109 protein-coding genes and 2 tRNA genes (2 of these 111 only partly in view) are annotated in these 111,789 nt (G+C 69.0%); 70 read left to right on the plus strand and 41 right to left on the minus strand.

The annotated features are described in order from the left end of the window. Positions 1-1,921, minus strand: the 5' portion of a protein-coding gene (gene mfd / locus QTI33_RS02975) for a transcription-repair coupling factor (protein WP_286504261.1). It extends 1,565 nt beyond the left edge of the window; 1,921 of the gene's 3,486 nt are visible here — the first part of the coding sequence; its start codon is at positions 1,919-1,921; the stop codon falls past the left edge of the window. A 106-nt stretch (positions 1,922-2,027) separates the two neighbouring features. Here mfd and ispD point away from each other — a divergent pair, with 106 nt between their 5' ends. The 3 genes from ispD to QTI33_RS02990 all read left to right on the plus strand — a co-directional run bounded on the left by ispD (position 2,028) and on the right by QTI33_RS02990 (position 4,044). Beyond that, positions 2,028-2,738, plus strand: a complete 711-nt coding sequence (gene ispD / locus QTI33_RS02980) for a 2-C-methyl-D-erythritol 4-phosphate cytidylyltransferase (RefSeq protein WP_286504262.1) — start codon at positions 2,028-2,030, stop codon at positions 2,736-2,738. Next, positions 2,735-3,241, plus strand: coding sequence for a 2-C-methyl-D-erythritol 2,4-cyclodiphosphate synthase (ispF, locus tag QTI33_RS02985; RefSeq protein ID WP_286504263.1), 507 nt, complete (start codon positions 2,735-2,737; stop codon positions 3,239-3,241). The genes ispD and ispF overlap by 4 nt, the downstream gene beginning before the upstream one ends. Positions 3,242-3,384: 143 nt before the next feature. Next, positions 3,385-4,044 carry a hemerythrin domain-containing protein gene (locus tag QTI33_RS02990; protein ID WP_286504264.1) on the plus strand — a complete coding sequence of 220 codons (660 nt, stop codon included), beginning with the start codon at positions 3,385-3,387 and terminating at the stop codon, positions 4,042-4,044. On the opposite strand, the gene QTI33_RS02995 is transcribed toward QTI33_RS02990, so the two are convergent. Next, entirely contained in the window at positions 4,041-5,540 is a 1,500-nt protein-coding gene (locus tag QTI33_RS02995; protein ID WP_444814796.1) for a sensor histidine kinase family protein, read from the minus strand. The two genes, QTI33_RS02990 and QTI33_RS02995, sit on opposite strands and share 4 nt — an antisense overlap. Positions 5,541-5,553: 13 nt before the next feature. Next, the gene (gene ompR, locus QTI33_RS03000) at positions 5,554-6,285 is read right to left on the minus strand and encodes an osmolarity response regulator transcription factor OmpR (RefSeq protein ID WP_028250078.1); all 732 of its coding nucleotides are present in this window, start codon (positions 6,283-6,285) and stop codon (positions 5,554-5,556) included. Between the two features lie 172 nt (positions 6,286-6,457). Here ompR and QTI33_RS03005 point away from each other — a divergent pair, with 172 nt between their 5' ends. Both QTI33_RS03005 and QTI33_RS03010 read left to right on the plus strand, forming a co-directional pair. Further along, on the plus strand, positions 6,458-6,754 hold the full coding sequence (locus QTI33_RS03005) for a hypothetical protein (protein ID WP_286504265.1): 297 nt from the start codon (positions 6,458-6,460) through the stop codon (positions 6,752-6,754). A 66-nt stretch (positions 6,755-6,820) separates the two neighbouring features. Continuing rightward, positions 6,821-7,510, plus strand: a complete 690-nt coding sequence (locus QTI33_RS03010) for an SIMPL domain-containing protein (protein WP_444814806.1) — start codon at positions 6,821-6,823, stop codon at positions 7,508-7,510. Positions 7,511-7,513: 3 nt separating this feature from the next. Here the strand turns inward: QTI33_RS03010 and QTI33_RS03015 are convergent, their stop codons facing one another. Next, complete coding sequence (locus QTI33_RS03015; RefSeq protein ID WP_286504266.1) at positions 7,514-8,284, minus strand: 3-hydroxybutyrate dehydrogenase; 771 nt, start codon at positions 8,282-8,284, stop codon at positions 7,514-7,516. 252 nt (positions 8,285-8,536) lie between these two features. Between QTI33_RS03015 and QTI33_RS03020 the strand changes: the two genes are divergently transcribed. The 4 genes from QTI33_RS03020 (at position 8,537) to QTI33_RS03035 (ending at position 11,884) form a co-directional block, all read left to right on the plus strand. Next, the gene (locus QTI33_RS03020) at positions 8,537-10,678 is read left to right on the plus strand and encodes a RelA/SpoT family protein (RefSeq protein WP_286504540.1); all 2,142 of its coding nucleotides are present in this window, start codon (positions 8,537-8,539) and stop codon (positions 10,676-10,678) included. A 49-nt stretch (positions 10,679-10,727) separates the two neighbouring features. Then, a tRNA-Val gene (locus QTI33_RS03025) sits at positions 10,728-10,804 on the plus strand. A gap of 156 nt (positions 10,805-10,960) precedes the next feature. Beyond that, positions 10,961-11,407: a hypothetical protein gene (locus tag QTI33_RS03030; protein WP_286504267.1), complete on the plus strand. Its 447-nt coding sequence runs from the start codon at positions 10,961-10,963 to the stop codon at positions 11,405-11,407. Positions 11,408-11,653: 246 nt separating this feature from the next. After that, the gene (locus QTI33_RS03035) at positions 11,654-11,884 is read left to right on the plus strand and encodes a hypothetical protein (RefSeq protein WP_286504268.1); all 231 of its coding nucleotides are present in this window, start codon (positions 11,654-11,656) and stop codon (positions 11,882-11,884) included. 50 nt (positions 11,885-11,934) lie between these two features. Here the strand turns inward: QTI33_RS03035 and gdhA are convergent, their stop codons facing one another. After that, positions 11,935-13,278, minus strand: a complete 1,344-nt coding sequence (gdhA, locus tag QTI33_RS03040; protein WP_286504269.1) for an NADP-specific glutamate dehydrogenase — start codon at positions 13,276-13,278, stop codon at positions 11,935-11,937. Between the two features lie 231 nt (positions 13,279-13,509). On the opposite strand from gdhA, the gene QTI33_RS03045 reads away from it, so the two are divergent. From QTI33_RS03045 to QTI33_RS03060, 4 genes are all read left to right on the plus strand, one after another. Further along, positions 13,510-13,878, plus strand: a complete 369-nt coding sequence (locus tag QTI33_RS03045) for a hypothetical protein (RefSeq protein WP_286504270.1) — start codon at positions 13,510-13,512, stop codon at positions 13,876-13,878. Positions 13,879-14,005: 127 nt separating this feature from the next. Continuing rightward, entirely contained in the window at positions 14,006-14,539 is a 534-nt protein-coding gene (gene phaR, locus QTI33_RS03050) for a polyhydroxyalkanoate synthesis repressor PhaR (protein WP_444814797.1), read from the plus strand. Positions 14,540-14,578: 39 nt separating this feature from the next. After that, complete coding sequence (gene rimO / locus QTI33_RS03055; RefSeq protein WP_286504272.1) at positions 14,579-15,985, plus strand: 30S ribosomal protein S12 methylthiotransferase RimO; 1,407 nt, start codon at positions 14,579-14,581, stop codon at positions 15,983-15,985. An 11-nt stretch (positions 15,986-15,996) separates the two neighbouring features. Next, complete coding sequence (locus tag QTI33_RS03060) at positions 15,997-17,208, plus strand: GAF domain-containing sensor histidine kinase (protein ID WP_286504273.1); 1,212 nt, start codon at positions 15,997-15,999, stop codon at positions 17,206-17,208. A gap of 6 nt (positions 17,209-17,214) precedes the next feature. On the opposite strand, the gene QTI33_RS03065 is transcribed toward QTI33_RS03060, so the two are convergent. Continuing rightward, positions 17,215-17,553 (minus strand): DUF1090 family protein, encoded by a 339-nt coding sequence (locus QTI33_RS03065; protein ID WP_286504274.1) that lies wholly within the window; start codon positions 17,551-17,553, stop codon positions 17,215-17,217. Between the two features lie 69 nt (positions 17,554-17,622). Next, a complete protein-coding gene (locus tag QTI33_RS03070) occupies positions 17,623-17,874 on the minus strand; it encodes a hypothetical protein (protein WP_286504275.1) in 252 nt (83 codons plus the stop codon). 73 nt (positions 17,875-17,947) lie between these two features. Between QTI33_RS03070 and QTI33_RS03075 the strand changes: the two genes are divergently transcribed. The 3 genes from QTI33_RS03075 to QTI33_RS03085 are packed head-to-tail and all read left to right on the plus strand — an operon-like array spanning position 17,948 to position 19,188. Beyond that, positions 17,948-18,166 carry a hypothetical protein gene (locus QTI33_RS03075; RefSeq protein WP_286504277.1) on the plus strand — a complete coding sequence of 73 codons (219 nt, stop codon included), beginning with the start codon at positions 17,948-17,950 and terminating at the stop codon, positions 18,164-18,166. Between the two features lie 20 nt (positions 18,167-18,186). Further along, entirely contained in the window at positions 18,187-18,390 is a 204-nt protein-coding gene (locus tag QTI33_RS03080; RefSeq protein WP_286504278.1) for a hypothetical protein, read from the plus strand. A gap of 36 nt (positions 18,391-18,426) precedes the next feature. Beyond that, complete coding sequence (locus tag QTI33_RS03085) at positions 18,427-19,188, plus strand: SOS response-associated peptidase (protein WP_286504279.1); 762 nt, start codon at positions 18,427-18,429, stop codon at positions 19,186-19,188. Positions 19,189-19,745: 557 nt separating this feature from the next. On the opposite strand, the gene QTI33_RS03090 is transcribed toward QTI33_RS03085, so the two are convergent. Then, positions 19,746-19,830, minus strand: a tRNA-Leu gene (locus QTI33_RS03090). Between the two features lie 90 nt (positions 19,831-19,920). On the opposite strand from QTI33_RS03090, the gene rnr reads away from it, so the two are divergent. Both rnr and QTI33_RS03100 read left to right on the plus strand, forming a co-directional pair. Beyond that, positions 19,921-22,206 carry a ribonuclease R gene (rnr, locus tag QTI33_RS03095; protein WP_286504280.1) on the plus strand — a complete coding sequence of 762 codons (2,286 nt, stop codon included), beginning with the start codon at positions 19,921-19,923 and terminating at the stop codon, positions 22,204-22,206. Positions 22,207-22,223: 17 nt separating this feature from the next. Continuing rightward, positions 22,224-22,985 (plus strand): SDR family oxidoreductase, encoded by a 762-nt coding sequence (locus QTI33_RS03100; RefSeq protein WP_286504281.1) that lies wholly within the window; start codon positions 22,224-22,226, stop codon positions 22,983-22,985. Here QTI33_RS03100 and QTI33_RS03105 read toward each other — a convergent pair. From QTI33_RS03105 to QTI33_RS03115, 3 genes are all read right to left on the minus strand, one after another. Continuing rightward, the gene (locus QTI33_RS03105; RefSeq protein WP_286504282.1) at positions 22,982-24,442 is read right to left on the minus strand and encodes an NAD(P)H-hydrate dehydratase; all 1,461 of its coding nucleotides are present in this window, start codon (positions 24,440-24,442) and stop codon (positions 22,982-22,984) included. The genes QTI33_RS03100 and QTI33_RS03105 overlap by 4 nt on opposite strands. Before the next feature lie 7 nt (positions 24,443-24,449). After that, positions 24,450-25,706, minus strand: a complete 1,257-nt coding sequence (locus QTI33_RS03110) for a D-amino acid dehydrogenase (RefSeq protein ID WP_286504283.1) — start codon at positions 25,704-25,706, stop codon at positions 24,450-24,452. A 67-nt stretch (positions 25,707-25,773) separates the two neighbouring features. Beyond that, on the minus strand, positions 25,774-27,093 hold the full coding sequence (locus tag QTI33_RS03115) for an amidase (RefSeq protein ID WP_286504284.1): 1,320 nt from the start codon (positions 27,091-27,093) through the stop codon (positions 25,774-25,776). A 196-nt stretch (positions 27,094-27,289) separates the two neighbouring features. On the opposite strand from QTI33_RS03115, the gene rpsB reads away from it, so the two are divergent. The 21 genes from rpsB to QTI33_RS03220 all read left to right on the plus strand — a co-directional run bounded on the left by rpsB (position 27,290) and on the right by QTI33_RS03220 (position 48,919). Next, positions 27,290-28,045 (plus strand): 30S ribosomal protein S2, encoded by a 756-nt coding sequence (rpsB, locus tag QTI33_RS03120; protein WP_286367603.1) that lies wholly within the window; start codon positions 27,290-27,292, stop codon positions 28,043-28,045. A 110-nt stretch (positions 28,046-28,155) separates the two neighbouring features. Next, a complete protein-coding gene (gene tsf / locus QTI33_RS03125; RefSeq protein ID WP_286504285.1) occupies positions 28,156-29,079 on the plus strand; it encodes a translation elongation factor Ts in 924 nt (307 codons plus the stop codon). A 93-nt stretch (positions 29,080-29,172) separates the two neighbouring features. After that, the gene (gene pyrH / locus QTI33_RS03130) at positions 29,173-29,895 is read left to right on the plus strand and encodes a UMP kinase (protein WP_286504286.1); all 723 of its coding nucleotides are present in this window, start codon (positions 29,173-29,175) and stop codon (positions 29,893-29,895) included. 13 nt (positions 29,896-29,908) lie between these two features. Continuing rightward, positions 29,909-30,472 carry a ribosome recycling factor gene (gene frr / locus QTI33_RS03135; protein WP_286504288.1) on the plus strand — a complete coding sequence of 188 codons (564 nt, stop codon included), beginning with the start codon at positions 29,909-29,911 and terminating at the stop codon, positions 30,470-30,472. Between the two features lies 1 nt (position 30,473). Then, the gene (uppS, locus tag QTI33_RS03140; RefSeq protein ID WP_286504289.1) at positions 30,474-31,211 is read left to right on the plus strand and encodes a polyprenyl diphosphate synthase; all 738 of its coding nucleotides are present in this window, start codon (positions 30,474-30,476) and stop codon (positions 31,209-31,211) included. Between the two features lie 4 nt (positions 31,212-31,215). Beyond that, positions 31,216-32,061: a phosphatidate cytidylyltransferase gene (locus tag QTI33_RS03145; RefSeq protein ID WP_286504290.1), complete on the plus strand. Its 846-nt coding sequence runs from the start codon at positions 31,216-31,218 to the stop codon at positions 32,059-32,061. Next, positions 32,058-33,245 (plus strand): 1-deoxy-D-xylulose-5-phosphate reductoisomerase, encoded by a 1,188-nt coding sequence (gene ispC / locus QTI33_RS03150; RefSeq protein WP_286504291.1) that lies wholly within the window; start codon positions 32,058-32,060, stop codon positions 33,243-33,245. Before QTI33_RS03145 ends, ispC begins: the two co-directional genes overlap by 4 nt. Before the next feature lie 21 nt (positions 33,246-33,266). Further along, positions 33,267-34,637: an RIP metalloprotease RseP gene (gene rseP / locus QTI33_RS03155; protein ID WP_286504292.1), complete on the plus strand. Its 1,371-nt coding sequence runs from the start codon at positions 33,267-33,269 to the stop codon at positions 34,635-34,637. Between the two features lie 40 nt (positions 34,638-34,677). Continuing rightward, complete coding sequence (gene bamA / locus QTI33_RS03160; RefSeq protein ID WP_286504293.1) at positions 34,678-37,089, plus strand: outer membrane protein assembly factor BamA; 2,412 nt, start codon at positions 34,678-34,680, stop codon at positions 37,087-37,089. Continuing rightward, positions 37,089-37,661, plus strand: coding sequence for an OmpH/Skp family outer membrane protein (locus tag QTI33_RS03165; protein ID WP_286504294.1), 573 nt, complete (start codon positions 37,089-37,091; stop codon positions 37,659-37,661). Before bamA ends, QTI33_RS03165 begins: the two co-directional genes overlap by 1 nt. 15 nt (positions 37,662-37,676) lie before the next feature. Continuing rightward, on the plus strand, positions 37,677-38,663 hold the full coding sequence (lpxD, locus tag QTI33_RS03170; RefSeq protein WP_286504295.1) for a UDP-3-O-(3-hydroxymyristoyl)glucosamine N-acyltransferase: 987 nt from the start codon (positions 37,677-37,679) through the stop codon (positions 38,661-38,663). Continuing rightward, entirely contained in the window at positions 38,660-39,106 is a 447-nt protein-coding gene (gene fabZ, locus QTI33_RS03175; protein ID WP_286504297.1) for a 3-hydroxyacyl-ACP dehydratase FabZ, read from the plus strand. Before lpxD ends, fabZ begins: the two co-directional genes overlap by 4 nt. Before the next feature lie 10 nt (positions 39,107-39,116). Then, complete coding sequence (gene lpxA, locus QTI33_RS03180; RefSeq protein WP_286504298.1) at positions 39,117-39,905, plus strand: acyl-ACP--UDP-N-acetylglucosamine O-acyltransferase; 789 nt, start codon at positions 39,117-39,119, stop codon at positions 39,903-39,905. A gap of 8 nt (positions 39,906-39,913) precedes the next feature. Beyond that, a complete protein-coding gene (lpxB, locus tag QTI33_RS03185) occupies positions 39,914-41,062 on the plus strand; it encodes a lipid-A-disaccharide synthase (RefSeq protein ID WP_286504300.1) in 1,149 nt (382 codons plus the stop codon). Further along, positions 41,034-41,702 carry a ribonuclease HII gene (gene rnhB, locus QTI33_RS03190; RefSeq protein WP_286504301.1) on the plus strand — a complete coding sequence of 223 codons (669 nt, stop codon included), beginning with the start codon at positions 41,034-41,036 and terminating at the stop codon, positions 41,700-41,702. The genes lpxB and rnhB overlap by 29 nt, the downstream gene beginning before the upstream one ends. Continuing rightward, on the plus strand, positions 41,699-42,496 hold the full coding sequence (locus QTI33_RS03195) for a TrmH family RNA methyltransferase (protein WP_286504302.1): 798 nt from the start codon (positions 41,699-41,701) through the stop codon (positions 42,494-42,496). Before rnhB ends, QTI33_RS03195 begins: the two co-directional genes overlap by 4 nt. A gap of 118 nt (positions 42,497-42,614) precedes the next feature. Next, a complete protein-coding gene (carA, locus tag QTI33_RS03200; RefSeq protein ID WP_286504303.1) occupies positions 42,615-43,799 on the plus strand; it encodes a glutamine-hydrolyzing carbamoyl-phosphate synthase small subunit in 1,185 nt (394 codons plus the stop codon). Beyond that, positions 43,792-47,013 (plus strand): carbamoyl-phosphate synthase large subunit, encoded by a 3,222-nt coding sequence (carB, locus tag QTI33_RS03205; protein ID WP_286504304.1) that lies wholly within the window; start codon positions 43,792-43,794, stop codon positions 47,011-47,013. Before carA ends, carB begins: the two co-directional genes overlap by 8 nt. A gap of 59 nt (positions 47,014-47,072) precedes the next feature. Next, the gene (gene kdoO / locus QTI33_RS03210; protein ID WP_286504305.1) at positions 47,073-47,942 is read left to right on the plus strand and encodes a Kdo hydroxylase KdoO; all 870 of its coding nucleotides are present in this window, start codon (positions 47,073-47,075) and stop codon (positions 47,940-47,942) included. 64 nt (positions 47,943-48,006) lie between these two features. Then, entirely contained in the window at positions 48,007-48,483 is a 477-nt protein-coding gene (gene greA, locus QTI33_RS03215; protein WP_286504306.1) for a transcription elongation factor GreA, read from the plus strand. Positions 48,484-48,505: 22 nt separating this feature from the next. Beyond that, on the plus strand, positions 48,506-48,919 hold the full coding sequence (locus QTI33_RS03220) for a DUF4149 domain-containing protein (RefSeq protein ID WP_286504307.1): 414 nt from the start codon (positions 48,506-48,508) through the stop codon (positions 48,917-48,919). Here the strand turns inward: QTI33_RS03220 and QTI33_RS03225 are convergent, their stop codons facing one another. Together QTI33_RS03225 and QTI33_RS03230 are read right to left on the minus strand one after the other, a co-directional pair. After that, positions 48,920-49,690, minus strand: coding sequence for a glycosyltransferase (locus QTI33_RS03225; protein ID WP_286504308.1), 771 nt, complete (start codon positions 49,688-49,690; stop codon positions 48,920-48,922). It abuts the gene before it with no gap. Positions 49,691-49,692: 2 nt separating this feature from the next. Beyond that, positions 49,693-50,172, minus strand: a complete 480-nt coding sequence (locus QTI33_RS03230) for a YhbY family RNA-binding protein (protein ID WP_286504309.1) — start codon at positions 50,170-50,172, stop codon at positions 49,693-49,695. Between the two features lie 20 nt (positions 50,173-50,192). Here QTI33_RS03230 and QTI33_RS03235 point away from each other — a divergent pair, with 20 nt between their 5' ends. The 5 genes from QTI33_RS03235 to QTI33_RS03255 all read left to right on the plus strand — a co-directional run bounded on the left by QTI33_RS03235 (position 50,193) and on the right by QTI33_RS03255 (position 55,689). Further along, entirely contained in the window at positions 50,193-50,861 is a 669-nt protein-coding gene (locus QTI33_RS03235) for an RlmE family RNA methyltransferase (RefSeq protein ID WP_286504310.1), read from the plus strand. 151 nt (positions 50,862-51,012) lie between these two features. Continuing rightward, positions 51,013-52,932 carry an ATP-dependent zinc metalloprotease FtsH gene (gene ftsH, locus QTI33_RS03240; protein ID WP_286504311.1) on the plus strand — a complete coding sequence of 640 codons (1,920 nt, stop codon included), beginning with the start codon at positions 51,013-51,015 and terminating at the stop codon, positions 52,930-52,932. A gap of 61 nt (positions 52,933-52,993) precedes the next feature. Next, the gene (gene folP, locus QTI33_RS03245; RefSeq protein ID WP_286504312.1) at positions 52,994-53,854 is read left to right on the plus strand and encodes a dihydropteroate synthase; all 861 of its coding nucleotides are present in this window, start codon (positions 52,994-52,996) and stop codon (positions 53,852-53,854) included. After that, positions 53,851-55,185 carry a phosphoglucosamine mutase gene (glmM, locus tag QTI33_RS03250; RefSeq protein WP_286504313.1) on the plus strand — a complete coding sequence of 445 codons (1,335 nt, stop codon included), beginning with the start codon at positions 53,851-53,853 and terminating at the stop codon, positions 55,183-55,185. Before folP ends, glmM begins: the two co-directional genes overlap by 4 nt. Positions 55,186-55,194: 9 nt before the next feature. Then, positions 55,195-55,689, plus strand: coding sequence for a GNAT family N-acetyltransferase (locus tag QTI33_RS03255; protein WP_286504314.1), 495 nt, complete (start codon positions 55,195-55,197; stop codon positions 55,687-55,689). Between the two features lie 56 nt (positions 55,690-55,745). Here QTI33_RS03255 and QTI33_RS03260 read toward each other — a convergent pair whose 3' ends face one another. The 5 genes from QTI33_RS03260 to QTI33_RS03280 are packed head-to-tail and all read right to left on the minus strand — an operon-like array spanning position 55,746 to position 61,311. Beyond that, positions 55,746-57,020: an acyl-CoA dehydrogenase family protein gene (locus QTI33_RS03260; RefSeq protein ID WP_286504315.1), complete on the minus strand. Its 1,275-nt coding sequence runs from the start codon at positions 57,018-57,020 to the stop codon at positions 55,746-55,748. A 46-nt stretch (positions 57,021-57,066) separates the two neighbouring features. Then, positions 57,067-58,155 carry a phosphotransferase gene (locus QTI33_RS03265; protein ID WP_286504316.1) on the minus strand — a complete coding sequence of 363 codons (1,089 nt, stop codon included), beginning with the start codon at positions 58,153-58,155 and terminating at the stop codon, positions 57,067-57,069. A 9-nt stretch (positions 58,156-58,164) separates the two neighbouring features. Continuing rightward, positions 58,165-58,887 (minus strand): Crp/Fnr family transcriptional regulator, encoded by a 723-nt coding sequence (locus QTI33_RS03270; protein WP_286504318.1) that lies wholly within the window; start codon positions 58,885-58,887, stop codon positions 58,165-58,167. 55 nt (positions 58,888-58,942) lie between these two features. Continuing rightward, positions 58,943-59,722, minus strand: coding sequence for an oxepin-CoA hydrolase, alternative type (locus QTI33_RS03275; RefSeq protein ID WP_286504319.1), 780 nt, complete (start codon positions 59,720-59,722; stop codon positions 58,943-58,945). Positions 59,723-59,733: 11 nt separating this feature from the next. Next, positions 59,734-61,311, minus strand: coding sequence for a 3-hydroxyacyl-CoA dehydrogenase (locus tag QTI33_RS03280; RefSeq protein WP_353506307.1), 1,578 nt, complete (start codon positions 61,309-61,311; stop codon positions 59,734-59,736). 89 nt (positions 61,312-61,400) lie between these two features. Between QTI33_RS03280 and QTI33_RS03285 the strand changes: the two genes are divergently transcribed. Continuing rightward, complete coding sequence (locus QTI33_RS03285; protein ID WP_286504321.1) at positions 61,401-63,551, plus strand: hypothetical protein; 2,151 nt, start codon at positions 61,401-61,403, stop codon at positions 63,549-63,551. On the opposite strand, the gene QTI33_RS03290 is transcribed toward QTI33_RS03285, so the two are convergent. The 4 genes from QTI33_RS03290 to lexA all read right to left on the minus strand — a co-directional run bounded on the left by QTI33_RS03290 (position 63,541) and on the right by lexA (position 66,948). After that, positions 63,541-64,713, minus strand: coding sequence for an MFS transporter (locus tag QTI33_RS03290; RefSeq protein ID WP_286504323.1), 1,173 nt, complete (start codon positions 64,711-64,713; stop codon positions 63,541-63,543). The two genes, QTI33_RS03285 and QTI33_RS03290, sit on opposite strands and share 11 nt — an antisense overlap. Then, complete coding sequence (locus QTI33_RS03295) at positions 64,710-65,717, minus strand: D-2-hydroxyacid dehydrogenase family protein (protein WP_286504324.1); 1,008 nt, start codon at positions 65,715-65,717, stop codon at positions 64,710-64,712. The genes QTI33_RS03290 and QTI33_RS03295 overlap by 4 nt, the downstream gene beginning before the upstream one ends. A 60-nt stretch (positions 65,718-65,777) precedes the next feature. Further along, complete coding sequence (locus tag QTI33_RS03300; protein WP_286504325.1) at positions 65,778-66,125, minus strand: hypothetical protein; 348 nt, start codon at positions 66,123-66,125, stop codon at positions 65,778-65,780. 148 nt (positions 66,126-66,273) lie between these two features. After that, positions 66,274-66,948, minus strand: a complete 675-nt coding sequence (gene lexA, locus QTI33_RS03305) for a transcriptional repressor LexA (RefSeq protein ID WP_286504326.1) — start codon at positions 66,946-66,948, stop codon at positions 66,274-66,276. Positions 66,949-67,022: 74 nt separating this feature from the next. Here lexA and QTI33_RS03310 point away from each other — a divergent pair, with 74 nt between their 5' ends. From QTI33_RS03310 to QTI33_RS03320, 3 genes are read left to right on the plus strand one after another with little or no spacing between them, the layout of a single operon-like run. Beyond that, positions 67,023-68,012 carry an asparaginase gene (locus tag QTI33_RS03310; RefSeq protein WP_286504328.1) on the plus strand — a complete coding sequence of 330 codons (990 nt, stop codon included), beginning with the start codon at positions 67,023-67,025 and terminating at the stop codon, positions 68,010-68,012. 4 nt (positions 68,013-68,016) lie between these two features. Next, on the plus strand, positions 68,017-68,433 hold the full coding sequence (locus QTI33_RS03315; protein WP_286504329.1) for a hypothetical protein: 417 nt from the start codon (positions 68,017-68,019) through the stop codon (positions 68,431-68,433). Positions 68,434-68,463: 30 nt separating this feature from the next. Further along, positions 68,464-68,937, plus strand: a complete 474-nt coding sequence (locus QTI33_RS03320; protein ID WP_286504330.1) for a DUF6152 family protein — start codon at positions 68,464-68,466, stop codon at positions 68,935-68,937. Here QTI33_RS03320 and adk read toward each other — a convergent pair whose 3' ends face one another. The 6 genes from adk to QTI33_RS03350 all read right to left on the minus strand — a co-directional run bounded on the left by adk (position 68,938) and on the right by QTI33_RS03350 (position 72,624). Continuing rightward, positions 68,938-69,594 carry an adenylate kinase gene (gene adk, locus QTI33_RS03325; protein WP_286504331.1) on the minus strand — a complete coding sequence of 219 codons (657 nt, stop codon included), beginning with the start codon at positions 69,592-69,594 and terminating at the stop codon, positions 68,938-68,940. It abuts the gene before it with no gap. Positions 69,595-69,721: 127 nt separating this feature from the next. Beyond that, positions 69,722-70,495, minus strand: a complete 774-nt coding sequence (kdsB, locus tag QTI33_RS03330; protein ID WP_286504332.1) for a 3-deoxy-manno-octulosonate cytidylyltransferase — start codon at positions 70,493-70,495, stop codon at positions 69,722-69,724. Beyond that, entirely contained in the window at positions 70,492-70,674 is a 183-nt protein-coding gene (locus QTI33_RS03335; RefSeq protein ID WP_286504333.1) for a Trm112 family protein, read from the minus strand. Before QTI33_RS03335 ends, kdsB begins: the two co-directional genes overlap by 4 nt. Continuing rightward, entirely contained in the window at positions 70,655-71,629 is a 975-nt protein-coding gene (gene lpxK, locus QTI33_RS03340) for a tetraacyldisaccharide 4'-kinase (protein WP_286504334.1), read from the minus strand. The genes QTI33_RS03335 and lpxK overlap by 20 nt, the downstream gene beginning before the upstream one ends. After that, positions 71,630-72,055: an ExbD/TolR family protein gene (locus QTI33_RS03345; protein ID WP_286504541.1), complete on the minus strand. Its 426-nt coding sequence runs from the start codon at positions 72,053-72,055 to the stop codon at positions 71,630-71,632. It lies immediately after the preceding gene. A 2-nt stretch (positions 72,056-72,057) separates the two neighbouring features. Beyond that, the gene (locus QTI33_RS03350; protein ID WP_286504335.1) at positions 72,058-72,624 is read right to left on the minus strand and encodes a MotA/TolQ/ExbB proton channel family protein; all 567 of its coding nucleotides are present in this window, start codon (positions 72,622-72,624) and stop codon (positions 72,058-72,060) included. On the opposite strand from QTI33_RS03350, the gene QTI33_RS03355 reads away from it, so the two are divergent. The 3 genes from QTI33_RS03355 to QTI33_RS03365 all read left to right on the plus strand — a co-directional run bounded on the left by QTI33_RS03355 (position 72,611) and on the right by QTI33_RS03365 (position 74,957). After that, positions 72,611-72,772 carry a hypothetical protein gene (locus QTI33_RS03355; protein WP_286504336.1) on the plus strand — a complete coding sequence of 54 codons (162 nt, stop codon included), beginning with the start codon at positions 72,611-72,613 and terminating at the stop codon, positions 72,770-72,772. The two genes, QTI33_RS03350 and QTI33_RS03355, sit on opposite strands and share 14 nt — an antisense overlap. A gap of 229 nt (positions 72,773-73,001) precedes the next feature. Then, positions 73,002-74,279, plus strand: coding sequence for an exodeoxyribonuclease VII large subunit (xseA, locus tag QTI33_RS03360; RefSeq protein WP_286504337.1), 1,278 nt, complete (start codon positions 73,002-73,004; stop codon positions 74,277-74,279). A 96-nt stretch (positions 74,280-74,375) separates the two neighbouring features. Continuing rightward, a complete protein-coding gene (locus tag QTI33_RS03365) occupies positions 74,376-74,957 on the plus strand; it encodes a superoxide dismutase (RefSeq protein WP_286504338.1) in 582 nt (193 codons plus the stop codon). A gap of 69 nt (positions 74,958-75,026) precedes the next feature. Here the strand turns inward: QTI33_RS03365 and QTI33_RS03370 are convergent, their stop codons facing one another. Together QTI33_RS03370 and QTI33_RS03375 are read right to left on the minus strand one after the other, a co-directional pair. Beyond that, on the minus strand, positions 75,027-75,479 hold the full coding sequence (locus QTI33_RS03370) for a DUF192 domain-containing protein (protein ID WP_286504339.1): 453 nt from the start codon (positions 75,477-75,479) through the stop codon (positions 75,027-75,029). Positions 75,480-75,661: 182 nt separating this feature from the next. Beyond that, a complete protein-coding gene (locus QTI33_RS03375; RefSeq protein WP_286504340.1) occupies positions 75,662-76,078 on the minus strand; it encodes a cell envelope biogenesis protein TolA in 417 nt (138 codons plus the stop codon). Between the two features lie 101 nt (positions 76,079-76,179). Here QTI33_RS03375 and icd point away from each other — a divergent pair, with 101 nt between their 5' ends. The 11 genes from icd to QTI33_RS03430 all read left to right on the plus strand — a co-directional run bounded on the left by icd (position 76,180) and on the right by QTI33_RS03430 (position 91,860). Beyond that, positions 76,180-77,439 (plus strand): NADP-dependent isocitrate dehydrogenase, encoded by a 1,260-nt coding sequence (icd, locus tag QTI33_RS03380; RefSeq protein ID WP_286504341.1) that lies wholly within the window; start codon positions 76,180-76,182, stop codon positions 77,437-77,439. 239 nt (positions 77,440-77,678) lie between these two features. Continuing rightward, complete coding sequence (clpS, locus tag QTI33_RS03385; RefSeq protein ID WP_286504342.1) at positions 77,679-78,038, plus strand: ATP-dependent Clp protease adapter ClpS; 360 nt, start codon at positions 77,679-77,681, stop codon at positions 78,036-78,038. A gap of 67 nt (positions 78,039-78,105) precedes the next feature. Then, on the plus strand, positions 78,106-80,427 hold the full coding sequence (gene clpA / locus QTI33_RS03390; RefSeq protein ID WP_286504343.1) for an ATP-dependent Clp protease ATP-binding subunit ClpA: 2,322 nt from the start codon (positions 78,106-78,108) through the stop codon (positions 80,425-80,427). A 91-nt stretch (positions 80,428-80,518) separates the two neighbouring features. Continuing rightward, positions 80,519-81,976: a cardiolipin synthase gene (cls, locus tag QTI33_RS03395; protein ID WP_286504344.1), complete on the plus strand. Its 1,458-nt coding sequence runs from the start codon at positions 80,519-80,521 to the stop codon at positions 81,974-81,976. Positions 81,977-81,978: 2 nt separating this feature from the next. After that, entirely contained in the window at positions 81,979-83,421 is a 1,443-nt protein-coding gene (gene sbcB / locus QTI33_RS03400; protein ID WP_286504345.1) for an exodeoxyribonuclease I, read from the plus strand. A 6-nt stretch (positions 83,422-83,427) separates the two neighbouring features. After that, entirely contained in the window at positions 83,428-83,949 is a 522-nt protein-coding gene (locus QTI33_RS03405; protein WP_286504346.1) for a GNAT family N-acetyltransferase, read from the plus strand. A gap of 58 nt (positions 83,950-84,007) precedes the next feature. After that, positions 84,008-85,459: an efflux transporter outer membrane subunit gene (locus QTI33_RS03410; RefSeq protein WP_286504347.1), complete on the plus strand. Its 1,452-nt coding sequence runs from the start codon at positions 84,008-84,010 to the stop codon at positions 85,457-85,459. A 5-nt stretch (positions 85,460-85,464) separates the two neighbouring features. Then, the gene (locus QTI33_RS03415; protein ID WP_286504348.1) at positions 85,465-86,649 is read left to right on the plus strand and encodes an efflux RND transporter periplasmic adaptor subunit; all 1,185 of its coding nucleotides are present in this window, start codon (positions 85,465-85,467) and stop codon (positions 86,647-86,649) included. Continuing rightward, positions 86,646-89,807: an efflux RND transporter permease subunit gene (locus QTI33_RS03420; RefSeq protein WP_286504349.1), complete on the plus strand. Its 3,162-nt coding sequence runs from the start codon at positions 86,646-86,648 to the stop codon at positions 89,805-89,807. The genes QTI33_RS03415 and QTI33_RS03420 overlap by 4 nt, the downstream gene beginning before the upstream one ends. Then, complete coding sequence (locus QTI33_RS03425; protein WP_286504350.1) at positions 89,804-90,490, plus strand: heavy metal response regulator transcription factor; 687 nt, start codon at positions 89,804-89,806, stop codon at positions 90,488-90,490. Before QTI33_RS03420 ends, QTI33_RS03425 begins: the two co-directional genes overlap by 4 nt. Continuing rightward, positions 90,487-91,860 carry a heavy metal sensor histidine kinase gene (locus tag QTI33_RS03430; RefSeq protein WP_286504351.1) on the plus strand — a complete coding sequence of 458 codons (1,374 nt, stop codon included), beginning with the start codon at positions 90,487-90,489 and terminating at the stop codon, positions 91,858-91,860. The genes QTI33_RS03425 and QTI33_RS03430 overlap by 4 nt, the downstream gene beginning before the upstream one ends. Positions 91,861-91,866: 6 nt before the next feature. Here the strand turns inward: QTI33_RS03430 and QTI33_RS03435 are convergent, their stop codons facing one another. Genes QTI33_RS03435 through QTI33_RS03475 form a run of 9 tightly spaced genes read right to left on the minus strand, consistent with a single transcriptional unit; the run spans position 91,867 to position 101,664 of the window. Beyond that, entirely contained in the window at positions 91,867-93,147 is a 1,281-nt protein-coding gene (locus tag QTI33_RS03435; protein WP_286504352.1) for an amidohydrolase family protein, read from the minus strand. Positions 93,148-93,153: 6 nt separating this feature from the next. Next, entirely contained in the window at positions 93,154-93,624 is a 471-nt protein-coding gene (locus tag QTI33_RS03440) for a DUF411 domain-containing protein (protein WP_286504353.1), read from the minus strand. 45 nt (positions 93,625-93,669) lie between these two features. Further along, a complete protein-coding gene (locus QTI33_RS03445; protein ID WP_286504354.1) occupies positions 93,670-94,593 on the minus strand; it encodes an ABC transporter permease in 924 nt (307 codons plus the stop codon). Further along, positions 94,590-95,651: an ABC transporter permease gene (locus tag QTI33_RS03450; RefSeq protein WP_286504355.1), complete on the minus strand. Its 1,062-nt coding sequence runs from the start codon at positions 95,649-95,651 to the stop codon at positions 94,590-94,592. Before QTI33_RS03450 ends, QTI33_RS03445 begins: the two co-directional genes overlap by 4 nt. Then, the gene (locus QTI33_RS03455) at positions 95,648-97,189 is read right to left on the minus strand and encodes an ABC transporter ATP-binding protein (protein WP_286504356.1); all 1,542 of its coding nucleotides are present in this window, start codon (positions 97,187-97,189) and stop codon (positions 95,648-95,650) included. Before QTI33_RS03455 ends, QTI33_RS03450 begins: the two co-directional genes overlap by 4 nt. Continuing rightward, entirely contained in the window at positions 97,186-98,187 is a 1,002-nt protein-coding gene (locus tag QTI33_RS03460) for a BMP family protein (RefSeq protein WP_286504357.1), read from the minus strand. Before QTI33_RS03460 ends, QTI33_RS03455 begins: the two co-directional genes overlap by 4 nt. A 26-nt stretch (positions 98,188-98,213) precedes the next feature. After that, on the minus strand, positions 98,214-98,843 hold the full coding sequence (gene upp, locus QTI33_RS03465; protein WP_286367663.1) for a uracil phosphoribosyltransferase: 630 nt from the start codon (positions 98,841-98,843) through the stop codon (positions 98,214-98,216). Between the two features lie 56 nt (positions 98,844-98,899). Further along, entirely contained in the window at positions 98,900-100,309 is a 1,410-nt protein-coding gene (locus tag QTI33_RS03470) for a DUF1688 family protein (RefSeq protein ID WP_286504358.1), read from the minus strand. Further along, positions 100,306-101,664: a GTP cyclohydrolase II gene (locus QTI33_RS03475; protein ID WP_286504359.1), complete on the minus strand. Its 1,359-nt coding sequence runs from the start codon at positions 101,662-101,664 to the stop codon at positions 100,306-100,308. Before QTI33_RS03475 ends, QTI33_RS03470 begins: the two co-directional genes overlap by 4 nt. A gap of 188 nt (positions 101,665-101,852) precedes the next feature. On the opposite strand from QTI33_RS03475, the gene QTI33_RS03480 reads away from it, so the two are divergent. Both QTI33_RS03480 and QTI33_RS03485 read left to right on the plus strand, forming a co-directional pair. Then, positions 101,853-102,404 carry a sigma-70 family RNA polymerase sigma factor gene (locus QTI33_RS03480; protein ID WP_286504360.1) on the plus strand — a complete coding sequence of 184 codons (552 nt, stop codon included), beginning with the start codon at positions 101,853-101,855 and terminating at the stop codon, positions 102,402-102,404. After that, positions 102,401-103,042 carry an NrsF family protein gene (locus tag QTI33_RS03485; protein WP_286504361.1) on the plus strand — a complete coding sequence of 214 codons (642 nt, stop codon included), beginning with the start codon at positions 102,401-102,403 and terminating at the stop codon, positions 103,040-103,042. The genes QTI33_RS03480 and QTI33_RS03485 overlap by 4 nt, the downstream gene beginning before the upstream one ends. Positions 103,043-103,077: 35 nt before the next feature. Here the strand turns inward: QTI33_RS03485 and QTI33_RS03490 are convergent, their stop codons facing one another. Together QTI33_RS03490 and QTI33_RS03495 are read right to left on the minus strand one after the other, a co-directional pair. Further along, a complete protein-coding gene (locus QTI33_RS03490; protein ID WP_286504362.1) occupies positions 103,078-104,727 on the minus strand; it encodes a DUF2135 domain-containing protein in 1,650 nt (549 codons plus the stop codon). 250 nt (positions 104,728-104,977) lie between these two features. Further along, positions 104,978-106,492 (minus strand): helicase HerA-like domain-containing protein, encoded by a 1,515-nt coding sequence (locus QTI33_RS03495; RefSeq protein WP_286504363.1) that lies wholly within the window; start codon positions 106,490-106,492, stop codon positions 104,978-104,980. A 144-nt stretch (positions 106,493-106,636) separates the two neighbouring features. Here QTI33_RS03495 and QTI33_RS03500 point away from each other — a divergent pair, with 144 nt between their 5' ends. From QTI33_RS03500 to QTI33_RS03525, 6 genes are all read left to right on the plus strand, one after another. Continuing rightward, entirely contained in the window at positions 106,637-106,948 is a 312-nt protein-coding gene (locus QTI33_RS03500) for a phosphopantetheine-binding protein (RefSeq protein ID WP_286504364.1), read from the plus strand. Positions 106,949-106,951: 3 nt separating this feature from the next. Continuing rightward, positions 106,952-107,590 carry a COG4648 family protein gene (locus QTI33_RS03505; RefSeq protein WP_286504365.1) on the plus strand — a complete coding sequence of 213 codons (639 nt, stop codon included), beginning with the start codon at positions 106,952-106,954 and terminating at the stop codon, positions 107,588-107,590. Positions 107,591-107,604: 14 nt separating this feature from the next. After that, on the plus strand, positions 107,605-109,302 hold the full coding sequence (locus QTI33_RS03510) for an AMP-binding protein (RefSeq protein ID WP_286504366.1): 1,698 nt from the start codon (positions 107,605-107,607) through the stop codon (positions 109,300-109,302). Positions 109,303-109,363: 61 nt separating this feature from the next. Beyond that, positions 109,364-110,341 (plus strand): lysophospholipid acyltransferase family protein, encoded by a 978-nt coding sequence (locus tag QTI33_RS03515; protein WP_444814798.1) that lies wholly within the window; start codon positions 109,364-109,366, stop codon positions 110,339-110,341. Next, complete coding sequence (locus tag QTI33_RS03520) at positions 110,313-110,966, plus strand: LolA-related protein (RefSeq protein ID WP_286504367.1); 654 nt, start codon at positions 110,313-110,315, stop codon at positions 110,964-110,966. The genes QTI33_RS03515 and QTI33_RS03520 overlap by 29 nt, the downstream gene beginning before the upstream one ends. 32 nt (positions 110,967-110,998) lie before the next feature. Beyond that, a protein-coding gene (locus QTI33_RS03525) for an MMPL family transporter (protein WP_286504368.1) crosses the window boundary here: on the plus strand, positions 110,999-111,789 show its beginning. Its footprint extends 1,564 nt past the window's final position; only the first 791 of its 2,355 coding nucleotides appear in the window; its start codon is at positions 110,999-111,001; the stop codon falls past the right edge of the window.

Here is a 111,789-nt window from a genome sequence, read left to right on the forward strand (position 1 = left end):
AGCCGACATCGCCGCAGACCAGCCGGTCCATCGGCTGGGGCGAGATCATGTCCTGGATCACGGCATGGATCGCGGCCTTCTGGTCGGCCGTCTCGTCGAAGCCGAAGTCGTTGGCGAAGACCTCGTAGTCGGCGGCCGAGAAGCGGAAGGCGTAGCCCTCGCGCGCCGCGCGCCGGGCATAGATGTTGAGCAGCTCGGCGGCGGAGTCGCGCACCTGCTCGGCGGCGCGGCGCTTGGCCTTGTCCCACTGGCCCGAGCCCAGCTTGTGCAGCGGCGCCTCGTCGGCGCTGACGCCGGTGTAGCGGCTCACCAGGTGCAGCTGCGAGACCGGCACGTAGAGCGTGGCCTTGTCGGCGTACTCCAGGTGCAGCATCTCCTGCAGCAGCGGCTTGCCCTCGGCGTCCTTGCCCTGGCCGAGGTCCATGTTGACCAGTCCGCGGTAGCGGCCGATGCCGTGGGCCGAATGCACCACCGGGTCGCCGATCGCCAGTTCGCTCAGGTCCTTGATCAGCGCCTCGACGTCGCTGACCTGTTCCTGCTTCTTGTTGCGCCGGCGGGTGGCCGGCGCGGTCGCGAAGAGCTCGGTCTCGGTGACGAAATCGATGCCCTGTTCGCGCCACGCGAAGCCGGCCACCAGGGCCGCGGTCGCGATGCCGATCTTCTCGTCGGGCTGGGCCTCGAACTCGGCCAGCGAGTCGAAGGCCGGCGGCCCGACGCCGCTGGCGCGCAGGAAGTCGAGCAGGCTCTCGCGCCGGCCGTCGCTCTCGGCGATCACGAGCACGCGGTGCGGCGTGCCCGCGATGTGCGCCTTGAGCTTGACCAGCGGATCGTCGGCGCCGCGCACCACGGCGAAGGGCGGCAGGGTGTCGAACTCGGCGTAGGGCGGCGCCTCGGCGTCGGCCTCGCCACGGATCGCCAGCTGCGCATGCGGCTTGGCCCGCTGGTAGAACTGTTCGGCGTTCAGGAACAGCGCCTCGGGCGGCAGGGCGGGCCGCTCGGGGTCGCCGCGCACCAGCCGGTAGCGCTCCGCCGTGTCCTGCCAGAAATGCTGGAAGGCCGGCTCCAGCTCGCCGTGCAGCACCACCGTGGCGTCGGGCCCCAGGTAGTCGAAGACGGTCGCGGTCTCTTCGAAGAACAGCGGCAGGTAGTACTCGATGCCGGCGGTGGCGACGCCGTTTCCCATGTCCTTGTAGATCCGGCTGCGGGTCGGATCGCCCTCGAGCAGCTCGCGCCAGCGGCTGCGAAAGCGCGCCCGGGCGTCGTCGTCCATCGGGAATTCGCGGCCCGGCAGCAGCCGCACTTCGGGCACCGGGTACAGGCTGCGCTGGGTGTCGGGGTCGAAGGTGCGGATGGAATCGATCTCGTCGTCGAACAGGTCGACCCGGAACGGCACCGGCGAGCCCATCGGGAACAGGTCGATCAGGCCGCCGCGCACCGCGTACTCGCCCGGGCTCACGACCTGCGTCACATGGGTGTAGCCGGCCAGCGTGAGCTGGGCCTTGAGCTTCGAATCCTGCAGCTTCTGCCCGCTCTTGAACTGGAAGGTATAGCCGGCGAGAAAGGCCGGCGGCGCCAGCCGGTAGAGCGCGGTGGTGGCGGGCACCAGCACCACGTCGGCCTCCTTCTGGCTGATGCGCCAGAGCGTCGCCAGCCGTTCGCTGATCAGGTCCTGGTGCGGCGAGAAGCTGTCGTAGGGCAGGGTCTCCCAGTCGGGGAACAGGGCGCAGCGCAGTTCGGGCGCGAAGAAGGCGATCTCGTCGATCAGGCGCTGGGCGTCGTTGGCGTCGGCGGTGAAGACGGCGGTGGCCCGGCCGCTCGCTTTTTCGCGTTCGGCCAGTTGCGCCAGCATCAGCGCATCGGCCGACAGCGGGGGGCGCGGCAGCGTGAATCGCTTGCCCGCGGTGAGGTGGGGTAGGTCCATGAAGTGCCCGGGAAATGCACAACACCCCGCGCCGGCCGGCGAGGGGTGTGCATGGGGTCGATTCTAGAATGGCTGTCCTTTTGCCGCTGGTCGCCCTCGCTCCCCCATGTCCGCCTCCCGCCTTTTCGTCCTGATTCCCTGCGCCGGTTCCGGCAGCCGTGCCGGCAGCGCCGGCCCCAAGCAGTACCGGCGGATCGCCGGCCGGCCGATGGTCGAGCACACGCTGGAGGCGTTTCGCGCGCTGGCCGGGACCTTTGCCGCCCTGGCGCTGGTGGTGGCGCCCGACGATGCCGACGTCGGCAGCGCGCTGCCGCGCTTTCCGGCCGCCGGCGAGCACCTGCTGCGGGTCGGCGGCGCCAGCCGCGCCGCCACCGTGCGCAACGGCCTGCGCGCGCTGCGCCAGCTCGGCGCCGGCCCGCACGACTGGGTGCTGGTGCACGATGCCGCGCGCTGCCTGGTCACGCCCAGCCAGATCGAGGCCCTGATCGCGGCCTGCGAGCATGACGCCGTCGGCGGCCTGCTGGCCCACCGGCTGGCCGACACGCTCAAGGTCGCCACGCCCGAGGGCCGGGTGGCGAGCACGCCGACCCGGGCCGACAAGTGGCTGGCCCAGACCCCGCAGATGTTCCGCATCGGGATGCTGCTCGATGCGCTGGAGCGCAGCGGCGACGCCGTGACCGACGAGGCCAGCGCGATCGAGGGCGTGGGCCTGGCGCCGCTGCTGGTGCCGGGCAGCGCGCAGAACTTCAAGCTCACCTATGCCGAGGACTTCGCGCTCGCCGAGGCGGTCCTGCAGAGCCGCCGGAGCCGCCCATGAGCGGGTTGGACATCCGCGTCGGCGAAGGCTGGGACGTCCACCAGCTGGTGGCCGGCCGCAAGCTGATCCTCGGCGGGGTCGAGGTGCCCCACGCAACGGGTCTGCTGGGCCACTCGGACGCCGACGTGCTGCTGCATGCGATCACCGACGCGCTGCTCGGTGGCGCCGGCCTCGGCGACATCGGCCGCCATTTCCCCGACACCGATCCGCAGTTCCGCGGCGCCGACTCGTCGGTGCTGCTGGCCGAGGCGGCGCGCCGCGTGCGGGCCGCCGGCTGGCAGATCGGCAATGTCGACAGCACCGTGATCGCCCAGGCGCCGAAGCTGGCGCCGCACATCCCGGCGATGTGCCAGCGCATCGCGGCGACGCTTGGCCTGGCGGTCGAGCAGGTCAACGTCAAGGCCAAGACGGCCGAGAAGCTCGGTCCGGTGGGCGAGGGCCGGGCGATGGAAGCGCGCGCCGTGGCGCTGCTGCACCGCGGGGGCGGCCCGGCGTCGACGTAGCGCCTCTGCCGCGCCGCGGCACGAAAGTCGCCGCGCCTTGACGTGGCGCAAGGCAGGCATTCGGATTTGCAGCCAGCATGGCGTGGCAACGCAGGTCCTGGCGCCATGCAGCGTGCCGCGCGCTGCATGGCAAGGAGTCCCTCATGACGCATGCCACCGTCGACATCATCCTGCGCGAACACCGGGCGCTCTCGGCCATGCTGCGGGCGATCCTCCTGCTGCTCGGCGAGCATCGGCGCCGGAACACGGTGCCCGATCTCTCCGCCTTGCAGGCCATGCTCTTCTACATCGGCGAATTTCCGGAGAAGCTGCACCACCCCAAGGAAAGCCAGCTGCTGTTCCCCCGGTTGCGCGGGCGCGACGGCCAGCTGGATGAGGTACTCGATCGCCTCGACCGCGACCATGCGAATGGCGAACGGGCGTTGCGCGAACTCGAGCACGCGCTGCTCGGCATCCAGGTCCTGAGGGAAACGACGGGGCGCAACGCCGGCTGGGAGGCGTTCGAAGCCGCCATGCGCCAGTACGTCGGCAGCTACCTCGAGCACATGCATGTCGAGGAAGCGGAGATCCTGCCGCGGGCGGAGGCCGCGCTCGGCGAGGCCGACTGGGCCGAGCTCGATGCCGCTTTCAGCGCCAACCGCGACCCGCTGACCGGCTGCGAGGCCGACGAGGCCTACCGGCCGCTCTTCAGGAAGATCGTCAGCGCGCTGGAGAAGTCGGGCGGCGTCGGCTCGGCGCTCGAGGCCTTCGCCGGCGCCTCGCAGCCGAAGTTCGCCGACCATCGCCCGGACGGGCGACACTAGGCCTTGCTGGCCGGTCCCGCCGCGGGCACCGGCTTGTCCTTGGCCGCCAGGGGATCGATCTTGATCGACGCCGCGCGCGGCATCCGGATGTGGGCCGCCAGCCCGCGCCCCGGCGTGCTGGTGAGCGCGAAGGTGCCGCCCATGCGCTCGATGTTCTTGGTCACGATCGACAGCCCCAGCCCGGCCCCGGCGGCCGAGGTGCGGGCCACGTCGCCGCGGAAGAAGGGCTTGCTGAGCTGCGACAGCATCGAGGCCGCCACCCCGGCCCCGTGGTCGCGCACCTTGATCAGCACCGCGTCGTTGTGGGCCTGGGCCTGGATCGTGATGTCGGCCACCCCGGTGGAGGGTGTCTTGCCGTAGCGGCGCGCGTTCTCCACCAGGTTGGAGATCACCCGCTGCAGCTCGACCTCGTCGGCCATCACCCGCAGGTCGGCCGGCACGTCGACCGTGATCTTGATGTCCTCGTGGTCCTGGACCGCGTAGGTGCAGGCGTCGATCACGTCGCGCAGCAGCACCGGGCGGAAGTCGACGTGGTCGGGCCGCGCGTAGTCGAGGAACTTGTCGATGATGGCGTCGAGCTGGGCGATGTCCGCCGCCATGTGGTCGCGCGCATCCTCGTCGGCCACGCTCATCTCGGTTTCCAGGCGCAGCCGCGCCAGCGGCGTGCGCAGGTCGTGCGAGATGCCGGCCAGCATCACGGCGCGGTCCTGCTCGATCTTGGCCAGCTGGTCGGCCATCCGGTTGAAGCCCACGTTGACTGCCCGGATCTCGTTGGTGCGGGCCCGCTCGTCCAGCCGGTGGGCCTCGTACTCGCCCTCGCGCACCTGCAGCGTGGCCTGCGACAGCTGCTTCAAGGGCCGGTTGATCAGCCGCGTGATCAGCGCCGCGCCGGCCAGCGACAGCGCCATCGTGGTGGCCAGCCAGATCATCCAGGTGCGCCGGTCGAGGCGGCTGAAGCGGGTCGGGTCGACCAGCAGCCAGTAGGTGTCGCTCTCGATCGTGAAGCCGACCCACAGGCCCGGCTCGTCGTTGACCCGGCTAGCGACCGTCGTGCCTTCGCCCAGTCGCGCGATCAGTTCCTCGGTCACGCGCTGGTCGAGCGCGCCGCTGGTGTAGGGCAGGAAGCGGTCGCCCGGCTCGCGCGGGAGGATGCGCACGCCCTCCTGGTCGGCCAGCGTCTTGATCAAGGAGACCCGGGTGATGGCATCGGAATAGACCAGCGCCGCCCGCGTCAGGTTGACCAGCGAGGCGATCTGGTGGGCGGTCTGGATGGCGCGCGGCTCGTATTCGAGCGCCCGGAAGGTCTGCAGCCAGGCCACCGTGCAGCCGACCAGCAGCAGCACCAGCAGGAAGAAGGTGCGCCAGAAGAGGCTGAGGCCCAGGTGCAGCCGCTTCCGGCGGCGGCGCGCGCCGATGCTTCCCAGCGGGCTCGGCAGCGTGCCCTGGGTGCTGTCCTCGAGCGGGCTGGGCTGGGTGGTCTGGGGCCCGATAGCCACGTCCGTCAGCGCTTCAGGTCGTGCCGTCCGGCACGAACACGTAGCCGACGCCCCAGACGGTCTGGATGTAGCGCGGCGCCGCGGCGTCGGACTCGACCAGCTTGCGCAGGCGCGAGATCTGCACGTCCAGGCTGCGGTCGAAGGGCTCGAACTCGCGCCCGCGTGCCAGTTGGGCCAGCTTCTCGCGCGACAGCGGCTGCCGCGGATGGCGCACCAGCGCCTTCAGCATCGCGAACTCGCCGGTGGTCAGCGACAGCTCCTCGCCGTCCTTCTTGAGCGTGCGCGAGCCGAGGTCGAAGCTGAAGGGGCCGAAATTGACGGTCTCGTTGTCGGTCGACGGCGCGCCGGGCGCCTCCAGCGGCGGCCGGCGGCGCAGCACCGCGTGGACCCGGGCCAGCAGTTCGCGCGGGTTGAAGGGCTTGCCGAGGTAGTCGTCGGCGCCGACCTCGAGGCCGACGATGCGGTCGACGTCCTCGCCCTTGGCCGTCAGCATGATGATCGGAGTGCGGTCGTTGGCCGCCCGCAGGCGGCGGCACACCGAGAGGCCGTCTTCGCCCGGCATCATCAGGTCGAGCACGATCAGGTCGACCGTGTCGCGCAGCAGGATGCGGTTGAGCGCCTTGCCGTCTTCGGCCACGATGACCTCGAAACCTTCCTGGGTCAGGTAGCGGCGGAGCAGGTCGCGGATGCGCGCGTCGTCGTCGACGATCACGATCTTGTCTGTGCGAGCGGGGGCTTGATTCATTTTCACAACGCCGAATTTGTAACAACGCCAATTCTGAAGCCGTTGTGGGCTCATTGGCCCGCTTTGGGGTAGGTGTTGACACTAAGTTACAAAACTTGCGGCCGCTAGCGGGTGGGACGTCTGCACCTTGCAAGGCGATGGCACAGTGACCTTGTCGTCACAATTTGCCGCCATGAAATCCAAGCTTGTCATGTTGTCGTTGATGGTTGCCACTTCGGGCTTGCCGGCTTGGGCCGGGCCGCCCGGCTGGCTGGCAGTGGGCGGTGCGACCGGCGGGGAAGGGCGCGGCGCCGGCGCCGGCCGACGCCTGACGCCCGCCGAGCTGGCCCAGTTGAGGCAGCAGGTGCGCCAGCAATGGGCGCCGTCCCAAAGCATGGCGCAGTCGGCCGGAGCGCCGGCGGGCGGGCGCATGATGCCGGACGCGCCGGCCCCGGGCGCGTTGACCGCTCCGCGCAACCAGCGGCCTTGAGCCGCGGCCCGCGTGGGGCCTCTTTTGTTTTTCCAAGGAATTGCCGACTTGAACAATCTCAAATGGATGGCGGCCTGTGCCGTCTGGATGGCTGCCGGCGTTGCCGCGGCCCAGACCGTGTCGATCGCACCGCCGCAGAACGTGCTCCAGCTGTCCGCCAACTCGACGGTGGAGGTCCAGCAGGACTTGCTCACGATGACGCTCAGCACCACCCGCGAAGCCGCCGATGCAGCGACCGTCCAGACGCAGTTGCGCACCGCGCTCGATGCCGCGCTGGTCGAGGCACGCAAGGGCGCCCAGCCGGGCCAGCTTGACGTCCGCACGGGCAACTTCAACCTGGCGCCGCGCTTCAACCGCGAAGGCAAGATGACCGGCTGGCGCGGCGCTGCGTCGCTGGTGCTCGAAGGGCGCGACTTCCCGCGCATCACCCAGACGGCCGGGCGCATCAGCACCCTGTCGATCGCCAACATCGGCTTCGGCCTGAGCCGCGAACAGCAGGCCAAGACCGAGACCGAGGCCCAGTCGGTGGCGATCGACAACTTCAAGCAGCGCGCCGACGAACTCGCCAAGGGCTTCGGCTTCAGCGGCTACACGCTGCGCGAAGTCTCGGTCAACGCCCATCTGGGCGGGCCGGTGCAGCCGCGCATGATGGCGATGGAGGCGATGGCCAAGGCCGCCTCCGATGCCCCGGTCCCGATCGAGGCGGGCAAGGCCAACGTGGTGGTCAACGTCTCGGGCTCGGTGCAGCTGAAGTAGGCCTTACTGCGCGGTCCAGCCGCCGTCCACCTGCCAGGCGACGCCGCGCACCTGGTCGGCGGCCGGCGAGCACATGAACACCGCCAGCCCGGCCAGTTGTTCGACCGTCGTGAACTGCAGCGAGGGCTGCTTCTCGCCCAGCAGCTCGTTCTGCGCCTGGGCCAGCGAAATCCCTTCGCGGGCCGAGCGGTCGTCGATCTGCTTCTGGACCAGCGCGGTCAGCACCCAGCCGGGGCAGATCGCGTTGCAGGTGACGCCGGTGGTGGCCGTCTCCAGCGCCACCGACTTGGTGAAGCCGACGATGCCGTGCTTGGCGGCCACGTAGGCCGACTTCTGCGCCGACGCCACCAGGCCGTGCGCCGAGGCGATGTTGATGATGCGGCCCCAGTTGGCCTCGCGCATCGCCGGCAGCGCGAGCCGGGTGGTGTGGAAGGCGCTGCTGAGGTTGATCGCGATCACCGCGTCCCAGCGTTCCACCGGGAAGTCCTCGACCTTCGCCACATGCTGGATGCCGGCGTTGTTGACGAGCACGTCGACACGGCCGAAGCGGCTGGCGGCGAACTTCATCATGTCCTCGATGTCGCCTGCGCGGCTCATGTCGGCGCCGTGATGTTCGACCTTCACGCCGAGCGCGGCGATCTCGGCCTTGGGGCCTTCCGCGTCGCCGAATCCGTTGAGGACGATGTTCGCGCCCTGGCCGGCCAGGGCTTTCGCGATGCCGAGCCCGATGCCACTGGTGGACCCCGTGACAAGCGCGGTTTTGCCTTTGAGCATGATGACAATCTCCGAATGAATTAGGATGCAACGAGCCCATTATCTTCATCGCGATTTCGCCTTTCCCTCCATGACCGTGCCCGCCCTTTCTCACGTGCCTCGTGAAGCTCGCGGGCCCGTCGGGCGGCGCTTGCTATCCGTGCGGGGCGCCCGGTGAAGCGCGAGCAATCCAACCTGCACGTGCCGGCGCCGTCGGAATCGCTGGTGGTCGACTACCCGCTGTCGGCCGCCACCGCCGATCGCACGCCGGTGATGGCCAACATGCTGGCGCGCGCGCGCGCCTTCGCCGAGCCGCTGATCGCCGACGAGACCCTGGACACCGGCGAGAACACGCTGGCGCACGCCGACGCGGTGGCCGCGATCGTGCGTGCCATGGGCGGCTCCGAGGCCATGCAGGCGGCCAGCTACCTGGTCTATTCGTGCCAGCACCTGAACCGGCCGCAAGAGGTGATCGCCAAGGTGTTCGGCGAGAACTTCGCGGCGCTGGCGGTCGAGACCACCAAGCTCGTGCACGTGCAGAAGCAGGCCCGCTCGGCCACGGCGAACGCCCAGCCGGAGGCCGCCGGCACCCAGACCGAGAACGTGCGCAAGATGCTGCTGGCGTTCTCGCGCGACCTGCGCGTCGTGATGCTGCGGCTGGCCTCGCGCCTGCAGACCTTGCGACATGCGGCGGCCAGCAAGCGGCCATTGCCCGAGAACGTGGCGCGCGAATCGCTGCAGGTGTTCGCGCCACTGGCCAACCGGCTCGGCATCTGGCAGGTCAAGTGGGAGATCGAGGACCTGTCGTTCCGCTTCCTCGAACCCGAGACCTACAAGCTGATCGCGCGCCTGCTCGACGAGAAGCGCATCGAGCGCGAAGGCTATGTCGAGCAGCTGCGTGCGCGCCTCGAGCGCGACCTGGCGGCCGAGGGCGTCAAGGCCACGGTGCAGGGCCGGCCCAAGAACATCTACAGCATCGTCAAGAAGATGCGCGGCAAGTCGCTCGACTTCGCGCAGGTGTTCGACATCATGGCGCTGCGCGTGGTGGTGGCCGACGTCAAGGACTGCTATGCGGCGCTGGCCTGGGTGCACTCCCACTTCCAGCCGATCGACGAGGAGTTCGACGACTACATCGCGCGGCCCAAGCCCAACGGCTACCAGTCGCTGCACACGGTGGTGCGCGAGGTCGTCGGCGGCCATGCCGGCAAGCCGATCGAGATCCAGATCCGCACCGAGCAGATGCACGACCATGCCGAGCATGGGGTGGCCGCGCACTGGGCCTACAAGGAAGCCGGCCACAAGGGCTACGCGGGCGTCTGGGCCAGCGGCGAGTACGACGCCAAGATCGCGGTGCTGCGGCAGCTGCTGGCCTGGGAGCGCGATCTCTCGGGCGGCCAGCGCGGCCAGGGCCTGTTCGACGATCGCATCTACGTGCTCACGCCCGACGCCGCCATCGTCGAGCTGCCGCAGGGCGCGACCGCGGTCGACTTCGCCTACACCGTGCACACCAGCCTCGGCCATCGCTGCCGCGGCGCGCGCGTCGACGGCGCGATGGTGCCGCTCAACACGCCGCTGCAGAACGGCCAGACGGTCGAGATCATTGCCGCCAAGGAAGGCGGGCCGTCGCGCGACTGGCTCAATGCCGACCTCGGCTACCTCGCCAGCCATCGGGCGCGCGCCAAGGTGCGCGCCTGGTTCAACGCCCAGATCACCCACGAGACCGTCGCGCGCGGCCGCGAGGCGGTCGAGAAGCTGCTGCAGCGCGAAGGCAAGACTGCACTGAGGCTCGACGACCTGGCGTCGCAGCTGGGCTTCAAGTCGGCCGACAACCTGTTCGAGGTGGTCGGCAAGGACGAGTTCTCGCTGCGCAACATCGAGATGCTGCTGCGCCCGCCCGAGCCGCCACCCGGGCCGGACGACGGCGTCATCATCAAGAAGGCGCGCGGCAGCGAGCAGTCGGGGCGCGGCGGCGTGCTGGTGGTGGGCGTCTCGTCGCTGATGACGCAGCTGGCCAAGTGCTGCAAGCCGGCGCCACCGGATGCGATCCGCGGCTTCGTCACCAAGGGCCACGGCGTCAGCGTGCACCGCGCCGATTGCAGCAACTTCCGCACGATGGCGGCGCAGAACGGCGAGCGCGTGATCGACGTCGAGTGGGGCGCGCAGAAGGGCGGCGACGCGGGCTCGGTCTACGCGGTCGACGTGGCGGTCGAGGCGGCCGACCGGCAGGGCCTGCTGCGCGACATCTCGGACGTGCTGGCGCGCGAGAAGATGAACGTGATCGGCGTGCAGACGCAGTCGGTGAAGGGCACGGCGTGGATGACCTTCACGGTCGAGATCGCCGATGTCACGCGGCTCAAGCAGGTGCTCGCGGTGGTCGCTGCGGTGCCTGGTGTGCGATCTGCGCGACGGCGCTGAAAAGTGGCTTCAGAAGCCTGCTATACTTCGGCCTCTCGAATACAACCTCAGGCGCGTAGCTCAGCTGGTTAGAGCACCACCTTGACATGGTGGGGGTCGTTGGTTCGAGTCCAATCGCGCCTACCAAATTTCCCCTCTGAGAGTGACCAGCTCTCAGGCCTACGGGGAAATTTTTCTCCGACTCCGGTCGGTTCCCATCGATTCTGCATCGGCCGTGAAGAAAATTTTCGCGTGCCCGATCGCATCGTGGAGGCTGCGCCGGGCCATCGATAATCCGGCCGCATGAAATCACTCAAGCCCGTGACCCTGGCGGCCATTGTTCTCGCTGGCTGCGCGACCAGCGCCCCGAAGCCGGCGCTGAACGCGCAGGGGAGCCCGGCCACCCTCGCGGACGCTGGGCCGCGACCGGCGTCGACCGCGATCCACGTCGATGCCTTCAAGCGCCAGCTCAAGGACCCGGAGGGCGTGCGCATTCGCGGCGTGCAGGCGCCGGGCTTCCTGAGCGCGGAGTCCTCGATCTTCAGCCGGGCCTTCTACGGCTGGGCGATCTGCTTCGACATGAACACCCGCAACGGCATGGGCGGCTATGGCGGCTTTCGCAAGCAATTGATCGTGGTGCGCAACGGCGAACTGGTGGCCGCCGCGTCGGAAGATCCGGGGCGCAAGACCCAGGCGGCCTGGCTGCTGGACCTCTGCGAGCAAGCCAAGCTCGCCGCCGCGAAAAGCTAGGGGATCCCAAGCCGGGCGGCGATCGGTCCGGCGGGCGGGTTGTTGGCGAATCTTCGTAAGAGATTGCAGAAGGCTCCGAATGCAGATGCAGATCCTCAAGCCTCTGCGTCCCCTTGCTTGCGAGGCTATTCGACGGTTCAAGAATGATTTCGTCGAAGTCGGCGCTTTCGATGCCTGCAGTGCCATGGCTTCGAGCGGCCGGACGCCCGCGGGCCCGGTCCCGGCGACGGCAGTGAGACAGCGTCAATGAAGATCGAACAACTTCCGGATGAAGAACTGGCCAGGCAGGCCAAGGATTGGCGACGGCGCGCCCTGCATGGCGAGGCGGACGCCAAGGGCCTGGCGCACCGCTGCGAGGTCGAGCTGCGCCGCCGCTTCGGGATGCCCGAGCAGGCCATGCTCGAATTGCAGCCGCCGTCGTTGGACGTGCCGATTCCTGCGCCCAGGGCGCCGCGCTGGCGCCGGCGCCTGATCTGAAGCCGACATCCCGATCCGTGTGGTCCGCAAGCGCCCTCGGCGATCCGGCTTCAGATCACGCCTTGCGCCAGCATGGCATCGGCCACCTTGACGAAGCCCGCCACATTGGCGCCATCGACGTAGCTCACCGTGCCGTCTTCGCGGCGGCCGTGGCGCAAGCAGTCTTCGTGGATGCTGCGCATGATCGAGCGCAGGCGCGTATCGACTTCCTCGCGCGGCCACGAAATGCGCATGGCGTTCTGGCTCATCTCCAGGCCCGAGGTCGCCACGCCGCCGGCGTTGCTCGCCTTGCCGGGCGCGAACAGCACGCCATGGTGCTCGAACAGCGCGATCGCCTCCATCGTCGAGGGCATGTTCGCACCCTCGGCGACGCAGGCCACGCCATTCTTCACCAGCGTGGCGGCGTCGTCGGCATTGAGCTCGTTCTGCGTCGCGCAGGGCAGGGCGACGTCGACCGGCACGTGCCAGGGGCTGCGCCCGGGCAGGAACTGCGCGCCGACCTGCCCGGCATAGTCGCCGACGCGTCCGTAGTGCCGGTTCTTCACCTCCATCAGCTGGGCCAGCTTGGCCGGCGTGAAGCCGGCCTGGTCGAACACGGTGCCGCTCGAATCGGACACGGTGACCACCTTGGCGCCCAGCGCCATTGCCTTCTCGATCGCGAACTGCGCCACGTTGCCCGAGCCGGACACGCCCACGCGCAGGCCCTCCAGCCCGAGGCCCTTCTGGCGCAGCATTTCCTCGGCGAAGTAGACCGTGCCGTAGCCCGTGGCTTCGGGACGCATGAGCGAGCCGCCGAAGCTCAGGCCCTTGCCGGTGAAGACGCAGTCGGCGGCGTTGCTGAGCTTCTTCATCATCCCGGCCATGAAGCCGATCTCGCGTGCGCCGACCCCGATGTCGCCGGCCGGAACGTCCCGGTCGGCCCCGATGTGGCGGAACAGCTCGGCCACGAAGGCCTGGCAGAAACGCATGATCTCGCCGGGGCTCTTGCCCTTGGGGTCGAAGTCGGAGCCGCCCTTGCCGCCGCCCATCGGCAGCGTCGTGAGGGCGTTCTTCAGGGTCTGCTCGAAGGCCAGGAACTTCAGGATCGAGAGATTGACCGAGGGATGGAAGCGCAGCCCGCCCTTGTAGGGGCCGATCGCCGAGCTGTGCTGCACGCGGTAGCCGCGCTGCACCTGGACCTCGCCGCGGTCGTCGACCCAGGACACCCGGAAGATGATGATCCGCTCCGGCTCGACCAGCCGATCGAGCAGGCCGTGCTCGGCGTAGCCGGGATGCTTCTCGATGTAGGGCCACAGGCTCTTCATCACTTCGGCGATGGCCTGCTGGTATTCGGGCTGGGCGGGATTGCGCGCCTGCGCGCAGTTCAGGAATTCTTCCAGCGTCTTGTATTTCATTCTCGTGCGCCATTCGGGCTTGGACAGGGAGCGGCGATTCTGGAGATGAAGCGCCCGGGCGTCTGTGCGATATGCCCTCAAGGACGAAGGGAATTGTCCGGAGCGGGAAATGTCCTGAGCAGGGCACCGGCTGGAAGAAGGGCCTATGGCATTCGGCAACTGGCAGCGCCGACTTCAGTTGTGGTACCTTGGACTCCCGTCACCTCCTTCAGCATCTGATTCAGGGCACCGATGAACTCCCCCGCGGCCGAGATTGACTCCACGCTCGAAGAACTCCGCATCGCGGCCTTGGTGCGCCAGGCACCGCTCGAATTTGCGCGGGTGGTATATGGGCTCAACGACCGGGCCAACGGCCGGGCGGGCACCATGGCCGCCGAAGACGTGGCGCGCACGGTCCGCCAGGGCGTGCCCGTCACGCGCGAGCGGGCCGAGCAGCGTGCGCGGGCCTTCCTGCCGCTGGCAGGGCAGGAACACTGCCCGCGCTGCTGGGTCTTCCACGGCATCAAGAGCCCGCTGCACTATCGCGAAGGCACCGACGAGCGCCCCGAGTGCGGCGGCTGCAAGGTCTGCGGCGCGGAATACGCCACCACCCTCGACTAGCAGAATCGGCGGCGCGCCCCGAGCGGCCCCCGGGATTTTCCGGTCAGGGTAAACCTAGGCGCGGCGCGGCGAAGCCCCTCCCTAGAATGGCTCGCGCGCCGTGGCGCCCAACCAGAAGGAGTTCCTAGTGCAGAGCAAGAAGTCCGGCACCAAGCCGGCCCAGCGGGTGATCAAGAAGTATCCGAACCGAAGGCTCTACGACACTGAAACCTCCAGCTACATCACGCTCGCAGAGGTCAAGCAGCTGGTCATGAACAAGGCCTCGTTCGTGGTCCGCGACGCCAAGAGCGGCGACGACCTCACGCGCAGCATCCTCTTGCAGGTGATCCTCGAGGAGGAGGCCGGCGGGGCGCCGATGTTCACCGAGCAGGTGCTGGCCAGCATCATCCGCTTCTACGGCCAGGCGATGCAGAGCTACATGGGGCCCTACCTCGAGAAGAACATCCAGGCGATGTCCGAGGTCCAGGCGCAGCTGAGCGAGAAGGCGGAAAGCCTGAGCCCCGAGATGTGGACCCAGTTCATGGCGGTGCAGTCCCCGATGCTCCAGGGCCTGATGGGGAATTACGTCGAGCAGTCGAAGAGCGTCTTCCTGCAGATGCAGGAGCAGATGCAGAAGAACACCGAGCAGGTGCTGGGCGCTTTCGGCCTGAAACGCCCCTGATCGCGCTGCGGCGCCCGATAGCTGGGACAATAGGGGGATATGAGCGAAGTTGCCTCCCCTGAACGAACAGCCGCGCCGACGGTCCCCAAAGTCGGCTTCGTGAGCCTGGGCTGCCCCAAGGCCCTGACCGATTCCGAACTGATCCTGACCCAATTGAGCGCCGAGGGCTACCAGACCTCCAAGACCTTCGAGGGCGCCGATCTCGTCATCGTCAACACCTGCGGCTTCATCGACGACGCGGTCAAGGAAAGCCTCGACACCATCGGCGAGGCGCTGGCGGAGAACGGCCGCGTGATCGTCACCGGGTGCCTGGGCGCCAAGACCGGGGAGCAGGGCGGCAACCTGGTGCGCCAGATGCACCCCAGCGTGCTGGCCGTGACCGGCCCCCATGCCACCCAGGAGGTGATGGACGCGGTGCACGCCAACCTGCCCAAGCCGCACGATCCCTTCATCGACCTGGTGCCGCAGGCCTTCGGCATCGCCGGCCTCAAGCTCACGCCGCGCCACTACGCCTACCTGAAGATCAGCGAAGGCTGCAACCACCGCTGCACCTTCTGCATCATCCCGTCGATGCGCGGCGACCTGGTGTCGCGGCCCGTCGGCGACGTCCTGTCCGAGGCCAAGGCCCTGTTCGAGGGCGGGGTGCGCGAACTGCTGGTGATCAGCCAGGACACCTCGGCCTACGGGGTCGACGTCAAGTACCGCACCGGCTTCTGGGACGGCAAGCCGGTCAAGACCCGGATGCTCGAACTGGTGCGCACGCTGGGCGAAATCGCCGAGCCCTATGGTGCCTGGGTACGGCTGCACTACGTCTACCCCTATCCCAGCGTCGACGAGGTCATCCCGTTGATGGCCAGCGGCCAGGTGCTGCCCTATCTCGACGTGCCGCTGCAGCACAGCCATCCGGATGTGCTCAAGCGCATGAAGCGGCCGGCCAGCGGCGAGAAGAACCTCGAGCGCATCGCGCGCTGGCGCGAGGTCTGCCCCGAACTGGTCATCCGCAGCACCTTCATCGCCGGCTTCCCGGGCGAGACCGAGGCCGAATTCGACCACCTGCTCGACTTCATCCGCGAGGCCGGGATCGACCGCGCCGGCTGCTTTGCCTACAGCCCGGTGCAGGGCGCGGCCGCCAACGACATCCCGGGCATGCTGCCCGAAGCCGAGCGCGAGGCGCGCCGGGCGCGCTTCATGGAGGTCGCCGAAGCGGTCTCGATCGCCAAGCTGCGCCAGCGCATCGGCGCCACCATGCAGGTGCTGGTCGACTCGGCGCCGGCCCTGGGGCGCAAGGGCGGCGTCGGCCGCAGCTACGCCGATGCCCCCGAGATCGATGGCATCGTCCGGCTGCTGCCGCCCGAGAAGATCAGCAAGACGCTCAAGGTGGGCGAATTCACCCGGGCCCGCATCGTCGGCGCCGAGGGTCACGACCTGATCGCGCTGCCCATCTGATCGAATCCGACGTGGACCGGCTCGGCAACAGCGACGACCCGCAGGACATCGCCCGCGACGTCGCGGCCGTGGGCCGGATCAGCGCGGTGCCCTCGCTGCTCAGGCTGATCTGCCAGAACAGCGGCATGGGCTTCGCCGCCGTCGCCCGGGTCACCGACGGCACCTGGACGGCCTGCGCGGTGCAGGACGACATCCAGTTCGGCCTGGCGCCGGGCGGCCAGCTCGACGTCCAGACCACCCTGTGCCGCGAGTCGCGCGCCGCCCGGCAGCCGGTGGTGATCGACCACGCCAGCCAGGACCCGGTGTACGCCGAGCACCACACGCCGAAGCTCTACAAGATCGAGAGCTACATCTCGGTGCCGATCGTGCGGCCGGGCGGCGACTACTTCGGCAACCTGTGCGCGATCGATCCGCGGCCGCGCATCGTCTCGGACCCTCGCACCGTGACCATGTTCACGGTGTTCGCGGAGCTGATCGCGCTGCAGCTCGAGAGCGAGGACCACCAGGTCGAGGTCGAACAGGCGCTCGCGCTCGAGCGCGCCACGGCCGAACTGCGCGAGCAGTTCATCGCGGTGCTCGGGCACGACCTGCGCAATCCGCTGGCGGCGGTCGGCGCCACGGCCGAACTCATGATCCGCAGCAGCGCCGAGCCGCCGATGATCGCGCTCGGCACGCGGCTGCGTTCCACCGCGAGGCGCATGTCGCAGCTGATCGACGACGTGCTCGACTTCGCCCGCGGCCGGCTCGGCGCCGGCATCGGCATCGAGGCCCAGGAAGTGCCGGACCTCGCGAGCTACCTGCGGGACGTGGTGGCCGAGCTGCGGGAGGCCCATCCGGAGCGCACCGTGATCGAGCGCATCACCATCGACCGCGCAGTGCGCTGCGACCGCGGGCGGCTGCAGCAGCTGCTGTCGAACCTGCTGGGCAATGCGCTGACCTATGGTGCTGCCGATCGCCCGGTGGTGGTCTCGGCCGCCATCGATGATCGGACCTTGGTGCTCATGGTGGCCAACGAGGGCGAGCCGATCGAGCCCGAGAACCTTGCCCAGGTGTTCGAACCGTACTGGCGCCCGCGCAGCAGCAAGCCCGGCGGTGGGCTGGGCCTTGGCCTTTACATCGGTGCCCAGATCGTCAAGGCCCACGGCGGCGAGCTCCAGGTGCGCTCGTCGGCGGAAGCCGGCACCGTCTTCGAGGCCTGCCTGCCGATCGTGCTGCCTCGCTGAGGGCGCTCAGGACTTCCGGGCCGCCTTGAGCTTGCGCAACTGCGCTTCGGCGCGTTCGAGCTCGAGGCGCAGCTGCTGCACTTCCTGCTCCTGGCGCTTGATCTGCGTCGCCGGATCCTTGGCCGCCATGATCGCGTCGCAGTGAACCTGCAAGGCGGCCAGGGCGTCGGTGAGCTGGCGGCGCCGAAGCATCTGTCCGCGGGCGCGCGCCTGCGCGATGTCCTGGTCGAGGGTGGCTTCCTCGGCCTTGCAACTGGCGGCATCCGTCGGTTCCGCCGCCTGGGCGAACGAAGCATGGGCCGCAAGGAGGAGCGTGATGGCCAGGAGGCCGGATTTCAAGCGCATGGCGAGACTGCCTGACAGAAGAGGGGGTTGAACGAAACGCTTTCCGATTCTGCACCCGGTCCAGGCCGCTCAGCGGATTTCGACGCCGGCGCCGTCCGCCACGTCGATGCCGCTGCGCACGATGCCGCTGCGGCTGCGATAGGCCAGGATGCCGCGTCCGCGCGCGTCCGCGTTGACGCCGAAGACCGTCGAACGCTCGCCGTTCGCGAGTTCGAACGGGTTTCCTTCGACCGGGCGGGTACCGCCGTTGAGCGTGTCGAAGACATGCACCAGCTGGGCTTGGCCCGTGAGGTTGACGACGGTGATCTTGAGTTGGGGCATCCGGAGAATTCTGCCCGAGGCGGTGCGAAGGCAAAGACTGGATAAAAAAACAGTACTTTGTTATTCTGGGCACATGGAACGAGATGACTGGATTGCAGTCTGTGCCCACCAGCTGCAGCGCCAATGGCGCACCGTGGACCCCGATCAGCTCGACGAGGTGGCGGCCGATCTGTGGCGCGATCCGCGCTTGCGCGCCATGCCACCGGCGCAGGCCGCCGTGGCGTGGCTGGCGCCGGTGGCCCATCTGCCGCGCCGGCCCGAGGGCGCCGAACGGCGTATGGGCGAGTGCTGAGCCCGATGGGAGAATTTCTCATGGACAAGCTCAGTGACGATCAACTGGCTGCGTTGGCTTTCGCGTGGCGGCGCCGGTCGCTGCAGGGCGAGCCGCGCGCCGGCGCGGTCGCGCACCGGATGGAAAAGGAGCTCCAGCGGCGCTTCGGCGCGCCGTCGACCGTGGCGGCCGGGCTGGAGGCCAGGCCGTGCGCGCGAGCGAGGCCCTGGTGGCGGGTCTGGTAGCGCCGCTGCGCAGGCGCCGGGCAGTACATTTCCGTCATGTGCAGCCACTACCAGGCGGAAAAGCGCCGCAAGCAGATCGAGAAGCACTTCGGCATCCGGCTGCCGCCGGGCTGGGAGCCGCCGCCCGGTGGCCTGCACATCTACCCGACCCAGCTGGCGCCCTTCATTCGCCGGCCGCGCGAGCGCGATTCGGGCGACGACGCGGTCCCGGCCATGGAGATCGTCGAAGGCCATTTCGGCTTGCTCCCAGGCTTCGCCAAAGACGCGAAATACGGCATGCGCACCTACAACGCCCGTGTCGAGACGGTCGACCAGCTCGCCAGCTTCAAGCACGCCTGGGCCCAGGCCAGGCATTGCATCGTGCCCTGCGAGGCGATCTACGAGCCCGACTGGCGCAGTGGGACCCATGTCCCGACCCGCTTCACGGCGGCCAACGACGAGACGCTGGGCGTCGCCGGCCTCTGGGCGCCCTGGAAGGACCCGGTGACCGGGAAGTGGGCGGACAGCTTCACGATGCTGACGATCAATGCCGACACGCACCCGATGTTCAAGGAGATGCACCGGCCCGATCCGGCGCGGCCGCTGCACGCCCAGGACAAGCGCATGGTCGTGATCCTGCCGGAGGCCCAGTACGAGGCCTGGCTGGACGCACCGGCGCAGCGCTCGATGGATTTCATGAACCAGTTCCCGGCCGAGCGGCTCGCGATGGTGGCCGAAGCACTGCCGCCGGCGCAGCCCAAGCCCAGGCCGGCGCGCGCGGCGCCGCCGCCGCCGCCGCCGCAGTCGTCGCTGTTCTGACGCACCGAGACCAAGTCGCGCGCCCGCCCGGGCAGACGACGTGTTAAGGTGCAGGTCGGCGTCACGGCCGGCGGAGTTGCGCAAGACGCGCGTCTCCTGTGTCGTACGCGGCGGCCTCTTGCGAGCCCGCCCCGCGCTCCGGGCCTCATGGCAGGGGCCCACTTCCATCCACTTCCGATCCTTGACCGCATGGTTGAACGCCGCGCGCATCAGGCCGAGCGCCAGGTTCACCGTTGCGCGAACCCGGATGTTCAGGCTGCGCGCGAGCCATTCGTTGAAATCGTGCGTCAGAATGTCGGAATGCCTCCTGCTCGCGGGAGGCGCCTTGCATCACTTCATGAGACGAAGCCCGTTCCACTTGCCTGATTCCGTGTCCTTGGCCACCGCCACCCCGTGCGGCGCGCGCACCATGGCGTGGGGCGAGGGGCTGCGGCTTTCGGAGGGCGGCGTCGGAGGTCGTGGTGCGAGCGAAGTGGGCCGTTTGTCGGCCGTGCGCGCGCTGGAAACAAAAAACCCCGGCAAGTCGATGACTGGCCGGGGTTCTTGTGCTATCGCTATGGTGCCCAGAAGAGGACTCGAACCTCCACGATGTTACTCGCTAGTACCTGAAACTAGTGCGTCTACCAATTCCGCCATCTGGGCCCACATGCTGCTTGGAATGAATCCTTGCAGCAGGTTTTGAATTTCAGGAACGAAGGAGATCATATCAAAAATATTGGCCATTCCGGCGCCTTGCTGGATGAAATTGAAGGAACCGTCCAAGGACATCGCGACGGGCACGGTTTCGTACAACGCGATGACGGCGATGCCGACATCTATCTGCCCCCCAACGAAATGCGCGCGGTGCTGCACAAGGACCGCGTCAAGGCGCGGGTCGTGCGCCAGGATCGACGCGGTCGTCCCGAGGGGCGCGTGGTCGAGATCATCGAGCGGCCCGAGCAGCCGATCATCGGGCGCCTGCTGCATGAAGGCGGCGTCTGGCTGGTCGCGCCCGAGGACAAGCGCTACGGCCAGGACGTCCTGATTCCCAAGGGCGCGACCGGCACCGCCAAGGTCGGACAGGTGGTCGTGGTGCAGCTCACCGAGCCGCCCGCGCTGTTCGGCCAGCCGGTCGGCCGCGTCAAGGAAGTGCTCGGCGAGATCGACGACCCGGGCATGGAGATCGAGATCGCGGTGCGCAAGTACGGCGTCCCGCACGAGTTCTCCGAGGCCTGCCTGGCCGAGGCAAAGGCGATTCCCGACAAGGTGCGCCCGGCCGACAAGCACGGCCGCATCGACCTTACCGACGTGCCGCTGGTCACCATCGACGGCGAGGACGCGCGCGACTTCGACGATGCCGTGTACTGCGAGCCGGCCAAGGTCGGCCGCGGCAAGGGCTGGCGCCTGCTGGTCGCGATCGCCGACGTCAGCGCCTATGTGCAGACCGGATCGGCGATCGACATCGATGCCTACGACCGCGCCACCAGCGTCTACTTCCCGCGTCGCGTGATTCCGATGCTGCCCGAGAAGCTGTCCAACGGCCTGTGCTCGCTCAACCCCGAAGTCGAGCGCCTGTGCATGGTGTGCGACATGCTGGTGGCGGCCGACGGCGAGATCTACGCCTACCAGTTCTACCCGGCCGTGATGTGGAGCCATGCCCGCTTCACCTACACCGAGGTGGCGGCGATCCTCGGCAACACGCGCGGGCCGGAGGCGCTGAAGCGCAAGGAGCGCGTCAAGGACCTGCTGAACCTGCACGACGTGTATCGCGCGCTGCTGAAGCAGCGCGGCAAGCGCGGCGCGGTCGACTTCGAAACCACCGAGACGCAGATCATCTGCGACGATGCCGGGCGCATCGAGAAGATCGTGCCGCGCACGCGCAACGAGGCGCACCGGCTGATCGAGGAAGCGATGCTGGCGGCCAACGTCTGCAGCGCCGACTTCATCGCCGAGGGCAAGCATCCCGGCCTCTTCCGGGTACACGAGGGCCCCACGCCCGAAAAGAAGGAAATCCTGCGCGGCTACCTCAAGGCCATGGGGGTGGGCCTGTCGATCACCGACGATCCGAAGCCGGGCGAGTTCCAGGCGATCGCCGAGGCGACAAAGGACCGGCCCGACTCGCAGCAGATCCACACGATGCTGCTGCGCTCGATGCAGCAGGCCATCTACACGCCGATCAACAGCGGCCACTTCGGTCTCGCCTACGAGGCCTACACGCACTTCACGAGCCCGATCCGCCGCTATCCCGACTTGCTGGTGCATCGGGTGATCAAGGCGATCCTCGGCAAGACCAAGTACCAGCTGCCGATGCTGCCGACCCCGGGCGAGGCGCATGCCAAGCTAGCCAAGCGGCTCGCTTCGCGCGTGAAGGCGCCGACCAGCAAGCCGCAGAAGGCCACGGTCGCGCCGACCAAGGAGACGCTGGCCTGGGAGGCCGCGGGCCTGCATTGCAGCGCCAACGAGCGGCGCGCCGACGAGGCCAGCCGCGACGTCGAGGCCTGGCTCAAGTGCAAGTACATGCGCGAGCACCTCGGCGAGGAATATGGCGGCGTGGTCACGGCCGCGACCACCTTCGGCATCTTCGTCACGCTCGACGCCATGTACGTCGAGGGCCTGGTGCACATCACCGAGCTCGGCGGCGAATACTTCAAGTTCGACGAGCACCGCCAGGAACTGCGCGGCGAGCGCACCGGCATCCGCTATGCGATCGGCACCCGGGTCCGGGTGCAGGTGAGCCGGGTCGACCTCGATGGCCGCAAGATCGATTTCCGCCTGATGCGCGAAGGCGAGGAACTGACGGCGCGGGCGATGAAGGACAAGGGCGCGTCCAGCGGCGGCGTGCCGGCCAAGGCCTCGACCAAGCGCTCGCGCAGCAAGGCCGAGGCGCCGCCCGAGCGCACCGAACGCCCGGAGCGCGGCGACCGGGTCGAGCGGGCGGACCGCGTCGCCGCGGCGGCGCCACAATCCGCGATGCAGGCATTCAGAACCGCCGTCAAGAAGGCGGCCAACAAGATGAAGGGGCGCAAGCCGCGCCGCTGAAAACCAGGAGCACAGGAATGAGTGGAGAGAAACCAGGCCGGATCGCGGTCGTCACGGGCGCCGGCAGCGGCATCGGCCGCGCGGCTGCGCTGGCCCTGCTGGGCGATGGCTGGAGCGTGGTGCTGGCCGGTCGCCGGCCGGAGCCGCTCGAACAGGTCGCCAAGGAGTCGGGCGCCGGCGCCAGGGCGCTGGCAGTGCCCACCGACGTGGCCGATGCGGCATCGGTCAAGGCGCTGTTCGATGCGGCGGTCGAACGCTTCGGGCGGGTCGACCTGCTGTTCAACAACGCCGGCGTCGGCAACCCGCCGGGACCGTTCGAGGACTGGACGCCCGAGCAGTGGCAGGGCGTGGTCGACATCAACCTGACCGGCATGTTCTTCTGCATCCAGCAGGCCTTCCGCACCATGAAGACGCAGACGCCGCGCGGCGGCCGCATCATCAACAACGGCTCGATCTCGGCCACCACGCCGCGGCCCAACTCGATCGCCTACACCGCGACCAAGCACGCCGTGAAGGGGCTGACCAAGACCGCTTCGCTGGACGGCCGCAAGTACGACATCGCCGTCGGCCAGGTCGACGTCGGCAACGCAATGACCGAACTGGCGGCCCGGATGACCAAGGGCGTGCCGCAGGCCAGCGGCGAGATCGCCATCGAGCCCGTGATCGATGTCGCCATCGTCGGGCAGTCGGTGCTCTACATGGCCAACCTGCCGCTGGAAGCCAACGTGTTGTTCCACACGATCATGGCGACCAAGATGCCCTTCGTCGGGCGAGGCTAGCGCAAGGGCAGGCCGCCACCGGCCAGTGCGCCGGCGGTGAGCGGGACGCCGGCGGGCCAGCGGTCGGCCAGGTCGCCGTGCGTCCAGACGGCTTCGCTGGCCGCGGCCAGTGCCGGCCGGCCCGCGGCCAGCCGGGCCCCGACCATGCCCGCCAGCACGTCGCCGGTGCCGGCCGTGGCGAGCCGCGCGTTGCCGCTCGGATTGATCACCGGCAGCTCGCCGGCTGCGGCGACGACCGTGCCGGAGCCTTTCAGCACCACCACCGCCCCGAAGCGCGCCGCCAGCCGCGCGGCCGCGCCGAGACGGTCGGCCTGGACTTGGGCGGTGCGCGTGCCCAGCAGCCGCGCCGCCTCGAGCGGATGGGGGGTCAGCACTGTCGACCGGCCGGCCTGCTGCCGGGCCAGCAACTGCCCCTGCAGGCTGGCATCGCCGGCGATGGCGTTGAGGGCGTCCGCATCGAGCACCAGCGCGCCGGCCTCGGCCAGCACGCGCGGCAGCACCGCGGCGACCGCGCTGCCGCCGCCGCAGCCGCAGACCACGGTCATCAGGCCCAGGTCCAGGGCTTCGGGGCGGCGGAACATCAGCTCGGGGCGCATCGGGTCGATCGGTGCGATGCCGCTGTCCAGCGGGGCGACGAACACCCGCCCGGCGCCGGCCGAGAGCGCGGCCGTGGCCGCCAGCAGGGCGGCCCCCGCCATGCCGGGCGCGCCGCCGATGACCGCGACGTCGCCGTAGCTGCCCTTGTGGGAGGACTGCGGCCGGCTGGCGGCGGGCGTCGCGCCGGGCAGGCGCGCCACCGGCGCCTCGGCGCCAAGCGCCAGCCCCAGGTCGTCGAACCAGACCTCGCCGGCGGCATCGCGGCCCTGGGCGGTGAAGAGGCCGGGCTTCAGGGTCAGCAGGCTCAGGCAGAGGCGAAGGGCCGGCGCCCGGGCCGGCAGCTCGAACGACAGCACGCCGGTGTCGGTGTCCAGCCCCGAAGGCGTGTCCACGCTCAGCACCGGCACCGGGCCGGCGTGCATGCGACGCAGCCACTCGAGCATCTGTCCTTCGGGCGCCCGGGCCGCGCCGATGCCCAGCAGGGCGTCGATCGCCAGCTCGCAGTGCGCCGGCGGCGCGTCGGCGAAGACGACACCGGCGTCGCGCGCGCGCTGCAGCGACGCGCGGGCATCGGCCGGGCGTCGCGCGTCGTCGCCGATGCAACTGACGACCGGCGCGAAACCGCGTGCGCGCAACTGCGCCGCGGCCTCGAAGCCGTCGCCGCCGTTGTTGCCCGGGCCGCAGGCGATCCAGATCGTCCGCGCCTGCGGCGCGATCGCCATGGCGAGGCGCGCCACCGCCAGGCCGGCGCGCTGCATCAGCGCGTGGGGCGGCAGGGCGGCGGCGGCCGCCTGTTCGATCCGCCGCGTGGCCGCGATGTCGAACAGGTGGCCGGCGCTGGCGGACGTGATGCGGTGCATGAGGCCCTCAGTGCTGCAGCAGGCGCTCGATGCCGAGCCCTTCGAGGTCGATCCCGGGGTCCTGGCCGGCGATGAGGTCGGCCAGCACCCGGGCACTGCCGCAGGACAGCGCCCAGCCGCTCGAGCCATGGCCGAGGTTGAGCCAGACGCCGGGCACCCCGCTGGCGCCGAGGATCGGCGGGCCGTCCGGCAGCATCGGGCGTGCGCCCTTCCACTGCTGGACGCCGGAGCGCAGCGTCACCGCGCCCGGGAACCAGTCCTGCAGCACCTTGTAGAGCGTCTGCAGCGAGGCCGGATTCAGCTGGGCGCCGGAACCGCCGAGTTCGGCGCTGCCGGCCACCCGCACGCGCAGTCCGAGCCGCGAGATCGCCACCTTGTAGCGTTCGTCCATCACGGCGCTGCGCGGCGCGTTGAGCGGCTCGCGGATCTGGGCGCTGACCGAATGGCCGTACACCGGCGCCAGCGGGATGCGCAAGCCCAGCGGCTTCAGCAGCGCGGCCGAGTCGACGCCGGCGCAGACCACCACGGCGTCGAAGCGATGGGCCTCCGAACCCGAGGCCAGCGACAGCGAGGTCGGGGCCGACCGGCTCATCGGGGCCAGGTCGCAATTGAAATGGAACTGGGCGCCGAGCGCCTCGGCCTCCCACTTGAGCAACAGGGCGAACTGCCGGCAGTTGGCGACTTCGTCGTCCGGCAGGTGGATCGCGCCGGCCAGCGCCGTGTCGGTGCTGAGCGCCGGCTCGATCTTGCGGGCCTCGTCGGCATCGAGCTCGCGGAAGCTGGCGCCCGCGGCCCGCAGCACGTCGAGCCCGGCCTGCACCAGCTTCTTCTCGCGCTTGGAGCGCAGCAGCACCATGTAGCCGTCGCTGCGCTCGTACTCGAGCTCGCAGGCCTCGGTGATCGCGTGCAGGCGGTTGCGGCTGTAGAAGGCCAGGCGCTGCATCCGCGAGCGGTTGGCCAGGTAGGTCTCGAGCTTGCAGGCGCGCTGCCAACGCGCCATGAAGCCGAGGTCCCGGGACGACAGGGGCCAGCGCAGCTTGATCGCGCCATGCGTGGACAGCAGCGAGCGCAGCACCTTGCCGCGCATGCCCGGGCCGGCCCAGGGAGTGACGTAGCCGGGCGCGACCACGCCCGCGTTGGCGAAGCTCGATTCCTCGGCGGCGGCGCCACGGCGCTCGAAGACGGCCACCTCGTGGCCGTCCGAGGCCAGCTCCCATGCTGTGGTGACGCCGATGATCCCGGCTCCCACGATCGCGATTTTCATTCGTTTCTTTGGCGGTGAAATGTGTGGTGCGGCGCTTCCTCCTGAAGCCACGCCGACCCTGCCGACTTTATAGCGCCCGCTCGACCTGCCGCGCGACGGCGAGCACGGCGTCGTCGTGCAGCGCTGCATGCCACAGCATCAGGCCCACCGGCAGTTCGTCGGCGGCCTGGCAGGGCAGCGAGATGGCGCAGCCGTCGAGCATGTTGACCACCGAGGGATTGCGCAGCAGCAGGGCGTTCAGCCGGAAGAACGCGTCGTCGCGCGCCTCGCCGGGCGCGACCTCGGCGATCGCCGGCGCCGTGACCGGCACGGTGGGCGACAGCACGGCGTCGAAGGGCGACAGCGCGTGCGCCATGCGGCCGATCCATTCGTTCCGGGCCCGGACCAGGTCGAGGTACTCGTACGCCCTCATGTTGGCGCCCAGGAGAATTCGCCGCGCCACGCGCGGGTCGTAGCCGGCGCCGCTGCGTTCCAGCAGCAGGCGGTGCCAGGCGTAGGCTTCGGCGGGCGAGAAGCCGCCGGTGGCATTGATCGCGGGCAGGTCGGCCAGCGCCGGCAGGTCGATCTCCTCGATCCGTGCGCCGGCAGCGCCGAGCCGGCTCAAGGTCCGCTCGAAGGCCCTGGCGACCACCGGGTCGAGGCCGTCCTGGAACAGGGAGCGCGCCACCGCCAGGCGGTAGGCGCTCAGCGGCGCGGCGCCGGGCGTCACGCGGCGTGCCGCCAGGATCTCGTGCGCCGTGACCGCATCGCGCACCGAGCGCGTCATGGCGCAGACGGTGTCGAGCGTGGTCGACAGGGGCAGGGCGCCCTGCGTCGGCACCAGCCGGGCGGTACTCTTGAAGCCGACGATGCCGTTGAGCGCCGCCGGGATCCGGATCGAGCCGCCGGTGTCGGAGCCGAGCCCGACGAAGGCCGCGCCGCTGGCCACCGAGATCGCGGCGCCGGACGAGGAGCCGCCCGGGATGCGCGGCGTGGCCGGATCACAGAGATTGGCCGGCGTGCCGTGGTGCGGGTTGATGCCGACGCCCGAAAAGGCGAACTCGGTCATGTTGGTGCGGCCCAGCAGGGCGCCGCCGGCGGCCCGCAGGCGCGCCACGGCGACCGCGTCGGCACGGGCGGCCGGCGCATGGGCCAGCACCACCGAGCCGGCCGGCGTAGGCTGGCCGGCGACATCGAACAGGTCCTTGACCGAGAAGGCCAGTCCGGCGAGCGGCTGGCTCGGACGGGCCGCCACGGCGTCCCGGGCGGCTTCCTCCGGCAGGATGCGGGTGAAGGCATGGGCGCAGCCCGGGGCGGCGGCGGCCGCCAGGCTGTGCGCCATTTCGGTGCGTGCGTCGGAGGTGGCCGCCAGCAGGGCGAGGCGGGTGGCGTGCAGGTCTGGGCGCATGGTGAGGGGAGGGGGTGAAAGAGGGGGGGCAAGAGCGCGGCGTGCTATACTCCTTGGGTTTCGCCCACCGGCCGCTGGGGCCTAGCGAGCGAGACGCATCCGCAAACCAGCCCAATCAAGGTGTTGTGAGGCTTTCCCGAATGGAAAGGCGCACAAAACGGGCTGGATTTTAGACCCAACCTTTGGAGTTATTCCTATGTCGACCACCATGCGCGAAATGCTGGAAGCCGGTGTCCATTTCGGTCACCAGACCCGCTTCTGGAACCCCAAGATGGCCCCGTTCATCTTCGGCCATCGCAACAAGATCCACATCATCAACCTGGAAAAGTCGCTTCCGATGTTCCAGGATGCGATGAAGTACGCCAAGCAGCTCACCGCCAACCGCGGCACCATCCTGATGGTCGGCACCAAGCGCCAGGCGCGCGAAATCGTGGCTGCCGAAGCCCGTCGCGCCGGCGTGCCCTTCGTCGACACCCGCTGGCTCGGCGGCATGCTGACCAACTTCAAGACGGTCAAGACCTCGATCAAGCGCCTGAAGGACATGAAGGCCCAGCAGGAAGCCGGCCTCGACAGCCTGAGCAAGAAAGAGCAGCTGACCTTCTCGCGCGAGATCGCCAAGCTGGAAAAGGACATCGGCGGCATCCAGGACATGACCGCGCTGCCCGACGCCATCTTCGTGATCGACGTCGGCTTCCACAAGATCGCCGTTGCCGAAGCCAAGAAGCTCGGCATCCCGCTGATCGGCGTGGTCGACTCCAACCACTCGCCTGAAGGCATCGACTACGTGATCCCGGGCAACGACGACTCGTCGAAGGCCGTCACGCTGTACGCCCGCGGCATCGCCGACGCCATCATCGAAGGCCGCAACAGCGGCGTGAACGACGTCGTCAAGGCCGTGGCCGAAGGCAGCGGCGACGAATTCGTCGAAGTCGAAGAGGGCGCTTCGGCCTGATTCGAGCTCGCTCGAGCCTGAAGAAGGGGCTTGTTGCCCCTTTTTTTTAATCTGATTTTCGCGGCCGCCCCCGGGGCGCCCGCCACTGACAAACCGAACGGAGAACACTCATGGCAACGATCACCGCAAGCATGGTTGGCGAACTGCGCGCAAAAACCGACGCCCCGATGATGGAGTGCAAGAAGGCCCTGACCGAGGCCGACGGCAACATGGACAAGGCCGAAGAGCTGCTGCGCATCAAGCTCGGCAACAAGGCCGGCAAGGCCTCGGGCCGCATCACGGCCGAAGGCGTGGTCACGGCTTTCGTCGACGGCGATGCCGGCGCGATGATCGAGATCAACTGCGAAACCGACTTCGTCACCAAGAACGACAGCTTCCTCGCGCTGGCCAACGCCGCCGCCATGCTGGTCGCCAAGAACAACCCGGCCGACATCGCCGCGCTGGGCGCCCTGGCCTACGAGCAGGACGGCTTCGGCCCCACGCTGGAAGACGTGCGCAAGGGCCTGATCGGCAAGATCGGCGAGAACATGAGCTTCCGCCGCTTCAAGCGCTTTGCCGGCAACGGCAAGCTGGCTTCGTACCTGCACGGCACGCGCATCGGCGTGATGGTCGAGTTCGAAGGCGACGACACCTCGGCCAAGGACGTCGCGATGCACATCGCCGCCATGAAGCCGGTGGCGATCTCGGCCTCGGACGTGCCCGCCGACCTGATCGAGAAGGAACGCGCGGTCGCCGCCGGCAAGGCCGAGGAAGACCGCAAGGTCGCCGAAGCTGCGGGCAAGCAGCCGCAGCCGGCCGACATCGTTGCCAAGCGCATCGAAGGCGGCGTGCAGAAGTACCTCAAGGAGGTCTCGTTGCACAACCAGCCTTTCGTCAAGAACGACAAGCAGACCGTCGAGCAGATGCTCAAGGCCGCCAGCACCTCGATCAAGGGCTTCACGCTCTACGTGGTCGGCGAAGGCATCGAGAAGAAGGTCGACGACTTCGCCGCCGAAGTGGCGGCGCAGGTCGCGGCCGCCAAGGCTGCGGCCTGAGTCGCGCCGCAGGGCGGCAGCGCCCGTGACGCGCTGCCGCTTTTTCACAGTCACGTCTTACACTCGCCCCCGCCAACTCCAAAGGATCCATCCATGTCAGAAGCCCGCCCAGCCCACAAGCGAATCTTGTTGAAGCTGTCGGGCGAGGCGTTGATGGGCGACGACGCCTTCGGCATCAATCGCGCGACCATCGTGCGCATGGTCGGCGAGGTGGCCGAGGTCGTGAACATGGGCGTCGAGGTGGCGGTCGTGATCGGCGGCGGCAACATCTTCCGCGGCGTCGCCGGCGGCTCGGTGGGCATGGACCGCGCCACGGCCGACTACATGGGCATGCTTGCCACGGTCATGAACGCGCTGGCGCTGGCCGACGCCATGAACAAGCAGGGCCTGATCGCCCGCGTGATGTCGGCGATCGCGATCGAGCAGGTGGTCGAGCCCTACGTGCGCCCCAAGGCCTTGCAGTACCTCGAAGAGGGCAAGGTCGTGATCTTCGCGGCCGGCACCGGCAACCCCTTCTTCACGACCGACACCGCCGCCGCACTGCGCGGCGCCGAGATCGGCGCCGAGCTGGTGCTGAAGGCCACCAAGGTCGACGGCGTCTACACCGCCGACCCCAAGAAGGACCCGGACGCGACGCGCTACACCAACCTGAGCTTCGACGAAGCCATTGCCCAGAACCTCGGCATCATGGACGCCACGGCCTTCGCGCTGTGCCGTGACCAGAACCTGCCGATCAAGGTGTTCTCGATCTTCAAGAACGGCGCCCTCAAGCGCGTCGTGATGGGCGAGGACGAAGGTACCCTCGTGCACGCTTGAGGAAAATGAATCCATGACCACCATTGCAGAAATCCGCAGCGCGACCGACGCCAAGATGAACCAGTCGCTCGCCGCCTTCCAGAACAACCTGACCAAGATCCGCACCGGCCGCGCCAATCCGGCGCTGCTGGACTCGATCCATGTCGACTACTACGGCTCGGCCGTGCCGCTGTCGCAGGTAGCCAACGTATCGCTGCTCGACTCCCGCACGATCAGCGTCCAGCCCTGGGAAAAGGGCATGGGCGCCAAGATCGAGAAGGCCATCCGCGAAAGCGACCTGGGCCTGAACCCGGCCTCGATGGGCGACCTGATCCGCGTGCCGCTGCCGCCGATGAGCGAAGAGCGCCGCAAGGAAATGACCAAGCTGGTGCGCAACGAAGGCGAGGGCGCCAAGATCGCGACCCGCAACCTGCGCCGCGACGCCAACGACGCGATCAAGAAGCTGGTCAAGGACAAGCTGGCCTCGGAAGACGACCAGAAGCGGGCCGAGACCGAGATCCAGAAGGTCACCGACCGCCACATCGCCGAAATCGACCGCCTGGTAACGTCCAAAGAAGCCGAGATCATGGCGGTCTGAGATGAAGAAAATCGCTCCAGCGGTTCCCCATCACATCGCCATCGTCATGGATGGCAATGGCCGCTGGGCGACGCGCCGCTTCCTGCCCCGGGTGGCGGGGCACAAGCAGGGTGTCGAGTCGTTGCGGCGCTGCGTCAAGGCCTGTGCGGCGCGCGACGTCCGGGTGCTGACCGTGTTCGCCTTCTCGTCCGAGAACTGGAACCGGCCGGTCGAGGAAGTCTCCGGCCTGATGGAGCTGATGGTCGGCGCGCTGGGCCGCGAGGTGCCGAAGCTGAGCCAGGACGGGGTGCGGCTGCACTTCATCGGCGAGCGCGGCGGGCTGTCCGACAAGATGATCGCCGGCCTGGTCCAGGCCGAGACGGCGACCGCCCACAACACCCGGCTGGTACTCAACGTCTGCTTCAACTATGGCGGCCGCTGGGACATCGCCCGCGCCGCCGCCCAGCTGGCGGCCCGCGGCGAGCCGCTGACCGAGGCCAACCTCGACGCCGCCATGGCGCTTGCCCACGTGCCCGACCCCGACCTGTTCATCCGCACCGGCGGCGAGCAGCGGCTGTCGAACTTCCTGCTCTGGCAAAGCGCCTACGCCGAGCTCTACTTCAGCGACAAGCTGTGGCCCGAGTTCGACGAGGCGGCACTGGACGACGCGATCGCCGCCTTCCAGCGGCGCGAGCGCCGCTACGGCCAGACCTCCGAGCAACTCGGCGCGGTGGGCCCGCGCGATCAGCAGGCCGCCTGAGCGCATGCTCAAACAACGCATCATCACGGCGATCGTCCTGTTGGCGATCCTGCTGCCCGCGCTCTTCTATCCCTCGTACGTGCCCTTCGCCTGCGTGATGCTGGTGCTGATCGGCGCCGCCGCCTGGGAGTGGGGCCGCCTCAACGACTACGGCCCCCGCATGTCGCTGTTCCTCGGTGCCGAGATGGTGCTGCTGTGCGCGCTGTCCTGGTGGCTGGGCCTGCTGCAGGGCTCGCTGCTCGGGGTCTGGATCGTCGCCAGCGCGGCCTGGGTGCTCGGCGGCGCCGCGCTCCTGCGCGTGGCGGTGCCGGGGTGGCCGCGCGTGCCCCGGGGCCTGCGCCTGGTCGGCGGTCTGCTGGCGTTGTGGGTCGCCTGGCTGGCGGCGGTGCAGGCCCGCATGGTCGGCATCAACTTCCTGCTCTCGATCCTGGTGCTGGTCTGGGTGGCCGACGTCTTCGCCTATTTCACCGGCCGCGCCTTCGGGCTCAAGTTCACCCGCAACAAGCTGGCCCCGACCATCAGTCCCGGCAAGAGCTGGGAGGGCGTCTGGGGCGGCATGGCCGGCGTTGTCGTGCTGGCACTCGCCTGGGCCTGGAGCGACTCGGCCGCCCAGGCCGGCGTCGCCAGCCTCTACACCCGGCTGGCCGAGCGCGGCTGGTGGCTGCTGTTGATCGGGGCGGTCTTCATGGCGGCCATGAGCGTGGTCGGCGACCTGGTCGAGTCGCTGATCAAGCGCAGCGCGGGCGCCAAGGACAGCAGCGCCCTGCTGCCGGGCCACGGCGGCGTCCTCGACCGGATCGACGCATTGCTGCCGACGCTGCCGATCGCCATGATGTTGGCCTTCCTATGAATTCAGTCAAACAACGCGTCACGGTGCTCGGTTCGACCGGCTCCGTCGGCGCCAGCACGCTCGACGTGATCGCGCGCCATCCTGGGCGCTTCGAGGTCTTCGCGCTGTCGGCCGCCACCAAGGTGGACGAGCTGCTGGCCCAGTGCGTGCGCTTCGCGCCGCAGTTCGCGGTGATGGCGAGCGCGCCGCACGCCGCGCAGCTGGCCGACAAGCTCCGCCACAGCGGCCTGCCCACCCGGGTGCTGAGCGGCGCGGGCGCGCTCGAGGAGATCGCCGCCCACCCGCAGACCGATGCGGTCATGGCCGCCATCGTCGGCGCCGCGGGGCTCGGGCCCTGCCTGGCGGCCGCGCGGGCCGGCAAGCGGCTGCTGCTGGCCAACAAGGAAGCACTGGTGGTCGGCGGCGAACTGTTCATGCGCACGGTGCAGGAGGGCGGTGCCACGCTGCTGCCGATCGACAGCGAGCACTCGGCGATCTTCCAGTGCCTGCCCGAGGACCGCGCCACCTGGGCCGAACGGGTCGACCACGTGCTGCTGACCGCATCGGGCGGACCGTTCCGCCAGCGCGATCCGCGCACGCTGGCCGAGATCACGCCCGAGCAGGCCTGCGCGCATCCGAATTTCTCGATGGGGCGCAAGATCTCGGTCGACTCGGCCACCATGATGAACAAGGCGCTCGAGGTGATCGAGGCCCGCTGGCTGTTCGACCTGACGCCCGAGCAGGTCAAGGTGGTGATCCACCCGCAGCAGATCATCCACTCGATGGTGCAGTTCCAGGATTCGTCGGTGATCGCGCAGCTCGGCACGCCCGACATGCGGGTGCCGATCGCCTGCGGCCTGGCCTGGCCGGAGCGCATCGAGAGCGGTGCCGGCAAGCTGGACTTCGCGTCGCTGGCGGCCCTGACCTTCGAAGCCGCCGACGAAGCCCGCTTTCCCGGCTTGCACCTGGCCTGGCATGCCCTGCGCGCCGCGCCGGGGACCACGGCGGTGCTGAACGCCGCCAACGAAGTGGCGGTCGAGGCCTTTCTCGAGCGCCGGCTGCGCTTCGACCGCATTCATGCGGTCAACCTGGAAACTTTGGAGCGCGTGCGCCCCTCCAAGCTCTCGTCGCTCGCGGACTTGCTGGCCCTCGACGCCAGCGCCCGGGCCGCAGCCAGCGCCGCGGCGCTGCGTTTCGCGACCTGACCCACCAACCCGGGGAACCCGATGCTCACAGTCGTTGCCTTCATCGTCGCCCTCGGCCTCCTGATCGCCGTGCACGAGTACGGCCACTACCGGGTCGCGGTGGCCTGCGGCGTCAAGGTGCTGCGCTTCTCGGTCGGCTTCGGCAAGACGCTCTATCGCTGGAGCCCCAAGCGCCAGCATCCGGGCCAGAACACCGAATTCGTGATCGGCGCCTTCCCCCTGGGCGGCTACGTGAAGATGCTCGACGAGCGCGAGGGCCCGGTGCCGGCCGAGGAGCGCCACCGCGCCTTCAACACCCAGCCGTTGCGCTCGCGGGCCGCCATCGTCGCGGCCGGACCGATCGCCAACCTGCTGCTGGCGGTCGTGCTCTACACCCTGGTCAACTGGATCGGCGTCCAGGAGCCGGCCGCGACCCTGGCCCGGCCGGTGGCCGCATCGCTGGCCGAGCAGGCCGGGCTGAGGGGCGGCGAACACATCACGCGGGCCGGCTTCGACGGCGAACTCGACGCCGTCCAGTCCTTCGAGGACCTGCGCTGGCGCATGACCCGCGGCGCCCTCGATGGCCGCGACCTGACGCTCGAGATCGCGGGCGAGGGCGGTCGTCCGGCGCGCGAACTGGTGCTGCCGCTGAGCCGCATCGAGGCCAAGGATGCGGACGCCCAGATGTTCCGCAAGATCGGCGTCATCACGCCGATGACCCGCCCCGAGATCGGCGAGGTGATGCCCGGCAGCGCCGCCGAGCGCGCGGGGCTGCGCAACGGCGACCTGGTGCGCCTGGTCGGCACGACGCCGATCGTCGACGGCCAGCAGCTGCGCGAGATCATCCGGGCCTCGGTCGATGGCGGCCAGCCGCGCATGCAGACCTGGCAGGTCGAGCGCGGTGGGCAGTCGCTGCGCATCGATGTCACGCCCGAGCTGCGCGACGATGCCAGCGGCAAGATCGGCCGCATCGGTGCCTATGTCGGCGCGCCGCCCGCGATGGTGCTGGTGCGCCAGGGCGTGGTCGACGGCGTCTGGCGCGGGGTGGTCCGCACCTGGGAGGTGTCGGCGCTGACCGTGCGCATGATGGGCAAGATGGTCATCGGCGAGGCCTCGCTCAAGAATCTCAGCGGACCGCTCACGATCGCCGACTATGCCGGCAAGTCCGCCAGCCTCGGCTTGACGCAGTACATGGTGTTCCTGGCCCTGATCAGCGTGAGCCTGGGGGTGCTGAACCTCATGCCGCTGCCGGTCCTCGATGGTGGACACCTGATGTATTATCTTTGGGAGGGCCTGACCGGCAAGAGCGTCTCCGACGCCTGGATGGAAAGGTTTCAGCGCGGCGGTGTCGCGCTGCTGCTGGTCATGATGTCGATCGCACTCTTCAACGACGTCACGCGGCTCTTTGGTTAACTTTTCTGCCAGCCCTTTCCGGCCCTGGCGCAATTCACAGATGAACACAACAATCAGTCGCTTTCGCCTGCGCAGCGTTGCCGCGGTGGTGGCCAGCGCCCTGGCGGCCACGGCAGCCTGGGCCGTCGAGCCTTTCACCGTGCGCGACATTCGTGTCGAAGGCCTGCAGCGCGTCGAGCCGGGAACGATCTTCGCCTCGATGCCCTTGCGCGTGGGGGACATCTACAACGACGACCGCGGCTCGGCCGCCATCCGGGCGCTGTTCGACCTCGGCCTGTTCAAGGACGTGCGCATCGACGTCAACGGCAACGTGCTGGTGGTGATCGTCGAGGAGCGGCCGACCATCGCCGACGTCGACTTCGTCGGCACCAAGGAATTCGAGAAGGCGAACCTGCAAAAGGCGCTGCGCGAAGTCGGCCTGGCCGACGGCCGGCCCTACGACAAGGCGCTGGCCGACCGGGCCGAGCAGGAGCTCAAGCGCCAGTACGTGAGCCGCAGCCTCTACAACGCCCAGGTCGTGACCACGGTCACGCCGATCGAGCGCAACCGCGTCAACCTGACCTTCACCGTGACCGAGGGCGAGCCCGCGCGGATCCGCGAAGTGCACATCGCCGGCAACAAGGATTTCAGCGAATCGACCCTGCTGAGCCTGTTCGACCAGGATAGCGGCGGCTGGCTCAGCTGGTACACCAAGTCGAACCAGTATTCGCGCGCGAAGCTCAATGCCGACCTGGAGACCCTGCGCTCTTACTACCTGTCGCGCGGCTACCTCGAGTTCCGCATCGACTCCACGCAGGTGGCGATCTCGCCCGACCGGCAGGACCTCTCGGTCACGGTCAATATCAGCGAGGGCGAGAAGTTCGTGGTGTCCGGCGTGAAGCTCGACGGCAACTACCTCGGCCGCGACGAGGAGTTCAAGACCCTGGTCACCATCAAGCCGGGCGAGCCGTACAACGCCGAGCAGGTCACCCAGACCACGAAGGCCTTCTCCGACTACTTCGGCTCCTTCGGCTATGCCTTCGCCCGCGTGCAGGCCACGCCCGAAATCGACCGCACGACCAATCGGGTGGCACTGACGCTCAAGGCCGAGCCCGAGCGCCGGGTCTACGTGCGCCGCGTCGCCGTGGGCGGCAACAACCGCACCCGCGACGAAGTGATCCGGCGCGAGTTCCGCCAATACGAGGCCTCCTGGTACGACGGCGACAAGATCAAGCTGTCGCGCGACCGGGTCGACCGGCTCGGCTTCTTCACCGAGGTCACGGTCGACACGCAGGAAGTTCCGGGCGTGCCCGACCAGGTCGACCTGACGGTCAACGTGACCGAGAAGCCGACCGGCTCGCTGCAGTTGGGCGCCGGTTTCTCGAGCGCCGACAAGGTCAGCCTGACCTTCGGCATCTCGCAGGAAAACGTGTTCGGCTCGGGCAACTATCTTGGTGTGCAGGTCAACACCAGCAAGTACAACCGCACGCTGTCCCTGGTGACGACCGATCCCTACTTCACCAAGGAAGGGATCTCGCGCAGCTTCAGCCTCTACACCACGACCACCCAGCCCTACTACAGCAGCATCGACGGCAACTACAAGCTGACCACCGAGGGCGCGACCATCCGCTTCGGCGTGCCGTTCAGCGAACGCGACACGGTGTTCTTCGGCGCCGGCCTGGAGCGCTACCGCTTCGATCCGGGCACCTCGTTCGCCGGCTACGTTCCCTATTCGTACCAGCAGTACTTCGGCTGCGTGACGTCGAACGGCCAGTTGGGCCTCCTCTATTGCGGCAACCCCTCGGTCTCGGGCATTCCGCTGACCATCGGCTGGGCCCGCGACGACCGCGACAGCGCACTGGTCCCGACCAGCGGCGTGCTGCAGAGCGCCAACCTCGAGGTCGGCGCCGGTTCGGAAATGAAGTACTACAAGGCCAACTACAAGTACCAGCAGTTCTTCCCGATCAACAAGCAGTACACCTTCGCGATCAACGGCGACGTCGGCTACGCCGGCGCCTTCAGCGGCCAGGTGTACCCGATCTTCAAGAACTTCTACGCCGGCGGCCTGGGTTCGGTGCGCGGCTTCGAGCAGAACTCGCTCGGTCCGCGCGACATTCCGCTGTTCGGCCAGACCGAAGGCGCGGCGCTGGGCGGGACCAAGAAGGCGATCTTCAATGCCGAATTGAGCACACCGTTCCCCGGCGCCGGCAACGACCGCACCCTGCGTCTGTACGGCTTCCTGGATGCCGGCAACGTGTTCGGCGACCGCACCGCCTGGTCGACCGACGCCCAATGGGATTCGATCAAGAAGATCCGCGCGTCGGTGGGCCTGGGCATCAGCTGGATTTCGCCGCTCGGGCCACTGCGGCTGGCCTATGCCATCCCGGTCGTCTACGAGAAGGGGGATGTCGGCCAGCTGATCCCGGAGGATAGAATTCAACGCCTGCAATTCCAGATCGGAACGACTTTCTAATGACTCCATTGCTTCGTGCCGCCGGTGCGCTGCTTGTTCCTGTCTTCATGGCGGCGGGGCTGCCGGCCGCCCATGCGCAGGACACCTTCCGCATCGGATTCGTCAATCCGGACCGGGTGCTGCGCGAGGCGCAGCCGGCGAAAGCCGCCCAGGCCAAGCTGGAGGCCGAGTTCCTCAAGCGCGAAAAGGATCTGACGGCGCAGGGCGCGGCATTGAAGGCGGCTTCCGAGCAGTTCGAACGCGAGGCTTCGACGCTCTCCGAGACCCAGCGCGTGACCCGCCAGCGGCAGCTGGTCGACCAGGACCGCGACTTCCAGCGTCGCCGTCGCGAATTCCAGGAAGATCTGAACGCGCGCAAGAACGAAGAGCTGCAACAGGTCTACGAGCGCGCCAACCGCGTGGTCAAGCAGGTGGCCGAGGCCGAGAAGTACGACGCCATCCTCCAGGAGGCGATCTACATCAACCCCAAGCACGACATCACCGAAAAGGTGATCAAGGCGCTCAACGCCTCGACCAACACGCCCACCACCCCGTCGGCCAACGGGTCGGCGACCCCGGCCGGCGGCAAGTAGCGCCGCGACAACGGCGTGGCACTGCGGCTAGGCGCAATCGTTGAGGCCCTCGGAGGCGAGCTCCAGGGCGATCCCGGGCTGTCGATCGAGCGCCTGGCGCCGCTGGCGGCGGCCGAGGGCGATGCGATCGCCTTCCTGAGCCATCCCAAGTACCAGAAGGAGCTCGCCGCCTCCCGGGCCGCCTGCGTGATCGTGGCGCCGGCGATGCGCGAGGCCGCCGCCGCGCGCGGCGCCTTCATCGAGACGCCCGATCCCTATCTCTATTTCGCCCGCCTGACCCAGCTCTGGAAGAAGGCCCATGCCCGGCCCGAAGCGCAGCGCATCCACCCCAGCGCGGTGATCGATCCCGAAGCCGTCATCGATCCCAGCGCCCGCATCGGCGCGCTGTGCGTGGTCGAGCGCGGGGCCCGCATCGGGGCCGACACGGTGCTCAAGTCCGGCGTCACCGTGAGCGAGGACTGCGTCATCGGCGCCCGCTGCCTGCTGCATCCGGGCGTGGTGATCGGCGCCGACGGCTTCGGGCTCGCGCCGCACGAAGGGGCCTGGGTCAAGATCGAGCAGCTGGGTGCGGTGCGCATCGGCGACGACGTCGAGATCGGCGCCAACACCTGCATCGATCGCGGCGCCCTCGGAGACACGGTGATCGAGGACGGCGTCAAGCTCGACAACCTGATCCAGATCGGCCACAACGTGCGCATCGGCAGGCACACCGCCATGGCCGGCTGCGCCGCGGTGGCGGGCAGCGCCACCATCGGCGCCCACTGCACGTTGGGCGGCCGGGCCGGCGTGCTCGGGCACCTGACCATTGCCGACCACGTGAACATCTCGTCGAACTCGCTGGTGACGCGCTCCATCCACAAGCCCGGTCACTACACCGGCGTGTTTCCCATCGACGACAATGCGGCCTGGGAGAAAAACGCTGCCACGCTCAAGCAACTGCACAGTCTGCGGGAGCGCCTCAAGGCGCTGGAAAAAATGACGATGCAGGACAAGAAATCATGACGACGCTCGATATCCATCAAATCCTCAAGCTGCTGCCCCACCGATACCCGTTCCTCCTGGTGGACCGCGTGCTCGAGATGGAAAAGGGCAAGCGCATCACGGCACTCAAGAACGTGACCATGAACGAGCCCTTCTTCAACGGCCACTTTCCGCATCGCCCGGTGATGCCGGGCGTGCTGATGCTCGAAGCCATGGCGCAGGCGGCGGCGCTGCTGTCCTTCCATTCGCTCGACATCGTGCCCGACGACAACACGGTCTACTACTTCGCCGCCATCGATGGCGCCCGCTTCAAGCGGCCGGTCGAGCCCGGCGACCAGCTCACGCTGGAGGTCGAGATCGAGCGCATGAAGGCCGGCATCTCCAAGTTCAAGGGCCGCGCGCTGGTCGGCCCCGAACTGGCCTGCGAAGCGACATTGATGTGCGCGATGCGCCAGATCAGCTGAACCTGCCGGCATGACCCTGATTCATTCGACGGCGATCGTCGACCCTCAGGCCGAACTCGACCCGACGGTCGGTGTCGGTCCCTACGCCGTGATCGGCCCGCACGTGCGGGTCGGCGCCGGCACCACGATCGGCGCGCACTGCGTGATCGAGGGCAGGACCACCATCGGCCGCGACAACCGGATCTTCCAGTTCGCTTCGTTGGGGGCGGTACCGCAAGACAAGAAATACGCCGGCGAGCCCACGCAACTGGTCATCGGCGATCGCAACGTGATCCGCGAGTTCTGCACCTTCAACATCGGCGTGCCGGGGGCAGGCGGCGTCACGCGGGTGGGCAACGACAACTGGATCATGGCGTACACGCACATCGCGCACGACTGCCGCGTCGACGACCACACCACGCTCGCCAACAACACGACGCTGGCCGGCCACGTGCACCTGGCCGACTGGGTGACGGTGGGCGGGCTGACCGGCATCCACCAGTTCGTGTCGATCGGTGCCCACGCGATGCTGGGTTTTGCCAGCGCGGTCACGCAGGACGTACCGCCCTTCATGCTGGTGGACGGCAATCCGCTGGCCGTCCGCGGGTTCAACGTGGTCGGCTTGCGGCGCCGGGAGTTCTCGCCCGCCCGGATCGCGGCGGTCAAGCAGATGCACCGGCTCCTGTACCGCCAGGGCAAGACGCTGGACGAGGCGCGCACCGCGATCGAGGCCCTCGCCGCCGAAGTGCCCGAATCGGCACCCGACGTGGCGATGATGAGTGAATTCCTCGCCGGCGCCACGCGCGGCATCGCGCGCTGAGTCGTCGCATGCCTGACACGCAGCGGCAGTTTTCGCTGGTCGCCGGCGAGGCTTCGGGCGACCTGCTGGCGGGCCTGATGCTCGACGGGCTGCAGGCGCGCTGGCCCACCATGAAGGCCGTCGGCATCGGGGGACCCCAAATGCTCTCGCGCGGCTTCGAGACCTGGTGGCCGCAGGAGAAGCTCGCCGTCAGCGGCTACGTGGAGGTGCTGCGGCACTATCCCGAGATCGCCGGCATCCGGCGCCAGCTGCGGGCCCGGCTGCTGCGCGAGCGGCCTGAGATCTTCATCGGGGTCGACGCGCCCGATTTCAACCTCGACCTGGAAGCCGGCCTGCGCGAGCGCGGCATCAAGACCGCGCATTTCGTCTGCCCCTCGATCTGGGCCTGGCGGCCGGAGCGGGTCGTCAAGCTGCGCGCGGCCGCCGACCACGTGCTGTGCATCTTCCCGTTCGAGCCGGCCTTGCTCGAGCAGCACGGCATTGCCGCGACCTACGTGGGCCATCCGCTGGCCAAGGTGATCCCGATGACGCCGGACCGCGCGGCCGCGCGCGCGGCGCTCGGGCTGGACCCGGACGCCGAGGTGGTCGCCATCCTGCCGGGCAGCCGGCGCTCGGAAGTGCGCCAGCTGGCGCCCCTGTTCTTCGCGGCCGCCGCCCTCATGCTGAAGGCCCGGCCCGGGCTGCGCTTCATCTGCCCGGTGCTGCCGAACCTTCGCCCGGAGATGGAGCAGGCGCTGGCGGCGAGCGAGCTGGCCGGCCGCGTGACCCTGCTCGACCGCCAGTCCCATGCCGCGCTGGCGGCCTGCGACCTCACGCTGATCGCCAGCGGCACGGCGACCCTGGAGGCGGCGCTCTTCAAGCGTCCCATGGTGATCTCCTACCGCGTGAACTCCCTGACCTGGCGGCTGGTGATGCAGCGCAAGCAGCTGCAGCCGTGGGTCGGCCTGCCCAACATCCTCAGCGGCGAATTCGTGGTGCCCGAAATCCTGCAGGACGCCGCCACGCCGCAGGCGCTGGCCGATGCGATGCTGGCCTGGCTGGCTTCACCGGACAAGGTTCACGCCTTGCAACAACGTTTTTGCGCCATGCATGCCGAATTGCTGCGCGATACGCCCACACTGTGCGCCGATGCGATCCAGAAAGTTCTTGCAGGCTGAACAGGCGACGCTGGTCTGGGACGGTCCCGGGCTCATGGCCGGGGTCGACGAGGCCGGCCGCGGGCCGCTGGCCGGGCCGGTGGTGGCCGCGGCCGTCATCCTCGACGACCTGCGGCCGATCCGCGGCCTGGCCGATTCCAAGACGCTGACCGCCCGCCAGCGCGAGCGCCTGCACGACCAGATCCTGGCCAAGGCGCTGTGCTGCTCGGTGGCCCAGGCCAGCGTCGAGGAGATCGACACCCACAACATCCTGCAGGCCACGATGCTGGCGATGCGGCGCGCGGTCGAGGGGCTGCGGCTGAAGCCGGTCAAGGTGCTGGTCGACGGCAACCGGCTGCCGACGCTCAACGTGCTGGCCGAAGCGATCGTCAAGGGCGACGCCCGGGTCAAGGCGATCTCGGCCGCCTCGATCCTGGCCAAGGTGCACCGCGACCGGCTGTGCGAAGAGCTGCACGTGGAGTTTCCGCACTACGGCTTTGCCGGCCACAAGGGCTACGGAACGCCCGAGCACCTCGACGCGCTGCTGCGCCACGGCGCCTGCGTCCACCACCGCAAGTCGTTCAGCCCGGTCGCCGCGGCGCTGGCGCGCGGGTCCGCGCCGGCCGAGGCCATGGCCGGTGTCGAGGGAGCGCTTCGATGAGCGTCGACGAGGTCAGCCACGTCACGTCCAAGGACAACCCGCTGCTCAAGGAATTGCGCAAGCTGGCGCACGACCCGGGCGCCTACCGCAAGGCCGGCCGGATCTGGCTCGAAGGCGACCACCTGTGCCGGGCGGCCCGCGAGCGCGGCGTGCGGCCGGCGGTGGCCGTGTTCGCCGAATCGCTCTGGCCCGCGGCGCGCCACGAATGGGCCGGCGCCGCGCCGAAGACGGTGGTGCTGGCCGATGCCCTGCTGGCGGGCGTGAGCGGGCTCGAATCGCCGGCGCCGATGGGTTTCGTGCTCGACCTGCCGGCCCGGCCCGCGGTCGAAGCGGCGTCGCCCACCGTCGTGCTGGACCGGCTGCAGGATGCCGGCAACGTGGGCTCGATCCTGCGCAGCGCGGCCGCCTTCGGCTTTGCGCAGGTGGTCGCGCTCAAGGGCACGGCGGCGCTGTGGGCGCCCAAGGTGCTGCGCGCCGGGATGGGGGCCCACTTCGGCCTGCGGCTGATCGAAGGGGTCGAGATCGAGGCGCTCGATGCGCTCGAGGTGCCCCTGATCGCCACCAGTTCGCATCGCGGCGATTGGCTGCATCGGGCCGAACTGCCGTTTCCCTGCGCCTGGCTGATGGGGCATGAAGGGCAGGGCGTTTCGGCCGCCCTCGAAGCCAGGGCGGCGCGCCATGTCCGCATTGCCCAGCCGGGCGGCGAGGAGTCGCTCAACGTCGCGGCGGCGGCGGCGATCTGCTTGTATGCAAGTGCTGCGGGGGCGGATTCCGAGGCCTCGGGCCGGCTATAATCAAGGGCTTTCCCGCTCACACCCCGCCCACAGCGCACGCAAGCCAACTCCTCGACGAAGGTCGCAGCCCAAAGTCTTTCTTGGGTTCGCTTTGGGCGTCATCCATCCGGAGATCCCAGTGCTTTTGTCTCTCAAGGGAAAATTCCCGCCCGCCATCCTGGCGCTTGCAGACGGCACGGTCTTTCTCGGCAACTCGATCGGCGCCACCGGCGCCACGACCGGCGAAGTGGTGTTCAACACCGCCATGACCGGTTACCAGGAAATCCTGACCGACCCGAGCTATTGCCAGCAGATCGTGACCCTCACGTATCCGCACATCGGCAACTACGGCGTCAACGAGGAAGACATCGAGTCCGACAAGATCCATGCCGCGGGCCTGATCATCAAGGACCTGCCGCTGGTCGCTTCCAACTTCCGCAAGAGCGAGACGTTGAACCAGTATCTGGTGCGCGGCAAGACGGTCGCCATCGCCGACATCGACACCCGCAAGCTGACCCGCCACCTGCGCACGAACGGGGCCCAGAACGGCTGCATCCTGGGTCTCGCCGAAGGCGAGCAGGTCACGCAGGCCCTGATCGACAAGGCCGTGGCCGCCGCCAAGGGCGCGCCCAGCATGGCCGGGCTCGACCTCGCCAAGGTCGTCTCGGTCAAGGAAACCTACGAGTGGACCCAGACCGAGTGGAAGCTCGGCTCGGGCTACGGCGTGCAGATCACGCCCAAGTTCCACGTCGTGGCCTTCGACTACGGCGTCAAGAAGAACATCTTGCGCATGATCGCCCAGCGCGGCGCCCGCATCACCGTGGTGCCGGCCCAGACGCCCGCGGCCGACGTGCTCAAGCTGCGTCCGGACGGCATCTTCCTGGCCAACGGCCCGGGCGACCCGGAGCCCTGCGACTACGCGGTCTCGGCGGTCAAGGAATTGATCGAGACCGGCATCCCGACCTTCGGCATCTGCCTGGGCCACCAGATCATGGCGCTGGCCTCGGGCGCCAAGACCTTCAAGATGAAGTTCGGCCACCACGGCGCCAACCATCCCGTGAAGGACCTGGACAACGGCCGCGTGAGCATCACCAGCCAGAACCACGGCTTCGCGGTCGACGAGAAGAGCCTGCCGGCCAACCTGCGTCCGACCCACGTCAGCCTGTTCGACAACACGCTGCAGGGCCTGGCGCGCACCGACCGCCCGGCCTTCTGCTTCCAGGGCCACCCCGAGGCCTCGCCCGGCCCGCATGACATCGGCTACCTGTTCGACCGCTTCACGGCACTCATGCAAAGTCACAAAGAAGGACAGAAGAATGCCTAAGCGCACAGACCTGAAGAGCATCCTCATCATCGGCGCCGGCCCGATCATCATCGGCCAGGCCTGCGAATTCGACTACTCCGGCGTGCAGGCCTGCAAGGCGCTGCGCGAGGAGGGCTACAAGGTCATCCTGATCAACAGCAACCCGGCGACGATCATGACCGACCCGGCCACGGCCGACGTCATCTACATCGAGCCCATCAGCTGGCAGACGGTCGAGAAGATCATCGCCAAGGAGCGTCCGGACGCGATCCTGCCGACCATGGGCGGCCAGACCGCGCTCAACTGCGCGCTCGACCTGTGGCGCAACGGCGTGCTCGACAAGTACAAGGTCGAGCTGGTCGGCGCCACGCCCGAGGCCATCGACAAGGCCGAGGACCGGCTGAAGTTCAAGGACGCGATGACCAAGATCGGTCTCGGTTCGGCCCGTTCGGGCATCGCGCACTCGATGGACGAGGCTTGGGGCGTGCAGAAGAGCGTCGGCTTCCCGACCGTGATCCGCCCCAGCTTCACGCTCGGCGGCACCGGTGGCGGCATTGCCTACAACCCCGAAGAGTTCGAGATAATCTGCAAGCGCGGCCTGGAGGCGTCTCCGACCAACGAGCTGCTGATCGAGGAATCGCTGCTCGGCTGGAAAGAGTACGAGATGGAGGTCGTGCGCGACAAGGCCGACAACTGCATCATCGTCTGCTCGATCGAGAACCTCGACCCGATGGGCGTGCACACCGGCGACTCGATCACGGTGGCGCCGGCCCAGACCCTGTCCGACAAGGAATACCAGATTCTCCGCAACGCGTCGCTTGCGGTGCTGCGCGAGATCGGCGTCGACACCGGCGGCTCGAACGTGCAGTTCTCGATCAACCCGAAGGACGGCCGGATGGTCGTGATCGAGATGAACCCGCGCGTCTCGCGCTCGTCCGCGCTGGCTTCCAAGGCCACCGGCTTCCCGATCGCCAAGGTGGCGGCCAAGCTGGCCGTCGGCTACACGCTCGACGAGCTGCGCAACGAGATCACGGGCGGCGCCACGCCGGCCAGCTTCGAGCCCAGCATCGACTACGTGGTCACCAAGATCCCGCGCTTCGCGTTCGAGAAGTTCCCGCAGGCCGATTCGCGCCTGACGACCCAGATGAAGTCGGTCGGCGAGGTGATGGCGATGGGCCGCACTTTCCAGGAGTCCTTCCAGAAGGCCCTGCGCGGCCTCGAGGTCGGCGTCGACGGCCTGAACGAGAAGACCCAGGACCGCGAAGTGCTCGAGAAGGAACTCGGCGAGCCCGGCCCGGACCGCATCTGGTACGTCGGCGATGCGTTCGCGATGGGCCTGAGCGTCGACGAGGTGTTCGCGCTCACCAAGATCGACCCCTGGTTCCTGGTGCAGATCGAGGAGATCGTGAAGATCGAGCTCGAGCTCGAAACCAAGTCGCTGGCCGACATCGACCGCGACACGCTGCTCGCGCTGAAGAAGAAGGGCTTCTCCGACCGCCGCCTGGCGCGCCAACTGAAGACCACCGACACCGCGGTCCGCGAGAAGCGCCGCGCGCTCAACGTGCGCCCGGTCTACAAGCGGGTCGACACCTGCGCGGCCGAGTTCGCGACCAACACCGCCTACATGTACTCGACCTACGAGGACGAATGCGAGGCCGCGCCCACGACCAACAAGAAGATCATGGTGCTCGGCGGCGGCCCGAACCGCATCGGCCAGGGCATCGAGTTCGACTACTGCTGCGTGCATGCGGCGCTGGCGATGCGCGAGGACGGCTACGAGACCATCATGGTCAACTGCAACCCCGAGACCGTGTCGACCGACTACGACACCAGCGACCGGCTCTACTTCGAGCCGCTGACGCTCGAAGACGTGCTGGAGATCGTCGACAAGGAAAAGCCGACCGGCGTGATCGTGCAGTACGGCGGCCAGACCCCGCTCAAGCTCGCGCTCGACCTGGAAGCCAACGGCGTGCCGATCATCGGCACCAGCCCCGACATGATCGACGCCGCCGAGGACCGCGAGCGCTTCCAGAAGCTGCTGCACGAACTCGGCCTGCGCCAGCCGCCGAACGCCACCGCGCGCACCGAGCCGGAAGCGCTCGAGAAGGCCGCGGCCCTCGGCTATCCGCTGGTGGTGCGCCCGAGCTACGTGCTCGGCGGCCGGGCGATGGAGATCGTCCACGAGCAGCGCGACCTCGAGCGCTACATGCGCGAGGCGGTCAAGGTCAGCAACGATTCGCCGGTGCTGCTCGACCGCTTCCTCAACGACGCGGTCGAATGCGACGTCGACTGCCTGCGCGATGCCGAGGGCACGACCCTGATCGGCGGCGTGATGGAACACATCGAGCAGGCCGGCGTGCACTCGGGCGACTCCGCCTGTTCGCTGCCGCCCTACAGCCTGAAGGCCGAGACCGTGGCCGAGCTCAAGCGCCAGAGCGCCGCGATGGCCAAGGCCCTGAACGTGGTCGGGCTCATGAACGTCCAGTTCGCGATCCAGGAAAAGGACGGCCAGGACGTGATCTACGTCCTCGAAGTCAATCCGCGCGCCTCGCGCACGGTACCCTACGTGAGCAAGGCGACCGGCATCCAGCTGGCCAAGGTCGCGGCGCGCTGCATGGCCGGCCAGTCGCTGAAGTCGCAGGGCGTGACGAAGGAAGTCACGCCGCCGTACTTCAGCGTCAAGGAAGCCGTGTTCCCGTTCGTCAAGTTCCCGGGCGTCGACACCATCCTCGGCCCGGAAATGAAGTCCACCGGCGAGGTGATGGGCGTCGGCAAGACCTTCGGCGAAGCCTTCGTCAAGTCGCAGATCGGCGCCGGCACGATCCTGCCCAAGTCGGGCAAGGTGTTCGTGTCGGTCAAGAACAACGACAAGGCGCGCGCGGTCGAGGTCGCGCGCGGCCTCGCCAAGCTGGGCTTCGAGCTGATCGCGACCAAGGGCACGGCGGCGGCGATCAGCGCGGCCGGCATCGCCTGCGCGGTGGTCAACAAGGTGACCGAGGGCCGCCCGCACATCGTCGACATGATCAAGAACAACGAGATTGCGCTGGTCATCAACACGGTGGAAGAGCGCCGCAACGCGATCGCCGACTCGCGCCAGATCCGCACCTCGGCGCTGCTGGCCCGCGTGACCACCTTCACCACGATCTTCGGCGCCGAAGCGGCGGTCGAAGGGATGCAGCACATGGACGAACTCGGCGTCATTTCGATCCAGGAAATGCACGCGCAGCTAGCCTGATCGAGCGCAAGGTCTTGCCGGCGGGATGGCCGCAGAATCAGGTCGAAGGAGACTTTTGCATGGAGAACCAACTCGTCGAGCTCGGGCTGAGCGACTGGAACGCGGCCACGCCGAACGAGGCCTGGATCGCGGCGCTCGAGGCCGGCAAGGTCTTGTACTTTCCGCAGCTCGGCTTCCGGTTGCAGCCCGACGAGCAGGTGCTGCTGACGCCCGCCGTGCTGTCGCCCGACGTGCGCAACATCAGCCTGGACGCCAACGGCCGGATCAAGGGCGTGGCCGGCGACGAGGCGCGGCAACAGGCGGTGGCGGCCATGGTCGGGCGCTTCCGGACGCAGGCGCAGGCCTTGATCCACGGCCTGCTGCCGCACTACGTGCCGGCGCTGCGGCTGGCGCCGACCAGCTACCGGCCGGCCCAGGTCGAGACCCGCGTGCAGTCATGGCGCGCCGACGACCGCCGGCTGCACGTCGATTCGTTTCCCTCGCGACCCAACTACGGCGAGCGCATCCTGCGCGTCTTCACCAACGCCAATCCGCAGGGCGCGCCCCGCGTCTGGCGGGTCGGCGAGCCGTTCGAGGCGGTGGCCGCGCGCTTCCTGCCGCGCGCCAAGCCTTATTCGCGCTGGCAGGCGAAGATGCTGCGGGCGCTGCGCGTGACCAAGTCGCTGCGCAGCGAGTACGACCACCTGATGCTGCAACTGCACGACGGCATGAAGTCGGACCTGGATTACCAGGAGAAGTGCGAGCAGCAGACCGTGCCGTTCCCGGCCGGGTCGGTGTGGGTCTGTTTTTCGGACCAGACCTCGCATGCCGTGATGTCGGGCCAGTACATGCTCGAGCAGACCCTGCATCTGCCTGCCGCAAGGCAATACAATCCCGATTCCAGCCCGCTCGCGATCCTGAGCCGGCTGACCGGACGCACGCTCGTCTGAGCTTTTTTCTCCCTTCGACCGCCGAACGGCAGCGTTCGGCGGTTTCGCTTTCTGGAGCAACGAAATGGCCACCATCCCGATCACCAAGCTGGGCGCACAGAAACTGCGCGAAGAACTCCAGCGTCTGAAGACCGTCGACCGCCCCTGGGTCATCAACGCCATCGCCGAGGCCCGTGCACAGGGCGACCTGAGCGAAAACGCCGAGTACGAGGTCGCCAAGGACCGGCAGGGCTTCATCGAGGGCCGCATCCAGGACATCGAGGGCAAGCTGTCGGCGGCGCAGATCATCGACCCGAGCGAACTCGACGCGGGTGGCAAGGTGGTCTTCGGCTCCACGGTCGAACTCGAGGAAGAAAAGACCGGTGAAGCCGTCAGATACCAGATCGTCGGCGAGGACGAGGCCGACCTCAAGCTGGGCCTGATCAACGTCTCCAGCCCGATCGCGCGGGCGCTGATCGGCAAGGAAGAGGGCGACACCGCCGAGGTGCAGGCCCCCGGCGGCGTCAAGCGCTACGAGATCGTCGCCGTCAGCTACCTTTGAGCGGCTTCGGCCTCCCGCGCCCATGAAGGACCGCATCGCCCTGCTGGTCGCCGCCTTCTGGTGGGGCAGCCTGTCGACCATCGGCTTCCTGGTGGTGCCGATGCTGTTCGCCCGCCTGGGCAGCCCGGCCGTGGCCGGCAACATGGCGGGCCAGCTGTTCGCGGCCCAGACCTGGGTGGCGCTGGCCTGCGGGCTGGTGCTGCTGGTGCACTTCCGGGCCCAGGCCGGCGAGCGGATGGATGCCGCCGCGCGGACGATCACCGGCTGGGTGGTCACCGCCTTGCTGCTGGCCCTGCTGCAGCAGTACGCGGTCGCCCCGCGCATCCTGGCGCGCGAGAACCTCAGGCTCTGGCACTCGCTGGGCAGCGCCATGTACCTGGGTCAATGGCTCTGCGCCGGCGTCGTGCTCTGGCGCATGGGGCGCCGGACGGCCTGATCAGGCCTTCCAGAAGCTGGTGATCCAGCGCGCCGGCCGGATGAACCGGAAGCGCCGGTTGCGCCGTCCGGCCAGGGCGTCGGGCGGATTGCATTCGCCGTGAAAGACCATGATCCGCGCGCCTTCGGGCACGAAGGGCTCGCGCCAGTAGTTGGTCGGCCAGGTCGGGATGCCGTGGTACTTGAAGCTCGGGCACCAGGCTTCGGGCCAGTAGGCGAGCTTGCCCTGGCGGTGCATGTAGTCCGACAGGTAGGCCTGCTCGTTGCGGTATTCGGCCTGCACCGCATCCATGTTCTGGCGGAAATGCGCCAGCACGTCGGGATGGGCTCCTAGTTCGAAGCGGTACACCGAGGAGTTCCCGGTGATGCGCCGGCGCCGCCAGGGGCGCTCGTAGTCGTGGATGATCAGGAACTCGCCCGGCTGCTCGAAGAAGGCGTCCAGGCTGCCGACCACGACGACGTCGAGGTCGACGAACAGGGCGGTGCCGCGCAGCCCGTGCAGGTCGGCCTCGAAGGTGGTCAGCTTCTTCCAGGCCCGGTCGGGCTGGCCCGGCGCCAGTTCCAGATCGAGCGGCGGGATCGGAAAGCACTTCACCTCGCTGCGGATGCCCTTGGCGTCATCGGTCAGGCAGACGAAGCTGAAGTCGCCCGTGAGGTGGCGCCGCACCATCGCATAGAGGCGATTGACGTAGTCGGGCCCGTACTTGGTGCCCCACTTCATGCACAGGACGTGCCGTTGGCGCGGGAGCTGGCCCGCCGTCTCGCTCGGCATCCTCAGTCTGCCTGGTTCCGCTTCTTGGCCGACAGCGGCCGCTTGGCCTTGGCACGCTTGATCGTGCCGCCGGGCGTCAGGCGCTGGTTGCCGAGCACCCGCAGGGTCTTGATCTCGGGCCGCTGGCCGGCGCGCTTGCTGTACTTGATGATCTTGACGTCGCGCGGGCCGGGCATCCGGTCCTCGTCGATCGTGCGTTCCTTCTCGGGGATCGGCCGCCAGAGCACCAGCAGCTTGCCGATGTGCTGGATCGGCGCGGCGTCCAACTGGTCGGAAAGGGTCTGGAGCATGGCTTCGCGCGCCGCGCGGTCGTCGGAGAAGACGCGCACCTTGATCAGGCCATGGGCCTTGAGCGCGGCGTCGGCTTCCTTCACGACGGCGGGGGTCAGCCCGTCGCCGCCGACCATGACGATCGGGTCCAGATGGTGCGCTTCGGAGCGGTGCACCTTGCGCTGCGCAGGGGTAAGTTGAATGGCGGGCATCCCCGTATTATCGAGTGTCAATGAATCCCAAACCGAAAACGAAGAAGCTGAACAAGGCTTGGCTGCACGATCACCTCAACGATCCCTACGTGAAACTGGCCAACCGGGAGGGCTACCGGGCCCGCGCCGCCTACAAGCTGAAGGAGATCGACGAGACCCTGGGCCTGATCAAGCCCGGCCAGCTGGTGGTCGACCTGGGGTCGACGCCGGGCGCCTGGAGCCAGTACGTCAGGCGCCGGATGTCGCCGGCAGGCGCGGCGTCGGGCGAACTGGCCGGCACCATCATCGCGCTCGACATCCTGCCGATGGAGCCGATCGAGGGCGTCACCTTCCTGCAGGGAGACTTCCGGGAGGACGAGGTGCTGGCCCGGCTGGCCACCGCCATGGACGGTCGGCTGGCCGACGTGGTGGTGTCCGACATGGCGCCCAACCTGTCGGGCATCGCCTCGGCCGACACCGCCCGCATCGCCCACCTGATCGAGTTGGCCATCGACTTCGCCCGCCAGCACATGAAACCCGAGGGCGCGCTGGTCGCCAAGCTGTTCCACGGCAGCGGCTACGCCGAGCTGACCCGGCTGTTCAAGGACAACTTCCGGACCGTGAAACCCATGAAACCCAAGGCTTCGCGGGACAAATCCTCGGAAACCTTCATGGTCGGCATCGGCCTCAAGCGCCCGGATACCAATTGATACCTGTCAAAAACCGCTTGTGTCCTATGGCTGCTCTAGGGAATTCACGGGTTTTCGCAGGTTGAAAAGCCTAAAATGGGCGCCAATTGCCGCAGACAGTGCGCTTTTTTTCGTTCCCTAATTTTTTGCGCGCCCCCGACTGGAGTTTCGTTTGAACAATCAGTGGTTTTCCAAAGTTGCCGTATGGCTCGTCATCGCGATGGTGTTGTTCACTGTGTTCAAGCAGTTCGACACCCGCGGCGCAGCCGGCGCAGGCAACATCGGCTACAGCGACTTCCTCGAGGAAGTTCGCGGCAACCGCATCAAGAGCGCCACGATCCAGGAAGGCCAGGGAGGCAGCGAGATCGTCGCCATCACCAATGACGACCGCAAGATCCGCACCACCGCCACCTACCTCGACCGCGGGCTGGTCGGCGACCTGATCGCCAACAACGTCAAGTTCGACGTCAAGCCGCGCGAAGAGGGCTCGCTGCTCATGACCCTGCTGGTCAGCTGGGGCCCGATGCTGCTGCTGATCGGCGTCTGGGTCTACTTCATGCGACAGATGCAGGGCGGCGGCAAGGGCGGCGCCTTCAGCTTCGGCAAGAGCAAGGCCCGCATGCTCGACGAGAACACCAACCAGGTCACTTTCGCCGACGTCGCGGGTTGCGACGAGGCCAAGGAAGAAGTCAAGGAGGTGGTCGACTTCCTGAAGGACCCGGCCCGCTTCCAGAAGCTCGGCGGCCGCATCCCGCGCGGCCTGCTGCTGGTCGGCCCTCCGGGCACCGGCAAGACCCTGCTGGCCAAGAGCATCGCCGGCGAGGCCAAGGTGCCGTTCTTCTCGATCTCGGGCTCCGACTTCGTCGAGATGTTCGTCGGCGTGGGTGCGGCCCGCGTGCGCGACATGTTCGAGAACGCCAAGAAGAACGCCCCCTGCATCATCTTCATCGACGAAATCGACGCCGTCGGCCGCCAGCGCGGTGCCGGCCTCGGTGGCGGCAACGACGAGCGCGAACAGACGCTGAACCAGATGCTGGTCGAGATGGACGGCTTCGAGACCAACCTCGGCGTGATCGTGGTCGCCGCGACCAACCGCCCGGACATCCTCGACGCCGCCTTGCTGCGTCCGGGTCGTTTCGACCGCCAGGTCTATGTCACGCTGCCGGACATCCGCGGCCGCGAGCAGATCCTCAATGTCCACATGCGCAAGGTGCCGCTCGGCCAGGACGTGAACCCGAGCATCATCGCCCGCGGCACGCCCGGCATGTCGGGCGCCGACCTGGCCAACCTCTGCAACGAAGCCGCGCTGATGGCCGCCCGCCGCAATGCGCGCGTGGTCGAGATGCAGGACTTCGAAAAGGCCAAGGACAAGATCTTCATGGGCCCCGAGCGCAAGAGCATGGTGATGCCCGAGGAAGAGCGCCGCAACACGGCCTATCACGAGTCCGGCCACGCGCTCATCGGCAAGCTGCTGCCCAAGTGCGACCCGGTCCACAAGGTCACGATCATCCCGCGCGGCCGCGCGCTCGGCGTGACCATGAGCCTGCCGGCCCAAGACCGCTACAGCTACGACCGCGAGTACATGCTGAACCAGATCAGCATGCTCTTCGGCGGCCGCATCGCCGAGGAAGTGTTCATGCACCAGATGACCACCGGCGCCAGCAATGACTTCGAGCGCGCGACGCAGATCGCCCGCGACATGGTGATGCGCTACGGCATGACCGAATCGCTGGGCCCGATGGTCTACGCCGAGAACGAGGGCGAGGTGTTCCTGGGCCGCTCGGTCACCAAGACCACCAACATGAGCGAGTCGACCATGCAGAAGGTCGATGCCGAAGTGCGCCGCATCATCGACGAGCAGTACGCCCTGGCGCGCCGCCTGATCGAGGAGAACAGCGACAAGATGCACGCCATGGCCAAGGCCCTGCTCGAATGGGAAACCATCGACACCGAGCAGCTCGACGACATCATGGCCGGCCGCGCGCCGCGCCCGCCCAAGGACTGGACGCCGCGCATCCCGCCGTCGGGCAGCGGCGGCGGCAGTGGCGGCACCCCGGCGGTGAACCCGGATCCGGCGCCCACCGCCGCCTGAGCATGATGCTCTGGCAGATCACGGGGCCTCGGGCCCCGTTTTTCTTTGGGGCCGGGCGCGCATGACGTCGGTCTGGCGCACGACCCGCTTCGCCATCGACCTGGCGCGTCCCCAGGTGATGGGCATCGTCAACGTCACGCCGGACTCGTTCTCCGACGGTGGCGCGCATGCGTCGACGGCCGCCGCGGCCGCGCATTGCGTGCGGCTGGTCGAGGAGGGCGCCGACATCCTGGACATCGGCGGCGAGTCGACGCGACCCGGCAGTCCCGCCGTGCCGCTCGACGTCGAACTCGCGCGTGTGCTACCGGTGGTGCGCGAGGCCGTCACGCTGGGCGTGCCGGTCTCGGTCGACACCTACAAGCCCGAGGTGATGCGCGCCGTGCTGGACCTGGGCGCCGACATCGTGAACGACATCTGGGCGCTGCGCCAGCCTGGCGCGATGCAGGCGGTGGCGGCGCATCCGGCCTGCGGGATTTGCCTGATGCACATGCACCGCGATCCCCAGACGATGCAGTCGGCGCCGATGGACGGCGACGTGGTGCCCGAGGTGCGCAGCTTTCTCGAACGGCAGGCGCGGTCGCTGGCCGCGCTGGGGGTCGAGGCGTCGCGGATCGTGCTCGATCCGGGCATCGGCTTCGGCAAGACCGTGGCGCAGAATTTCTCGCTGCTGGCGCGCCAGCGCGAACTGCTCGCGGCGGGCTGGCCGCTGCTGGTCGGCTGGTCGCGCAAGTCCTCGATCGGCAGCGTCACCGGCATCGCGCAGGCCGGCGAGCGGCTGGTTCCCAGCGTGGCCGCGGCGGTGCTGGCGGTCGATCGCGGCGCGGCGATCGTGCGCGTGCACGATGTGCGCGAGACCGTGGCCGCGCTCGCCGTCTGGCGGGCGATGGCCGAGCAACAACAAGAACAGGAAACGAACCCATGACAAGGCAATACTTCGGCACCGACGGCATCCGCGGCACGGTCGGCCAGCCACCGATCACGCCGGACTTCGTGCTGCGGCTCGCCCATGCGGTCGGCCGGGTGCTCAAGAAGACCGAGTCGCGGCCGACCGTGCTGATCGGCAAGGACACCCGCATCTCGGGCTACATGCTCGAATCAGCGCTGGAATCCGGCTTCAATTCGGCCGGCGTCGACGTCGTCCTGCTCGGCCCGCTGCCGACCCCCGGCGTGGCCTACCTGACGCGCGCCCAACGGGCCAGCCTGGGCGTGGTGATCAGCGCCAGCCACAACGCCTTTCCCGACAACGGCATCAAGTTCTTCAGCGCCCAGGGGACCAAGCTCAGCGACGAGTGGGAGCTGGCGGTCGAAGCGGCGCTCGAAGAGGCGCCGGTGTGGGCGGATTCGGCCCAGCTCGGCAAGGCGCGCCGCCTCAACGATGCACCGGGGCGCTACACCGAGTTCTGCAAAAGTACTTTCGCCAACGACCTGACGCTGCGCGGCATGAAGCTGGTGGTCGATGCCGCGCACGGGGCGGCCTACCAGGTGGCGCCGCAGGTCTTCCACGAACTGGGCGCCGATGTGATCAGCATCGGCTGTTCGCCCGACGGCCTCAACATCAACAAGGGATTCGGCGCCACCCATCCGCAGGCGCTGATCGATGCCGTGCGGGCGCAGGGCGCGCACTACGGCATCGCGCTCGACGGCGATGCCGACCGGCTGCAGCTGGTGGATGCCGAAGGGCGCCTCTTCAACGGCGACGAACTGCTCTACCTGATGGTGATGGAGCGCATCGCGCGCGGCGACAAGCCGGCCGGCGTAGTCGGCACTTTGATGACCAACAAGGCGGTCGAGGTGGCGCTGAAGGGGCAGGGGATCGAGTTCGTGCGGGCCAAGGTCGGCGACCGCTATGTGCTCGAAGAGCTCGAGAAGCGCCGCTGGCTGCTCGGCGGCGAAGGCTCGGGCCACCTGCTGGCGCTCGACCGCCACACCACCGGCGACGGCATCGTGAGTGCACTCCAGGTGCTGCAGGCTTGCGTGCGCAGCGGACGGAGCGTGGGCGAATTGCTGGCTGGTGTGACGCTGTTCCCCCAGACGCTGATCAACGTGCGGCTGGCGGAGGGGCAGGACTGGAAATCCAACGCGGCGCTGTCCGCCGAGAGCGAACGCGTCGAGCGGGAGCTCGGCGACAGCGGGCGGGTGCTGATCCGTGCCAGCGGCACCGAGCCGCTGCTGCGGGTCATGGTCGAGGCGCGCGATGCGGCGCAGGCCGAGCGCTGCGCGCGCAGCATCGCCGAGACGCTGAACCTCGCCTAGCGCAACGCCATGAGCGCCACCGGTGTGATCGAGATCGTCAAGGCCGACTATCGGGATCCTGCGCACGCGCAGGCACTGGTATCGCTGCTGGACGCCTATGCGCGTGATCCTGCAGGCGGGGGCACGCCGCTGGCCGAGGAGGTGCTTGCCGGCCTGCCCGCGGCGCTGGCGGCCAGGCCGCAGGCCTTCAGCGTGCTGGCCTGGGCCGGCGACCAGCCGGTCGGCCTGGTCAATTGCATCGAGGGCTTCTCGACCTTCGCCTGCCGGCCGCTGGTCAACGTGCACGACGTCGTGGTGCTGGCCAGCCACCGCGGCCAGCGCATCACGCAGCGGATGCTGCAGCGCGTCGAGCAGGAGGCCCACGCGCGTGGCGCCTGCAAGCTCACGCTCGAAGTGCTGTCGGGCAACCGCAGCGCCTTGCGGGCCTACGAGCGGGAGGGCTTCGCGAGCTATCAACTCGATCCGGCCTTCGGCTCGGCCATGTTCCTGCAGAAGAAGCTCTGAACGAAAAAGCCGCCGGCACCCGAGGGTGCGCGGCGGCCCGATACGGCGCAACGCGCTCAGAACCGGGTCACGGGCATCGCTTCGTCGCCCGGCTTGGCCGGCGCGTACTTGCCCAGCTCCCACTTGGCGATCGCGTTGCGGTGGACTTCGTCCGGGCCGTCGGCGAAGCGCAGCGTGCGGGCGCCCGCGTAGGCGTAGGCCAGCGGGAAATCGTCGCACATGCCGCCGCCGCCATGCACCTGCATCGCCCAGTCGATCACCTGGCAGGCCATGTTGGGTGCCACCACCTTGATCATCGCGATCTCGGTCTTGGCGACCTTGTTGCCGGCCACGTCCATCAGCCAGGCGGCCTTGAGCGTCAGCAGGCGCGCCATGTCGATCTTGCAGCGGGCTTCGGCGATGCGTTCCTGGGTCACGGTCTGCGAGGCGACGGTCTTGCCGAAGGCCACGCGCGACGAGGCGCGCCGGCACATCAGTTCGAGGGCGCGCTCGGCCAGGCCGATCAGGCGCATGCAGTGATGGATGCGTCCGGGGCCGAGTCGGCCCTGGGCGATCTCGAAGCCGCGGCCCTCGCCGAGCAGGATGTTGCCGACCGGCACGCGGACGTTCTCGAACACCATCTCGACGTGGCCGTGCGGCGCGTCGTCATAGCCCATCACGTTGAGCGGACGGATGATCTTGATGCCCTTGGCATCCGCCGGCACGATCACCATGCTCTGCTGCGAATGCTTGGGCGCGTCGGGTTCCGACTTGCCCATCGTGATGAAGACCTTGCAGCGCGGGTCGGCAGCGCCGGAGATCCACCACTTGCGGCCATTGATGACGTACTCGTCGCCCTGGCGCTCGATGCGGGTCGAGATGTTGGTGGCGTCGCTGGACGCCACGTCGGGTTCGGTCATCGCGAAGGCCGAGCGGATCTCGCCTTCGAGCAGTGGCTTGAGCCAGCGCGCCTTGATCTCTTCGGAGCCGTAGCGGGCGATGGTCTCCATGTTGCCGGTGTCGGGCGCCGAGCAGTTGAAGGCTTCGCTGGCCCATGGCACCCGGCCCATGATCTCGGCCAGCGGCGCGTATTCCTGGTTGGTCAGGCCGGCGCCGGCGTAGCCCGAGGCCGCGGCGCTGTCGACCGGCAGGAACAGGTTCCACAGACCCTGGGACTTGGCCTTGGCCTTGACCTTCTCGACCGTCTCGAGCGCGCTCCAGCGCTTGCCGGCCGCCGTGTTGGCAGCCAGTTCGGCCGAGTAGGCGGCCTCGGCAGGGTAGATGTGCTCGTCCATGAAGGCGCTGACGCGCTTTTGCAGCTCTTGGGTCTTGGCCGAGTCTTCGAAGTCCATGTCGTCTCCAGGTGGGTAATCGTTCAGGCGGCCGCGGCCGCGCCGCTCATGCTTTCTTGGCGAACTGCCAGGCCATCTCGGCCATCGGCCGCGCGCCGCGGCCCGACGCCACGGCCTGTTCGCTCGATGCGGTGCCGGCTTCGACCCGCTTGGCGATCCCTTGCAGGATCGCGGCGATGCGGAACATGTTGTAGGCCAGGTAGAAGTTCCAGTCCGGTGCCAGCGCCTCGGGCGTCGTGAGCCCGGTGCGGTCGCAGTAGCGGCGGATGTAGTCGCTTTCGGTCGGGATGCCCAGGCTCTTCAGGTCGAGGCCGCCGACTCCGCGCGACATCGCGTGCGGAATGTGCCAGGCCATGCAGTGGTAGCTGAAGTCGGCGAGCGGGTGGCCGAGCGTGGACAGTTCCCAGTCGAGCACCGCGATCGCGCGTGGCTCGGTGGCATGGAACATCAGGTTGTCGAGCCGGAAGTCGCCGTGCACGATCGACGTCATCGATTCGTCGCGCGCGCTGGCCGGGATGTGGGCCGGCAGCCATTCCATCAGGCGGTCCATCTCGGGGATCGGCTGCGTCACCGAGGCCACGTACTGCTTGCTCCAGCGGCCGATCTGGCGCTCGAAATAGTTGCCGGGCTTGCCGTAGTCGGCCAGTCCGCGCTCGGCGAACTTGACCGTGTGCAGGGCGGCGATGACGCGGTTCATCTCGTCGTAAATGGCCGCGCGGGTCGCGTTGTCCGTGCCGGGCAGCGACTGGTCCCAGAGCACCCGGCCCGCCATGAACTCCATCACGTAGAAGGCGCGGCCGATGATGGATTCGTCCTCGCACAGGCAGTACATGCGCGGCACCGGCACGTCGGTGCCGGCCAGCCCGCTCATGACCTTGAACTCGCGCTCGACCGCATGCGCCGAAGGCAGCAGCTTGGCCACCGGGCCCGGCTTGGCGCGCATCACGTAGCTTTGCGACGGCGTCAGGAGCTTGTAGGTCGGGTTCGATTGCCCGCCCTTGAACATCTCGACGGTGAGCGGGCCCTGGAAGCCCTCGAGGTTCTTTTCGAGCCAAGCGGTCAGGGCGGCGATGTCGACCTGGTGCTGTTGCGAGACGGCACGCGTGCCGACGAAATTGTCGAAGTCCTGGGTCATGTCTCTTCTTTATTGGTCATCGGCTTCGGAGATCCGCATCAGTGCGGCGCGGTCGAGCACCACCAGGCCGCCCGATTCGATGCGGATCGCCTCCTCGCGCTCCATCGCCTTGAGTTCCTGGTTGACGCGCTGGCGCGAGGCGCCGAGCAACTGGGCGAGCTCTTCCTGCGCCAGGTGCAGGCCGATGCGCATCTGGCTGCCGTCCGCCAGGTTGGGCACCCCGTAGCTGCGCACCAGATGGATCAGCTGCTTGGCCAGCCGCGCCCGCAGGGGCAGGGTGTTGAGGTCCTCGACCAGCCCGAACAGCTGCCGGATGCGCCGCGCCTGCAGCCGCATCAGCGCTTCGTAGAGCTCGACGTGGTTCGACAGGATCTTCTGGAAGTCGGCCCGCGCCACGCAAAGGATCGTCGAGTCGCCATGCGCGTAGGCATCGTGCGTGCGCCGGTCGCCGTCGAAGATCGCCACGTCGCCGAACCAGATGCCCGGCTCGACGTAGGTCAGCGTGACCTGCTTGCCCGACACCGCCGTCGAGCTCACGCGCACCGCCCCCTTGGCGCAGGCGATCCACTGTTCGGGCGGATCGCCGCGAGCGGCGATCAACTCGCCGTCCTTGTAGCGTTTGACGAAGGCACATCGGAGGATGTCGTGGCGCAGAGAGGGTGAAAGGGATGAGAACCAGCGACCACCGTTGATCGCTTCACGTTCTTCGATGGTAAGAATGGGGTCGTCCATGGACTGTCCTGTCGGTGACTGAAAGGCAAGGGCTTGTCGCGCGAGCGACCGGCGCTCATTGGTAGCGCGGCGTTTCCTTGGCGAGGAAGGCCGCGATGCCGATGCCGGCGTTGGCATGGTGCAGGTTGCGCACGAAGTGGTCGCGCTCCTGCGCCAGCTGCGACACCAGCGTCGCGCCGCGGGAGTCGCTGAGCAGCTCCTTGATGCTGGCGAGTGCGTTCGGCGCCCGCGCATTGAGCTTGGCCGCCAGCGCCAACGCGGCCGCCAGCGCCTGCCCGCTCTCGGTCAGCTGGTTGACCAGCCCGAGCTCATGCAGCCGCGCCGGTTCCAGCCGCTCGCCCTGCATCAGCCATTCGCTCGCCAGTTGGCGCGGCAGCGCCCGCGCCAGGTGCCAGCTCAGGCCGCCGTCCGGCGACAGGCCGACGTTGCTGTACGAGGCGGCGAACACCGCGTCGCGCGCCGACACCACGAAGTCGCAGGCCAGTGCCAGCGAAAAGCCGGCCCCGGCCGCCGCACCCTCGACCGCCGCGATGACCGGCTTCGGAAAGGTGCGGATCGTGTCGATCCAGGCATGGAGCGCCTCGATGCTCTCGGCCTGCACCGAGGGCTCGCGGTCGCGGTTGGCCGACAGGCGCTGCAGCGAGCCGCCGGCGCAGAACCACTTGCCTTCGCCGACGATCACGACGCTCTTGATCTCCTGGCTGCTTTCGGCGCCGTTCAGCGCCTCGACACCGGCGGCGTACATCTCGGGGCCCAGTGCGTTGCGCATCGAGGGATTGGAGAGGGTCAGCACCATCGTGCCCCCCTCGCTGGTGCTCTTCAGTTCTGCGGTCATGGCTTGCTTGGTTACTCTTCGGGGTGGGTGAGGCTGAGGCCAAGGGCGCCGCGGCGGCGCAGCCAGGGGCTCGGGCGGTAGCGCGGATCGCCGTAGACGGTCTGCAGGTTGAACAGGACTTCGAGCATGTTGGTCGGGCCGTACAGGTCACCCATGGCCAGCGGGCCCTGCGGATAGCCCAGGCCGAGGCGCACCGCCAGGTCGAGGTCGGCCGGCGAGCAGACGCCCTGCTGGCACATGTCGGACGCGATGTTGACGATGGTCGCCACCACGCGCTGGGTGACGAAGCCGCCGCTGTCGCGGATCACGCTGACGGCCTTGCCGTCGCTCGCGAACAACGCGTGGGCGGCGTCGCGCATGTCGCGCCGGGTCGCCGGATTGGTCGCCAGCACGCGGCGCTTGGTGGCGGCATCGTCCACCATGAGGTCGATGCCCACGGTGCGGGTGGCGTCGAGGCGTTCGACCGCGGCCACCGTGGTGACGTCGAAGCCGAGCGGCGCGACCAGGATCAGCGCCGCGGCGGAGGGCGCGGCGCCACTCTCCAGTGGTGCCCCCAGTGCATGCACCAGGCGCAGCAGTTCGGGGCGCCGGGCCGCGCGTGGCGACACCCAGACTGGCGGCAGGGCGTCGACCTTCGGCACCGGCGGCTCCGGCATCGGCTCCTGGTTGCCTTCGGGATAGCGGTAGAAGCCGGCGCCTGACTTGCGTCCCAGGGCCCCCGCGGCCACCCGCTGCGCGGCGATCGGGCTCGGCCGGTAGCGCGGCTCCTCGTAGTACTGGCGGTAGATTGACTCCATCACCGGGTGGGAGACGTCGAGCCCGGTCAGGTCGAGCAGCTCGAAGGGGCCGAGCCTGAAGCCGGCCTGGTCCTTGAGGATGCGGTCGATGGTCGCGAAGTCGGCCACGCCTTCGCCGGCGATGCGCAGCGCCTCGGTGCCGTAGCCGCGACCGGCGTGGTTGACGATGAAGCCCGGCGTGTCCTTGGCCTGGACCGCGCTGTGGCCCATCTGCGCCGCGTAGCCGGCCAGTCGGATGCAGACCTCGGGCTCCGTCTTGAAGCCGGCCACGACCTCGACCACCTTCATCAGCGGGACCGGATTGAAGAAGTGGAAGCCGGCCATCCGCCCCGGCTGCCTCAATGCGGTCGCGATCGCCGTGACCGACAGCGACGAGGTGTTGGTGACCAGCGTGGCCGACGGCGAGACCACGGCCTCGAGTTCGCGGAACAGCTGGCGCTTGATTTCGAGGTCCTCGACGACGGCCTCGATCACCAGGTCGCAGCCCGCCAGCGCTTGCACCGAATCCGCGGCTTGCACCCGGGCGGCCAGGGCGTCGCGCCCGGCGGCGTCGAGCTTGCCTTTTTCGTGTAGCTTCTGCCACTGCGCGAGGAGGGCCTCGCGCCCGCGCGCCGCCGCGCCTTCGAAGCTGTCGAGCAGCAGCACCTGGCTTCCGGCTTGCGCCGCGATCTGGGCGATGCCTCGGCCCATGGCACCGGCGCCGATGACGCCGACGTTGGAAAAGTTCACGGTCATTTGATAATTGTCTCTCTGTGGTTCATCGGTCCTGACCCTCGTGTCAGAATGTGTCAACTTTCGATTGCTATTTGCTGCCCATTTTGCAATTCCCACGCCTCGCGGCGAGCCTGCTGATTGTCGGCTTTGCCCTTGATTCTTACGCCTTGACGATCGGTCGGCCCCAAGGAGCCGTCTGGATCGGCAAGCCGATGGACGTGGCGATTCCGCTGTCACTCGACGGCGTCGACGCGGGCGGGTCGCTCTGCCTCGAGGCCGACGTGCTGCAGGGCGACAGCCCGATGCCCGACCGGCGCGTGACTGTATCGTTCGAGCAGGGCGCCGGTGGCGCCCGCATGCGGGTGCGCTCCACCGTGCCGATCGAGGAGCCGGTGGTCACGCTGAACGTGCGTGCCGGCTGCGACCTGAAGTCCACGCGCCACTACGTGCTGCTGGCCGATGTGCCGGTCGATGCCGCCTTGCCCGCAGTGGCGGCGCCGTCGATGCGTCCGTTCCCCGAGTCCGCGCCGCTGCCGCGGCCGGTGGCGCGGGCAGTGCCCCGCAGCACGGCGGGCGATGGCGGCGTGTCCGGGTCGGAGGGCGCCAGCCCACCGCCGGCCCCGCGCCGCAGCAACCCGCCGCCGCCACGCCCACCGGCGGCCGCCGAGGATGTGCCGCCGCGGCCGCGGCGCTCTCCCGCGGCCGAAGCCGCTGCCGCCGCCAGACGCACGGCAGCCGCGGTGCCTGCCCCCGCCACACGCGTCACGCCGCCGCCGTCGCCACCCGCCGCCGCCGAAGCCGCGCCACGCGAGGCCGGCGCCGGACGGCCGCGACTGCAGGTGGAGGCGCTGGAGCCCGCGCCGGCGCGGGCCGGCAACCTGAGGGCGACGCCCGAACTGAACCTGCCCGACGCGCCGGACCCGGTCCGCCGGGCGGCCGCTGCCGCGCTCTGGAATGCGCTCGATCCCGCCGCCGAAGAAGCGCAGCGCGAGGCCAAGCGCGCCAAGGACACGGACGCCGCGCTGGCCGCATTGCGCGAGCAGGCCGCGCAGAACCAGCGCACCCTGCTCGAGATGCGCAGCGAACTGGCCCAGGCGCGCGAAAGCCGCTACGCCAATCCGCTGGTCTACGCCCTCGCGGCGCTGCTGTTGCTGGCCTTGATCGGCATGTTCATGCTGTGGCGCCTGGCGCGCCGCGCGAGCGCTCCGGCCTGGTGGAGAGAAGCGCCGCCGGGCGTGGGCGACCCGCGCCGGCCGCGCCCGCACGGCGGCCTGCTCGACGACGAGATGGACCTGGACTCAGAGCCGCCCCGCAGCCGGCGCAGCGTCGGCCCCAGGACCTTCGGGCCGACGCCGTTCGCGCCGCTCGCGCCGGACGACGACGACCTCGACAGCGGCCCGCACGCGCCGCTGCCGCACCCGGCCCAGCTGGCCGAAGGCACCCCGGTGCGGCCGGTCAACACCGAAGAGCTGTTCGACGTCCAGCAGCAATCCGATTTCTTCCTGTCGCTGGGCCAGCACGACCAGGCGATCGCGGTCCTGCGCGAGCACATCGCCGCCAATCCCGGCACCAGTGCGCTGGCCTATCTCGATCTGCTGCGGATCTTCCATTCGCTCGAACGCGAGGACGACTACACGCGGCTGGCCCAGGACTTCGAACGCGTCTTCAATGCCGATGTGCCGTCCTTCGCCCACTTCACCGACACCGGCAAGGGCCTGGAGCACTACCGCGGTGCGCTGGCGCGCATCGAGGCGCTGTGGCCCGCGCCCGGGACCCTGGCGCTGATCGAGGAGCTGGTGTTCCGCAAGCCCGGCCACAACGACGATGGCGCCTTCGACCTGGCGGCCTACCAGGAGCTGCTGCTGCTCTATTCGGTGGCCAAGGAAGTCATCGATCCCGCCAGCGCGCCGCCCGCGGCCTACGGGCCCCATGCCTTCGCCGACACCCTCGTGCGCGAGGACCCGCCGACCGCGACCGCCCCGCTGGACACCGAACCGGCGCCGCCGGCGATCGCCGAAGGCCCGGTGCTGCCGCCCTCCATCTACGGCTCGATCGATCAAGGCATGCAGCATGAAACGGTGATGGATCCGGAGGCGCAGTTGTCGCCGGCCGCGCCGGCCCCGACCGTTCGGCCGGCGGTGCTGCCCGATCTGGAGATGGACCTCGGCGCCTTCGACAAGACGGCCTACGAGACGATGCCCAGTCCGATCGAGCCGGCCAAGGCGCCGACGCCCTCGAACGATCCGCACGTGATCGACTTCGAACTGTTCGATCCGAGCACCGAAGCGGAAATCGCCCCGCGACCGATCAAGCGCTGAAGGCGGGCGCGCGGCGCTGCGCACGGTCGACCGCCATGCTCAACCCGATCGCCAGCAGCACGGTGACCAGGCCGACCCAGTTCATCCAGGCGGTGGCGTCGTGGGCCAGCAGCCAGCCTCCGGCCGCCGCGCCCACCGCCTGGCCGACATAGATGCCGGAACTGTTCAGTGCCACCGAGCCCGGCGCCAGCGCGGGCGAGAGCGAGACCAGCCGCGCCTGCTGGGCCGAATTGGTGGCGAAGCAACCCAGGCCCCAGGGCACCAGGATCAGCGCCAGTGTCGCGAAGCTGACCGCCAGCGGCCACAGCAGCAGGCTGAGCGCGATCAGCACCGTGGTGACCAGCACCATGCGGGCCGCCCCGAGGCGGTCGATGTAGCGGCTCACGGCCATGTTGCCCAGCAGGCCGCAGAGGCCGAACCAGCCCCACAGCAGGCCCATCTGCGTCGCATCGGCGCCCAGGCTCTCGCGCACGATCGGCGCGAAGTAGCTGAACAGCACGAACTGGCCGGCGCCCTGCAGCGCCGTGACGCAGACCACGCCCATCAGCAGCGGGCTTCGGAGGACGCTGCCCCAGGCCGCGCGCGACAGCGCCGCGGGGCGGATGCCGGTGGGCAGCTGGCGCCAGATCCAGGCCGCGCTCACCACCGACAGCGCGGCAATCACCCCGAAGGCCGCCCGCCAGCCGAAGTGCCCGCCGACCAGCGCGCCGATCGGCAGGCCCAGCACCGAGGCCATCGACCAGCCGAGGAAGACGAAGGTGACGGCGCGGCCGCGCTGCTCGGCCGGCACCAGCAGCCCGGCGCAGGCTGCGGCCTGCGCGGTGAAGACCGCCGGCGCGACGACCGTCAGCATGCGCACCAGCAGCAGGCTGCCGAAGTTCGGCATCAGCGTTGCCAGCAGGTGGCCGGCGGCATACCAGAGCATGGTGAAGGCGAGCAGCCGGCGGCGATCCCAGCCGGCAACCCAGGCTGCCAGCAGCGGGGCGCCGAGGCACATGACGATCGCACCGGCGGTGATCAGCTGGCCGGCGGCGGCCGCGCCGACCTGCAGCGACTGGCTCAGCTCGTTGAGCGTGCCCGGCACCACCATCACGCCGGTGCCGATCACGAAATTGCCTGCCAGCAAGGCCCACAAGGTGGCCGGCAGCGCAGGCCGGCTCAACGACGGACCTGCAGTGCGCCAGGATTGACGATGTTGGTCGGGTTGCCCTTGATGAAGCTCACGACGTTGTCGAAAGCCTGGCCGAAATACATCTCGTAGCTGTCCTGCTCGACATAGCCGATGTGCGGCGTGCAGATGCAGTTCTCGAGCCGCAGCAGCGCGTGGCCCTGCAGCGGCGGTTCGCTCTCGAAGACGTCGATGGCGGCCAGCCCGGGCCGGCCGCGGTTCAGGGCTGCCAGCAAGGCGTCCTGTTCGACCAGTTCGGCGCGCGAGGTGTTGACGAACAGCGCGGTCGGCTTCATGCGCGACAGGTCTTCGAGCGTCACCAGGCCGCGCGTCTCGTCGCTCAGCCGCAGGTGCACCGACAGCACGTCGGCGGCGGCGAAGAAGGCTTCGCGGTTGGGTGCCACCTGGAAGCCGTCGGAGCGCGCCTTGGCGCAGCTCTGCTCACGTCCCCAGATCACGACCTGCATGCCGAAGGCCTGGCCATAGCGCGCCACCAGCTGGCCGATGCGCCCATAGCCCCAGATGCACAGGGTCTTGCCCTTGAGCACCGAGCCGAGGCCGAAGTTCGGCGGCATCGACGCCGACTTGAGGCCGGCCTGCTGCCAGGCGCCATGCTTGAGATTGCTGATGTACTGGGGCAGGCGCCGCATCGCGGCCATGATCAGCGCCCAGGTGAGCTCGGCCGGCGCCAGCGGCGAGCCCGACCCCTCGGCGACGGCGATGCCCTGCTCGGTACAGGCGTTGATGTCGATATGCCCGCCGGCCCGGCCGGTCTGCGAGATCAGCTTGAGCTTGGGCAGCTTCTCGATCAACTGCCTGGTGATCTGGGTGCGCTCGCGGATCAGCACGATCACGTCGGCGTCCTTGAGCCGGACCGACAGCTGGCCGATGCCCTTGACCGTGTTCGTGTAGACCTTGGCCGCGTAGGCGTCGAGCTTGGCGGCGCAGTTGAGCTTGCGCACGGCATCCTGATAGTCGTCGAGGATCACAATGTTCATGGCATGCCATTGTGCCTTGCACGAACGGCATGCTGGGCCAGCCGGACGACTTTGTGTCGTTCAGTGCAGGTGGGCGACCTGCGGCAGCGTCTGGGCGGCCTCCAGCGCGACCAGCCGGTCGAGTTCGGCGCAGACATCGGCCATCCGCCCCGAGATCACCATGCGGCCGGCGGCGCGGCCTGGCTGCTGGGCGTCGACCATGCGGACGACGCGCAGCGGGCGCGCCGCGGCCCCCGCGGCGGCGACCGGACCGGCGGCGCCTTGGCGCAGCGGGCAGCTCGGGCGGATGCCGACGTAGCGCAGACCCGACGACATCGCCCGGCTCGAGCGGCGCCGGGGCATCCAGCGGTCGGCCAGCGATTGCAGCGGCGTCAGAAAGTCAGCGATGCTGAGGAGAGCGATTCCCATGTGAACTCCAGATAAGTCAGAGGTTGAACACAGGCAGGATTGCTTTCATCGGCCAGGACAGGGTGATGGCTCTTCGCCATACGCCCGCCACCTGTCGCGGCCGGACCGGGTGCGCACGCGGGACCGCATGCGCGAATGGAAGCTGGGCCTACATCAGCATCGTGTTGCGGATCAGGCCGACCGCCAGTCCTTCGATCTCGAAGGGCTCGCCAGGCTGGACCACGATGGTGGGGTAGTCGGGGTTCTCGGCATGCAGCTCGATGACCTGCTTGTTGCGCTTGAGACGCTTGACCGTGACCTCGTCGCCGAGGCGGGCCACCACGATCTGCCCGTTGCGGGCTTCCTTGGTGGACTGGACTGCCAGCAGGTCGCCATCCATGATGCCGGCGTCGCGCATGGACATGCCGCGCACCTTGAGCAGGTAGTCGGGCTGGCGCTGGAAGAGGGTGTTCTCGACGTAGTAGGTCTGGTCGACGTGTTCCTGGGCCAGGATGGGCGAACCGGCCGCCACGCGGCCGATCAGGGGCAGCGCCAGCTGCGCCATGCCGGGCAGCGAGAGCGAGAACTGGTTGTTGCGTGATTCGTTGAGGGAGCGCAGGGCGTCGCCCTTGAGCCGGATGCCGCGGGACGTGCCGCTGACCAGCTCGATGACGCCCTTGCGGGCCAGCGCCTGCAAGTGCTCTTCGGCCGCGTTGGCCGACTTGAAGCCGAGCTCGGCGGCGATCTCGGCCCGGGTGGGCGGCGCGCCGGTGCGGGCGATGGCACTCTGGATCAAATCGAGGATCTGCTGCTGGCGGGCTGTAAGCTTGACGGCGAACTGCATGTGGGCTCCTGTGGAGGCACTGGCTAAACGTCCAGTACCTGTATTTTTAACCAGTTTCGAGAAGTTGGCAAGCAATGGATCAGATCTCCGTGGACCCGGTGCGTCGCGTGGTGGTGCTGGGCACCGGCGGCACCATCTCGGGCCGCGCCGGCGCGGCGGGCGACAACATCGGCTACACGGCCGGGGAGGTCGGCGTCGCCGACCTGCTGCACGGCATCGACGCGCCGCCGGGCATCGGGCTCGTGGCGGAGCAGGTGGCGCAGGTCGACAGCAAGGACATGAGCTTCGCGATCTGGCGCACCCTGGCCCAGCGCTGCGCCCGCTGGCTGGCCTCGCCGGACGTCGCCGGCCTGGTCATCACCCACGGCACCGATACGCTGGAAGAGACCGCGTTCTTCCTGCAGTCCGTGCTCGCGCCTTCGAAGCCGGTGGTCCTGACCTGCGCGATGCGGCCGGCGAGCGCGCTGGCGCCCGACGGGCCGCAGAACCTGCGTGACGCGATCGCCGTCGCCGCGGCACCGGATGCGCGGGGCGTGGTCGTGGTGTGCGCCGGCACGGTCCACAGCGCCTTCGAGGTGCAGAAGGTCCACACCTACCGCCTCGACGCCTTCGATTCCGGCGATGCCGGGCCGCTGGCCTATGTCGAGGAAGGCGCGCTCCGCCAGCTCAGGGATTGGCCGCGTCCGGACCCGGCGGCGACTTCGTCCTTCGATCGGATCGCCGCGACGACCGCCTGGCCGCGGGTCGAGATCCTGTTGAGCCACGCCGAGGCGCGCGGCGGCCTGATCGAGGCGCTGCTCGAGGAGCGCCGCCGCGGCGGCGCCGAGCCGGTGCAGGGCATCGTGCTCGCCGCGACCGGCAACGGCACCTTGCACCAGGCGCTGGAGGCGGCGGCGCTGCGGGCCCAGGCCGAGGGCGTCGCGGTGCTGCGCGCGACGCGCTGCGTCGAGGGGCGGATCCTCCCGAAGCCCGGCCAGCGCCTGCGCGACGCCGGCGCCCTGACGCCCGTCAAGGCGCGCATCGCCCTGATGCTGGAACTGCTGGCGGGCGGCGCCGCCGCCTGAGCCCGTGCTCGACCTGCTGCGCACGATCCCCTGGGCCTACCCGGCCCTGGAGGTGGTGCACATCGTCGGCATCGCCTTGCTGCTCGGCAACCTGGTGGCGCTCGAGGCACGGGTCCTCGGCCGTGCCGCCACGCTGCCGGTGCAGGGGCTGGCCAGGCTGTCGCTGACCCTCGCCCTGTCCGGCTTCGCGCTGGCGGCGGCCAGCGGATCGCTGATGTTCGCCACCCAGCCGGCCGAGTTGCTCGCGAACCCGGTGTTCCTGGTCAAGATGGGCCTGCTGCTGGTGGCCGGCGCCAATGCGCTGTGGTTCCATGGCCGCCGCTCGCTGGCCAAACTCGACCTGCTGGCGCGGGTACAGATGTTGTCGTCCACTGCGATCTGGCTGGCGGTCGTGTTCTGCGGCCGCTGGATCGCGTATTGAGCAGGTCACGCAACCCGAAGGAGTTCCCGCATGAAACGTCGCAGCCTCATGTTCGCCGCCGTCACCCTGCCGGGCGCCATGCCCTTCGCCTGGGCCCACCACGGCTGGAGCAGTTTCGACCAGGACCGCCCGCTCTACCTGGAAGGGAAGGTGCTGAGTTCGCGCTGGCAGAACCCGCATGCCGAACTGATCATCGAAGTGCCCGCCGATCTCCGCTTGCCTGCCGACCTGGCCAAGCGCGCGCTGCCGGCGCAGAGCGCGCCGGTCGATGGGCCCGGCCTGCTCGCCAAGGCGGGGCTGCCGCGGCGCAAGGACCGTCAATGGGAACTCGAACTGGCGCCGCTCACGCGCATGGAGGCCTGGCAGGTGCGCGAGATCAAGCCCGGCACCCCGGTCTCGGTCATCGGCTTCGGCACCAAGGAAGACAAGGGCGATGCCGTGATGCGCGTCGAGTACCTGTTCGTCGACGGCAAGGCCTACGGGCTGCGCTCCAGCCCGGCCTGATCAGCTGGCCAGGGCGGCCAGGGCGCGCTGCGTGATGTCGTCGACGCTGCCGACGCCGCTGATCGCCCGGTACTTCGGCGCCGCGGCCGGCTCGACCCGGGCCCAGTTCGAGTAGTAGTCGACCAGCGGACGCGTCTGCTGGCTGTAGACCTCGAGGCGCTTGCGCACGGTCTCTTCCTTGTCGTCCTCGCGCTGGATCAGGTCTTCGCCGGTGAGGTCGTCCTTGCCCTCGGTCTTCGGCGGATTGAACTTCAGGTGGTAGGTGCGTCCCGAGGCCGGGTGCGAGCGGCGTCCGCTCATGCGTTCGATGATGTCGGTGAAGGGCACGTCGATCTCGAGCACGTAGTCGAGCCGGACGCCGGCCGCGCGCATCGCCTCGGCCTGCGGAATGGTGCGCGGGAAGCCGTCGAACAGGAAGCCCTGGGCGCAGTCCGGCAGCGCGATCCGCTCCTGGACCAGGTTGATGATCAGGTCGTCGCTGACCAGCGCACCCGAGGCCATCACGGCCTGGGCCTGCTGCCCGAGCGGCGTGCCGGCCTTGACGGCGGCGCGCAGCATGTCGCCGGTGGAGATCTGGGGGATGCCGTACTTCTGGCAAATGAAGGCCGCTTGCGTGCCTTTTCCTGCCCCGGGGGCGCCCAACAAAATCAGTCTCATGGTGTCCTCGGAAGGTTCTTCGATTTCTGTCGCGCCATGGCACGCGCACGGGGCGCGGCGCAAAGGCGGAGTTGCTTCGAGGATAGCATGGGGTGCGGGCCGTTCCGCCGGCCGCGCACGGGCGAAGTCAGGCCGCGAAGAGGGCGCGAACCCGGGCCAGATCCTCGGGCGTGTCGATGCCGGGCCCGGGGGCGTGGGCGCTGACGTGGACCGCGATCCGGTGGCCGTGCCAGAGCGCGCGCATCTGCTCCAGGGCTTCGGTGGTTTCGACCGGCGCCGGCGGCAGGCCGGGAAAGCCGCGCACGAAACCGGCCCGGTAGCCGTAGATGCCGATGTGGCGCAGCGGCGCCGGCGCGCTCGGCAGCGAGGTCGGGCCGCTGGCCGCGAAGCCGTCGCGCCACCAGGGGATCGGCGCGCGGCTGAAATAGAGCGCATGGCCGCGGGCGTCGAGCACGGTCTTGACCACGTTCGGATTGAGGAAGTCCGCGAGCGCGTCGATGGCGTGCGCCGCGGTGCTCATCGCGGCATCGGGATGGGCGGCCAGCGTGTCGGCCACCGCGTCGATCAGGTCGGGCGCGATCAGCGGCTCGTCGCCCTGGACGTTGACGACGATCGCGTCGTCGGCCAGGCCGAGCTGGGTGCAGGCTTCGGCCAGCCGGTCGCTGCCGCTCGCGTGGTCGGTGCGCGTGAGCAGCACCCGCACGCCATGGGCGCGGCAGGCGTCGACGATGCGCGCGTCGTCGGCCGCCACCACCACGCTGGCGGCGCCCGACAGCGCGGCCTGCCGGGCGACCCGCACCACCATCGGCACGCCGGCGATGTCGGCCAAGGGCTTGTCGGGCAGCCGGGTCGAGGCCAGCCGGGCCGGGATCAGGACCGTGAATGCGGTACGCGAAGTCAAAGGCCGAGCTCTTCGTCGGAAAGGGTGCGGGCCTCGGTCTCCAGCAGCACCGGGATGCCGTCGCGCACCGGGTAGGCGAGGCGGGCGCTGCGCGAAGCCAGTTCCTGCTTCTCGGGGTTCCAGGTCAGCGGCCCCTTGGTGACGGGGCAGACGAGCAATTCAAGCAGCTTGGTGTCCATCGCTCGATGATAGCTTTGCGTCGAGTGCGGCGAAGAAGCCTGGCTCGGGTTCGAACACCAGCGGCACGGCCAGCGCGGCGGGGCTCCGGCGCCACAGCTTGACGGCGTCTTTCTCGGTACACAGCAGGACCTGGCCGGTGTCCGCCGGCGGATGCCAGTGGCTGAAATCGTCGTGGTCGGGCAGGGCGATGCCCTGTGCCAGGACCAGCCCGCGCGCGCGCAGCATCTGGAAGAAGGCCTCGGGCTTGGCGATCGCCGCGACCGCGACCAGCGGCCGTCCGGCCAGGGCGGCCAGCGGCACGCGGGTGCCGTCGCTATGGAGCGCATGGTCGGCGAGCGTGCGGCGGGCCCGGAAGCCGGCAAAGGCCGGCCGGTCGCCGGTATGCAGGACCAGGTCGCAGCGCCGCGGCCAGGGCTCGCGCAGCAGCCCGGCCGGCAGCAGCCAGCCGTTGCCGACACCGCGGTCGTCGAACACGCAGATCTCCACGTCGCGGCCCAGCGCGAGGTGCTGCAGGCCGTCGTCGCTTACGATGACCTGGGTGGCCGGGTGGCGCGCGAGCAGGGCGCGGGCCGCCTCGATGCGGCGCCGGGCCACGAACACCGGGGCGCCGGTGGCGCGGCGGATCAGCGCCGGCTCGTCGCCGACCTCCGCCGGGTCGCTGTGGTCGTGCACCTCCCGGCAATCGCGGGTGTTGCGGCCGTAGCCGCGCGACACCACGCCGGTGCGCAGGCCGCGCGCCTCCAGGTGCCGCACCACCGCCATCACCACCGGCGTCTTGCCCGAGCCGCCGGCGATCACGTTGCCGACCACGACCACCGGCACACCGACGTGCTCGGTGCGCAGCAGGCCCAGGCGGTAGAGGCTGCGGCGCAGCGCGGCCAGGCCGCCGTACAGCAGCGACAGCGGCCACAACAAGCGCGCCGGCGCGCCGCGTTGCAGCCAGGCTTGCGGCAACTAGCGCCCCGCCTGCGCGGCCGACTGGGTGGCGAAGGTGATCTGCATCAGGCCGGCGCGGCGTGCCGCTTCCATCACGGTGATGACCGATTGATGGGCGGCGCTGGCGTCGGCGCTGATGATCACCACGTTGTCCTTGGCGCCGCCGGCCGCCGCCGCCAGCGCGGCGGTCACGGTCTCGACGCTGCGGTCCGGCAGCGCGGTCCTGTTGATCGAATAGCGGCCGTCGGCCGACACCGCGACGATGACTTCCTTCGGGTAGTCGCGCTGGGCCTCGACGTCGGCCACCGGCAGCCGCAGCTGCATCTCGGTGAACTTGCTGTAGGTGGTCGACAGCATCAGGAAGATCAGCACGACCAGCAGCACGTCGATGAACGGGATCAGGTTGATCTCGGGCTCTTCGCGCGAGCCGTGGCGGAAGTGCATCCTCATCGGCGCAGCGTGTCCAGGTGGCGGGCGAAGCGCTCGCCGGCCAGTTCGAGGTTCAGCAGGTACTCGTCGACCCGGCTGCGGAAGTAGCGCCAGAAGATCAAAGCAGGAATGGCGATGATCAGGCCGAAGGCCGTGTTGTAGAGCGCGATCGAGATCCCGTGCGCCAGCTGCGCCGGATTGCCCGAGCCGACCGCGCCGTTGGCCGGCGACTGGGAGCCGAAGATCTCGATCATCCCGATCACGGTGCCGAGCAGGCCGAGCAGGGGCGCCGCCGAGGCGATGGTGGCCAGCGCCGGCAGGTAGCGCTCGAGCCGGTGCGCCACCACGCGGCCGGCGGATTCCATCGAGACACGCAGGTCGTCCTCGGTCGCCATCGGGTTGGTGTTGAGGGCGCGGAAGCCGGCGGCGAGCACTTCACCGAGGCCGGAGTTCTTTTCCAGCTTGGTGACCACGTCGGGACCGGGAATCGTGGTGCGCGAGACCGTGATGGCTTCGTCGAGCAGCTTGGGCGGAAGCACCTTGGAGGTCTTGAGACTGGTGAAACGTTCGATGACGAGCGCCATCCCGATCACCGAACAAGCGAGCAGCGGCCAGATTGGCCAACCCGCAGCAACTATGATGGAAAACAAAAAATCCTCCGGCCCGTGGACTGCAAATGCGCGGCGATTATCCACCGAGGCGGCGCTGGGTCACGACAAGTTCTTCATGTAGGCCAAGACGCACAGAAACTGTGGATAACTTTGTGACTAACACGCAGGGCAACTCGCCCGGAGCCGCACGGGCCGGGCATCTCCTTGGATCGACTGAATTTTGAGCAGCACTTTTCGTAATCAAATCAAGGGCTTGCACGACAACCCGCGCCTGCGGTGCCGTTCCTGCCTCCGACCCAGGCGCGTCGGGGCGCTTGTGGACGAATCGTTAGCCGAAAGTGAGATGGTCCATGGCGGAACGTGAGCAGCCGCCCTCGTCCGGCGCCAGAGTCTGGGCCGTCGGCGCCTTGTGCCGGGCGATCGCCGACGCGCTCGATGCGCGCTTCAACCCGGTCAGCGTGCGCGGCGAGATCTCGGGCTTTTCGCGCGCGGCCAGCGGCCACTGCTACTTCTCGCTGAAGGACGAATCCGGCCAGTTGCGCTGCGCCATGTTCCGCCGCGCGGCGAGCCTGCTCGATTTCTCGCCGCGCGACGGCGACCAGGTCGAGGTGCGCGGCCGGCTCGCGGTCTACGAGCCGCGCGGCGACCTGCAGCTGGTGGTCGAAAGCCTGCGCCGGGCCGGGCAGGGCGCCCTGTTCGAGCAGTTCATGCAGCGCAAGGCCCGGCTGGAGGCCGAGGGCCTGTTCGATCCGGCCCGCAAGCGGGCGCTGCCGACGCTGCCCCGGGCGATCGGCCTGGTGACCTCGCTCGGCGCCGCGGCGCTGCACGACGTCGTCACCGCGCTGCGCCGGCGCGTGCCGCACATCCCGGTGGTGCTGGCGCCGGCGGCGGTGCAGGGGCCCGGCGCGCCGGCCGAGCTGGTGCGCTCGCTGCAGGGCCTCTACGCGCTGGAACCGAAGGTCGACGTCATCCTGCTGGTGCGCGGCGGCGGCTCGATCGAGGACTTGTGGGCCTTCAACGACGAGGCCCTGGCCCGCGCCATCGTGCAGAGCCCGGTGCCCGTGGTCAGCGGCGTCGGCCATGAGACCGACTTCACGATCGCCGACTTCTGCGCCGACCTGCGCGCACCCACCCCGACCGCCGCCGCCGAACTGGTCGCCGCGCCGCGCGAGCTGTGGCTGGGCGCACTGGAGCTGATCGAGGAGCGCCTGCGCGACGCCGTCGCGACGCGGGTCGACCTGCTGAGCCAGCGCCTGGACCAGGCCACCGCCCGGCTCGGGCGCCCGTCGGCGCTGGCGGCCCGCCAGCGCCTGGGTCTGGCGCACCAGGCGCAGCGGCTGCACTATGCGGTGCTGGCGCGGACCGGGCGCTTCGCGCAGGCCCAGCAGGCCCTGGCGGCGAGGGGGCCGCTCGGATTGCGCGCCACGCTGACGCGCCACCACGAGCGGCTCGATCGCGCGGCGCTGCGCCTGCAACTGCTCGACCCGGCGCTGGTGCTGCAGCGCGGCTACGCCTGGCTGACCGATGAGGAGGGCCGGGCGGTCATGCACGCGGCCGATCTGGCGCCCGACGACCATGTGACGGCGCGGCTTGCCGACGGCACGGTGGCCCTGAAAGTGATGCAATAGGGCGTGCATCGGGGACATCGCGGCAGCGTCCGACGCCCCTTGCCCGAATCCTTCCTAGAATCTCCGATCCCTTCAACCAACCCGCGAGAAAAAAACATGGAACACGTTCTTCCTCCCCTGCCGTATCCGCTCGACGCCCTGGCGCCCGAGTATTCGAAGGAAACGATGGAATACCACTACGGCAAGCACCACAACGCTTACGTCGTGAACCTGAACAACCTGCAGAAGGGCACCGAATTCGAGAGCATGACGCTCGAGGAAATCGTCAAGAAGTCCAGCGGCGGGATCTACAACAACGCGGCCCAGATCTGGAACCACACTTTCTTCTGGAACTGCATGAAGCCCGCCGGCGGCGGCGAACCGACCGGTGCGCTCGCCAAGGCGATCGACGCCAAGTGGGGCAGCTACGCGGCGTTCAAGGAAGCCTTCGTGAAGTCGGCCGTGGGCAACTTCGGCTCCGGCTGGACCTGGCTCGTGAAGAAGGCCGACGGTTCGGTCGACATCGTCAACACCGGTGCCGCCGGCACGCCGCTGACCACCGCCGACAAGGCGCTGCTGACGGTCGACGTCTGGGAGCACGCCTACTACATCGACTACCGCAACCTGCGCCCCAAGTTCGTCGAGACCTTCCTCGCGAAGCTCGTGAACTGGGACTTCGTGGCCAAGAACTTCGGCTGATCCGGTTCTGCGCCGACGCGAGAAAAGCCGACCCCTGGGTCGGCTTTTTTCATGGGGCCGGCCGCGGCCTCAGCGCCGGCCGGCGAACAACTCGCCGCCGAGCTTGCTGCCGGCCTTGATGTTCTTGTGCGCGAACCAGCCCTGGTTCATCTCCAGAACGAAGCGCACCGGCTCTTTCGAGCAGTGCGAATCCTCGGTCATCGGCTGCATGTCGACCAGGTTCACGATGCGGCCGTCGTCGGCGACGAAGGCGGCCGTCAGGGGCAGCAGCGTGTTTCTCATCCAGAAGCACTGCGTGGCGGGCTGTTCGAAGACGAACACCATGCCCTCGGTCGGCGGCATTTCCTTGCGGAACATCAGGCCGATCTCGCGTTCCCGGGGCGACTGCGCCACCTGGGCGTCGATCTGGTACATGCCGGCCGATATGCGCGTGCGCGGCAATTGGCTTTGGGGCTGCTGGGCATGGGAAATAGCCGTCAATGAAACAGACAGCGCGAGAAGACTGAAAAAACGCAAGAACATGGTCGACTTTCGGGGACGGCAACGCAAACAAGAATGCCCGCGGAGGCGGGCATGATCGATTGGACGCAAAGCTTACCTCCTATTGGCCAGCATTGCCTGACCGATAAGGACAGGGTCGCTTCCTCGGGACGAAAAAAAGCGCTCCGGGGGAGCGCTTTTTCTCAATAGCCGGACGAATCCGATTACTGCGGCGTGCCGCCTTGCGGGTTCAGCTTGCGAACGCTGCCGTCCTTGTTGCGGCGACGGTCGCTGCGGGTTTCGGCGCGAGCCTGGCCAGCGGTTGCTGCCTTGCTCGGGGCCAGGCCGCCGCTGCCTTCAGCGGTCTTGGGGGTATCGCCACCTTGAGGACGCACTTCGCCTTGCGGCTTCGCGGCACGGCGCTCGACGGCGCGCTGCTGCGGCTTGGAGTTCGTGATCGGCTGTTGTTCCGACGAGGTGCCGGCCGGATTTTGCGCATAGGCACCAGCTGCGAACAGGCCGGCCATCATGACTGCGAGAACTTTGCTCATTACGGATTCCTCAATGGAAATGGTTTGAAAACGCCTCCCGGCCAGCAGAAGGTCTGCCAACAACGGAGCCGGGCCGGCGGTGGTTGACACATCCTTCGGGCTCCTCCGGTTGCGTCTAAAATTCTAAGGGTATTCAGGCGATTGCAAACTCATTGTCTTCCCGTCCTTCCACACCCGGAGTCCTCGTCCCCATGTCCAGGTACCAGCACATCAAAGTCCCGACCGAGGGCCAGAAGGTCACGGTCAACGCCGACAACTCGCTCCAGGTGCCGGACCAGCCGATCATTCCCTTCATCGAGGGCGACGGCACCGGACTGGACATCACGCCGGTCATGTTGAAGGTGGTCGATGCGGCGGTCGCCAAGGCCTACGGCGGCAAGCGCAAGATCCAGTGGATGGAGGTCTACGCCGGCGAAAAAGCGACCCGGATCTACGGCCCCGACGTCTGGCTCCCCGAGGAAACCCTGCACGCCGTTCGCGACTACGTGGTCTCGATCAAGGGCCCGCTGACGACCCCGGTGGGCGGCGGCATCCGCTCGCTCAACGTGGCGCTGCGCCAGGAGCTGGATCTGTACGTTTGCCTGCGGCCGATCCAGTATTTCGAGGGCGTTCCCAGCCCCGTGAAGGAGCCCCAGAAGACCCACATGGTGATCTTCCGGGAGAACTCCGAGGACATCTATGCCGGCATCGAATTCGAGGCCGAGAGCGACAAGGCCAAGCGGCTGATCAAGTTCCTGCAGGAGGAGTTCGGGGTCAAGAAGATCCGCTTCCCGGACACTTCCGGGATCGGCATCAAGCCGGTGTCTCGCGAAGGCACGGAGCGGCTGGTCCGCAAGGCGATCCAGTACGCGATCGACAACGACAAGCCGAGCGTCACGATCGTCCACAAGGGCAACATCATGAAGTTCACCGAGGGCAGTTTCCGCGACTGGGCCTACGGTCTGGCGGCCAAGGAATTCGGCGCCGAACTGATCGACGGCGGTCCCTGGATGCGCTTCAAGAGCCCGAAATCGGGCAAAGAAATAACCGTGAAAGATTCGATCGCTGATGCTTTCCTGCAACAGATTTTGCTGCGGCCGGCCGAATACAGCGTGATCGCGACCCTGAACCTGAACGGCGACTACATTTCCGACGCCCTGGCGGCGCAGGTCGGCGGCATCGGGATCGCCCCCGGCGCCAACCTCAGCGACACGGTCGCGATGTTCGAGGCCACCCACGGCACCGCCCCGAAATACGCCGGCAAGGACTACGTGAACCCGGGCTCCGAGATCCTCTCGGCCGAAATGATGCTGCGCCACATGGGCTGGACCGAGGCGGCCGACCTGGTCATCAGTTCGATGGAAAAGTCGATCGCCAGCAAGAAGGTCACCTACGACTTCGCCCGCCTCATGGAGGGCGCCACCCAGGTCAGCTGCTCGGGCTTCGGGCAGGTGATGATCGACAACATGTAAAGATGGCGGCGGCGTCCGGACCGACGCCCGCCCACGCAGCCCCGGGACCCCAGGTGCCGGGGCTTTTTTCATGGGCCGGAAAAACCCCAGGAGCAGCAGCCTCCGCACCTTCGGGGCATGCTGCTTGCATGGGCGTGAGCCTGCTGATCCGGCCGCATTCGCCTTGAATGTCACAAAGCCGCCACCAGTTGTGCCACATCGTCGAGTGCAACCCGCGGCGGCTCTATAAAATGAATTTCATGGCTACCAGAATCCCTTCGACCCCCAAGACGCCGCCGGCTGCCAAGCCGAGGCGGGACGATGGCGACGCGGTCGTGCTCGAGCGGCGACCGCAAAAGACCGCGCCGCCCCAGATGTTCCAGGTCGTGATGCTGAACGACGACTACACGCCGATGGAATTCGTGATCGTCGTGATCCAGGAGTTCTTCAGCAAGGACCGCGAAACCGCGACCCAGATCATGCTCAAGATCCATCTCGATGGCCGGGGCGTCTGCGGCGTTTACTCCCGCGACATGGCGGCCACCAAGGTCAATCAGGTGATGGAAGCGGCCCACCAGGCCGGGCATCCGTTGCAGTGCGTGAGCGAACCGGTCGAATGAACCTGTTGAATTGCGCGCGCTCCAACCCATCTGAGAAATTATTTACAGCAAGGCAAAAGGAAATCACATGATTGCCCAGGAACTGGAAGTCAGCCTGCACATGGCTTTTGTAGAAGCCAGGCAGCAGCGCCACGAGTTCATCACGGTGGAGCACCTGCTGCTCGCTTTGCTGGACAACCCGAGCGCCGCAGAGGTTCTGCGCGCCTGCTCGGCCAACGTCGACGACCTGCGGGCGTCGCTCACCAACTTCATCAAGGACAACACGCCCCAGGTGGCGGGTACCGACGATGTCGACACCCAGCCGACGCTGGGTTTCCAGCGCGTCATCCAGCGCGCCATCATGCATGTGCAGTCCACCGGCAACGGCAAGAAGGAAGTCACCGGCGCCAACGTGCTGGTCGCGATCTTCGGCGAGAAGGATTCGCATGCCGTGTACTACCTGCACCAGCAGGGCGTGACGCGCCTCGACGTCGTGAACTTCATCGCCCACGGCATCAAGAAGAGCGATCCGCCTGAAGCCGCCAAGGGCAGCAGCGACGCCTCCTCGGGCGAAAGCGAAGAGGGCGGCGGCGAGAAGAACGAGAAGTCGTCTCCGCTCGAGCAGTTCACGCAGAACCTGAACCAGCTGGCCAAGGACGGCAAGATCGATCCGCTGATCGGCCGCGAGTACGAGGTCGAGCGCGTGATCCAGATCCTGTGCCGCCGGCGCAAGAACAACCCGCTGCTGGTCGGCGAGGCCGGCGTCGGCAAGACCGCGATCGCCGAGGGCCTGGCCTGGCGCATCACCCAGAACGACGTGCCGGAGATCCTGGCCGAGTCGAACGTGTACTCGCTCGACATGGGCGCGCTGCTGGCCGGCACCAAGTACCGCGGCGACTTCGAGCAGCGCCTGAAGGGCGTGCTCAAGTCGCTCAAGGACAAGCCGAACGCGATCCTGTTCATCGACGAGATCCACACGCTGATCGGCGCCGGCGCGGCCTCGGGCGGCACGCTCGACGCGTCCAACCTGCTCAAGCCGGCGCTCTCCAGCGGCCAGCTCAAGTGCATCGGCGCGACCACCTTCACCGAATACCGCGGCATCTTCGAGAAGGATGCGGCCCTGTCGCGGCGCTTCCAGAAGGTCGACGTGGTCGAGCCGACGGTGCAGGAAACGGTCGACATCCTCAAGGGCCTGAAGTCGCGCTTCGAGGAACACCATGGCGTGAAGTACGGCGTGGCCGCACTGCAGGCCGCGGCCGAGCTGAGCGCCAAGTACATCAACGACCGTCACCTGCCCGACAAGGCGATCGACGTCATCGATGAAGCCGGTGCTGCCCAGCGCATCCTGCCCGCCAACAAGCGCAAGAAGACCATCAGCAAGACCGAGGTCGAGGAAATCGTCGCCAAGATCGCGCGCATTCCCCCGGCCAACGTCTCGAACGACGACCGCGGCAAGCTGCAGACCATCGAGCGCGACCTGAAGAGCGTGGTGTTCGGCCAGGACAAGGCGCTCGAAGTGCTGGCCTCCGCGGTCAAGATGGCGCGTTCGGGCCTGGGCCGGGAAGACAAGCCGATCGGCTCCTTCCTGTTCAGCGGCCCCACGGGCGTCGGCAAGACCGAGGCGGCCAAGCAGCTGGCCTACATCATGGGCATCGAGCTGATCCGCTTCGACATGTCGGAGTACATGGAGCGCCATGCAGTGAGCCGGCTGATCGGCGCGCCTCCGGGCTATGTCGGGTTCGACCAGGGCGGCCTGCTGACCGAAGCCATCACGAAGAAGCCGCACGCGGTGCTGCTGCTCGACGAGATCGAGAAGGCGCACCCGGACATCTTCAACGTGCTGCTGCAGGTCATGGACCACGGCACCCTGACGGACAACAACGGACGCAAGGCCGACTTCCGCAACGTGATCATCGTGATGACCACCAACGCGGGTGCCGAGACCATGAACAAGGCGACCATCGGCTTCACCAACCCGCGCCAGGCGGGCGACGAGATGGCCGACATCAAGCGCCTGTTCACGCCGGAGTTCCGCAACCGCCTCGATGCGACCGTGAGCTTCAAGGCGCTCGACGAGCAGATCATCCTGCGCGTGGTGGACAAGTTCCTGCTGCAGCTGGAGACGCAGCTGGCCGAGAAGAAGGTCGACGTGACCTTCACCGACGCCCTGCGCAAGCACCTGGCGAAGAAGGGCTTCGATCCGCTGATGGGCGCGCGGCCGATGCAGCGCCTGATCCAGGACACGATCCGTCGCGCCCTGGCCGACGAACTGCTCTTCGGTCGCCTGCAGGAAGGCGGTCGCCTGACCGTCGACCTCGACGACAAGGAAGAAGTGCAGCTCGACATCCAGCCGCTGCCGAAGAAGGAAGGCCGGGCCAAGCCCGAGGCCGAAGAAGCGGCGACGGGTTGAGCGCCTTCCGCCCCCTGCGGCGGAAGCATCCGATCGGAAGGCCGGTAGCATTGCTGCCGGCCTTTTTCGTTTCACCTCGAGATTTCTCAACTTGATCGTCCCCGAGCTCAGCCAGGAATGGAAGACCGGCCTCTCCCTGGCATGGAGCGGCTACATCGCAGTGCTTTCGGTCTGGATCGTGATGCAGAAGCGTGCACCGGTCTCGACCATGAGCTGGATCCTCTCGCTGGCGCTGCTGCCTTTCGCGGGCTTTCTCATCTATTACTTCCTGGGCCCGCAGCGGCTCAAGAAGCAGCGCCTCAAGCGGCTTCGCAGCCGGGCCAGCGTGCTGGCACCCGCCGACGTGGTGATGCTGCGCGAGGCGAGGGCGCACGCGCCGCCAGCCTTGCGCCAGATGGCCGCGCTCGGGATGGCGGCTTGCGGGCTGCCGGTGTCGAGCGCCACCTCGGCCCGGCTGCTGTCGGGCGGCGCGACCACCTTCGATGCGATCTTCGACGCCATCCGCGCGGCCCGAGACCACGTCCATCTCGAGTACTACATCTTCGAGCCCGACCGGATCGGCACGGCCCTGCGCGACCTGCTCATCGAGCGCGCCCGGGCCGGCGTCAGGGTGCGGCTGCTGCTCGATGCGCTCGGCTCCCAGCGGGTCGGGCGCAAGTTCATGGCGCCGATGCAGGCGGCCGGTGTCCATGTCGCGCTGTTCCACGAGACCCGCATCGGCCGGCGGCTGCGGCCGGTGACCAACTACCGGACCCACCGCAAGATCGTGGTCTGCGACGGCCGGGTGGGCTTCACGGGCGGCGTCAACATCACCGACGCCGAGGACGCCCGGACCCGGGCCGATGCGTACCACGACGTCCACCTGCGCATCGAGGGCAGCGCAGTGCGCTGGCTGCAGACCACCTTTCTCGAAGACTGGACCTACGCGACCGGCGAGGACCCGCGCCAGATCGACAACGCGCTGCCGCTGCTGCTGCCGGACCTGCCGCTGGGCGAGGCGGCCGGCGAAATCCCGGTGCAGATCGTCACCAGCGGGCCCGACAGCCCGCTCGAGGCGATCCACCGCATGCATCTCGCGGCGATCCATTCCTCGGAGCGGCGCGCCTGGCTCACCACGCCTTACTTCGTGCCCGGCGAGCCGGCCCTGATGGCGCTGACCAGCGCCGCGCTGCGCGGCGTCGACGTCCGGCTGCTGGTGCCGCGGCGCAGCGATTCGCTGGTCGTGAGCGCGGCGGCCCGCTCCTACTACGACGAGCTGATCGCCGCCGGCGTCAAGGTCTGGGAGTACAAGGCGCGCATGCTGCACTCCAAGACGCTGGTGGTGGACGACCACTGCGCGATGATCGGCACGGCCAATTTCGACAATCGCAGCTTCAGGCTCAATTTCGAAGTGATGGCCGTGATCTACGGGACGACGCTGGCCGAGCCCCTGGTGGCGCAGTTCGAGACCGACCTCCGAAGCGCGTCGCCGATCCGGGCCAACCGGCGCCAGAAGTTCCTGCGCCGCCTGGCCGACGCCACCGCCCGCCTGTTTTCTCCTTTGCTTTGAACATGCCTTCACACACCTTTCTCTGGCACGACTACGAAACCTTCGGCGCGGTGCCGCGCCGCGACCGGCCGTCGCAGTTTGCGGCCATCCGCACCGACGCCGAGCTCAACGAGGTCGGCGAGCCGCTGATGGTCTATTGCCAGCCCGCGCCCGACTACCTGCCCAGTCCCGAGGCCTGCCTGATCACCGGCATCACGCCCCAGCAGTGCCTGGAACTCGGCATTCCCGAGCACGAGTTCGCGGCCCGGATCGAGCAGGCCTTCTCGCAGCCCGGCACCATCGGCGTCGGCTACAACACGATCCGCTTCGACGACGAGGTGACGCGCTTCATGTTCTGGCGCAACCTGATCGATCCCTATGCCCGCGAGTGGCAGAACGACTGCGGCCGCTGGGACCTGCTCGACGTGGTGCGGCTGACCTATGCCCTGCGCCCCGACGGCATCGTCTGGCCGACCAAGGCGGACGGCAGCCAGAGCTTCAAGCTCGAGGACCTGGCGCGCGCCAACGGGCTGCTGCACGAGGCGGCGCACGATGCGCTGTCGGACGTGCGCGCCACCATCGCGCTGGCCCGGCTGATCCGCGACAAGCAGCCCCGGCTGTTCGACTTCGCGTTTGGGCTGCACCGCAAGGACCGGGTGGCGGCCGAGCTCGGCCTGCCGGCGACGCGCGAAAGCGCGCGGCCCTTCCTTCACGTCTCGGGCATGTTTCCGGCCGAGCGCGGCTGCCTGGCCGTGATGTGGCCGCTGGCCAGCCATCCGACCAACAAGAACGAATTGCTGGCCTGGGACCTGGCCCACGACCCGAGCGAGCTGCGCGACCTCGACGTCGAGAACCTGCGCCTGCGCCTGTTCACGCGCAGCGCCGACCTGCCCGAGGGCGTGCGCCGCCTGCCGCTCAAGGGTATCCACCTGAACAAGTCGCCGATGGTGGTCGGCAACCTCAAGACGCTGGCGCCGGCGATGGCGGCGCGCTGGGGCATCGACATCGAGGCGGCACTGAAGAACGCCGCGCTCGCGGCCGCGCTGCCCGACATGAGCGCGATCTGGCCGCAGGTCTACGAGCGGCCGCGCGAGGGCGCGCCGGATGTCGACGAGGATCTCTACGGCGGTTTCGTCGGCAACGGCGACCGGCGCCGCCTGAACCAGCTGCGCGGCCTGTCGCCGGGCGAGCTCGCGCGCGCCCGAACCGGCTTCGACGACCCGCGGCTGGAGGAGCTGGTGTTCCGCTACCGGGCGCGCAATTTCCTCGATTCGCTGAGCGAAGAGGAGGCCGGGCGCTGGGAGGCGCACCGGGCCGCGCGGCTGCTCGAAGGCGAGGGCGGTGCGCGCAACGTCGATGCCCTGTTCGCCGAGATCGATGCACTGGCCGAGACCGCGGACGAGCGCGCCGAAGCCATCCTGGGCGCGCTCTACGAGTACGCCGAGGCGATCGCCCCGGAGGTCTGAACCGCCATGACCGTGCGCCGACTGCTGCCTGCCGATGCCGCCGCCTACCGGGCCTTGATGCTCGAAGCCTATGCGCGCCATCCGGATGCCTTCACCTCCAGCGCCGAGGAGCGCGCGGCCCTGCCGCTGGCCTGGTGGGAAACGCGGCTCGACGCAGCGCCGCAGGCCGGCCAAGTCGTGCTCGGTGCCTTCGATGGCGACCGGCTGGCCGGTGCCGCCGGGCTCGAATTCGAATCGCGCGCCAAGGCCCGTCACAAGGCGCATCTCTTCGGCATGTACGTGGCGCCCGATGCCCGGGCGGGCGGCCATGGCCGGCAACTGGTGCAGGGCCTGCTGGACGTGGCGGCCGCCAGGGAAGGCGTCAAGCTCGTCCAGCTGACCGTGACCGAAGGCAACGCCGCGGCGCAGTCGCTCTACGAACGCTGCGGCTTCGCGGTGTTCGGTGTCGAGCCCTTCGCCGTCGCGGTCGATGGCCGCTATCTGTCGAAATGCCACATGTGGCGGCTGCTCGAGGGCGAGCCCAGCTGACAGGATTGTCATCCTTGCGTCAGCTTGCCGTCCCGGGCGGGTGCCTACAGTGGGCGGCATGCGAATACTGTGTCTGGCCCTGGCGGCATCCCTGGCAGGCTGCGCCGTCGGGCCCGATTACCGGCGGCCCTCATTGCCCGAAGGCGTGTCGGCGCCGGCTTTCAAGGAAACCGGCGCCTGGAAGACGGCGGCGCCCGGCACCGTCGATGCGGCCCATCCCTGGTGGACCGGTTTCGGCGACCCGCGCCTCGATGCGCTGATCGCGGAGGCGAACGGCGCGAACCAGAGCCTGCGGCTGGCCGAGGCCCAGTACCGCGAGGCCCAGGCGCTGGTCCAGAACGCGCAGGCGGGCTGGGCGCCGACGCTCGGGCTGGACGTCTCGGGCCAGCGGGCGCGCAGCCTGAGCTCGACCGGCGCGCCGGTGCAGGGCAACACGCACGCCTGGTCGCTGCAGGCGGCCTGGGAGCCCGACCTCTGGGGTCGGGTGCGGCGGGCGGTCGAAGGCGCCGCGGACAGCGCGCAGGCCAGCGAAGCCGACCTGGCCGCGGCACGGCTCGCGGTGCAGGCCGCGCTGGCCAACGACTACCTCCAGCTGCGCATGACCGACGCCCAGCAGCGGCTCTACGACCGGACCCTCGAGGCCTACCGCAAGTCGCTGCAGATCACCCAGAGCCAGTACCGAGCGGGCGTGGTGACGCGGGCCGATGTCGACCTGGCCGACACCACCCTGCAATCGACGCAGGCGCTGGCCATCGACACCCAGCTGACGCGCCGGCAGCTGGAGCACGCGATCGCGGTGCTGCTGGGCAAGACGCCGTCGCAGTTCTCCATTGCGGCCGACGACAGCCTGCCCGGCCTGCCCGCGGTGCCGATGGCCGTGCCGTCGGAACTGCTCGAGCGCCGGCCCGACATTGCAGGGGCCGAACGCCGGGCGGCATCGGCCAATGCGGGCATCGGCTATGCACAGGCCGCCTACTACCCGAACCTGTCGCTGACCGCCGCGGGCGGTTTCGCCGGCGCCGGCTTCGGCAACTGGTTCGCCGCGCCCGGCAAGGTCTGGGCGCTGGGCGCGGCGGTGGCGCAAAGCCTGTTCGACGGCGGCCAGCGCGGCGCGCAGGTGGCGCAGGCGCGCGCGGCCTTCGATGCCGCGTCGGCCAGCTATCGCCAGACCGTGCTGGCCGGCTTCCAGGAGGTCGAAGACAACCTGGCCGCACTCGACGTGCTGGCGCAGGAGCGCCAGGTGCAGGACGGCGCGGTCGCCTCGGCGCGCAACGCCGAACGCGTGTCGCTGAGCCAGTTCCGCGCCGGCACGACCACCTACCTGGCGGTCATCACATCGCAAACGCTGGCGCTCAACAACGAGCGCACCGCGCTGCAGTTGCAGAGCCGGCAGTTCGCGGCCCAGGTGGCCCTGGTCAAGGCGCTCGGCGGCGGCTGGAACGCCAGCCAGCTGCAGGCCAGCGCCGACGCCAGCCCGGCGGCCGCATCCCCCTCTTCGAAATCCGAGTGAACCTCATGGACAGTCCTTCTTCCGCTCCCCGCCGGCGTCCGCGCTGGCTGCTTCATGCCGGCTGGCTGCTGGTCGCCGTGCTGCTCGCCGTGGGCGCCTGGCGCCTGATGCGGCATCCAGCCCTGCCGGTGGCCGCGGGGCCCGCGGGCGTGCCGGCGACCACCGTCCAGGTCGCCAGCGAGACGGTGCCGATCGCGCGCAGCGGCGTCGGCACGGTGCTGCCGGTGGCTTCGGTGACGGTGCGCACGCGGGTCGACGGGCAGCTCGACAGCGTCGAATTCAAGGAAGGGCAGGAGGTCAAGGCCGGGCAGGTGCTGGTGCGCATCGATCCGCGCACCTTCCAGGCCCAGCTCGAACAGCTGGTGGCGCAGAAGGCCAAGGACGAGGCCACGCTGGCCAACGCCCGCGCCGACCTGCAACGCTACGGCGAGCTGATCAAGGAAGACGCCACCACCCAGCAGACGCTGGACACCCAGCGCGCGCTGGTCAATCAGCTGCAGGCTTCCCTGAAGAGCGACGAGGCGCAGATCCACCTGGCCCAGGTGCAGCTCGGCTTCACCACCATCATCGCGCCGATCAGCGGGCGGATCGGCGCCCGGCTGGTCGACCCGGGCAACATCGTCCACGCGGCCGATACCAACGGCCTGCTGGTGATCAACCAGATCGATCCGATCGCGGTCCAGTTCACCCTGCCCGAAAGCAGCTTCCAGGCGGTCAACAAGGCGCTCGAAGGCAGCCACGAACCGCTGGCGGTCGAGGCCATCGACCGCGACACCCGCGACGTGCTGGCCACCGGCCGGCTGGTGCTGCTGAACAACCAGATCGACACCGCCACCGGCACCATCTCGCTGAAGGCGCAGTTCGCCAATGCCGGCCATGCGCTGTGGCCGGGCCAGTCGGTCGACGCCCGGGTGGTGCTCGGCGAGCGGGCCGACGCGCTGACGGTGCCATCCGTGGTGGTGCAGCGCAACCAGGATGGCTTCTTCGCCTACGTGGTCGGCCCCGACGACAAGGTGCGGGCGCAGCCGCTGACGGTGGCCGACACGGTCAAGGGCCGGGCGGTGATCGAGACCGGCCTGGCGGCCGGCGACCGGGTGGTGCTGGACGGCCAGTACCGCCTGACGCCCGGCGCACGGATCGTCGAGAAGGCCGCCGTCGTGCCGGTCGCCTCTGCGGGAGCCAAGCCTTGAACATCTCGGCCGCCTTCATCAAGCGCCCGATCGGCACCTCGCTGCTGGCCGCGGCCGTGCTGCTGATCGGGCTGGTCGCCTGGCCGCTGCTGCCGGTGGCGCCGCTGCCGCAGGTCGACTTCCCGACGCTGCAGGTGACGGGCCGCCTGCCCGGCGCCAGCCCTGAGACCATGGCGGCCAACGTGGCCCAGCCGCTGGAACGCCAGTTCTCGCTGATCGCCGGGCTGTCGCAGATGACGTCCAGCAGTTCGCTCGGCCTGACCCAGATCACCTTGCAGTTCGACCTCGACCGCAACATCGACGGTGCCGCGCTCGACGTGCAGACCGCGATCAATGCGGCGCAGGGGCAGCTGCCCAACAACCTGCCGAGCCCGCCGAGCTTTCGCAAGATCAACCCGGCCGATTCGCCGGTGCTGATCCTCGGCGTGCAGTCCAAGGTGCTGCCGCTGGTGCAGGTCAACGACTATGCCGACAACGTGCTGGCACAGCAGATCTCGCGCATCTCGGGCGTCGGGCTGGTCAACATCTTCGGCGTCCAGAAGCCGTCGGTGCGCATCCAGGTCGATCCGGCCAAGATCAAGGCGGTCGGCATGAGCCTGGAGGACGTGCGCGGCGTGATCGCCGCCACCACCGTCAGCGCGCCGACCGGCACCATCGACGGCGAGCGCCAGGCCTTCAACGTCTATACCAACGACCAGCTGCTCAAGGCCGCGCCCTGGAACGACATGGTGCTGGCCTGGCGCAACGGGGCGCCGATCCGGGTGCGCGACATCGGCGTCGCGGTCGACGGGCCGGAGAACAGCAAGGTGGCGGCCTGGGGCTTCGCCGGACCGGCGGCCGCCGAGGGCAACGACATCGCCAACGGACGCGCCATCATGCTGGCGATCACCAAGTCGCCGGGTGCCAACGTGATCGAGACGGTCGACCGCATCCAGGCGGCGATGCCGAAACTGAAGGCGGCGATTCCGCCCAGCATCAGCGTCAACACGCTGGTCGACCGCACGCAGACCATCCGGGCCTCGGTGAAGGACGTCGAATTCACTCTGCTGCTGTCGATCGCGCTGGTGGTGGCGGTGATCTTCGTCTTCCTGCGCAACGTCACGGTGACGCTGATCCCGAGCGTGACCGTGCCGCTGGCGCTGCTCGGCACGGCGGCCGTGATGTATGTCGTCGGCTACAGCCTGGACAACCTGTCGCTGATGGCGCTGACGATCGCGGTCGGCTTCGTGGTCGACGACGCGATCGTGATGCTCGAGAACATCTACCGCCACATCGAGGACGGCATGGCGCCGATGGAAGCGGCGCTGCAGGGCGCCGGCGAGATCGGCTTCACGATCATCTCGATCTCGGTCTCGCTGGTGGCGGTGTTCATCCCGCTGCTGCTGATGGGCGGCATCGTCGGGCGGCTGTTCCGCGAGTTCGCGGTCACGGTGACGCTGACCATCGTGGTGTCGGTGCTGATCTCGCTGACCTTGACGCCGATGCTCTGCGCGCGCTTCCTGAAGCCGCACGTGCCGACCGAGAAGCACGGCCGGCTCTACCTGCTGCTCGAACGCGGCTTCGATGCCATGCTCGATGGCTACAAGCGCGGGCTGGGCGTGGTGCTGCGCCATCCCTTCATCACCTTGATGAGCTTCATCGCCACGGTGGCGGCGACGGTGGCGCTGTTCGTCGTGATCCCCAAGGGCTTCTTTCCGCAGCAGGACACCGGGTTCCTGTTCGGCAGCGCCGACGCCGCGCAGGATTCGTCGTCGAACGCGATGCGCGACCGGATGCTCAAGATCGCCGACATCATCCGCCAGGACCCCGACGTCACGAGCTTCGGCATGCAGGCCGGCGCGAGCACCTTCAACTCGGGCAATTTCTTCATCGGCCTCCGGCCGAAGGACGAAGGACGCACCGCCAGCGCGGACGAGGTGATCGGCAGGCTGCGGCCCAAGCTGGCACCGGTGCAGGGCATCACGCTGTTCATGCAGGCCGGGCAGGACATCAGCGTCGGCGGCCGGCCGTCGCGCACCCAGTACCAGTACACGCTGACCGACACCGACCTGAACGAGCTCAACACCTGGGCGCCGAAGGTGCTGGCCCGGCTGCGCGAGCTGCCGCAGCTGACCGACGTGACCTCCGACCAGCAGAACGCCGCGCCGACCGCCCAGGTGACGATCGACCGCCAGCGGGCGTCGAGCTACGGCATCACGCCGGCGATGGTCGATGCCATCATCTACGACGCCATCGGCCAGCGCCAGGTGGCGCAGTACTTCACGCAGCTCAACAGCTACAACGTGGTGCTGGAAGTCACGCCGGAACTGCAGCGCGATCCCTCGCTGTTCGACCACCTCTACCTGACGTCGCCGATCACCGGCCAGCAGGTGCCGCTGTCGACCTTCGTCAAGCTCGACACCAGCAAGACCGGCTACCTGTCGATCAGCCACCAGGGCCAGTTCCCGGCGGTGACCGTGTCCTTCAACCTGAAGCCGGGCACCTCGCTGGGCCCGGCGGTCGATGCGATCAACGCGGCCCAGGCGCAGATGGGCGTGCCGGCGACCCTCAGCGGCACCTTCCAGGGCACGGCGCAGGCCTTCGGCGATTCGCTGCGCACCCAGCCCTACCTGATCCTGGCGGCGCTGATCTCGGTCTACATCGTGCTGGGGCTGCTCTACGAGAGCTACATCCATCCGCTGACCATCCTGTCGACCCTGCCGTCGGCCGGCGTGGGCGCATTGCTGATCCTGATGGCCGGCGGTTACGATCTCAGCGTGATCGCACTGATCGGCATCATCCTGTTGATCGGGATCGTGAAAAAGAACGGCATCATGATCGTGGACTTCGCCCTGCACGCCGAGCGCGACCGCGGCATGTCGCCGCGCGATGCGATCTTCGAGGCCTGCATCCTGCGTTTCCGCCCGATCATGATGACCACCATGTGCGCACTGCTGAGCGGACTGCCGCTGATGCTGGGCCACGGCGCCGGCTCCGAGCTGCGCCGGCCGCTGGGCTACGCGATGGTCGGCGGGCTGATCCTGTCGCAGATGCTGACCCTGTTCACCACGCCGGTGATCTATCTGTACCTCGACCGTGCCCATCACTGGTACGTGCGGCGCAAGGCGGCGCGCCAGCAGCGCCGGTTGTCGCCGGCCGCGGGAGTGCTGATCGAATGAAGGTCCTGATCGTCGAGGACGAGCGCAAGACGGCCGACTACCTGTACCAGGGGCTGACCGAGCAGGGCTGCACCGTCGATCTCGCCTTCGACGGCATCGACGGCCAGCACCTGGCCTTGCACTACGACTTCGACGTGATCGTGCTCGACGTGATGCTGCCTGGGCTGGACGGCTTCACGGTGCTCAAGTCGCTGCGCAGCGTGAAGAACACGCCGGTGATCATGCTGACGGCCCGCGACGGCGTGGCCGACAGGGTGCGCGGGCTGCAGGACGGCGCCGACGACTACCTGGTCAAGCCCTTCTCGTTCCTCGAACTGCTGGCCCGGCTGCAGGCGCTGACGCGGCGCGGCCGCAGCCAGGAAACCACGCTGCTGCGGGTCGGCGACCTGCGGGTCGACCTGCTGAGCCGCAAGGCCATTCGCCAGGAGCAGCGCATCGACCTGACGGCCAAGGAGTTCGCGCTGCTGGCGGTGCTGGCGCGGCGACAGGGCGAGATCCTGTCGAAGACGGTGATCGCCGAGCTGGTCTGGGACATGAATTTCGACAGCAACACCAACGTGGTCGAAGTGGCGATCAAGCGCCTGCGCGCCAAGATCGATGCACCCTTCGGCAAGAGCCTGCTGCACACCATCCGTGGCATGGGCTACGTGCTGGAGAACCGCAGCGGTCCGGAGCCGGAATGAGGAACTCGATCGCGATCAGGCTGGCCGCGATGTTCGCGGCCGCGGCGCTGGTGGCCTTCGCGCTGCTGGGCGGCGCGCTGCACCGGGTGCTGTCGGGCGAGCTGGCGCGCCACCAGCAGGCCCAGATCGACGGCCGGCTGGAAGACATGGCCTACATGCTCGAGCATGGCCGGGCCGCCGGCCTCGGCGAGCGCATCCGCGACAAGCTCGACACGCTGGGTGCCGCCGATCCGCGCACCCGCTCGTGGCTGGTCAGCGAGGACCCGGCCTTCCGATACGGCGAAGACCTGCCGCTGGTGGCGGCCGCGATCGAAGCCGGTCGCGACAGCGTCGAGCTGCCGGTCGGCATGCCGCCCCGGCTGACCCGGATGCGGATCCGCGGCGGGGAACTGGCGGCCAACGGGGGGCGGCCCGCGGTGCGCTACATCGCCGGCGTGGATGCCGAGCCTTTCGGCCACACCCTGCGCACCTTCGAGACGGCGGTGGTGCTGCTGACCTTGGCCGGCACGGCGCTGGCGGCGGCGCTCGGCTACTGGATCGCGCGCATCGGGCTCGGCCCGGTGCAGCGGCTGTCGGGCGACGCCCAGCGCATCGGGCCGGACGACCGGGCGCGGCGGCTGCAGCTGCCGGCGCTGCCGAGGGAGCTGGCCGATCTCGGCCGCTCGTTCAATGCCGCGCTGGACCGGCTCGATGCCGCCTACCGGCAGCTCGCCACCTTCAGCGACGACGTGGCGCACGAACTGCGCACGCCGCTGGCCAACCTGATCGGCCAGACCCAGGTGGCGCTGGCCCGCGAGCGCAACGCGGTCGAGTTGCGCGAGGTGCTGCAGTCGAACCTCGAAGAGCTCGAACGGCTGCGCGCCATCGTCGCCGACATGCTGTTCCTGGCGCGGGCCGAGCAGGGCGTGCGCGCGCGCGACCTGGTGGCCTCGTCGATCGCGCAGGAGGTGGGCAAGACGGTGGAGTTCCTCGACCTGCTGCTCGACGAGGCCGGCATGTGGGTGCAGGTGGAGGGCGATGCGGTGGCGCCGATCGAGACCTCGCTGTTCCGGCGCGCGCTGACCAACCTGCTGCAGAACGCGATCCAGCATTCGCGCCCGGGCAGCCGCGTGCTGGTGCAGATCGGTGGCGACGAGCGTTCGGCGGCGGTCAGCTTCTCGAACCCGAGCGCGCCGATCGCGCCCGAACAGCTGCCGCGGCTGTTCGATCGCTTCTACCGCGTCGACAGCTCGCGCCGCAACAGCGGCGAGAACCACGGGCTCGGGCTGTCGATCGTCAAGGCGGTGGCGGTGATGCACAACGGCACGGTGTTCGCGCGCTCGCACGACGGCATGACCACGGTCGGCTTCAGCGTGGCACTGAAAGCCTGAAGCGGATCAGGCGCGCGGGTTCATCCAGCTGGTGGCGGGTGCCCGCCCGGCCAGATGCAGCGCCGCCGTCGCCGCCGGCGTCTCGGCCAGCAGCCGGCCACGCCGGTAGACCTTGAGCCGGGTCGCCCGCAGCCGGATCGCCTCGACCGGATCGCGCGCCTGCAGCAGCACGAAGCTGGCGTGGCAGCCGGCCTCCAGCCCATGGCCTTCGAGCTGCATCACCCGGGCGGCGTTGACGGTCACGGCATCGAAGCACTGCCGGATGCCGGCCTGGCTGGTCATCTGGGCCACGTGCAGGCCCATGTGCGCGACCTCCAGCATGTCGCCCGAGCCCATGCCGTACCAGGGGTCCATCACGCAGTCGTGGCCGAAGGCGACGTTGACGCCGGCGGCCATCAGCTCGGGCACGCGGGTCATGCCGCGGCGCTTGGGGTAGCTGTCGTGGCGGCCCTGCAGCGTGATGTTGATCAGCGGGTTCGACACCACGGCGACGCCGCTCTCGGCGATCAGTGGCAGCAGCTTGCTGACGTAGTAGTTGTCCATCGAATGCATCGAGGTGCAGTGCGAGCCCGTGACCCGGCCCTGGAGGCCGAGCCGCTGGGCCTCGAAGGCCAGGGTCTCGATGTGGCGCGAGAGCGGGTCGTCGGATTCGTCGCAGTGCATGTCGACCAGCTTGCCGCGCTCGGCGGCGATCTCGCACAGCAGCTTCACGCTGGCGGCGCCGTCGGCCATCGTGCGTTCGAAGTGCGGAATGCCGCCGACCACGTCGACGCCCTTGTCGAGCGCGCGCTTCAGGTTGTCGACGCCGCCGGGCGAACGCAGCACGCCATCCTGCGGGAAGGCCACCAGCTGCAGGTCGAGGTAGGGCGCCACCCGGCGCTTGACTTCCAGCAGGGCGTCGACCGCCAACAGGCTGGCGTCGCTGGTGTCCACATGGCTGCGGATCGCCAGCAGCCCCTTGGCCACGGCCCAGTCGCAGTAGGCCAGCGCGCGCTCGATCAAGGCCTCGGCCTTGAGCAGCGGCTTGAGTTCGCCCCACAGCGCGATGCCTTCGAGCAGCGTCCCGCTCTGGTTGACGCGCGGCAGGCCGTAGCTCAGCGTGGCGTCCATGTGGAAGTGCGGGTCGACGAAGGGCGGGCTGAGCAGCAGGCCGCCGGCATCGAGGACCTCGCGGGCCGGCGCCTGGAGGCCCCGGGTGACTTCGACGATGCGGCCGTCGCGCACTGCCACCGACATGCCGGTGGCGCCGTCGGGCAGGGTGGCGTTGTGGACGAGGAGGTCGAGCATCGTTGCCTATCCGTAGTGCCGATACACCTTCGCCCCGCCGCCACGGGTGAGCAGCAGCACGTCGAAGGCGTCCTTCCGGCCGCCGTAGGCCGGGCCGTCCATGCCGGGCGAGCCCACCGGCATGCCCGGCACCGCGAGTCCTATCGCGACCGGGCGCTCCTTCAGCAGCCGCCTGATTTCCGGCGCCGGCACATGCCCCTCGATGGCGTAGCCGCCGACCAGGCCCGTGTGGCATGAGCCGAACTTGCGGTCGATGCCCAGGCGCTGGCGCGCCGCGTCGTTGCCCGCTTCATGGACCTGGACGGTGAAGCCGCTGCCTTCGAGGTGCGTGACCCAGTCCTGGCAGCAGCCGCAATTCGGGTCTTTCCAGACCTCGATCGCCGTCCGCGCGGCGCTGCCTTGCGCAAAGGCCGGTGCGAAGCCCAGGGCCAGCATGGCGGCCAGCACGCTGCGGCGGGTGTTCGGTGGTGTGTGCATCGATGGGGTCCTTCGCTTTCCTCGGCTTTCCATGATAGGACCCATTCAGCGCTCGCCCTTGCGATAGGGCTTCATCAGCGCCTGGGGATAGCTGGCCTTGCGCGCGACCAGCACCAGCGCCAGGATCGACAGCAGGTAGGGCAGCATCAGGTAGAGCTGGTAGGGCAGCACGGCATCGCCCGACTGCTGCAGCCGCAGCTGCAGCGCATCGAAGAAGGCGAACAGCAGCGCGCCCAGCAGCGCCTTGCCCGGCCGCCAGGACGCGAACACCACCAGCGCCACGCAGATCCAGCCGCGGCCGTTGACCATGTTGAAGAAGAAGGCGTTGAAGGCCGACAGCGTGAGGAAGGAGCCCGCCACGCCCATCAGCGCCGAGCCGGCGACGATGGCGCCGGTGCGCGTGGCCGCGACCGACACGCCCTGGCCCTCGGCCGCCTGCGGGTTCTCGCCGACCATGCGCACGGCCAGCCCGACCGGCGTGCGGTACAGCACCCAGCCGAGCAGCGGCACCAGCAGCAGCGCCAGCAGGGTGAGCGGCGTCTGCGCCGCCAGCACCGGCAGCTGCAGCCAGTCCATCGGCGCGAACGGCGTCACGGTCGGCGGCGTGTTGACCTTCGGGAAGCTCACGCGGTAGCCGTAGTAGCTCAGCGCGGTCGCCAGCAGCGTGATGCCCAGCCCCGACACATGCTGCGACAGCGCCAGGCCAACCGTCAGGAAGGCATGCAGCAGCCCGAACACGGCACCCGCCAGTGCCGCGACGCCGACCCCGGCCCACAGCGGTGCGCCGGCGTAGACCGCCAGCCAGCCGGTGAAGGCGCCGGCGACCATGATGCCCTCGATGCCGAGGTTCAGCACGCCGGCGCGCTCGCACAGCAGCACGCCCAGGGTGCCGAAGATCAGCGGCGTGGCGATGCGCAGCACCGCGACCCAGAACGAGGCGTTCGAGAGGATGTCGGCGATGTCGCTCATTTCAAGCGCACCCGATACTGCGTGAGGAGGGTGGCGACCAGCACCGCGATCAGCGAGGCGGCGACGATCACGTCGGCGATGTAGGTCGGCACGCCGATCGCGCGGCTCATGGTGTCGGCGCCGACCAGCACGCCGGCCACGAACACGCCCGCCGCCAGCACGCCGAGCGGATGCAGCCCGGCCAGCATCGCGATCACGATGCCGCTGTAGCCGTAGCCGGGCGACATGTCGAGGGTGACGTAGCTGGTGCGCCCGGCGACCTCGATCGCGCCGGCGAGGCCGGCCAGGGCGCCCGACAGCAGCGCCACCCACACCACGGTGCGCGTCACCGGAACGCCGGCGAAGGCCGCGGCGCGGGCGTTGGCGCCGACGGCGCGGATGTCGAAGCCGATCACGGTGTACTTGAACAGCAGCCAGACCAGCACCGCCAGCCCGGCGGCCCACAGCAGCCCGGTGTGGATGCGGGTCTGGACGACCAGCTTGGCCAGTTCGAGCTCCGACTGCAGCGAGACGCTCTGCGGCCAGCCCATGGCGCTCGGGTCCTTCATCGGCCCGTCGAGCATCGCCGAGACGCCGAGCAGGACGATGAAGTTGATCAGCAGCGTGGTCACCACCTCGTCGACGCCGAGCCGGCTCTTCATGAGCGCCGGCCCCAGCAGCAGCAGCGCGCCGGCGAGGGCGGCGGCGGCCATCATGAGCGGGAACAGCAGCCAGGCCGGCAGCTCGAAGCCGGTGCCGCCATGCAGGCCGCCGACCGCCACCGCGGCCAGCGCCCCGGCATAGAGCTGGCCTTCGGCGCCGATGTTGAAGAGCCGGGCCTTGAAGGCCACGGTGGCCGCCAGGCCGGTGAGGATCAGCGGCACGGCGCGGGTCAGGGTCTCGCTCCAGGCGAAGACCGAGCCGAAGCCGCCCTGCAGCAGCAGCGCATAGGTGCGGCCGACCGGGGCGCCGGCCCAGAGCACCAGCAGGGCGCTGACCAGCAGGGTGAACGCGACCGCGCCGACCGGCGCCAGCAGCAGCGCGGCGCGCGAGCTTCGATGCCGGCGCTCGAGCCTCATGAGCCCGCCATCGCCAGGCCGATGGCCTCGCGCGTCCAGGCGGCGGCGGGCCGCGGCTCGCCGAGCTGGCCGCCGTGCATCACGGCGACCCGGTCGCCCAGCGTCAGCACCTCGTCGAGGTCGTCGGAGATCAGCAGCACCGCCGCGCCGGCATCGCGCGCCGCGATCAGCTGCTGCTGCACATAGGCGACGGCACCGATGTCCAGGCCCCAGGTCGGCTGGTGGGCGACGATCAGCCGCGGTATCCGCTTGTTCGCGCTGGCCGAGGCCGGCGCCATCAGCGCCCGGCCGAGGATCAGCTTCTGCATGTTGCCGCCCGACAGCGCCCGGGCCGGCGCCTCCAGCCCGGCGCCGCGCACGTCGTAGGCCTTCTCGACACTGCGCGCGTGGGCCTTGGCGGCGCCGCGGCGGACCCACAGCCAGCGCGAGAAGGCCCGGCTGCGCAGCCGCTCCGAGACCGCGTTCTCCCACACGGGCAGGTCGCCGACCACGCCGACCGCATGGCGGTCCTCCGGGATTCGGGCCACGCCGCGCTGCACCAGCCGGGCCGGCGAGGGCGGCAGTTCGCGGCCCATCAGCCGGACCGTGCCGGCGCTGGCGCGCCGGGTGCCGCTCAGCAGTTCGGCCAGCGCCACCTGGCCATTGCCCGAGACGCCCGCGACCGCGACGATCTCGCCCGCGCGCAGCGTCAGGCTCACCTCCTGCAGGCGGTCATGGCCGCTGCCCGCGGTGCGCACGCGGTCGAGCACGCAGACCGCATCGCCGACCCGGCCGGCCGGACGGCGCACCGTGTGCTCGATCGCATGGCCGACCATCCACAGCGCCAGCTGCGCCTGCGTGGTGTCGCCGGCGCGGGCCTCGGCCACCAGCCGGCCGCCGCGCAGCACCGCGATCCGGTGCGACACCCGCAGCACCTCGGGCAGCTTGTGGCTGATGAAGATGATCGACAGGCCCTGGGCCACCATCTGGGCCAGGGTGTCGAACAGCGCCTCGCTCTCCTGCGGCGTCAGCACCGCCGTCGGCTCGTCGAGGATCAGGATGCGGGCGTCGCGGTACAGCGCCTTGAGGATCTCGACCCGTTGCCGTTCGCCGACCGACAGGCTGCCGACCTTGGCGTCGGGTTGCACCGGAAGGCCGAAGCGCTGCGCCACGTCCAGCAGCTTGGTCCGCGCTGTGCTGCGGCGCGAGAAGGGCTGCCAGAGCGGCTCGGTGCCCATCAGCACGTTGTCGAGCACGCTGAGGTTGTCGGCCAGCGTGAAATGCTGGTGCACCATGCCGATGCCGGCGGCCAGCGCCGCCTTCGGATTGCCCGGCGCCAGCGGCCGGCCGAAGGCCTCGATCTCGCCCGCGTCGGCCACGTAGTGCCCGAACAGGATCGACATCAGGGTCGACTTGCCAGCGCCGTTTTCGCCGAGCAGGGCCAGCACCTCGCCGCCCTGCAGCGTGAGCGAGATGCCGTCGTTGGCCACCAGCGCGCCGAAGCGCTTGGTGATGCCGCGCAGCGACAGCACCGTCACCGGCGGCGCTGCGCCGCTCACTTGGCGGTCGACTTGGGCTGGCTGTCGTCCACCTTGACGGTGGTCTTGCCGGCCAGGATGTCGGCCTGCTTGGCTTTCACCTTGGCGACGATGTCGGCCGGCACCTTGGCCTCGAAGGTGCCGAGCGGCGCGAGTTCCGAGCCCTTGTGCTTCATCATCGAATAGGGGCCGTAGTCCTCGGCCGTGAACTTGCCTTCCTTCACCAGCTTGATCGCGCGGTCGGCCGAGGGCTCGAAGTTCCAGAGCGCGGAGGCGACCACGGTGTCGGGGTACTTGTCCTGGGTGTTGATCACGTTGCCGATGGCGAGCTTGCCTTTTTCCTTGGCCGCATCGCTGACGCCGAAGCGCTCGGCATACATCACGTCGGCGCCCTTGTCGATCATCGCGAAGGCGGCTTCCTTGGCCTTGGGCGGATCGAACCAGCTGTTGATGAAGCTGACGCTGAACTCGACCTTCGGATTGGTCTCCTTGGCGCCGGCCATGAAGGCGTTCATGAGGCGGTTCACCTCGGGGATCGGAAAGCCGCCGACCATGCCGATCTTGTTGCTCTTGGTCATGCCGCCGGCGACCATGCCCGACAGGTAGGCCGGCTCCTGGATGTAGTTGTCGAACACCGAGAAGTTGGGCGCCTGCGGCTTCAGCGAGGAGCCCATCAGGAAGGCGGTCTTGGGGAAGTCCTTGGCGACCTTGCGCGCCGCGGCCTCGACGCCGAAGACCTCGCCGAGGATGAGCTGGTTGCCGGCGGTCGCGTACTCGCGCATCACGCGCTCGTAGTCGGCGTTGGCGACGTTCTCGGTCGCCGTGTACTCGATCTCGCCGCGCGCCTCGGCCGCCTTGAGCGCCTTGTGGATGCGCCCCACCCATTGCTGCTCGAACGGCACGGTGTACACCGCCGCCACCTTGAGCTTGGCCTGGGCCAGCGCGAGGCCCGGCGCCCCCACGGCGAGCGCGGCTGCGATGGCGACCGAACGGATGATCAGATGGCGGCGTAGGGACACGGGAGACTCCTCGTTTCGAGTTGAAGTTATTTGGTGCCGAAGATCCGGTCGCCGGCGTCGCCGAGGCCGGGCAGGATGTAGCCATGGCTGTTGAGCTCGCGGTCGATGGCGGCGGTGTAGATCGGCACGTCGGGGTGCGCGTCCTGCATGGTCTTGACGCCCTCGGGGCAGGTCAGAAGGCAGACGAACTTGATCGACTTCGGGTTCAGCTCCTTGAGCCGCTCCACGGCGGCGACCGCCGAATTGCCGGTGGCCAGCATCGGGTCGACCACGATCGCATCGCGCTCCTCCATGCCGCCGGGCATCTTGAAGTAGTACTCGACCGCGGTCAGCGTCTTGGGGTCGCGGTACAGGCCGATGTGGCCCACGCGGGCGCCCGGGATGACGCTCAGCATGCCGTCGAGGATGCCGGTGCCCGCGCGCAGGATCGACACCAGCACCACCTTCTTGCCGTCGATCACCTTGGCGTGCATGGTTTCCAGTGGCGTCTCGATCTCGATGTCCTGCATCGCCATGTCGCGCGTGACCTCGTAGGCCATGAGCATGCTGATCTCGTTGAGGAGCCGGCGGAAGCTGTTGGTGCTGGCCTCCTTGCGGCGCATCAGCGTGAGCTTGTGCTGGACGAGGGGGTGGTCGACGAGGTGGACGTTGCTCATGGATGTGGACGAAGGCGCGAGGGCGTTCTTGTCGTTGTGAAAAAAAGAGGTGAAGTCTAGAAGACGGTGCCGTCGCTCTCGATGCGCAGGGGAGGTGCGCCCTCACGCAAGCGCTGTGCCATGACGCGGCCGGCGGCCCAGGTGCCGCCTTCGAGCACGCGGGCCAGGGGCAGGTCCTGCTCGCTGAGTTCCATCACCCGGCGCACGCGCGCCGCGACCTCGTCGAGCAGGGCCACGGTCAGCGCCCGCCACTCGACGATGAACTCGTCGCCGACTTTCCACGAGCGCTGGAGGAATGCGGGGCTGCGCGGCACGATCAAGCCGCTGTCGATCAGCAGGCCGCCGTTGCGGTATTCGGGCAGCGCGGTCAGGGCCTCGACATGGCGCACCTTGACGCCGGCCCATTCGAACGGCTCCAGCATGGAGTAGGTGAGCCACTGCGAGAGCTTGTGAAAGGGCATCCAGCCGTTGGTGAGGCCGGGCCCGCGCACGCCGCGGTGGCGCCAGCAGTCGCCCAGCGCCAGGGCCGGGTCGCCCGAAGCGATCGCGCCCGGTGCATCGCAGCCGTCGGCCGCGATGCTGTCGATCGCGTTGGCGGCGGGCCAGATGCCCGACAGCGAGTCGAGCAGCAAGGACAGGATCTCGTGGGCCGCGATCTCGGCGGTGGGGGGCGCGGCCGGGCCGTACGGCCCGATCAGCGCATCGAACAGGCCGCCGGGCCGACCATCGTCGCCGAACACCTCGGGCCGCTCGTTCATCGCTTCGCCGAGCCGGCGCAGCAGCGTGGCCCGGCCCCCCAGCCCGACCAGCGGATTGACCGCGCTGACCTGGAAGGCGTCGCCCAGCCGGTCGGTGACCAGGGCGCGCAGCCCGGCGGCATCGGCCTGCAGCGGATGGGCGGGGTCGGACGAGAACAGCCCGCTGGTGAAGGCATGGAAGCTGGCGACGCCCAGGCCCTCGGAGCGCGTGAAGCGCTGGCCGCTGGTGGCCTCGAAGTAATGCCAGTCGGGGCCGGCGCCGGCGTCGAGCAGTACGCTGACCAGCACCAGGTCGAGGTGGGCGCGGGCGCGCTGGCGCGCCGTGACGGCGCCGAGCAACTGGTCGAGGGCGGCCACCCGGTTGACGCCGCCGGCCTCGAAATGGCGCCAGCGGCTGTGGTAGGGGATAGGGCCCCAGGCATAGCGGTCGCGCGTGACCTCGGCCACCGTGCGGGCCGTGTCCTCCAGGGCGTCGTCGTTGCCGATCGTGAACCATTCGGACTCGCCCGCGCGGGCCCGTGCCAGCAGCGCTGCGGCGCGGCTGCGCACCGCCTGGGTGGTGCGCAGGAAGGCGGCAGCACCGGCCGGATGCGCCGTGTCGCCGACGAACTCGACCGCCGGGTCGACATGGCCTTCGGCGTCGGCGCTCAGCACGCCGGGATTGGCGGTCGGCCGTTCGGGGTCGACGCCGTAGTTGCTGCCGCTCATTGGTCGAGCCCCCGGCCCTTGGCCTTCTTGAGTTCCTCGGCGTCGGGCACCGCGCCGGGCGTGAAGTAGCCGGCCGCCATCTTGGCGTCCATCTCGACCCGGGCGTCGGCCGGGATCAGCTCGTCGGGGATGTTGACCCGGGTGCCGATCTCGATGCCCGAGCCCGTGATGGCGTCGAACTTCATGTTGCTCATCGACACCAGGCGGTGGATCTTGCGGATGCCGAGCCAGTGGAAGACGTCGGGCATCAGCTCCTGGAAGCGCATGTCCTGGACGCCGGCCACGCACTCGGTACGGGCGAAGTACTGGTCGGCGGTGTCGCCGCCGACCTGCCGCTTGCGCGCGTTGTAGACCAGGAACTTGGTGACTTCGCCGAGCGCGCGGCCTTCCTTGCGCGAGTAGGCGATCAGGCCGACGCCGCCGCGCTGGGCGCCCTGGATGCACTCCTCGATGGCGTGCGTCAGGTAGGGGCGGCAGGTGCAGATGTCGGAGCCGAAGACATCCGAGCCGTTGCACTCGTCGTGGATGCGGGCGGTGAGCTCGACCTCCGGGTTGGCGAGGTCGCGCGCATTGCCGAAAATGTAGAGGGTCTGGCCGCCGATGGGCGGCAGGAACACCTCCAGGTCGGAGCGGGTGACGAGCTCGGGGTACATGCCGCCGGTCTCCTCGAACAGCACGCGGCGCAGGTCGGTCTCGGAGCAGCCGAAGCGCTGGGCCACCGCGGGCAGGTACCAGACCGGCTCGATCGCGGCCTTGGTGACCATCGCCGCGCCGCCGGCGGTCAGGAACTTGCCGTCGGCCTTCAGGCGGCCGCTCTGCAGCGCCTCGATCACCTCGGGCAGGATCACGTGGGCTTTGGTGATCGCGATGGTCGGACGGATGTCGTAGCCAGCCGCGAGTTCGCTGGCGAAGGCGTCGGCCACCAGCGCGCCCCAGGGGTCGAGCGAGACGATCTTGCCGGGCTCGCTCCATTGCGGGTAGGGGCCGATGGCGTCGGTCGGCGAGGTGTTGGTGAGGTCGGCCTTGTGGTGCGGCGAGAGTGCGCCGGCGGCCACGGCCAGGGCCCGGTAGACGCTGTACGACCCGCTGTGGGTGCCGATGACGTTGCGATGGGCGCGCTTGGTGGTGGTGCCGACCACCGGGCCGCGCTCGGCTGCGGTCGCGGCGCCCCACTGGATCGGCAGGGCGCCGAAGCCGCCGGCATGCGAGGTCAGGCGGATGTGGCTGCGGGGGGGAGGGGTCGCGGGAAGGATGGGGGAGAGCGCGGCCGGCTCGGGCGGCACGGCGTCGGGGGAGGGCTGGGAAGCGGTCGGAACGGAAGCGGAAGAAGGAGTCGGAACGGTGTCTACGGACATTGCGGGCCCTCAAAAAACACAATGTACCGATGGCTCCCGCAACTGGCAAGCCGGCGCATACGCCATTTGCCGTAAACCGCGGGTCGCCGCGGATCGGCCTGCCGCCACGGCACAATCCGCCGGTCTTCTTTTTTTGGCTGCGCCTGTAACCGGCCGCGGCCGTTGCGCGAATGTCAGAGAGAAGCCCGATGGCGAAGAGCGAAGCGGAGCTGCGGCTGCACGGCTTGTTCGTGCGCGGGCTCGATGGCGACGCGGCCGCCTATCGCAGCTTCCTGGAGCAGCTTGCCTCGCACCTTCGCGCCTTCCTGGGCCGGCGCCTGTTCGGTTGGCCCGACGATGTCGAGGACCTGGTCCAGGAATGCCTTCTCGCCATGCACAACCAGCGCCACACCTACCAGCCCGATCAGCCCCTCACCGCCTGGGTGCATGCGATCGCGCGCTACAAGATGATCGACCTGCTGCGGGCCCGGGCCGGGCGCGAGGCGCTGCACGAGCCGCTGGACGACGAGCTTGCCGTGTTCGCCGAGTCGGCCACCGAGGCCAGCGATGCGCGGCGCGACCTGGCGGGCCTGCTGGCGACGCTGCCGGACCGCCATCGGCTGCCGATCGTCCACACCCGGCTCGAAGGGCTGTCGGTCGCCGAAACCGCGCGCCTGACCGGGATGTCGGAATCGGCGGTCAAGGTGGGCGTCCATCGCGGCCTGAAGGCGCTGGCGCAGAAGATCAGGGGGGGCCGATGAGAACCGACCAGCTGGTTGCCCTGCTGGCGGCCGACCCCGCCCCGGTGCGCCGGCGCGCGGTGTCGCGCCGGCTGGGGGTGGCGCTGGCGATCGCGCTGCCGGTCTCCGCGGCCTGGATGCTGCTGGCCTATGGCCTGCGGCGCGACCTGATCGAGGCCATGTTCTGGCCGATGTTCTGGGTCCGCCTGCTGTTCGGTGCCGGCGTCGCGCTGGCGGGCTTCGTGGTGGTGCAGCGGCTGGCGCGTCCGGGCGTGCAGGTGCGCGGCGCCTGGCTGGGGCTGGCGGCCCCGGTGCTGTTGATCTGGCTGCTGGCCCTGGTGGCGCTGCTCTCGGCGCCGGTCGAAGAGCGTGCGGCGCTGGTGATGGGCCACACCTGGCGAAGCTGCGCGATCGACATCGCCGTCGTGTCGCTGCCGGTGTTCGCGGCCCTGCTGTGGGCCCTCAAGGGCCTGGCGCCGACCCGGCCGGCGCTGGCGGGGGCGGCGGCCGGCGCGCTGGCCGGTGGCGCCGGGGCGATGGTTTACGCCCTCCATTGCCCGGAACTGGCGGCGCCGTACATCGCGGTCTGGTACGTGGCGGGCATCGCGCTGCCGGTGGTGGCCGGCGCCCTGATCGGGCCCCGGCTGCTGCGCTGGTGAGCCGGGGCGTCAAGGCCTTGGGGCGGCCGTGTGGCTCAGGGCGCCGTGCAATAGCGCGCCGGCACCGACGCCGGGAGGCTCGGTGCAGATCGGCTCCAGGTGTTGACGGGGGTCACCGCCACGCTGCAGTTGTCGCTGACGGTCAGGGTGAACGCGGTCCAGAACCAGGTGTTGCCGGTCTCGCCAGCGCCCGGCGAGTAGCTGGAAATGGAACTGCCCTGGCTCAACTCGACCCGGATCGGGGAAGTCGTCATGCTGCCGGCGGGGCCGCTGTAGTTGTTGACGCCGTAGGTGTAGGTGCCGACCATGAGCTTGCGGATCGTCACCACCTCGGGGCCGAAGCTGCCGGTGTCGTCCACGTCCAGGTTGGCGTAGGGCGGGTTCACGAGCGAGCCGTCGTTGGCGAAGTACACGTGGCTGCCATCGGGCGCATACAGGTGCGAATCCGCATCCCTGGGCCTTTCGCCCCAGGTGAGCTTGATGGAGATCGCCTGGGTGTCCGTCGTCAAGGTCAGGCAGTCGCCTGAAAGGCCGAAGTCGGTCTCGGAAGGCCCTGCCGTGAGGCTGTTGGAGAACAGTCGGCCCGTCTGGGCGCTGATGATCGCTCTGCCCGCGCGCTTGATCGGCAGGCTGAACTGGCCGTTGGCGTCGGACATCGCCCAGGACGAGCCGGAGTAGTCGATCCCGTCGCTGAAGACGCGCGCATTGGCGAGCTTGCTGCCGGACTCGTCCCTCAGGCAGCCATTGACCTGGACCGTGTTCATCAACTGGTCCGCATTCCAGTAGCTGAAGTGGCTGACCGTGCCTTCGTAGTATTGAGCGTTCGCGGAGCCGGCCAGCGTGGCCGAGCCTTCTTCGCGCCAGTAGCCTGTGACTTCGTCGAAATAGAACAGCGGAATGGTCGCTGCCGGGCTGGGGTGGCGCGTCGACAAGGGGATGCGCAGCACCGCCGTCTGGCCGGCGCCCAGGTTCAGCTTGTTGCCGTCGGCGTCGCGCAGGTCGATCGCCATGGCGCCGAAGCTCTCCATGATGCCGCTCGGGCCACCGGGGGAGGCCACTCGGTAGTCGCCGGGCATCGCGTTGACGTCCAGCGCGGGCTGGATGGCGGTCAGCGAGACCTCGATGCTGCCGCTGGCCGGGCTCCCGTCGGGCTTCACCAGGCTGTTGGCCGTGAGCGAGAGGCGGCCCGGCGAACCGGGGATCGTGACCACGCTGTCGCTGGCCGCGTCGACGGTCTGCGTCACGTCCACCGGCTGCAGGCGCACATTCACGACCGCGCCATCGGCGCCGAGCGCCGTGGTGCGAAAGCCGGCGGAGAAACCGGCCGCCGTGACCTCGACCACGGTGCGCGCGGCCTGGGCCACCTCGCCCAGCGTGAAGCGGCCGTCGGCGTCGGTGGTCGCGCGGCGGTCGCCGCTGCGCACCTCGGCATCGGCGACCGGCGCGTTGGTCTGGTTGTTGGTGACCTGGCCTGTCAGGGTGGCGGTGTCGGCCGCCGGCGTGACGACGGGTTGGGCCGGGTCCTTGGGCGAAACCACGTCGGGCTCCTTGACGGATACCGCAGGCACGCCCGTGCCGTCGCTGCCACCACCGCAAGCCGCCAGCATCCCCGTGATGCTCGCGATCAGGGCAAAACGTTTGAGTTTTTTGGCGAACGAGTCGTCGCCTGTCAGTGAATAATTCACTTGTCCTCCGAAATATCAATAATTCCAATGAAATGAGGCATTCAAGCCATCATTTCATCCCTCGAATTGCTCGAATTGGCAATTGCTGCCAATCATAGAATTTCAATTCGAAGGAATTATTAAAATATCGGGCGGGAATTTTCTGAATTATCAATAGGCAGGCGCGCAGAGCCGTCGCATGTGATAGCGCCTTTTGGCCGGTGTGGATTTGATCTGGGTCAACGTGGCCGGAATGGCGCCCGGCGGCGTTTCAGCGCCGGCTCTTCGACCCGAAGATCCCGCCCAGCACCCCTCGCAGGATCTCGCGCCCCACCGTCGTGCCCATGGTCCGCACGGCCGACTTCGCCATGGTCTGCGCCAGGCCGTCGTGCTTGCCGCCGCGCGGCCCGGTGGAGCCGAACAGGAGTTCGTTGAGGCTGCCCATGACACCGCCGGCCTCCGGCGCCGCCGGCGCGCCGGCCTTGCCGGCGGCGGGCGCATCGGGGGCGCTCGCGGCGCGGCCTTTGAGCTTCTCGTAGGCCGACTCGCGATCGACTGCTTTCTCGTAGACGCCCGCCACCAGCGAATTGGCGATCAAGGCCTGCCGCTGGCCCGGCGTGATGGGACCGATCTGGCTGCCCGGCGGCAGCACGAAGACGCGCTCGGTGACGCTCGGGCGCCCCTTGTCGTCGAGGAAGCTCACCAGCGCCTCGCCGACCGCGAGTTCGGTGATCGCCGCCTCGATGTCCAGCCCCGGCTTCTGGCGCATGGTGGTGGCGGTCGCCTTGACCGCCTTCTGGTCGCGCGGCGTGAAGGCCCGCAGCGCATGCTGAACGCGGTTGCCGAGCTGCGCCAGCACCGAATCCGGGATGTCCAGCGGGTTCTGGGTGACGAAGAAAACGCCCACGCCCTTGGAGCGCACCAGCCGCACCACCAGTTCGATGCGCTCGACCAGCGCCTTGGGGGCCTCGTTGAAGAGCAGGTGGGCCTCGTCGAAGAAGAACACCAGCTTGGGCTGCTCGGGATCGCCGATCTCGGGCAATTGCTCGAACAGCTCCGACAGCATCCACAGCAGGAAGGTGGCGTAGAGGCGCGGCGAGTTCATGAGCTTGTCGGCCGCCAGGATGTTGATCACCCCCTTGCCGTCCACCGACTGCATGAAATCGGCGATGTTGAGCATCGGCTCGCCGAAGAACTTGTCGCCGCCCTGGGTCTCGATCGCCAGCAATCCGCGCTGGATCGCGCCGACGCTGGCCGCGCTGATGTTGCCGTACTCGGTCGTGAACTGGCTGGCGTTCTCGCCGACGTGCTGCAGCATGGCCCGCAGGTCTTTCAGGTCGAGCAGCAGCAGGCCGTTGTCGTCGGCGATCTTGAACACCAGGTTCAGCACGCCCGACTGCGTTTCGTTCAGGTTGAGCATCCGGCCCAGCAGCAACGGCCCCATGTCGGACACCGTGGCCCGCACCGGGTGGCCCTGCTCGCCGAAGACGTCCCACAGCGTGACCGGGCAGGCCAAGGGCGTCGGCAGGTCGAGGCCGCGCTCCTTGAGGATGCCCGCCATCTTCCCGCCGATGCTGCCCGCCTGGCTGGCGCCGGTGAGGTCGCCCTTGACGTCGGCCATGAACACCGGCACCCCGATCGAAGAGAGCTGTTCGGCGATGGTCTGGAGCGTGACGGTCTTGCCGGTGCCGGTGGCGCCGGTGATCAGGCCGTGGCGGTTGGCCAGCGCCGGGAGCAGGGTGCATTCGATGCTGCCGTGGCGGGCAATGAGGAGTGGGGCGGCCATGGGGTGTTCCGGTCTTTCGAAGGGGCCCAGTCTAGCGAAGCCGGCCTCCTATAATCGCGACCCCATGCGAAGCTTCCTGCGGTGTCACCGCGGGTGTCTTCGCGTATCCCTTTGCGACAATTCCCCAAGACCCGGAGTTCTCCTTTGTCATCGACTGCCCAATCCCCCGTTCCCGCCGCTGGCGACGCCTCCGAACAGTCACCCCTCGAGAATGAATTGGCGGTCCTCCTGGTCGAGTCGCTCAACCTGGAAGTCGCGCCGGCCGACATCGTGCCGACCGCGCCGCTGTATGGCGAAGGGCTCGGGCTCGATTCGATCGACATCCTGGAAGTGGCGCTGGAGGTGTCGCGCAAGTACGGCTTCCAGCTGCGCTCGGACGACGAGCGCAACCAGCAGATCTTCGAATCCTTGCGCAGCCTGGCCGCGCATGTCGCGGCGCACCGCGGCACCTCCTGATCCATGTCCCGTTGGCGCATGGCGCTCCTGCTGCTGGCGGGGGTGAGCTATGCCTGCGTGTCGCACTGGATGATGCTCTACCACGCGGCCGAACCCTGGGCCGTGGTGGTCCTGCTGGGGCCGCTGTGGCTCACCGCGCTCGGTCTCGCAGGCAGCCGCTTCGGCCGCTGGGGGCTGGCGCTGGCCGGCCTGGCCGGGGTGGCGGGCTTCGCGCTGGTGCTGCTGGGCGAGGCCGGTGACCCGAACCGGCTCTACGTGCTGCAGCATGCAGGCATCAACGCCTTGCTCTGCGGCTGGTTCGGCGGCACGCTGCGGGGCGACCGGCTGTCGCTGATCGGCCAGTTCGCCCAGCGCGTGCATCCGCTGTCGCCGGCCATGCGCATCTACACCGCCCAGGTCACGCGGGTCTGGACGCTGTACTTCGCCTTGATGGTGGTGGCGTCGATCGCGGTCTACGCGAGCCTGTCATTCGCCGCCTGGTCGGTGCTGGCCAACCTGCTGACGCCGCTGCTGGTGGCCGGCCTGTTCGTCGGCGAACACCTGATGCGCTACCGGCTGCATCCCGAATTCGAGCGCACCCGCCTGATCGACGCGGTGCGCGCCTTCTACGGTGCGCCGGCGGACCCCACCGTGCGGCGCTGAACCTGGCGAATCCCTTGAGTCCCGACACTTTCCTGCCGCTGCTGGCGCCACGCGACCTCGACCAACCCCTGGCCTGGCGCGCCGGCATCCCGGTGAGCGCGCGCGAGTTCCTGGCCGACGTCGAGCGCTTCGCGCCGGCGCTGCTGCCCGGTGGCCCGGTGGTCAACCTGTGCGTCGACCGCTACGCCTTCGCGGTCGCGCTGGCCGCAGCCCTGGTGCGCGGCGAAGCCAGCCTGCTGCCCCCCGATGCGCGCCCCGACACGCTGGCGCGGCTGCATGAAATCGGCGACCCCGCCTACGCGGTGATCGACGACCCGGCGCTGGCCACGCCCGGCCTGCCGCAGGTGCGGGTCGACGACCGTGCCCCGCCGGTCGACGGCCCCGAGCCGCCGTTGCCGTCCTTCGCTGCCGGGATGCACGCCGTGAGCCTGCTGACCTCGGGTTCCACCGGCGCACCGCAGCCGCATGCCAAGACCTGGGGCACCCTGGTCGGCGATGTCCAGGCCGCGGTCGGCCGGCTGGCCGGCCTGCTCGGGCGGCCCTCGCTGGCCGGGCTGACGCTGGTCGCCACCGTGCCGGTCCAGCACAGCTACGGCATCGAGTCCTCGGTGCTGCTCGCGCTGCTGGGCGGCGCGGCCTTCGACAGCGGGCGGCCCTTCTTTCCCGCCGATGTGGCCGAGGCGCTGGCCTCGGTGCCGCAGCCACGGGCGCTGGTGACGACGCCGTTCCACCTCAAGACGCTGCTGCTGTCCGGCATCGCGCTGCCGCCGGTGGACCTGATCCTGTCGGCCACGGCCCCGCTGTCGCCCCAGCTCGCGGCCCAAGCCGAGCAGGCGATGGGCGGGGCGCTGATCGAGATCTACGGCAGCACCGAGTCGGGCCAGGTCGCAACCCGCCGGCCGACCCGGAGCGAGGTCTGGGAAACCTTCGGCGAGATCCGGGTCCAGGCCGAGCATGACGCGGCGGGCGCCGAGCGCTTCATCTTCTCGGGCGACTTCATTCCCGAGCCGACGCCGATGGCCGACATCCTGGAACTGGTCGACGACCGGCGCTTCCGGCTGCTCGGCCGGGCCAACGACCTGATCCACGTGGCCGGGCGGCGCAGCTCGCTGGGCTACCTGAACCATCATCTCAACAGCATCCCGGGCGTGGTCGACGGCGCTTTCTGGCTGCCGGACGACGTCGCGGACGGCGTGGTGCGGCCGGTGGCCTTCGTGGTCGCGCCCGCACTCGATGCCGCGGCCATCATCGCCGCGCTGCGCGAGCGCGTCGAGGCAGTCTTCGTGCCGCGCCGCGTGGTGCATGTGGCGGCCTTCCCGCGCGAGGGCACGGGCAAGCTGACGGCGCGCTCGCTGCGCGAGTTCGCGCTGGCCCAGCTGGCGGCCGACGGCACGCCGGTGCAGGTCACGCGCGAGGTGCCTGCGGACCACCCGGCCTTCGCCGGCCACTTTCCCGGCCAGCCGCTGATGCCCGGTGCCCTGCTGCTGGCCGAGGTGCTGGAAGCGGTGCATGGCGTGCCCGCGCTGGCGGCGCGCCTCGGCGCCGAGCCGACGCTGGCCGCGGCCAAGTTCCTGGCGCCGGTGCGCCCGGGCAGCACGCTGGTGATCGACCTGGTGCCCGAGCCCGGCGCCGCCCGGGGCCTGCGCTTCGAGGTCCGCAGCGGCGCGGTGGTGGCGGTCAGCGGACGCTGGGTGCCTGGCGCAGTCGCATGAGCCCCCGCCCGGCCGCCCCGAAGGGGGCTCGCGCCGCTGTGCGCAGCACGGAGGTCAGCCAGTGAGCGCAACGCCGCCCGAGCCGGGCGATGCGAAGTCGCGCCAGGCCGAGTGGTCGCGCGCGCCCGAGCGCAGCAACATGCTCGCGCTGCGCGTCATCTGCGCGATCGCGATCCTCTGCGGGCGGCCGTTGACGCGGCTGATCCTGCATCCGATCTCGCTCTACTTCCTGCTGTTCTCGCCGACCCAGCGGCGCCACATCAAGCGCTACCTGTTCCGCGCCGTCGGTCCGAAGGCCGGCTGGGCCGACGGCTATCGCCTGCTGCACGCCTTCGCCTCCACCGTGCTCGACCGGCTCTATTTCCTGCGCGGGCGCATGGACCTGTTCGACATCCGGGTCTTCGGCAACGCGCCGGTCGAGGTCGAGGTCAATGCCGGCCGCGGCGCCTTCATGCTCGGCGCCCATGTCGGCAGCTTCGAGGCGCTGGGCGCGTGCAAGCACCGCGCCGGCGCGCCGGCCGACCTGCGGCCCGCGATGGTCATGTACCCCGACAACGCGCAGCAGATCAACGCGGTGCTGAACGCCATCAGCCTGCCCGAGCTGCGGCCGCACATGATCGCGCTCGGGCGCCCGCATTCGATGCTGGACCTGCGCGACTGGCTCGATTCCGGCGGCCTGGCCGGCTTGCTGGCCGACCGCACCCTGGCCGGGCCCGAGGAGGCCGGACAGCAGCGCGGCAGCAGCATCGAACTGCCTTTCCTCGGCCAGCCGGCATTGTTCAACGACGGGCCGTTCCGGCTCGCCGCCTTGCTGCGGCGCAAGGTCTTCTTCATGGCCGGCCTCTACGTGGGCGGCGCCCGCTACGATGTGCTGTTCGAGCCGCTGGCCGATTTCAGCGAGCGCGCGAGCGGCCCCGAGCGGGAACGGCGCATCCGTGCGGCGCTCGAAGCCTACGTGGCCCGGCTCGAGGCGCTGTGTCGCGCCTATCCGTACAACTGGTTCAACTTTCATGATTTCTGGCTCGAAGATCCGCATTGAACGCTGGGGCAGGGCGCTGGCCGCGCTGGCGCTGTCCGGGCTGTTCGCCTCGTCGGCCTGGGCCTTCGACCTGCCCGAGCTGATGGGCCTGCTGGCGCAGCAGAAGAGCGGCGAGGCCCGCTTCACGGAGCAGCGCTTCGTGCGGGGCCTGGAAGGCCCGCTGGACGCGAGCGGCGTGCTGAGCTTCACCGCCCCCGACCGCCTGATCCGCCGCACGCTGTCGCCGCGCCAGGAGACGATGAGCGTCGAGGGCAACACGCTGACCCTGTCGCGCGGTGGCCGCACGCGCACGCTGGCCCTGGACAGCATGCCCGAGCTGCTCGGCATGGTCGAGGCCATGCGCGGCACGCTGAGCGGCAACGGCCAGAGCCTGCAGCGCTACTTCCGCAGCACGCTCTCGGGCTCGGCCGCCGGCTGGCACCTGGACCTGGAGCCGATCGACCCGCGGCTGGCGGCCCAGGTGCGTTCGATGCGCCTGAGCGGACGCGGCGGCGAGGTGCTGGGCGTCGACATGGAGTTCATCGGCGGCGACCGCTCGGTGATGGCCATCACGCCCGAACGCGGCGCCGGCACGGCGGGCGTTCCTGCGGCCCCTTCCGCGGCCCCGGCGCGCGCCACCCCGTGACCCGCGCCGCTGCCGCCCCTGGTCGCCGCCGCGTGGCGTTGACCCTGGGCCTCTGGCTGCTGGCGCTGCTGGCGGGTGCCACGCTGATCGCGCGCACCCATTTCAGCGCCGACCTCTCGGCCTTCCTGCCGGCCAGCCCCGATGCGCGGCAGCAGATCCTGATCGAGCAGCTGCAGAGCGGCATCGCCTCGCGCACCATCTTCATCGGCATCGAAGGCGGCCAGGACGCGGCGCAACGCGCCGCGGTGTCGCGCACGGTCGCCCGGGCGATGCGCGACAGCCGGCTGTTCGACCTGGTCCAGAACGGCGACACCAGCGACTGGAAGGACACCGGCACCTGGGTCTTCGACCACCGCTACCTGCTGGCGGCCGGGCTGACCCCCGAGCGCTTCGGCGCCGCCGGCCTGCGCGACGCGATCCTCGACAGCCTGTCGATGCTCGGCACGCCGGCGGGCAACGCGCTCAAGCCGCTGCTCGAGCGCGATCCCACCGGCGAGACCCAGCGCATCGCCGAAGGCCTGATTCCCGCCAGCTCGCCGCGCAGCGAGGAGGGCGTCTGGGTGTCGCGCAGCGCGCCGCGGGCGCTGATCCTCGCCACCACCCATGCCGCCGGCAGCGACCTCGACGCCATCGCCCAGGCGATCGCGCGGGTGCAGGGCGCCTTCGACGAGGCCACGCGCGGGCTGGCCGGCGCCGGCCCGAAGCTCGAGATGACGGGCGCGCCCGTGTTCTCGGTCCAGAGCCGCGACCAGATCAAGGGCGAGGCGATCCACCTGGCGCTGGTGGGCGGCATCGTCATGGGCGCCTTGCTGCTGCTCGCCTT

Source organism: Variovorax davisae (assembly GCF_030316845.1).
Classification (GTDB): Bacteria; Pseudomonadota; Gammaproteobacteria; order Burkholderiales; family Burkholderiaceae_C; genus Variovorax; species Variovorax davisae.

Excerpts from the sequence above, each read along its gene's own strand:
- ispD (WP_286504262.1), top strand. The coding sequence starts at position 2,028 with ATGTCCGCCTCCCGCCTTTTCGTCCTGATTCCCTGCGCCGGTTCCGGC.
- ispF (WP_286504263.1), top strand. The coding sequence starts at position 2,735 with ATGAGCGGGTTGGACATCCGCGTCGGCGAAGGCTGGGACGTCCACCAG.
- QTI33_RS02990 (WP_286504264.1), top strand. The coding sequence starts at position 3,385 with ATGACGCATGCCACCGTCGACATCATCCTGCGCGAACACCGGGCGCTC.
- ompR (WP_028250078.1), bottom strand. The coding sequence starts at position 6,285 with ATGAATCAAGCCCCCGCTCGCACAGACAAGATCGTGATCGTCGACGAC.
- QTI33_RS03005 (WP_286504265.1), top strand. The coding sequence starts at position 6,458 with ATGAAATCCAAGCTTGTCATGTTGTCGTTGATGGTTGCCACTTCGGGC.
- QTI33_RS03010 (WP_444814806.1), top strand. The coding sequence starts at position 6,821 with ATGGCGGCCTGTGCCGTCTGGATGGCTGCCGGCGTTGCCGCGGCCCAG.
- QTI33_RS03015 (WP_286504266.1), bottom strand. The coding sequence starts at position 8,284 with ATGCTCAAAGGCAAAACCGCGCTTGTCACGGGGTCCACCAGTGGCATC.
- QTI33_RS03020 (WP_286504540.1), top strand. The coding sequence starts at position 8,537 with ATGGCCAACATGCTGGCGCGCGCGCGCGCCTTCGCCGAGCCGCTGATC.
- QTI33_RS03030 (WP_286504267.1), top strand. The coding sequence starts at position 10,961 with ATGAAATCACTCAAGCCCGTGACCCTGGCGGCCATTGTTCTCGCTGGC.
- QTI33_RS03035 (WP_286504268.1), top strand. The coding sequence starts at position 11,654 with ATGAAGATCGAACAACTTCCGGATGAAGAACTGGCCAGGCAGGCCAAG.
- gdhA (WP_286504269.1), bottom strand. The coding sequence starts at position 13,278 with ATGAAATACAAGACGCTGGAAGAATTCCTGAACTGCGCGCAGGCGCGC.
- QTI33_RS03045 (WP_286504270.1), top strand. The coding sequence starts at position 13,510 with ATGAACTCCCCCGCGGCCGAGATTGACTCCACGCTCGAAGAACTCCGC.
- rimO (WP_286504272.1), top strand. The coding sequence starts at position 14,579 with ATGAGCGAAGTTGCCTCCCCTGAACGAACAGCCGCGCCGACGGTCCCC.
- QTI33_RS03065 (WP_286504274.1), bottom strand. The coding sequence starts at position 17,553 with ATGCGCTTGAAATCCGGCCTCCTGGCCATCACGCTCCTCCTTGCGGCC.
- QTI33_RS03070 (WP_286504275.1), bottom strand. The coding sequence starts at position 17,874 with ATGCCCCAACTCAAGATCACCGTCGTCAACCTCACGGGCCAAGCCCAG.
- QTI33_RS03075 (WP_286504277.1), top strand. The coding sequence starts at position 17,948 with ATGGAACGAGATGACTGGATTGCAGTCTGTGCCCACCAGCTGCAGCGC.
- QTI33_RS03080 (WP_286504278.1), top strand. The coding sequence starts at position 18,187 with ATGGACAAGCTCAGTGACGATCAACTGGCTGCGTTGGCTTTCGCGTGG.
- QTI33_RS03085 (WP_286504279.1), top strand. The coding sequence starts at position 18,427 with ATGTGCAGCCACTACCAGGCGGAAAAGCGCCGCAAGCAGATCGAGAAG.
- QTI33_RS03100 (WP_286504281.1), top strand. The coding sequence starts at position 22,224 with ATGAGTGGAGAGAAACCAGGCCGGATCGCGGTCGTCACGGGCGCCGGC.
- QTI33_RS03105 (WP_286504282.1), bottom strand. The coding sequence starts at position 24,442 with ATGCACCGCATCACGTCCGCCAGCGCCGGCCACCTGTTCGACATCGCG.
- QTI33_RS03110 (WP_286504283.1), bottom strand. The coding sequence starts at position 25,706 with ATGAAAATCGCGATCGTGGGAGCCGGGATCATCGGCGTCACCACAGCA.
- QTI33_RS03115 (WP_286504284.1), bottom strand. The coding sequence starts at position 27,093 with ATGCGCCCAGACCTGCACGCCACCCGCCTCGCCCTGCTGGCGGCCACC.
- rpsB (WP_286367603.1), top strand. The coding sequence starts at position 27,290 with ATGTCGACCACCATGCGCGAAATGCTGGAAGCCGGTGTCCATTTCGGT.
- tsf (WP_286504285.1), top strand. The coding sequence starts at position 28,156 with ATGGCAACGATCACCGCAAGCATGGTTGGCGAACTGCGCGCAAAAACC.
- pyrH (WP_286504286.1), top strand. The coding sequence starts at position 29,173 with ATGTCAGAAGCCCGCCCAGCCCACAAGCGAATCTTGTTGAAGCTGTCG.
- frr (WP_286504288.1), top strand. The coding sequence starts at position 29,909 with ATGACCACCATTGCAGAAATCCGCAGCGCGACCGACGCCAAGATGAAC.
- uppS (WP_286504289.1), top strand. The coding sequence starts at position 30,474 with ATGAAGAAAATCGCTCCAGCGGTTCCCCATCACATCGCCATCGTCATG.
- QTI33_RS03145 (WP_286504290.1), top strand. The coding sequence starts at position 31,216 with ATGCTCAAACAACGCATCATCACGGCGATCGTCCTGTTGGCGATCCTG.
- ispC (WP_286504291.1), top strand. The coding sequence starts at position 32,058 with ATGAATTCAGTCAAACAACGCGTCACGGTGCTCGGTTCGACCGGCTCC.
- rseP (WP_286504292.1), top strand. The coding sequence starts at position 33,267 with ATGCTCACAGTCGTTGCCTTCATCGTCGCCCTCGGCCTCCTGATCGCC.
- bamA (WP_286504293.1), top strand. The coding sequence starts at position 34,678 with ATGAACACAACAATCAGTCGCTTTCGCCTGCGCAGCGTTGCCGCGGTG.
- QTI33_RS03165 (WP_286504294.1), top strand. The coding sequence starts at position 37,089 with ATGACTCCATTGCTTCGTGCCGCCGGTGCGCTGCTTGTTCCTGTCTTC.
- fabZ (WP_286504297.1), top strand. The coding sequence starts at position 38,660 with ATGACGACGCTCGATATCCATCAAATCCTCAAGCTGCTGCCCCACCGA.
- lpxA (WP_286504298.1), top strand. The coding sequence starts at position 39,117 with ATGACCCTGATTCATTCGACGGCGATCGTCGACCCTCAGGCCGAACTC.
- lpxB (WP_286504300.1), top strand. The coding sequence starts at position 39,914 with ATGCCTGACACGCAGCGGCAGTTTTCGCTGGTCGCCGGCGAGGCTTCG.
- rnhB (WP_286504301.1), top strand. The coding sequence starts at position 41,034 with ATGCGATCCAGAAAGTTCTTGCAGGCTGAACAGGCGACGCTGGTCTGG.
- QTI33_RS03195 (WP_286504302.1), top strand. The coding sequence starts at position 41,699 with ATGAGCGTCGACGAGGTCAGCCACGTCACGTCCAAGGACAACCCGCTG.
- carB (WP_286504304.1), top strand. The coding sequence starts at position 43,792 with ATGCCTAAGCGCACAGACCTGAAGAGCATCCTCATCATCGGCGCCGGC.
- kdoO (WP_286504305.1), top strand. The coding sequence starts at position 47,073 with ATGGAGAACCAACTCGTCGAGCTCGGGCTGAGCGACTGGAACGCGGCC.
- greA (WP_286504306.1), top strand. The coding sequence starts at position 48,007 with ATGGCCACCATCCCGATCACCAAGCTGGGCGCACAGAAACTGCGCGAA.
- QTI33_RS03220 (WP_286504307.1), top strand. The coding sequence starts at position 48,506 with ATGAAGGACCGCATCGCCCTGCTGGTCGCCGCCTTCTGGTGGGGCAGC.
- QTI33_RS03225 (WP_286504308.1), bottom strand. The coding sequence starts at position 49,690 with ATGCCGAGCGAGACGGCGGGCCAGCTCCCGCGCCAACGGCACGTCCTG.
- QTI33_RS03230 (WP_286504309.1), bottom strand. The coding sequence starts at position 50,172 with ATGCCCGCCATTCAACTTACCCCTGCGCAGCGCAAGGTGCACCGCTCC.
- QTI33_RS03235 (WP_286504310.1), top strand. The coding sequence starts at position 50,193 with ATGAATCCCAAACCGAAAACGAAGAAGCTGAACAAGGCTTGGCTGCAC.
- folP (WP_286504312.1), top strand. The coding sequence starts at position 52,994 with ATGACGTCGGTCTGGCGCACGACCCGCTTCGCCATCGACCTGGCGCGT.
- glmM (WP_286504313.1), top strand. The coding sequence starts at position 53,851 with ATGACAAGGCAATACTTCGGCACCGACGGCATCCGCGGCACGGTCGGC.
- QTI33_RS03255 (WP_286504314.1), top strand. The coding sequence starts at position 55,195 with ATGAGCGCCACCGGTGTGATCGAGATCGTCAAGGCCGACTATCGGGAT.
- QTI33_RS03260 (WP_286504315.1), bottom strand. The coding sequence starts at position 57,020 with ATGGACTTCGAAGACTCGGCCAAGACCCAAGAGCTGCAAAAGCGCGTC.
- QTI33_RS03265 (WP_286504316.1), bottom strand. The coding sequence starts at position 58,155 with ATGACCCAGGACTTCGACAATTTCGTCGGCACGCGTGCCGTCTCGCAA.
- QTI33_RS03270 (WP_286504318.1), bottom strand. The coding sequence starts at position 58,887 with ATGGACGACCCCATTCTTACCATCGAAGAACGTGAAGCGATCAACGGT.
- QTI33_RS03275 (WP_286504319.1), bottom strand. The coding sequence starts at position 59,722 with ATGACCGCAGAACTGAAGAGCACCAGCGAGGGGGGCACGATGGTGCTG.
- QTI33_RS03295 (WP_286504324.1), bottom strand. The coding sequence starts at position 65,717 with ATGAACATTGTGATCCTCGACGACTATCAGGATGCCGTGCGCAAGCTC.
- QTI33_RS03300 (WP_286504325.1), bottom strand. The coding sequence starts at position 66,125 with ATGGGAATCGCTCTCCTCAGCATCGCTGACTTTCTGACGCCGCTGCAA.
- lexA (WP_286504326.1), bottom strand. The coding sequence starts at position 66,948 with ATGCAGTTCGCCGTCAAGCTTACAGCCCGCCAGCAGCAGATCCTCGAT.
- QTI33_RS03310 (WP_286504328.1), top strand. The coding sequence starts at position 67,023 with ATGGATCAGATCTCCGTGGACCCGGTGCGTCGCGTGGTGGTGCTGGGC.
- QTI33_RS03320 (WP_286504330.1), top strand. The coding sequence starts at position 68,464 with ATGAAACGTCGCAGCCTCATGTTCGCCGCCGTCACCCTGCCGGGCGCC.
- adk (WP_286504331.1), bottom strand. The coding sequence starts at position 69,594 with ATGAGACTGATTTTGTTGGGCGCCCCCGGGGCAGGAAAAGGCACGCAA.
- QTI33_RS03335 (WP_286504333.1), bottom strand. The coding sequence starts at position 70,674 with ATGGACACCAAGCTGCTTGAATTGCTCGTCTGCCCCGTCACCAAGGGG.
- QTI33_RS03345 (WP_286504541.1), bottom strand. The coding sequence starts at position 72,055 with ATGCACTTCCGCCACGGCTCGCGCGAAGAGCCCGAGATCAACCTGATC.
- QTI33_RS03355 (WP_286504336.1), top strand. The coding sequence starts at position 72,611 with ATGACGAGCGCCATCCCGATCACCGAACAAGCGAGCAGCGGCCAGATT.
- QTI33_RS03350 (WP_286504335.1), bottom strand. The coding sequence starts at position 72,624 with ATGGCGCTCGTCATCGAACGTTTCACCAGTCTCAAGACCTCCAAGGTG.
- xseA (WP_286504337.1), top strand. The coding sequence starts at position 73,002 with ATGGCGGAACGTGAGCAGCCGCCCTCGTCCGGCGCCAGAGTCTGGGCC.
- QTI33_RS03365 (WP_286504338.1), top strand. The coding sequence starts at position 74,376 with ATGGAACACGTTCTTCCTCCCCTGCCGTATCCGCTCGACGCCCTGGCG.
- QTI33_RS03370 (WP_286504339.1), bottom strand. The coding sequence starts at position 75,479 with ATGTTCTTGCGTTTTTTCAGTCTTCTCGCGCTGTCTGTTTCATTGACG.
- icd (WP_286504341.1), top strand. The coding sequence starts at position 76,180 with ATGTCCAGGTACCAGCACATCAAAGTCCCGACCGAGGGCCAGAAGGTC.
- clpS (WP_286504342.1), top strand. The coding sequence starts at position 77,679 with ATGGCTACCAGAATCCCTTCGACCCCCAAGACGCCGCCGGCTGCCAAG.
- clpA (WP_286504343.1), top strand. The coding sequence starts at position 78,106 with ATGATTGCCCAGGAACTGGAAGTCAGCCTGCACATGGCTTTTGTAGAA.
- sbcB (WP_286504345.1), top strand. The coding sequence starts at position 81,979 with ATGCCTTCACACACCTTTCTCTGGCACGACTACGAAACCTTCGGCGCG.
- QTI33_RS03405 (WP_286504346.1), top strand. The coding sequence starts at position 83,428 with ATGACCGTGCGCCGACTGCTGCCTGCCGATGCCGCCGCCTACCGGGCC.
- QTI33_RS03410 (WP_286504347.1), top strand. The coding sequence starts at position 84,008 with ATGCGAATACTGTGTCTGGCCCTGGCGGCATCCCTGGCAGGCTGCGCC.
- QTI33_RS03415 (WP_286504348.1), top strand. The coding sequence starts at position 85,465 with ATGGACAGTCCTTCTTCCGCTCCCCGCCGGCGTCCGCGCTGGCTGCTT.
- QTI33_RS03425 (WP_286504350.1), top strand. The coding sequence starts at position 89,804 with ATGAAGGTCCTGATCGTCGAGGACGAGCGCAAGACGGCCGACTACCTG.
- QTI33_RS03430 (WP_286504351.1), top strand. The coding sequence starts at position 90,487 with ATGAGGAACTCGATCGCGATCAGGCTGGCCGCGATGTTCGCGGCCGCG.
- QTI33_RS03435 (WP_286504352.1), bottom strand. The coding sequence starts at position 93,147 with ATGCTCGACCTCCTCGTCCACAACGCCACCCTGCCCGACGGCGCCACC.
- QTI33_RS03440 (WP_286504353.1), bottom strand. The coding sequence starts at position 93,624 with ATGCACACACCACCGAACACCCGCCGCAGCGTGCTGGCCGCCATGCTG.
- QTI33_RS03445 (WP_286504354.1), bottom strand. The coding sequence starts at position 94,593 with ATGAGCGACATCGCCGACATCCTCTCGAACGCCTCGTTCTGGGTCGCG.
- QTI33_RS03450 (WP_286504355.1), bottom strand. The coding sequence starts at position 95,651 with ATGAGGCTCGAGCGCCGGCATCGAAGCTCGCGCGCCGCGCTGCTGCTG.
- upp (WP_286367663.1), bottom strand. The coding sequence starts at position 98,843 with ATGAGCAACGTCCACCTCGTCGACCACCCCCTCGTCCAGCACAAGCTC.
- QTI33_RS03470 (WP_286504358.1), bottom strand. The coding sequence starts at position 100,309 with ATGAGCGGCAGCAACTACGGCGTCGACCCCGAACGGCCGACCGCCAAT.
- QTI33_RS03475 (WP_286504359.1), bottom strand. The coding sequence starts at position 101,664 with ATGTCCGTAGACACCGTTCCGACTCCTTCTTCCGCTTCCGTTCCGACC.
- QTI33_RS03480 (WP_286504360.1), top strand. The coding sequence starts at position 101,853 with ATGGCGAAGAGCGAAGCGGAGCTGCGGCTGCACGGCTTGTTCGTGCGC.
- QTI33_RS03485 (WP_286504361.1), top strand. The coding sequence starts at position 102,401 with ATGAGAACCGACCAGCTGGTTGCCCTGCTGGCGGCCGACCCCGCCCCG.
- QTI33_RS03495 (WP_286504363.1), bottom strand. The coding sequence starts at position 106,492 with ATGGCCGCCCCACTCCTCATTGCCCGCCACGGCAGCATCGAATGCACC.
- QTI33_RS03505 (WP_286504365.1), top strand. The coding sequence starts at position 106,952 with ATGTCCCGTTGGCGCATGGCGCTCCTGCTGCTGGCGGGGGTGAGCTAT.
- QTI33_RS03520 (WP_286504367.1), top strand. The coding sequence starts at position 110,313 with ATGATTTCTGGCTCGAAGATCCGCATTGAACGCTGGGGCAGGGCGCTG.